The 114,615-nt window shown below is 67.2% G+C and carries 107 protein-coding genes and 1 tRNA gene (1 of these 108 cut by a window edge); 57 read left to right on the forward strand and 51 right to left on the reverse strand.

Features of this window, described 5'->3' with window-relative positions; translation table 11 throughout:
- Positions 1–96: 96 nt before the first annotated feature.
- On the forward strand, positions 97–504 hold the full coding sequence (locus ACWDSI_RS01505) for a hypothetical protein (protein ID WP_449755460.1): 408 nt from the start codon (positions 97–99) through the stop codon (positions 502–504).
- Positions 498–1,613 (forward strand): alpha/beta hydrolase, encoded by a 1,116-nt coding sequence (locus ACWDSI_RS01510; RefSeq protein ID WP_449755461.1) that lies wholly within the window; start codon positions 498–500, stop codon positions 1,611–1,613. The genes ACWDSI_RS01505 and ACWDSI_RS01510 overlap by 7 nt, the downstream gene beginning before the upstream one ends.
- A gap of 40 nt (positions 1,614–1,653) precedes the next feature.
- On the opposite strand, the gene ACWDSI_RS01515 is transcribed toward ACWDSI_RS01510, so the two are convergent.
- Both ACWDSI_RS01515 and ACWDSI_RS01520 read right to left on the reverse strand, forming a co-directional pair.
- Positions 1,654–4,005, reverse strand: coding sequence for a glycoside hydrolase family 65 protein (locus ACWDSI_RS01515; RefSeq protein ID WP_449755462.1), 2,352 nt, complete (start codon positions 4,003–4,005; stop codon positions 1,654–1,656).
- Complete coding sequence (locus tag ACWDSI_RS01520; RefSeq protein WP_449755463.1) at positions 4,002–4,712, reverse strand: HAD family hydrolase; 711 nt, start codon at positions 4,710–4,712, stop codon at positions 4,002–4,004. Before ACWDSI_RS01520 ends, ACWDSI_RS01515 begins: the two co-directional genes overlap by 4 nt.
- A 120-nt stretch (positions 4,713–4,832) precedes the next feature.
- Between ACWDSI_RS01520 and ACWDSI_RS01525 the strand changes: the two genes are divergently transcribed.
- The 4 genes from ACWDSI_RS01525 (at position 4,833) to rsmA (ending at position 8,766) form a co-directional block, all read left to right on the forward strand.
- On the forward strand, positions 4,833–5,705 hold the full coding sequence (locus ACWDSI_RS01525) for a PhzF family phenazine biosynthesis protein (RefSeq protein ID WP_449755464.1): 873 nt from the start codon (positions 4,833–4,835) through the stop codon (positions 5,703–5,705).
- A 9-nt stretch (positions 5,706–5,714) separates the two neighbouring features.
- On the forward strand, positions 5,715–6,623 hold the full coding sequence (locus tag ACWDSI_RS01530) for a TatD family hydrolase (protein WP_449755465.1): 909 nt from the start codon (positions 5,715–5,717) through the stop codon (positions 6,621–6,623).
- Positions 6,624–6,769: 146 nt separating this feature from the next.
- The gene (locus ACWDSI_RS01535) at positions 6,770–7,891 is read left to right on the forward strand and encodes a transglycosylase family protein (RefSeq protein ID WP_449755466.1); all 1,122 of its coding nucleotides are present in this window, start codon (positions 6,770–6,772) and stop codon (positions 7,889–7,891) included.
- Entirely contained in the window at positions 7,855–8,766 is a 912-nt protein-coding gene (rsmA, locus tag ACWDSI_RS01540) for a 16S rRNA (adenine(1518)-N(6)/adenine(1519)-N(6))-dimethyltransferase RsmA (protein ID WP_449755695.1), read from the forward strand. Before ACWDSI_RS01535 ends, rsmA begins: the two co-directional genes overlap by 37 nt.
- A 17-nt stretch (positions 8,767–8,783) precedes the next feature.
- Here the strand turns inward: rsmA and ACWDSI_RS01545 are convergent, their stop codons facing one another.
- Positions 8,784–9,773, reverse strand: a complete 990-nt coding sequence (locus tag ACWDSI_RS01545) for a TIGR03557 family F420-dependent LLM class oxidoreductase (RefSeq protein ID WP_449755467.1) — start codon at positions 9,771–9,773, stop codon at positions 8,784–8,786.
- A 119-nt stretch (positions 9,774–9,892) separates the two neighbouring features.
- Here ACWDSI_RS01545 and ACWDSI_RS01550 point away from each other — a divergent pair, with 119 nt between their 5' ends.
- The 3 genes from ACWDSI_RS01550 to ACWDSI_RS01560 are packed head-to-tail and all read left to right on the forward strand — an operon-like array spanning position 9,893 to position 12,763.
- The gene (locus ACWDSI_RS01550) at positions 9,893–10,579 is read left to right on the forward strand and encodes an HAD family hydrolase (RefSeq protein WP_449755468.1); all 687 of its coding nucleotides are present in this window, start codon (positions 9,893–9,895) and stop codon (positions 10,577–10,579) included.
- A gap of 11 nt (positions 10,580–10,590) precedes the next feature.
- Positions 10,591–11,562, forward strand: coding sequence for a 4-(cytidine 5'-diphospho)-2-C-methyl-D-erythritol kinase (locus ACWDSI_RS01555; RefSeq protein WP_449745526.1), 972 nt, complete (start codon positions 10,591–10,593; stop codon positions 11,560–11,562).
- Positions 11,555–12,763 carry a lipase family protein gene (locus ACWDSI_RS01560; RefSeq protein WP_449755469.1) on the forward strand — a complete coding sequence of 403 codons (1,209 nt, stop codon included), beginning with the start codon at positions 11,555–11,557 and terminating at the stop codon, positions 12,761–12,763. Before ACWDSI_RS01555 ends, ACWDSI_RS01560 begins: the two co-directional genes overlap by 8 nt.
- Before the next feature lie 10 nt (positions 12,764–12,773).
- Here the strand turns inward: ACWDSI_RS01560 and ACWDSI_RS01565 are convergent, their stop codons facing one another.
- Positions 12,774–13,478, reverse strand: a complete 705-nt coding sequence (locus tag ACWDSI_RS01565) for a glycoside hydrolase family 25 protein (protein ID WP_449745916.1) — start codon at positions 13,476–13,478, stop codon at positions 12,774–12,776.
- A gap of 446 nt (positions 13,479–13,924) precedes the next feature.
- On the opposite strand from ACWDSI_RS01565, the gene ACWDSI_RS01570 reads away from it, so the two are divergent.
- Together ACWDSI_RS01570 and ACWDSI_RS01575 are read left to right on the forward strand one after the other, a co-directional pair.
- Positions 13,925–14,725 carry a helix-turn-helix transcriptional regulator gene (locus ACWDSI_RS01570; protein WP_449745524.1) on the forward strand — a complete coding sequence of 267 codons (801 nt, stop codon included), beginning with the start codon at positions 13,925–13,927 and terminating at the stop codon, positions 14,723–14,725.
- Between the two features lie 71 nt (positions 14,726–14,796).
- On the forward strand, positions 14,797–16,620 hold the full coding sequence (locus tag ACWDSI_RS01575; RefSeq protein WP_449745523.1) for an ABC-F family ATP-binding cassette domain-containing protein: 1,824 nt from the start codon (positions 14,797–14,799) through the stop codon (positions 16,618–16,620).
- 397 nt (positions 16,621–17,017) lie between these two features.
- On the opposite strand, the gene ACWDSI_RS01580 is transcribed toward ACWDSI_RS01575, so the two are convergent.
- A complete protein-coding gene (locus tag ACWDSI_RS01580; RefSeq protein WP_449755470.1) occupies positions 17,018–17,767 on the reverse strand; it encodes an alpha/beta fold hydrolase in 750 nt (249 codons plus the stop codon).
- Between the two features lie 127 nt (positions 17,768–17,894).
- Here ACWDSI_RS01580 and ACWDSI_RS01585 point away from each other — a divergent pair, with 127 nt between their 5' ends.
- Complete coding sequence (locus ACWDSI_RS01585; RefSeq protein WP_449745521.1) at positions 17,895–18,893, forward strand: enoyl-CoA hydratase/isomerase family protein; 999 nt, start codon at positions 17,895–17,897, stop codon at positions 18,891–18,893.
- 43 nt (positions 18,894–18,936) lie between these two features.
- Here the strand turns inward: ACWDSI_RS01585 and ACWDSI_RS01590 are convergent, their stop codons facing one another.
- The 5 genes from ACWDSI_RS01590 to ACWDSI_RS01610 all read right to left on the reverse strand — a co-directional run bounded on the left by ACWDSI_RS01590 (position 18,937) and on the right by ACWDSI_RS01610 (position 25,171).
- Positions 18,937–19,746 carry a hypothetical protein gene (locus ACWDSI_RS01590; RefSeq protein WP_449745520.1) on the reverse strand — a complete coding sequence of 270 codons (810 nt, stop codon included), beginning with the start codon at positions 19,744–19,746 and terminating at the stop codon, positions 18,937–18,939.
- 10 nt (positions 19,747–19,756) lie between these two features.
- A complete protein-coding gene (locus ACWDSI_RS01595; RefSeq protein WP_449745519.1) occupies positions 19,757–21,388 on the reverse strand; it encodes a peptide chain release factor 3 in 1,632 nt (543 codons plus the stop codon).
- Between the two features lie 76 nt (positions 21,389–21,464).
- Positions 21,465–21,830 carry a cupin domain-containing protein gene (locus tag ACWDSI_RS01600; RefSeq protein WP_449745518.1) on the reverse strand — a complete coding sequence of 122 codons (366 nt, stop codon included), beginning with the start codon at positions 21,828–21,830 and terminating at the stop codon, positions 21,465–21,467.
- Positions 21,831–21,842: 12 nt separating this feature from the next.
- A complete protein-coding gene (locus ACWDSI_RS01605) occupies positions 21,843–23,066 on the reverse strand; it encodes an acyl-CoA dehydrogenase family protein (protein WP_449745517.1) in 1,224 nt (407 codons plus the stop codon).
- Positions 23,054–25,171 carry an acetate--CoA ligase family protein gene (locus ACWDSI_RS01610; protein ID WP_449745516.1) on the reverse strand — a complete coding sequence of 706 codons (2,118 nt, stop codon included), beginning with the start codon at positions 25,169–25,171 and terminating at the stop codon, positions 23,054–23,056. Before ACWDSI_RS01610 ends, ACWDSI_RS01605 begins: the two co-directional genes overlap by 13 nt.
- Before the next feature lie 191 nt (positions 25,172–25,362).
- Here ACWDSI_RS01610 and ACWDSI_RS01615 point away from each other — a divergent pair, with 191 nt between their 5' ends.
- On the forward strand, positions 25,363–26,004 hold the full coding sequence (locus ACWDSI_RS01615; protein WP_449745515.1) for a TetR/AcrR family transcriptional regulator: 642 nt from the start codon (positions 25,363–25,365) through the stop codon (positions 26,002–26,004).
- On the opposite strand, the gene ACWDSI_RS01620 is transcribed toward ACWDSI_RS01615, so the two are convergent.
- Positions 25,947–27,110 (reverse strand): ABC transporter ATP-binding protein, encoded by a 1,164-nt coding sequence (locus ACWDSI_RS01620; RefSeq protein WP_449745514.1) that lies wholly within the window; start codon positions 27,108–27,110, stop codon positions 25,947–25,949. The two genes, ACWDSI_RS01615 and ACWDSI_RS01620, sit on opposite strands and share 58 nt — an antisense overlap.
- Positions 27,107–28,279, reverse strand: coding sequence for an aspartate aminotransferase family protein (locus tag ACWDSI_RS01625; RefSeq protein ID WP_449745915.1), 1,173 nt, complete (start codon positions 28,277–28,279; stop codon positions 27,107–27,109). The genes ACWDSI_RS01620 and ACWDSI_RS01625 overlap by 4 nt, the downstream gene beginning before the upstream one ends.
- Here ACWDSI_RS01625 and ACWDSI_RS01630 point away from each other — a divergent pair.
- From ACWDSI_RS01630 to ACWDSI_RS01655, 6 genes are all read left to right on the forward strand, one after another.
- Positions 28,166–28,462, forward strand: coding sequence for a hypothetical protein (locus ACWDSI_RS01630; RefSeq protein WP_449745943.1), 297 nt, complete (start codon positions 28,166–28,168; stop codon positions 28,460–28,462). The two genes, ACWDSI_RS01625 and ACWDSI_RS01630, sit on opposite strands and share 114 nt — an antisense overlap.
- 174 nt (positions 28,463–28,636) lie before the next feature.
- On the forward strand, positions 28,637–29,863 hold the full coding sequence (locus tag ACWDSI_RS01635) for an extracellular solute-binding protein (RefSeq protein WP_449745513.1): 1,227 nt from the start codon (positions 28,637–28,639) through the stop codon (positions 29,861–29,863).
- Entirely contained in the window at positions 29,860–30,816 is a 957-nt protein-coding gene (locus ACWDSI_RS01640; RefSeq protein ID WP_449745512.1) for an ABC transporter permease, read from the forward strand. The genes ACWDSI_RS01635 and ACWDSI_RS01640 overlap by 4 nt, the downstream gene beginning before the upstream one ends.
- Positions 30,817–30,829: 13 nt before the next feature.
- A complete protein-coding gene (locus tag ACWDSI_RS01645) occupies positions 30,830–31,699 on the forward strand; it encodes an ABC transporter permease (protein WP_449745511.1) in 870 nt (289 codons plus the stop codon).
- A 47-nt stretch (positions 31,700–31,746) separates the two neighbouring features.
- Positions 31,747–33,021 carry an aromatic ring-hydroxylating oxygenase subunit alpha gene (locus tag ACWDSI_RS01650; protein WP_449745510.1) on the forward strand — a complete coding sequence of 425 codons (1,275 nt, stop codon included), beginning with the start codon at positions 31,747–31,749 and terminating at the stop codon, positions 33,019–33,021.
- A gap of 32 nt (positions 33,022–33,053) precedes the next feature.
- The gene (locus ACWDSI_RS01655; RefSeq protein WP_449745509.1) at positions 33,054–33,677 is read left to right on the forward strand and encodes a TetR/AcrR family transcriptional regulator; all 624 of its coding nucleotides are present in this window, start codon (positions 33,054–33,056) and stop codon (positions 33,675–33,677) included.
- Here the strand turns inward: ACWDSI_RS01655 and ACWDSI_RS01660 are convergent.
- The 4 genes from ACWDSI_RS01660 to ACWDSI_RS01675 form a co-directional block, all read right to left on the reverse strand.
- Complete coding sequence (locus ACWDSI_RS01660; RefSeq protein ID WP_449745508.1) at positions 33,658–34,662, reverse strand: heme-dependent oxidative N-demethylase family protein; 1,005 nt, start codon at positions 34,660–34,662, stop codon at positions 33,658–33,660. The two genes, ACWDSI_RS01655 and ACWDSI_RS01660, sit on opposite strands and share 20 nt — an antisense overlap.
- Entirely contained in the window at positions 34,659–35,003 is a 345-nt protein-coding gene (locus tag ACWDSI_RS01665) for a dimethylamine monooxygenase subunit DmmA family protein (RefSeq protein WP_449745507.1), read from the reverse strand. The genes ACWDSI_RS01660 and ACWDSI_RS01665 overlap by 4 nt, the downstream gene beginning before the upstream one ends.
- Before the next feature lie 215 nt (positions 35,004–35,218).
- Positions 35,219–36,175 carry a PDR/VanB family oxidoreductase gene (locus ACWDSI_RS01670; RefSeq protein ID WP_449745506.1) on the reverse strand — a complete coding sequence of 319 codons (957 nt, stop codon included), beginning with the start codon at positions 36,173–36,175 and terminating at the stop codon, positions 35,219–35,221.
- A 75-nt stretch (positions 36,176–36,250) separates the two neighbouring features.
- Positions 36,251–37,267: a beta-ketoacyl-ACP synthase III gene (locus ACWDSI_RS01675; protein ID WP_449745505.1), complete on the reverse strand. Its 1,017-nt coding sequence runs from the start codon at positions 37,265–37,267 to the stop codon at positions 36,251–36,253.
- A gap of 216 nt (positions 37,268–37,483) precedes the next feature.
- Here ACWDSI_RS01675 and ACWDSI_RS01680 point away from each other — a divergent pair, with 216 nt between their 5' ends.
- Together ACWDSI_RS01680 and ACWDSI_RS01685 are read left to right on the forward strand one after the other, a co-directional pair.
- Positions 37,484–38,497, forward strand: coding sequence for an ATP-binding cassette domain-containing protein (locus ACWDSI_RS01680; protein ID WP_449745914.1), 1,014 nt, complete (start codon positions 37,484–37,486; stop codon positions 38,495–38,497).
- The gene (locus ACWDSI_RS01685) at positions 38,494–39,255 is read left to right on the forward strand and encodes an ABC transporter permease (protein ID WP_449745504.1); all 762 of its coding nucleotides are present in this window, start codon (positions 38,494–38,496) and stop codon (positions 39,253–39,255) included. The genes ACWDSI_RS01680 and ACWDSI_RS01685 overlap by 4 nt, the downstream gene beginning before the upstream one ends.
- A gap of 94 nt (positions 39,256–39,349) precedes the next feature.
- Here ACWDSI_RS01685 and ACWDSI_RS01690 read toward each other — a convergent pair whose 3' ends face one another.
- The 5 genes from ACWDSI_RS01690 to ACWDSI_RS01710 all read right to left on the reverse strand — a co-directional run bounded on the left by ACWDSI_RS01690 (position 39,350) and on the right by ACWDSI_RS01710 (position 44,909).
- Positions 39,350–40,294: a hypothetical protein gene (locus tag ACWDSI_RS01690; RefSeq protein WP_449755471.1), complete on the reverse strand. Its 945-nt coding sequence runs from the start codon at positions 40,292–40,294 to the stop codon at positions 39,350–39,352.
- 167 nt (positions 40,295–40,461) lie between these two features.
- Positions 40,462–41,538 (reverse strand): beta-ketoacyl-ACP synthase 3, encoded by a 1,077-nt coding sequence (locus tag ACWDSI_RS01695; RefSeq protein ID WP_449755472.1) that lies wholly within the window; start codon positions 41,536–41,538, stop codon positions 40,462–40,464.
- 231 nt (positions 41,539–41,769) lie between these two features.
- The gene (locus ACWDSI_RS01700; RefSeq protein WP_449755473.1) at positions 41,770–43,611 is read right to left on the reverse strand and encodes an SLC13 family permease; all 1,842 of its coding nucleotides are present in this window, start codon (positions 43,609–43,611) and stop codon (positions 41,770–41,772) included.
- A 74-nt stretch (positions 43,612–43,685) separates the two neighbouring features.
- Positions 43,686–44,252: an aminoacyl-tRNA hydrolase gene (gene pth / locus ACWDSI_RS01705; protein ID WP_449755474.1), complete on the reverse strand. Its 567-nt coding sequence runs from the start codon at positions 44,250–44,252 to the stop codon at positions 43,686–43,688.
- A gap of 33 nt (positions 44,253–44,285) precedes the next feature.
- Positions 44,286–44,909 (reverse strand): 50S ribosomal protein L25/general stress protein Ctc, encoded by a 624-nt coding sequence (locus tag ACWDSI_RS01710; RefSeq protein ID WP_449745499.1) that lies wholly within the window; start codon positions 44,907–44,909, stop codon positions 44,286–44,288.
- Between the two features lie 238 nt (positions 44,910–45,147).
- Here ACWDSI_RS01710 and ACWDSI_RS01715 point away from each other — a divergent pair, with 238 nt between their 5' ends.
- Complete coding sequence (locus ACWDSI_RS01715; protein ID WP_449755475.1) at positions 45,148–45,585, forward strand: limonene-1,2-epoxide hydrolase family protein; 438 nt, start codon at positions 45,148–45,150, stop codon at positions 45,583–45,585.
- A 57-nt stretch (positions 45,586–45,642) separates the two neighbouring features.
- Here the strand turns inward: ACWDSI_RS01715 and arsC are convergent, their stop codons facing one another.
- Genes arsC through glmU form a run of 4 tightly spaced genes read right to left on the reverse strand, consistent with a single transcriptional unit; the run spans position 45,643 to position 49,729 of the window.
- Positions 45,643–45,984 (reverse strand): arsenate reductase (glutaredoxin), encoded by a 342-nt coding sequence (arsC, locus tag ACWDSI_RS01720; protein ID WP_449755476.1) that lies wholly within the window; start codon positions 45,982–45,984, stop codon positions 45,643–45,645.
- A gap of 10 nt (positions 45,985–45,994) precedes the next feature.
- Positions 45,995–47,203 (reverse strand): MFS transporter, encoded by a 1,209-nt coding sequence (locus tag ACWDSI_RS01725; protein ID WP_449755477.1) that lies wholly within the window; start codon positions 47,201–47,203, stop codon positions 45,995–45,997.
- Between the two features lie 15 nt (positions 47,204–47,218).
- Positions 47,219–48,196 carry a ribose-phosphate diphosphokinase gene (locus ACWDSI_RS01730; protein WP_449745495.1) on the reverse strand — a complete coding sequence of 326 codons (978 nt, stop codon included), beginning with the start codon at positions 48,194–48,196 and terminating at the stop codon, positions 47,219–47,221.
- Positions 48,197–48,250: 54 nt separating this feature from the next.
- Positions 48,251–49,729, reverse strand: coding sequence for a bifunctional UDP-N-acetylglucosamine diphosphorylase/glucosamine-1-phosphate N-acetyltransferase GlmU (gene glmU, locus ACWDSI_RS01735; protein ID WP_449745494.1), 1,479 nt, complete (start codon positions 49,727–49,729; stop codon positions 48,251–48,253).
- Positions 49,730–49,913: 184 nt separating this feature from the next.
- Here glmU and fabG (ACWDSI_RS01740) point away from each other — a divergent pair, with 184 nt between their 5' ends.
- Positions 49,914–50,669, forward strand: coding sequence for a 3-oxoacyl-ACP reductase FabG (gene fabG, locus ACWDSI_RS01740; protein ID WP_449745493.1), 756 nt, complete (start codon positions 49,914–49,916; stop codon positions 50,667–50,669).
- A 158-nt stretch (positions 50,670–50,827) separates the two neighbouring features.
- Positions 50,828–50,899, forward strand: a tRNA-Gln gene (locus ACWDSI_RS01745).
- Positions 50,900–50,955: 56 nt separating this feature from the next.
- Here ACWDSI_RS01745 and ACWDSI_RS01750 read toward each other — a convergent pair.
- Together ACWDSI_RS01750 and ACWDSI_RS01755 are read right to left on the reverse strand one after the other, a co-directional pair.
- On the reverse strand, positions 50,956–51,303 hold the full coding sequence (locus ACWDSI_RS01750; RefSeq protein ID WP_449755478.1) for a UBP-type zinc finger domain-containing protein: 348 nt from the start codon (positions 51,301–51,303) through the stop codon (positions 50,956–50,958).
- Between the two features lie 55 nt (positions 51,304–51,358).
- A complete protein-coding gene (locus tag ACWDSI_RS01755) occupies positions 51,359–51,871 on the reverse strand; it encodes a GNAT family N-acetyltransferase (protein ID WP_449755479.1) in 513 nt (170 codons plus the stop codon).
- A 124-nt stretch (positions 51,872–51,995) separates the two neighbouring features.
- Here ACWDSI_RS01755 and msrB point away from each other — a divergent pair, with 124 nt between their 5' ends.
- Positions 51,996–52,484: a peptide-methionine (R)-S-oxide reductase MsrB gene (gene msrB, locus ACWDSI_RS01760; RefSeq protein ID WP_449748594.1), complete on the forward strand. Its 489-nt coding sequence runs from the start codon at positions 51,996–51,998 to the stop codon at positions 52,482–52,484.
- On the forward strand, positions 52,481–53,038 hold the full coding sequence (msrA, locus tag ACWDSI_RS01765) for a peptide-methionine (S)-S-oxide reductase MsrA (protein ID WP_449748593.1): 558 nt from the start codon (positions 52,481–52,483) through the stop codon (positions 53,036–53,038). The genes msrB and msrA overlap by 4 nt, the downstream gene beginning before the upstream one ends.
- A 141-nt stretch (positions 53,039–53,179) precedes the next feature.
- Here msrA and ACWDSI_RS01770 read toward each other — a convergent pair whose 3' ends face one another.
- Complete coding sequence (locus ACWDSI_RS01770) at positions 53,180–54,697, reverse strand: DHA2 family efflux MFS transporter permease subunit (protein WP_449748592.1); 1,518 nt, start codon at positions 54,695–54,697, stop codon at positions 53,180–53,182.
- A 99-nt stretch (positions 54,698–54,796) separates the two neighbouring features.
- Between ACWDSI_RS01770 and ACWDSI_RS01775 the strand changes: the two genes are divergently transcribed.
- Positions 54,797–55,489 (forward strand): TetR/AcrR family transcriptional regulator, encoded by a 693-nt coding sequence (locus tag ACWDSI_RS01775; protein WP_449755480.1) that lies wholly within the window; start codon positions 54,797–54,799, stop codon positions 55,487–55,489.
- 36 nt (positions 55,490–55,525) lie between these two features.
- Here ACWDSI_RS01775 and ACWDSI_RS01780 read toward each other — a convergent pair whose 3' ends face one another.
- From ACWDSI_RS01780 to ACWDSI_RS01795, 4 genes are read right to left on the reverse strand one after another with little or no spacing between them, the layout of a single operon-like run.
- Positions 55,526–56,521, reverse strand: coding sequence for a glycine betaine ABC transporter substrate-binding protein (locus tag ACWDSI_RS01780; RefSeq protein WP_449755481.1), 996 nt, complete (start codon positions 56,519–56,521; stop codon positions 55,526–55,528).
- Entirely contained in the window at positions 56,518–57,255 is a 738-nt protein-coding gene (locus tag ACWDSI_RS01785; protein ID WP_449748589.1) for an ABC transporter permease, read from the reverse strand. The genes ACWDSI_RS01780 and ACWDSI_RS01785 overlap by 4 nt, the downstream gene beginning before the upstream one ends.
- Positions 57,252–58,535, reverse strand: a complete 1,284-nt coding sequence (locus ACWDSI_RS01790; RefSeq protein ID WP_449748588.1) for an ABC transporter ATP-binding protein — start codon at positions 58,533–58,535, stop codon at positions 57,252–57,254. Before ACWDSI_RS01790 ends, ACWDSI_RS01785 begins: the two co-directional genes overlap by 4 nt.
- Positions 58,532–59,176: an ABC transporter permease gene (locus ACWDSI_RS01795; RefSeq protein WP_449755482.1), complete on the reverse strand. Its 645-nt coding sequence runs from the start codon at positions 59,174–59,176 to the stop codon at positions 58,532–58,534. Before ACWDSI_RS01795 ends, ACWDSI_RS01790 begins: the two co-directional genes overlap by 4 nt.
- A gap of 202 nt (positions 59,177–59,378) precedes the next feature.
- Between ACWDSI_RS01795 and ACWDSI_RS01800 the strand changes: the two genes are divergently transcribed.
- Positions 59,379–60,152, forward strand: a complete 774-nt coding sequence (locus ACWDSI_RS01800; RefSeq protein ID WP_449748586.1) for a TetR family transcriptional regulator — start codon at positions 59,379–59,381, stop codon at positions 60,150–60,152.
- Between the two features lie 6 nt (positions 60,153–60,158).
- Here ACWDSI_RS01800 and ACWDSI_RS01805 read toward each other — a convergent pair whose 3' ends face one another.
- The 3 genes from ACWDSI_RS01805 to ACWDSI_RS01815 form a co-directional block, all read right to left on the reverse strand.
- On the reverse strand, positions 60,159–61,853 hold the full coding sequence (locus ACWDSI_RS01805; RefSeq protein ID WP_449748585.1) for a hypothetical protein: 1,695 nt from the start codon (positions 61,851–61,853) through the stop codon (positions 60,159–60,161).
- 7 nt (positions 61,854–61,860) lie between these two features.
- Positions 61,861–63,171 (reverse strand): aspartate aminotransferase family protein, encoded by a 1,311-nt coding sequence (locus ACWDSI_RS01810; RefSeq protein WP_449748584.1) that lies wholly within the window; start codon positions 63,169–63,171, stop codon positions 61,861–61,863.
- 78 nt (positions 63,172–63,249) lie between these two features.
- Entirely contained in the window at positions 63,250–64,809 is a 1,560-nt protein-coding gene (locus tag ACWDSI_RS01815; RefSeq protein WP_449748583.1) for an APC family permease, read from the reverse strand.
- 265 nt (positions 64,810–65,074) lie between these two features.
- On the opposite strand from ACWDSI_RS01815, the gene ACWDSI_RS01820 reads away from it, so the two are divergent.
- From ACWDSI_RS01820 to ACWDSI_RS01830, 3 genes are read left to right on the forward strand one after another with little or no spacing between them, the layout of a single operon-like run.
- Positions 65,075–66,094, forward strand: a complete 1,020-nt coding sequence (locus tag ACWDSI_RS01820; RefSeq protein WP_449748582.1) for a phosphotransferase enzyme family protein — start codon at positions 65,075–65,077, stop codon at positions 66,092–66,094.
- A 42-nt stretch (positions 66,095–66,136) separates the two neighbouring features.
- On the forward strand, positions 66,137–66,919 hold the full coding sequence (fabG, locus tag ACWDSI_RS01825) for a 3-oxoacyl-ACP reductase FabG (RefSeq protein ID WP_449748581.1): 783 nt from the start codon (positions 66,137–66,139) through the stop codon (positions 66,917–66,919).
- Between the two features lie 28 nt (positions 66,920–66,947).
- On the forward strand, positions 66,948–67,730 hold the full coding sequence (locus ACWDSI_RS01830) for a GntR family transcriptional regulator (RefSeq protein ID WP_449748580.1): 783 nt from the start codon (positions 66,948–66,950) through the stop codon (positions 67,728–67,730).
- A 30-nt stretch (positions 67,731–67,760) separates the two neighbouring features.
- On the opposite strand, the gene ACWDSI_RS01835 is transcribed toward ACWDSI_RS01830, so the two are convergent.
- From ACWDSI_RS01835 to ACWDSI_RS01845, 3 genes are read right to left on the reverse strand one after another with little or no spacing between them, the layout of a single operon-like run.
- Positions 67,761–69,089 carry an aminotransferase class III-fold pyridoxal phosphate-dependent enzyme gene (locus tag ACWDSI_RS01835; RefSeq protein WP_449748579.1) on the reverse strand — a complete coding sequence of 443 codons (1,329 nt, stop codon included), beginning with the start codon at positions 69,087–69,089 and terminating at the stop codon, positions 67,761–67,763.
- Positions 69,090–69,130: 41 nt separating this feature from the next.
- On the reverse strand, positions 69,131–69,922 hold the full coding sequence (locus ACWDSI_RS01840) for a dioxygenase family protein (RefSeq protein WP_449748578.1): 792 nt from the start codon (positions 69,920–69,922) through the stop codon (positions 69,131–69,133).
- A 33-nt stretch (positions 69,923–69,955) separates the two neighbouring features.
- The gene (locus ACWDSI_RS01845) at positions 69,956–70,501 is read right to left on the reverse strand and encodes an N-acetyltransferase family protein (RefSeq protein WP_449748577.1); all 546 of its coding nucleotides are present in this window, start codon (positions 70,499–70,501) and stop codon (positions 69,956–69,958) included.
- Here ACWDSI_RS01845 and mfd point away from each other — a divergent pair.
- From mfd to cysC, 6 genes are all read left to right on the forward strand, one after another.
- Entirely contained in the window at positions 70,500–74,162 is a 3,663-nt protein-coding gene (mfd, locus tag ACWDSI_RS01850; protein ID WP_449748576.1) for a transcription-repair coupling factor, read from the forward strand. The genes ACWDSI_RS01845 and mfd overlap by 2 nt on opposite strands.
- The gene (locus ACWDSI_RS01855) at positions 74,159–75,055 is read left to right on the forward strand and encodes a MazG family protein (protein ID WP_449748575.1); all 897 of its coding nucleotides are present in this window, start codon (positions 74,159–74,161) and stop codon (positions 75,053–75,055) included. Before mfd ends, ACWDSI_RS01855 begins: the two co-directional genes overlap by 4 nt.
- Before the next feature lie 112 nt (positions 75,056–75,167).
- A complete protein-coding gene (locus tag ACWDSI_RS01860) occupies positions 75,168–76,658 on the forward strand; it encodes a sulfatase family protein (protein ID WP_449748574.1) in 1,491 nt (496 codons plus the stop codon).
- A gap of 103 nt (positions 76,659–76,761) precedes the next feature.
- Positions 76,762–77,550 (forward strand): trehalose 2-sulfotransferase, encoded by a 789-nt coding sequence (stf0, locus tag ACWDSI_RS01865; RefSeq protein ID WP_449748573.1) that lies wholly within the window; start codon positions 76,762–76,764, stop codon positions 77,548–77,550.
- Complete coding sequence (gene cysD, locus ACWDSI_RS01870; protein ID WP_449755483.1) at positions 77,547–78,503, forward strand: sulfate adenylyltransferase subunit CysD; 957 nt, start codon at positions 77,547–77,549, stop codon at positions 78,501–78,503. Before stf0 ends, cysD begins: the two co-directional genes overlap by 4 nt.
- A complete protein-coding gene (gene cysC, locus ACWDSI_RS01875) occupies positions 78,503–80,452 on the forward strand; it encodes an adenylyl-sulfate kinase (RefSeq protein ID WP_449755484.1) in 1,950 nt (649 codons plus the stop codon). Before cysD ends, cysC begins: the two co-directional genes overlap by 1 nt.
- Before the next feature lie 28 nt (positions 80,453–80,480).
- Here the strand turns inward: cysC and efeB are convergent, their stop codons facing one another.
- From efeB to efeU, 3 genes are read right to left on the reverse strand one after another with little or no spacing between them, the layout of a single operon-like run.
- Positions 80,481–81,782 carry an iron uptake transporter deferrochelatase/peroxidase subunit gene (gene efeB / locus ACWDSI_RS01880; RefSeq protein ID WP_449755485.1) on the reverse strand — a complete coding sequence of 434 codons (1,302 nt, stop codon included), beginning with the start codon at positions 81,780–81,782 and terminating at the stop codon, positions 80,481–80,483.
- Positions 81,783–81,825: 43 nt separating this feature from the next.
- Positions 81,826–83,019 carry an iron uptake system protein EfeO gene (efeO, locus tag ACWDSI_RS01885; RefSeq protein WP_449748569.1) on the reverse strand — a complete coding sequence of 398 codons (1,194 nt, stop codon included), beginning with the start codon at positions 83,017–83,019 and terminating at the stop codon, positions 81,826–81,828.
- A complete protein-coding gene (efeU, locus tag ACWDSI_RS01890; RefSeq protein ID WP_449755486.1) occupies positions 83,016–84,674 on the reverse strand; it encodes an iron uptake transporter permease EfeU in 1,659 nt (552 codons plus the stop codon). The genes efeO and efeU overlap by 4 nt, the downstream gene beginning before the upstream one ends.
- 111 nt (positions 84,675–84,785) lie before the next feature.
- Between efeU and ACWDSI_RS01895 the strand changes: the two genes are divergently transcribed.
- From ACWDSI_RS01895 to ACWDSI_RS01915, 5 genes are all read left to right on the forward strand, one after another.
- The gene (locus ACWDSI_RS01895; RefSeq protein WP_449755487.1) at positions 84,786–85,529 is read left to right on the forward strand and encodes a lytic transglycosylase domain-containing protein; all 744 of its coding nucleotides are present in this window, start codon (positions 84,786–84,788) and stop codon (positions 85,527–85,529) included.
- Between the two features lie 159 nt (positions 85,530–85,688).
- Positions 85,689–86,972, forward strand: coding sequence for a phosphopyruvate hydratase (eno, locus tag ACWDSI_RS01900; protein WP_449755488.1), 1,284 nt, complete (start codon positions 85,689–85,691; stop codon positions 86,970–86,972).
- A 13-nt stretch (positions 86,973–86,985) separates the two neighbouring features.
- Positions 86,986–87,705, forward strand: a complete 720-nt coding sequence (locus tag ACWDSI_RS01905; RefSeq protein ID WP_449755489.1) for a septum formation initiator family protein — start codon at positions 86,986–86,988, stop codon at positions 87,703–87,705.
- A gap of 71 nt (positions 87,706–87,776) precedes the next feature.
- Positions 87,777–88,337: a DUF501 domain-containing protein gene (locus ACWDSI_RS01910; RefSeq protein WP_449755490.1), complete on the forward strand. Its 561-nt coding sequence runs from the start codon at positions 87,777–87,779 to the stop codon at positions 88,335–88,337.
- Positions 88,334–89,296 (forward strand): Ppx/GppA phosphatase family protein, encoded by a 963-nt coding sequence (locus tag ACWDSI_RS01915; protein WP_449755491.1) that lies wholly within the window; start codon positions 88,334–88,336, stop codon positions 89,294–89,296. Before ACWDSI_RS01910 ends, ACWDSI_RS01915 begins: the two co-directional genes overlap by 4 nt.
- Positions 89,297–89,325: 29 nt before the next feature.
- Here ACWDSI_RS01915 and ACWDSI_RS01920 read toward each other — a convergent pair whose 3' ends face one another.
- The 4 genes from ACWDSI_RS01920 to ACWDSI_RS01935 form a co-directional block, all read right to left on the reverse strand.
- A complete protein-coding gene (locus ACWDSI_RS01920) occupies positions 89,326–89,817 on the reverse strand; it encodes a DUF4395 domain-containing protein (protein ID WP_449748562.1) in 492 nt (163 codons plus the stop codon).
- Between the two features lie 141 nt (positions 89,818–89,958).
- Complete coding sequence (locus tag ACWDSI_RS01925; protein ID WP_449755492.1) at positions 89,959–90,375, reverse strand: hypothetical protein; 417 nt, start codon at positions 90,373–90,375, stop codon at positions 89,959–89,961.
- A 4-nt stretch (positions 90,376–90,379) separates the two neighbouring features.
- Positions 90,380–91,654: a fatty acid desaturase family protein gene (locus tag ACWDSI_RS01930; protein ID WP_449755493.1), complete on the reverse strand. Its 1,275-nt coding sequence runs from the start codon at positions 91,652–91,654 to the stop codon at positions 90,380–90,382.
- A gap of 2 nt (positions 91,655–91,656) precedes the next feature.
- Entirely contained in the window at positions 91,657–92,751 is a 1,095-nt protein-coding gene (locus ACWDSI_RS01935) for a ferredoxin reductase (protein WP_449748559.1), read from the reverse strand.
- A gap of 159 nt (positions 92,752–92,910) precedes the next feature.
- Between ACWDSI_RS01935 and ACWDSI_RS01940 the strand changes: the two genes are divergently transcribed.
- The 9 genes from ACWDSI_RS01940 (at position 92,911) to ACWDSI_RS01980 (ending at position 102,227) form a co-directional block, all read left to right on the forward strand.
- Positions 92,911–93,606: a TetR family transcriptional regulator gene (locus ACWDSI_RS01940; RefSeq protein ID WP_449748558.1), complete on the forward strand. Its 696-nt coding sequence runs from the start codon at positions 92,911–92,913 to the stop codon at positions 93,604–93,606.
- A 250-nt stretch (positions 93,607–93,856) separates the two neighbouring features.
- The gene (gene sfnG / locus ACWDSI_RS01945) at positions 93,857–94,981 is read left to right on the forward strand and encodes a dimethylsulfone monooxygenase SfnG (protein WP_449755494.1); all 1,125 of its coding nucleotides are present in this window, start codon (positions 93,857–93,859) and stop codon (positions 94,979–94,981) included.
- Between the two features lie 8 nt (positions 94,982–94,989).
- Positions 94,990–96,264, forward strand: coding sequence for an SfnB family sulfur acquisition oxidoreductase (locus ACWDSI_RS01950; protein ID WP_449755495.1), 1,275 nt, complete (start codon positions 94,990–94,992; stop codon positions 96,262–96,264).
- Positions 96,265–96,357: 93 nt separating this feature from the next.
- Positions 96,358–97,227 (forward strand): serine/threonine-protein kinase, encoded by an 870-nt coding sequence (locus ACWDSI_RS01955; protein ID WP_449755496.1) that lies wholly within the window; start codon positions 96,358–96,360, stop codon positions 97,225–97,227.
- Between the two features lie 16 nt (positions 97,228–97,243).
- Complete coding sequence (locus ACWDSI_RS01960; RefSeq protein WP_449755497.1) at positions 97,244–98,002, forward strand: hypothetical protein; 759 nt, start codon at positions 97,244–97,246, stop codon at positions 98,000–98,002.
- Between the two features lie 30 nt (positions 98,003–98,032).
- On the forward strand, positions 98,033–98,911 hold the full coding sequence (locus ACWDSI_RS01965; RefSeq protein WP_449755696.1) for a hypothetical protein: 879 nt from the start codon (positions 98,033–98,035) through the stop codon (positions 98,909–98,911).
- Positions 98,912–99,101: 190 nt separating this feature from the next.
- Positions 99,102–99,764 (forward strand): N-acetylmuramoyl-L-alanine amidase, encoded by a 663-nt coding sequence (locus tag ACWDSI_RS01970; protein ID WP_449755498.1) that lies wholly within the window; start codon positions 99,102–99,104, stop codon positions 99,762–99,764.
- 93 nt (positions 99,765–99,857) lie between these two features.
- The gene (locus ACWDSI_RS01975) at positions 99,858–100,772 is read left to right on the forward strand and encodes a hypothetical protein (protein WP_449755499.1); all 915 of its coding nucleotides are present in this window, start codon (positions 99,858–99,860) and stop codon (positions 100,770–100,772) included.
- Between the two features lie 69 nt (positions 100,773–100,841).
- Positions 100,842–102,227, forward strand: a complete 1,386-nt coding sequence (locus tag ACWDSI_RS01980; RefSeq protein ID WP_449755500.1) for a YibE/F family protein — start codon at positions 100,842–100,844, stop codon at positions 102,225–102,227.
- Here the strand turns inward: ACWDSI_RS01980 and ACWDSI_RS01985 are convergent.
- Positions 102,224–103,615: an LLM class flavin-dependent oxidoreductase gene (locus ACWDSI_RS01985; protein ID WP_449755697.1), complete on the reverse strand. Its 1,392-nt coding sequence runs from the start codon at positions 103,613–103,615 to the stop codon at positions 102,224–102,226. The two genes, ACWDSI_RS01980 and ACWDSI_RS01985, sit on opposite strands and share 4 nt — an antisense overlap.
- Before the next feature lie 154 nt (positions 103,616–103,769).
- On the opposite strand from ACWDSI_RS01985, the gene ACWDSI_RS01990 reads away from it, so the two are divergent.
- Positions 103,770–104,270 carry a mycothiol transferase gene (locus ACWDSI_RS01990; RefSeq protein ID WP_449755501.1) on the forward strand — a complete coding sequence of 167 codons (501 nt, stop codon included), beginning with the start codon at positions 103,770–103,772 and terminating at the stop codon, positions 104,268–104,270.
- Between the two features lie 16 nt (positions 104,271–104,286).
- On the opposite strand, the gene ACWDSI_RS01995 is transcribed toward ACWDSI_RS01990, so the two are convergent.
- Positions 104,287–104,706 carry a DUF6764 family protein gene (locus ACWDSI_RS01995; RefSeq protein WP_449748550.1) on the reverse strand — a complete coding sequence of 140 codons (420 nt, stop codon included), beginning with the start codon at positions 104,704–104,706 and terminating at the stop codon, positions 104,287–104,289.
- Between the two features lie 113 nt (positions 104,707–104,819).
- Positions 104,820–106,691, reverse strand: coding sequence for an amino acid transporter (locus ACWDSI_RS02000; protein WP_449755698.1), 1,872 nt, complete (start codon positions 106,689–106,691; stop codon positions 104,820–104,822).
- Between the two features lie 387 nt (positions 106,692–107,078).
- Here ACWDSI_RS02000 and ACWDSI_RS02005 point away from each other — a divergent pair, with 387 nt between their 5' ends.
- From ACWDSI_RS02005 to ACWDSI_RS02015, 3 genes are all read left to right on the forward strand, one after another.
- Positions 107,079–107,759, forward strand: a complete 681-nt coding sequence (locus ACWDSI_RS02005; protein ID WP_449748549.1) for an MspA family porin — start codon at positions 107,079–107,081, stop codon at positions 107,757–107,759.
- A 51-nt stretch (positions 107,760–107,810) separates the two neighbouring features.
- Positions 107,811–108,500, forward strand: a complete 690-nt coding sequence (locus tag ACWDSI_RS02010; RefSeq protein ID WP_449755502.1) for an MspA family porin — start codon at positions 107,811–107,813, stop codon at positions 108,498–108,500.
- An 89-nt stretch (positions 108,501–108,589) separates the two neighbouring features.
- Positions 108,590–109,555, forward strand: a complete 966-nt coding sequence (locus ACWDSI_RS02015; RefSeq protein ID WP_449748547.1) for a cation diffusion facilitator family transporter — start codon at positions 108,590–108,592, stop codon at positions 109,553–109,555.
- 406 nt (positions 109,556–109,961) lie between these two features.
- Here the strand turns inward: ACWDSI_RS02015 and ACWDSI_RS02020 are convergent, their stop codons facing one another.
- Positions 109,962–110,750, reverse strand: a complete 789-nt coding sequence (locus tag ACWDSI_RS02020) for a pirin family protein (protein WP_449755503.1) — start codon at positions 110,748–110,750, stop codon at positions 109,962–109,964.
- Between the two features lie 74 nt (positions 110,751–110,824).
- Here ACWDSI_RS02020 and ACWDSI_RS02025 point away from each other — a divergent pair, with 74 nt between their 5' ends.
- Complete coding sequence (locus tag ACWDSI_RS02025; RefSeq protein ID WP_449755504.1) at positions 110,825–111,691, forward strand: alpha/beta hydrolase; 867 nt, start codon at positions 110,825–110,827, stop codon at positions 111,689–111,691.
- On the opposite strand, the gene ACWDSI_RS02030 is transcribed toward ACWDSI_RS02025, so the two are convergent.
- Together ACWDSI_RS02030 and ACWDSI_RS02035 are read right to left on the reverse strand one after the other, a co-directional pair.
- Positions 111,672–112,901: a class I SAM-dependent methyltransferase gene (locus ACWDSI_RS02030; RefSeq protein ID WP_449755505.1), complete on the reverse strand. Its 1,230-nt coding sequence runs from the start codon at positions 112,899–112,901 to the stop codon at positions 111,672–111,674. The genes ACWDSI_RS02025 and ACWDSI_RS02030 overlap by 20 nt on opposite strands.
- An 81-nt stretch (positions 112,902–112,982) precedes the next feature.
- Positions 112,983–114,407, reverse strand: a complete 1,425-nt coding sequence (locus tag ACWDSI_RS02035; protein WP_449755506.1) for an aldehyde dehydrogenase family protein — start codon at positions 114,405–114,407, stop codon at positions 112,983–112,985.
- A gap of 127 nt (positions 114,408–114,534) precedes the next feature.
- On the opposite strand from ACWDSI_RS02035, the gene ACWDSI_RS02040 reads away from it, so the two are divergent.
- Positions 114,535–114,615 carry the 5' portion of a putative quinol monooxygenase gene (locus ACWDSI_RS02040; RefSeq protein ID WP_449755507.1) on the forward strand. 240 nt of this gene lie beyond the right edge of the window, so only the first 81 of its 321 coding nucleotides appear in the window; its start codon is at positions 114,535–114,537; its stop codon lies beyond the right edge, outside the window.

Raw genomic sequence — 114,615 nt, forward strand, 5'->3', positions numbered from 1 at the left:
GAAACCACCCAGCCCGCTGGTCGAGCGCCCCTCGCTGGTTGAGCTTGTCGAAACCACCCAGCCCGCCGGTTGAGCGCCCCAGCCCGCTGGTTGAGCTTGTCGAAACCACCCAGCCCGCTGGTTGAGCTTGTCGAAACCACCCCACCGGGCACGCTCGACGGGATTTTGGGCACGCTCGACGGGTTTTTGGGCACGCTCGACGGGGATCTGGGCACGCTCGACGGGGATCTGGGCACGCTCGCCGCGGATCTGGGCACGCTCGCCGCGGATCTGGGCACGCTCGCCGCGGATCTGGGCACGCTCGCCGCGGATCTGGGCACGCTCGACGGGGATGTGGGCACGCTCGACGGGGATGTGGGCACGCTCGCCGCGGATCTGGGCACGCTCGACGCGGATCTGGGCACGCTCGCCGCGGATCTGGGCACGCTCGCCGCGGATCTGGGCACGCTCGACACGGCCGCCCGCTTCGCGGACTCTGCGCAGGCTAACCTTGCGCCATGGTGATGGCTGATCGAACCGAGGTGGAGACCGCTTCGGTTCCCGTGGCGGCGCTCACGATGGTGGGGCTGGGCGAAAGTTTGCTCAACGGCCTTGCGCGGGTTCCGTTCGTCAAACCGTGGCAGGGTCCCGGAGGATTGCTCGACAACGTCGGACAATCGGTCACCCGCAATACCGTGCGCGCCTTCATGGGCTATTCCATGGGTCTGCCCATCGAGGAGTTCCGCTCGATGGAGAAGGTGATCGACGACATCTGCAAAACGGTGATGCCGCCGGTCGTCGGCTACTTCGGCAAGGTCGAGTTCACCGAGGACGAGATCAACGGTGTCCCGGGCATCTGGTGCCGGGCCAAGGCGTCTTCGGACAACTTCGTCGACGACACCGACACCAAGGAGCCGATCGGCGCGACCATTCTCTACCTGCACGGTGGCGGCTACATCGGCACCTCGCCGATGATGTATTCGGCATTCGCCGCGGCGCTGGTGCGGATCACCGGATTCGAGATGTTCATCGCCGACTACCGGATGGCGCCGGAGTTCCCGTTTCCGGCAGGCGTGCACGACGCGGCCGACGTCTACGTCGGTCTCCTCGATCGCGGGATCGACCCCGACCACCTGATCGTCGCAGGAGACTCCGGTGGCGGCGGCCTGGCGGCCTCGCTGGTGACTCTGCTGCACCATCGTGAACTGCCCAAACCCGGTGGGCTGGTTCTGTTCTCGCCCGAGATCGACCTGGACCTCGATCATGAGTCGGTGACCGCGAACGCACGCTACGACATCTTGCCCTGGAGCATTCCCGTCACTCCCTACCTGCAGGGCGTGCAACCCAACGACCAGCGTGTGTCACCGATCCACTCCACGCCCGATCCGGAGTGGTTTCCCCGCACTTTCGTGTGCTGGGGCGAGAACGAGATGTTCCGCGACGGCATCCGCGAGTTCATCGAGCACCTCGAATCCAGTGACGTACCGGTGTTCGCGATGGAGGAACGCGGCATGTTCCACGTGTTCCCCATCCTCATGCCGTGGGCAGAGTCCTCCAAGCGGGTGTTCGAGGCGCTCGGTGAACGCGCGTTACGCAACGTGACCGCAGATCCGCAGGCCCGGCAGACCCATTGACGGCAGCGACGGGCCACAACCCGGTCCGTCGTGCCGCGCATCACTCCCGGTGGTACGGCTCGCATCCGACGGGGGCCTTCGGCGCCTCGCGCCGTTCGATCGGCTCGATCGGCATGGTGACCGGTCCCTCGTCGAGGGTGAACTTCTCACCGTGATGGGCCACATCGATCGGCGGCCCCGACAGCAAGCGATACGTCGCGCTCGTCGGATCGACGGCCACCACGATCTTCGACTCGCGGATCACCATGCGGAACGACATGTAGGTCAGGCGCTGCGGCAGTTGCGGCGCGAACGTGATGTGCCCGCCGAAGTCGCGCATACCACCGAATCCTGCGACGCAGTCCATCCACGCACCGGCCAGCGCGGCGATGTGCAGCCCGCTGCTCACGTTGTCGTGGAGGTCGTGCAGGTCGGTGAACACCGACTCCACCAGCAGGTCGTAGGCCAGGTCGAGGTAGCCCACCTCGGCGGCGGTCACCGATTCGCAGCACGCCGACAGCGAGGAGTCGCGGACGGTGAGCGGGTAGTAGTAGTCGAAGTTGCGGAGCTTCTGCTCCGGGGTGAATGCCTGACCGAACATGTACGTCGCGAACACGAGGTCGGCCTGCTTGACCACCTGCTTGCGGTAGAGGTCGTAGTACGGATAGTTCAGCAGCAGCGGATATCGTCCCGCGGAGGCCGCGAAATCCCACGCACCGAGCAACGTGAACGACTCGCACTGCTGATGCACGCCGAGTGCGTCGTCATACGGGATGGTCATGTCGTCGGCGCACGACTCCCAGTGCGCCGCTTCGGCATTGGTGACACCGAACTTCTGCGCGAGGTCGGGGCGACGATGCACCGCGGCCACCGCGTCGCGGAGGTTCTGTTGCGCGGCCAGGTTGGTGAACACGTTGTTGTTGACCACCGCGGTGTATTCGTCGGGCCCGGTGACACCGTCGAGACGGAACTGTCCGTTGACGTCGTGATGTCCGAGCCCGGCGAACAGTCGGGCGGTCTCCACCAGCAACTCGACACCGCACTCGGTCTCGAACTGTTCATCGTGGGTGGCCCGCATGTACCGGGCGGTGGCGTTGGCGATGTCGGCGCTGACGTGCACGCCGGCGGTGCCCGCGGGCCAGTAGCCCGAACACTCGTCACCGTTGATCGAGCGCCACGGGAACATCGCCCCGCGCTGGCCGAGTTCGGCGGCCCGCGATTTCGCCTTGTCCATGGTGGCGTGCCGCCATCGCAGCTCCTCGCCGGCCGCGGCGGGAACCGTGTAGGTGAGCATCGGCAGGATGAAAGTCTCGGTGTCCCAGAAGGTGTGGCCGTCGTAGCCCGGTCCGGTGAGTCCCTTTGCCGGAATGGCGCGGGACTGCCCGCGGGCACCGGCCTGCAGCACGTGGAACAGGGCGAAACGCACCGCCTGCTGCAACTCCGGGTCGCCGTCGAGTTCGATGTCGGCGTCGCGCCAGAAGTCCTCCATGAACGCGACCTGGGTGGCCTTGAGTGACTCCCATCCGGTTTCCATGGCCATCGCCAGCGCCGCGTCGACCTGGGCACGCAACGCGGGTACCGATCGTCGCGCCGACCATCCGTAGCCGATGTACTTCGTCAGCGAGAGTTTGGTTCCCTCGGGCACATTCGCGGCGATGGTGAGTCGGGCGAGGTCGTCGTCGGCGCGGATGAACGCGTCCGCGGTGGCGGGGAAGTCGATGTCGTGATCCATGCCCGCCGCGATGTGCAGACCCGACTGGCGCGTGTGATGGACCAGGATGCCCCAGTAGTTGCGACACGTCGCAAGGTCGGACACCAGCGGCGACTCCAGCGCAGCGGCCAGGCGCGGATCGTTACCCGGCACCGGAATCGGCTCGTTGGCCAGTAGATCCGACTGCAGCACGATCTTCATGTCGTCGCCGATCGGTTCCACCTCGTAATGGATGGCGGCGATGGTGCGTTTGGTGAACGACACGAGGCGTTCGGACTTGATGCGCACGGTGCGACCGGTCGGCGAGGTCCACAATGTGTTGCGACGCAGTGTTCCGGTGCGGAAGTCGAGAACCTGCTCGTGTTCCTCGGTGCGCCCGTACCGCAGGTCCATCGGCTCGTCCTCGACGAGCAGCCGGATGATCTTGCCGTCGGTCACGTTCACCACGGTCTGGCCCGACTCGGGGTAGCCGTAGCCGCTCTCCGCGTACGGCAGGTCGCGCAGTTCGTAGAAGCCGTTCAGGTAGGTTCCGGGATGATCGACCGGCTCACCCTCCTCGAAGCTGCCGCGCAATCCGATGTGCCCGTTGGACAGTGCGAACAGCGTCTCGATGCGTCCGAGCATGTCCATGTCGAAGCCGCGCCACCGCAGCTGCCACGGGTTGACGTCGAATCCGAAACCGTGGTCGTGCACGGGGCTCATGCGGCGAGCAATTCGTCGAGATCGGTCACCACGATGTCGGCCCCGGCCTCTTTCATGGCTGCCGCCTGGTTGCCGCCCACGCGGTCGATGCCCACGACGAACCCGAATTCTCCGGCCGCACCTGCCTGCACCCCGGAGATCGCGTCCTCGAACACCGCCGCGGCCGCCGGTTCGACACCCATCAGTTGTGCGCCCAGCAGGTACGAGTCGGGCGCGGGTTTGCCACGCAGCCCCCGTTCGGCGATGTCGAGCCCGTCGACCCGGATCTCCACGAACTTCGACAGATCCGCCGCATCCAGCACCGCTGCTCCGTTCTTCGACGAGGTCACCACCGCGATCCGCAGACCGGCCTGCTGCGCGGCCTCCAGGTAGCGCACCGAACCCGGATACGGGCTCACATGTCCGGCGTCGAGGCTGGCCAGGAACATCTCGTTCTTTCCCTCGCCGATGGCGGCCGCCGTGGCATCGGACACGTCGTCGATCCCGCGGGCATGCAAGAAGGTGCGTACCCCGTCGTCACGTGGCCTGCCGTCGACGTAGTCGAGGTAGTCCTGCTCGGTGAACGGTTCGAAGTCGTCACCGACGTGTTCGCGGAGGAAATCGTCGAATGCCGCCTTCCAGGCGTCGCGGTGCAGGACGGCGGTACTGGTGAGCACACCGTCGAGGTCGAAGAGGGCCACAGAGATGGCGTCTGGCAAACCCAACACCTACGACACGCTACCCGCCTGCGCTGTGGTCGGCGCGATTTGTGGCGAGGGTGCGTATGCCGCGCACGTCGACGGGTAAACCGGTGGACATCGCGATTGCTCGCCGCCGAAGATGGCCTGATGAACCCCTTTCCCTCAGGTCGCCGATTCGCCCAGGTCGATGTGTTCAGCGCAGAACCGTTGCGCGGTAACCCCGTTGCGGTTGTCCTCGACGCCGACGCGATCACCGATGAGCAGATGGCCGCGTTCGCGAACTGGACGAACCTGTCGGAGACCACCTTTGTGCTTCCGCCCACCGACCCGGCCGCCGACTACCGGCTGCGCATTTTCACCCCCGACGGTGAGCTGCCCTTCGCCGGTCACCCGACGCTGGGTTCGGCGCATGCGTGGCTGCAGGCCGGGGGAGTGCCGCGTGGCGCCGAGATCGTGCAGGAATGTGGTGTGGGTTTGGTGCCGATTCGCCGCGAGAATTCGCGGCTCGCTTTCGCCGCGCCATCCCTGACACGGACGGGTCCGGTCGCCGACGACATCGTCGCCGAGGTGGTCTCCGCGCTCGGCATCGATCGCGGCCACGTGCTGGCCGCCGAATGGGTGGTCAACGGTCCCGACTGGATGGCGCTGCTGCTCGACTCCGCCGAGCGTGTGCTGTCGATCACGCCGGACTGGCGTGCGCTGGGCTCGCATCAGGTGGGCCTGGTGGGGCGATATGGCAGCGGGGATGACGGGGCCGGGCACCCGGACGATCCGGCGATCGCCGTGGAGGTGCGGGCGTTCGCGCCCGGATTCGGGCTCACCGAGGACCCGGTGACCGGCAGCCTCAACGCCGGGCTCGCGGTGTGGCTACGCGGCGCCGGCGTGCTGCCCGACACCTACGTGGCCTCGCAGGGCACCGTGCTCGGACGTGCCGGACGCGTACACGTGGTCGACGACGGCACCCGGATCTGGGTCGGCGGGCACAGCACGACGGTGATCACCGGAGTCGTCGACCTCTAGGCTGACGTGGTGACCGACGCCACCACCGACAGCGCAGCATCGTCACCCGGCGCCGCGACGGAGAGCGCCAAGGCCGCCAAGAGGCGTCGTCGTCGTGAGCCGCCACCCGATCCCGAACCGCTGTACGGGCTGATCGACGCCCACACGCACCTCGCCGCCTGTGGGGGACGTGACGCCGACACCGTGCGCGCCATCGTCGACCATGCCGAAGGTGTGGGTGTCGACGCGGTGGTGACCGTCGCCGACGACATGATCGACGCGCGGTGGGCGGTGGCCGCCGCCGACTGGGACGAGCGCGTGTACGCCGCCGTCGCCCTGCATCCGATGCACGCCGCAGATCTCGACGACGCCGCGCAGGCCGAGCTCGAGCAGATGGCGACACATCCGAGGGTGGTCGCGGTGGGGGAGACCGGCCTCGATTACTATTGGCCCGGCCGTTCCGACGACTGCGCGTCGCCGGCGGTGCAGCACGAGGCGTTTCGCTGGCATATCCGGCTCGCGAAGGCCGTCGGCAAGCCGCTGATGATCCACAATCGCGAGGCCGACCGCGATGTGCTGGACATTCTGGCCGCTGAGGGTGCCCCGCCGACCGTTATCATGCATTGCTTTTCCGGTGACCAAAACGTTGCACGCGAATGCGTCGACCGCGGCTATTTCCTCAGTTTTGCCGGCACCGTGAGCTTCGAGAACGCGACGGAACTCCGCCGCGCCGCCGTCGTGGTGCCCGACGATCAGCTCCTCGTCGAAACCGACGCTCCGTTTCTGACGCCACATCCCTTCCGGGGCAAGCCGAATCAGTCGTACTGTCTGCCCTACACCGCCAGGGCGCTTGCCGGAATCCGGGAGACGGACCCCGCCCGGCTGGCCCGGGTCCTCGGCGACAACGCGCGACGGGCCTACCAGCTGCCTTTGCGATAATCGGACCTTCTCGTTATCGTATTGTGATCCCGCACCAGGGTGGGCGTCACTCGATCGGATGATCGGACTGACCGGAGGTCCCGACAGGGCCTGCCGACGACGTGCCGCCGCGGGGTGCCCGTGTTCCCGACCAGGATGTTTGGACCTTGTCTGTTCTCGCTAAAATCCACAACTCCGAATCGATCCGCGCCCGCATCGCCGTGGGTGCCGTGCTCGCCACCGTCGCCGCAGGCGGGGTCCTTGCGGTGTCGATGCACAAGAACGTGACCCTCGACGTCGACGGCCAGCAGATGCAGGTCTCGACGATGGCACTGTCGGTCGATTCGGTGCTGCGATCGCAGGGCTACACCCCGGTCGAGGGCGACGTCGTCACGCCGGGCCCCGATTCCGGGTTCAGCGACGGTCAGACCATCACGATGAACCGCATGAAGACCGTGACGCTCGACGTCGAAGGCAAGAAACAGGAGATCAAGACGACGGCGGTCCACGTCGACGACCTGCTCGCGCAGCACGGCCTGTCGCACGGCGCGGACGAGACCAACTTCGCCGCCGACGGCGCCATCCCGGTCAGCGGCGCGGTGGTGGATGTGACCCTGCCCAAGCCTGTCGTCATCATCGACGGTGGCGTGCGGTTCAAGAGCGTCGTGGCGGCCGAGGACGTCGCCGACGTGCTCGCCGACACCGGCAAGCCACTCTCGGCCACCGACAAGGTGGTGCCCGCGGCGAACACGCAGGTCACTCCCGGCATGGTCATCAACGTGACCCGTATCCGCACCGAGCAGGACACCGTGGTGGAGAACATCGCTCCGCCGGAGATCAAGCAGGACGACCCGACGCTGGTGCGCGACCGCAAGGTGGTGCTCAAGCCGGGCACTCCCGGCAAGGCCAACGTGACCTACGAGGTCACCATCGTCAACGGCAAGGTGGTCAAGCGCGACAAGGTGTCGTCGCAGCAGCTCACCGCGCCGGTCGCGGCAACCGTGCGCGTCGGCACCAAACCGGGTGCACCGTTCGTTCCCGCCGGGTCGGTGTGGGACTCGCTGGCGCAGTGTGAATCCACCGGCAACTGGGCCATCAACACCGGTAACGGCTTCTACGGCGGAATCCAGTTCGACCAGAACACGTGGGACCGCTGGGGCGGGCAGGAGTACGCCGCACGACCCGACCTGGCCACCCGCGAGGAGCAGATCGACATCGCCAGCAAGACCCTGGCGGCCCAGGGCTGGGGTGCCTGGCCCGCGTGCTCGTCTCGACTGGGCCTGCGCTGACCGACACCGGCTCGCCCGATGACGTGGCGCCGAGGCTTCTCGGGCCGGCGCAGATCCGTCAGCTCGCCGACGAGGTGGGTGTGCGACCCACCAAGACCCTCGGTCAGAACTTCGTCCACGACGCCAACACGGTGCGGCGCATCGTCGCGGCCTCGGGTGTGGGCGCCGACGACGTGGTTCTCGAAGTGGGTCCCGGCCTGGGTTCACTGACCTTGGCGCTGCTCGGCGTCGCCGGTCGGGTGATCGCCGTGGAGATCGATCCCGTGCTGGCGAGCAGGCTTCCGGTCACCGTGGCGCAGTACGCGCCCGGACGGGCGGCGGCGCTCGACGTGATCACCGCCGACGCGATGTCGGTGCGGGCAGAAGACCTGCCCGCGGCGCCCACCGCTCTCGTCGCCAACCTGCCCTACAACGTTGCCGTGCCGGTGTTGCTGCATCTGCTTGCCGAATGTCCGACCATCGCGACCACCCTGGTCATGGTGCAGGCCGAGGTCGCCGATCGCCTCGCCGCCCCGCCGGGCAACCGCGTCTACGGGGTGCCCAGCGTCAAGGCCCGCTACTTCGGCGACGTGCGCCGCGCCGGCGCGGTCGGCCGCAACGTGTTCTGGCCCGAACCCAAGATCGAATCGGGCCTGGTGCGCATCGACCGCCGCGACGCCTATCCCCTCGACGCGGCCACGCGCGAGAAGGTGTTCGCCGTCATCGACGCCGCGTTCGCGCAACGCCGCAAGACGATGCGCGCCGCGCTCGCCGGCTGGGCCGGTTCGCCCGCCGAGGCCGAGCGCAGGCTTCGCGCCGCCGGTATCGACCCGCAGATCCGCGGCGAGAAACTCGACGTCGCCGACTTCGTCCGACTGGCAGGCGTCGACGCGTAATCGCCGGCCGCACGCGGTCAGCCGGCGGCTGCGCGCAGTTTGTCCAGCAGCGGTGCGGCGGCCTGCGCGAGAAACGCCTGCTGGCTCTCGCCGCCGATCTGGACGAGCGCGACGTCGGTGAAACCCGCTTCCCAGTAGGCCCGCACCGCCTCGACGATGGCGTCGAGATCGGGACCGCAGGGGATCGACGCCGCAACGTCGGCGGGTGTCACGTACTGCGTGGCCGCGGCGAAACCCGCGGTGGTGCGCAGGTCGGCGTTGACGTCCCAGCCGCCGCCGAACCACCGGAACTGCTCATGTGCGCGAGCGGTCGCGATGTCGGGATCGGGATCCCAGCAGATCGGGATCTGACCGATTGCCCGTGCCTCGGCACCGATCCTCGGCGCGCCGTCGACGGTGTTCCACGTGTCGATGAGCGCACTGTCAGGTTGGACGGCGATCAAATGATCGGCGAGGGGGGCGAATTGCGCGATGCCGCGTTCGCCCGCCACCGCCACGCCGATGGGGACCTCGACCTCGGGTAGATCCCACAGTCGCGCGGAATCCACCTGGAAATAGTCGCCACGGATGTCGACGAGGGCACCGTCGAACAGCGCTCGGATGATGTCGATCGCCTCGACCAGCATCGACTGCCGGTCGGTCACCGCCGGCCAGCCTTCGCCGATGACGTGTTCGTTCAGGTTCTCCCCGCTGCCCAGCCCGAGGGTGAAACGTCCGTCCGCCAACAGTTGCAGGGTGGCCGCCTTCTGCGCGACCACCGCGGGGTGATAGCGCATGGTGGGGCAGGTGACGTAGGTCATCAGGTCGATGCGGTCGGTGGCCTGGGCGACCGCGCCGAGCACGGCCCACGCATACGGCGCGTGGCCCTGCGCCGAGAGCCACGGCGAATAGTGGTCGCTGGAGACCGCGAAATCGAAGCCGACGTGTTCGGCGGCGACGGCGTCGGCCACCAGTGCCTTCGGGCCGGCCTGCTCGGTCATCAAGGTGTATCCGAAACGTATTGCCATGATCTCGCTCCCGTCGACGTGCGACGACGGCCGGCCGGTGCGGACGTCGGGTGCGCGTCATGATGTGTGCGAAGGTGAAAGGGCCAGATTCTCGACCCGGAGGTGCAGCATTGGACAGCGTGCGACCACGTCGACCCGATGCCGCGGTGGACACCGTCCTCCTCGACATCGACGGTACGCTGATCGATTCGACACATCTGCACGCGCTGGCCTGGCAACGCGCGTTCGCCGCGCGCGACCTGCGGCCCGAATGGTGGCGGATTCACCGCGCGATCGGCATGGGTGGCGATCTGCTGGTGGGCCAGTTGTGCGGTGCTGAGGTGGAGGACTCCCTCGGCGATGCGCTGCGCGCCGACTGGGCCGACCGATACCGCGAGGTGCTGCCGGAGGTGAATCCGTTTCCCCGGGCCGCCGATCTGGTGCGGTCGCTGGCTGCCGCCGGGTACCGGGTGGCCCTGGCGTCCTCGGGCGCCCGGGAATTCACCGACGCCGCGTTGCGATTGCTGGGACTGTCGGCCGACGACTTCGCCGCCGTCACCTCCTCCGACGACGCGGAGAACTCCAAACCGGCCGCCGACCTGCTGTCGGTGGCACTCGAGCGGGCCGGTGGGCAGGCCGCGATCCTGGTGGGTGACACCGTGTGGGATGTGGCGTCGGCCAACCGGTTGCCGTGTCCCTGCGTGGGCGTGCGCACCGGAGGTTTCGCCGCGGCCGAACTTGCCGATGCCGGTGCGGTATTGGTGGTCGACGATGTGGCCGAACTCGTCGAGCGCCGGTGGCGACCGGCTGCCGGGCAACTCGATTAGGCTGGTCCCCTGTGTCTCCCACCTCTTTGTCGGTGATCTCCGACGCCGTGCGGGTGCAGGCCCCGGCCAAGGTCAACCTGCATCTCGGTGTCGGCCCGCTGCGGGACGACGGCTACCACGACCTGGTCACCGTGTTTCAGGCGCTGTCGATCGTCGACGACGTGTCGGTGGCGCCCGCGGCGTCGTTGCGCGTCGAGATGAGCACCGATGGTGGCCGTGGCCCGGGAGCGCGAGACATGGCCGAGGTACCACTCGACGACACGAATCTCGCTGCACGCGCCGCGCGGGCACTCGCCGAGCACGTGGGGCGTCAGGCCAGGGTCAACATCGACATCGTCAAACGCATCCCCGTGGCCGGCGGGATGGCGGGCGGAAGTGCCGACGCCGCCGGCACATTGGTGGCATTGGCCGAACTGTGGCGGCTCGACATCGACCGCGCCGAGATGTCGGAGATCGCGGCCGGACTCGGCAGTGACGTACCGTTCTCGCTGCGTGGTGGTACTGCACTCGGGACTGGCCGCGGCGAGCAGCTCATGCCCGTTCTCGCCCGTGGTGAACTGCACTGGGTGCTCGCCTTCGCCCGTGAGGGACTCTCCACGCCGGCGGTGTACCGGGAGTTGGATCGATTGCGCGACAACAGATCCGACGAATCCAATGAGGCCGGCGGGGTCGCATTTCCGGACGAACTGACGTCTGCGTTGGCGGCCGGGCGAGTCGACGACGTCGCCGCTCATCTGCACAACGACCTGCAGCCCGCGGCGTTGAGCTTGCAGCCCACGCTTCGTCGTACCCTGCGAGCCGGCGCCGATGCCGGTGCCCTCGGCGGAATCGTATCGGGGTCGGGTCCCACGTGCGCATTCCTGTGCGCCGACGCCGAGGCGGCGGTCGCGGTGGCCGCGGAACTGTCGGGTGCGGGGGTGGCGCGTTCGGTGCGCACCGCCACCGGTCCCGTCGCCGGCGCACGGCGGGTCGACGATGAGTGAGCCCCGCCCGGTGCGGGCGGGTGAGCGCGGGTCACGTGAGGGTTCTGGCGGGAGGCGTGGGCTTCGGTGGCGGCGCCGATGCGGATCGGCGATCGTTCTGGCGGTGCTCGCCGTGTCCGGGGCGGTGATCACCCCGACCGCTTTCGCGTCCACACCACCACCGGGAACGGTGCTCTCCCACGACGCGGTGCTCGCCGGGCAACTGCCACCCGGCGCCGCCGCGGGCGAACGTGTGGAATACCTCACCCGCGACCAGTCGGGACGGTTGGCACCGTCGACCGGGATCTTCTGGACGCCGCGAGGCACACCACCGGCCGGTGGTTGGAAGGTGGTGTCGTGGGCGCACGGCACCACAGGGATCGCCGACCGATGCGCACCGAGCCGCACCAAGACCGGCCGCGCCGTCGATTCCGCGGTGATCGCCGCACTCGAGGCCGGATACGCGGTCACCGCCACCGACTACGCGGGCCTCGGGTCACCCGAGGCAACCGAATACCTCGGCGGTAAGGCGGCCGCGCACTCGGTGATCGACATGGTGCGCGCGGCACGCAGCCGCAACAGCGACTTGAGCGTCGACTGGGTGTCGATGGGACATTCGCAGGGTGGGCATGCCGCACTGTTCGCCGGTCGTTACGCCGGGGAGTACGCGCCGGAACTGCATCTGCGCGAAGTGATCGCGCTGGCACCGGCATCGGGCATCGAGTCGGTGTTCGCGGCGTTCGCCCCGCACGTGCCGAGCCTGGGCCGGGCGAACACGGCTTCGGGGCTGTTGCTGTTTCTGCTCGCCGGACTCGATCACGCGCGACCCGATCTGAAAGTGATCGATCACCTCACCACCGACGGCACCCGCTACTTCGACCTCGCGCGCGAGAAGTGTGCGGGCGACGTGTCGGAGGCATTGCGGTCGGTGTCGCCGGGTTCACTGGTCGCACGTGCCTTCACCGACCGGGCGTTCACCGATGCGCTGCGCGATTACACCGCCGTTCCGGCGAGCGGATGGAAGGTACCGATCCGCATCGACCACGGGCTGCTCGACCCGGTGGTGCCCTATCCGCTGTCGCTGGCCCTGGTGCGGCGGTTGCGTGACGGAGGCGCCGACGTCACCCTCACCACGCACCTGCGGGCCGACCACACCGACGTGGTGGGGCAGTCGCTCGGCGCGGACATGGACTCGGTGCGCGCCGCGTTCGCGCGTGACTGATCAGCCGGTGTCAGCTGCCGAAAGCGTTGAGCGCGTTGCCGAATGCGCGTAATGATGCGATCGATCCGTTGTATCGGTTGAGGTCGACCGGGGTGGGTATGCCCGGCAACCGGCCGCTGTCGGTGAACTGCCAGAACGTCCAGGTGGTCCAACCGCCACGCGGCATCTCCGGTGCCGACTTCCCGTTGTAGGAGGCGATCCACAGCGGGTGGTCGGCGAATTCGCGGGTCGCACCCATGGCGGTGTTCCAGAAGTGCGGGTAGGTGTAGAGGATCGTCTTGCGTCCGGTGAGCGGTTCCAGGGTGGCGAAGAACTCGCGGACCCACGCCTGCAGGGCCGCCGGGGCGAGACCGCCCGAACTCTCCAGGTCCAGGGCGGGCGGCAGATCCAGGATGCCGTTCTGGCCCAGCACGATGCCGGCGTAGAACAGCGCCTGCGGTGCGGCGGGCCTGCTGGGATCGGCGAAATGATACGAACCGCGGATGAGGCCGGCGGCCCGCATCACGAGACTGTCGGGCACGAAGAACGGGTTGACGTACCAGGTGGATTCGGTGGCCTTGACGAACGCGAGTTGCTGCCCCGCCGCGCGCACCGCGAACCAGTCGATCGACGCACCGTTGGGATGCTGATGGCTCGACACGTCGGGACCCACCTGGGGCGCGGCATCGGCAGGTCCCGCGGCGAACGCCGCCGCGACGCCGAACGCGCCTGCCAGCGCAGCGGATACGAATGCCTGCCCAACCGCTGATCCGTGGCGCCACACCTCTGACACGGTATCCACGCCGCGGTGATCGTGCAGGAATGTTCACAATTCCGGTCGCGGATCATCTGACGGCGGACAGGCCCGCGCGGCAGATAGGCAGTGATGTTCCGAAACATGATTTAGCATCTGAAACACCGAAATGATTGTCCGCTTTCGGGAGAAGCAGGGGGATCAGGATGGGGAGTCGGCTCAGCGGCCCGAGTGCCGACTATCGCTCCGCGCGAGCACCTCGGAGCTCGACGGCCACCGGCACCACCGCCGCGCCACGGACGCGCTATTCCTCACGACACCAGTACTCGCTGAGCAGGGAGAGTGGTCGCACCCTGGGCGGCCACACGATAGCCGTCCCCGGCGGGCAGTCGACCACGTCGTTCCGTCACACCGGGAATCTGTGGTGCGTGCGGTACACCGGCGAATTCGTGTCGTCGACGCGCACTGCGGGCCAGGTCAAGGATGTGTTCGGAGATTCCGTATACCTGGGCATGCTGATCGAGGGCGAATACACGTGCTCCCACGTGGGTAGAACGGTCACCGTCATGCCCGGCCAGGCCGTAGCGCTTCGCAACGACCACCCGTTCGAGGTGCTCGTCCAATCTCGCTGGATCGATGCGATCACCATTGCCATCCCGATGGACCTCCTGCGCGTTTGGAACGTCGACGTGGCCGAGATCGTCGCCCGGCCATGGGATCTGTCGGGACTCGCGGTGCAGGCACGCGACTTCGTCGCCGAAGTCATCGTCGAGGATTCCGGTGACGCACTACCGGAGATCCTCCGGCTCGATGAGATCTTGGTGCGCATGGCCCTGCTCGTGATCTCCTCACGTGAGAGTTTCGAACTACCTGCGCCCGGGTTGCTGAACATCCGGCGAGCAGTGATCGACGCCATCGAGATAGGCGCTGCGAACCCGGAGCTCTCGTGCACCTCGATCGCGAACGGACTGCACACCAGCGTCCGTACCCTGCACCGCGCGTTCGAGGGAACCGGACTGAGCGTGACGGGTCTCATCATGCAGAAGCGACTCGAACGCGCCGCCATGGAATTGGCCTACGACGACAGAAGGCGCACCATCGCCGCTGTCGCGCACGCCAACGGTTTCCGTGGCGCCGATCAACTCACCCGAAACTTCAAGCGTCAGTACGGGATGACGCCAGTCGAGTTCCGTGACACCTGGGCCGGCGGGACAGACCCCACGCAGTGACGCAGTCGCCGATCGAACCTGCGAGCGGCCATCGGTGTCGGGGTTGCCGGCGACATTGATAGCCTCGACCGGTGCCGCCTGCCACCACCTCCGCGCTGATCAACGCCGACCGTGTGAGCAAGAGCTACGGCATTCGTCCGCTGTTGGATGCGGTGAGTCTGGGCGTTCACGAGGGTCAGCGCATCGGAGTGGTGGGACTCAACGGTGGCGGTAAGACCACGTTGCTCGAGATCCTGGGCGGGATCACCGAACCCGACAGCGGTCGGGTGTCGCGGGCCGGTGGCATCAAGGTGGCGGCCGTCACCCAGCGCGGCGAGTTGCCCGCGGGCGCGACCGTCGCCGACGTGGTGGTCGGCGGTCCGGGTGTGGCCGTGCACGAGTGGGCCGGTGATCCGCGGGTCCGCGGCATCCTCGCGGGCATCGGGATCGACGGGCTGCTCGATGCCCGCGTCGACGAACTCTCCGGCGGTCAGCGACGCCGTGTCGGGTTGGCCGCGGCGCTGGTCACCGACGCCGACGTGTTGATCCTCGACGAGCCCACCAACCACCTGGATGTCGAGGGGGTGCAATGGCTGGCCGAGCATCTGGTGGCCCGCCGCAGCGCACTCGTCGTCGTCACCCACGACCGCTGGTTCCTCGACACGGTGGCGATGCGCACCTGGGAGGTGCACGACGGGCGGGTCGACGAATACGAGGGTGGATACAACGACTGGATCTTCGCCCGGGCCGAACGCGCACGCATGTCCGACGCCGCCGAAGAACGACGCCGCAATCTGGCCCGCAAAGAACTCGCCTGGCTGCGACGCGGTCCGCCGGCACGGACATCCAAGCCCCGCTACCGCGTGGAGGCCGCCGAGAAGCTCATCGCCGATGTCCCGGCGCCGCGCGATTCGGTGAGCCTGTCGGCGTTTGCGCGCCGACGCCTCGGCCGGGTGGTGATCGAGCTCGAGGACGCCCACATCGAGACACCGGCCACCGAGGGGTCCGGTGCGCGTCGGGTATTGCTCGACGACCTGACCTGGCGGCTGGCGCCGGGCGAGCGGGTGGGTTTGGTGGGGGTCAACGGTTCCGGGAAGACCACGTTGCTGCGTGCGCTGGCCGGCGAGGTCGACGTGGCGCCGGGTCGGCGCATCGAAGGTGTCACCGTCGAGATCGGTTGGCTGCGACAAGAACTCGACGATCTGGACCCCGATCAGCGTGTGCTCGACGCGGTGGAGTCGGTGGCAACGCGGATCATGGTGGGCGACAAGGAAATGTCTGCCGCCCAGCTTGCCGAGCGACTCGGATTCTCCCCGGCAAGGCAGCGAGTCCCGGTGGGTGATCTCTCCGGCGGCGAACGCCGGCGACTGCAGTTGACCCGCATCCTGATGGCCGAACCGAACGTTTTGCTGCTCGACGAACCGACCAACGACCTCGACATCGACACTCTCCAGCAACTCGAGGACCTCCTCGACAACTGGGCGGGGACACTGGTGGTGATCAGTCACGACCGTTACCTGATCGAGCGCATCTGCGACAGTACGTGGGCATTGTTCGGCGACCGGAAGCTGACGAATCTGCCGGGTGGAATCGAACAGTATCTGCAGAGGCGCAAGGAGATCGAGGCACGTGATCGTGCCACCGGCAAGTCGGCGGCGAAAACGGCCGACGATGCCGAACCGCCCTCCTCCGGGTTGAGTGCCGCCGAACACCGTGAGGCGCGGAAGAATCTCAATCGCCTCGAACGCCGGATCGGTCAGCTCTCCGACCGCGAGGAGAAACTTCACGCCGAACTCGCCGACGCGGCAACCGATCCCGAGCGGCTGGTCACTCTCGGAACCGAATTACGTTCGGTGACAGAGGAAAAAGACGACGCCGAGGCGGAATGGCTCGAGGTGGCCGAACAGCTCGAATGATCGCGTCGAGCGTGCCCACATCCGCGTTGAGCGAGCCCACATCCGCGTTGAGCGTGCCCACATCCGCGTTGAGCGTGCCCACATCCGCGTTGAGCGAGCCCTCGGGTGGTGGTTTCGACAAGCTCAACCAGCGGGAACGACAAGCTCAACCAGCGGGAACGGTGACCTCAGCCAGCGGGAACGGCGACCTCAACGGGTGGTGGTTTCGACAAGCTCAACCAGCGGGAACGGCGAGCTCAACCAGCGGGAACGGCGACCTCAACGGGTGGTGGTTTCGACAAGCTCAACCAGCGGGAACGACGACCTCAACCAGCGGGAACGGCGAGCTCAACGGGTGGTGGTTTCGACAAGCTCAACCAGCGGACGGAGACAAGCTCAACCAGCGGGAACGGCGAGCTCAACCAGCGAAAACGTCGACGCGGGTGGCGAAGTCGTCGAGAAGACCGGCGGTGAGGGCCGGCTGGATGAGTGGGAACAGGTGCATGGCGCGCGGTACCACCACGAGTCGGCCACGAGGCGTCGCCGACACGAACCGCCGTTCGTTCACCCGGAACTGATCCCAGGCGCCATTGACGAACAGCGCTGGGCCGCGGTAGCGGCTCGCCGCGTCGAGGGCGTCGAAGCGGCTGAGTTCGGCCACCACATCGCGGATGGAGTGCAGGGCGAGCCCGCCCGCTTCCATGTCGTCGGAGACCTCACGGCCCACCGCCACCCTGGTCAGCCATCGGCTGATCTGCGACGCCTGCGCCGGGAGCAGCCCCGTCACCGCTCCGAACACCTGAAACGGTGCCGCCAGCAACGGTGACGGCTGCGCGGTGGCGCACAACACGGCGAGTCCGGCGACACCGGTGGGGTTCGACGCCGCGGTGGCCATCGCGACGTAGCCACCCATCGACATTCCCGCGAGCACCGCTGGACGACCCAACCGAGCAACCGCAGCCTCCACCGCCGACACCGCGCCGTCGAGGGTGAACGTCTCGTCGGCGCGGGTGCCGTGCCCGGGCATGTCGGGACAGACGACGTCGCGGTCCGGAATCGCAGCGGCGATCCGTCGCATCGGGGCGCCGCTGACGCGAAGTCCGTGGACCAGGACGACGGGAGTGGAGGGTCGGGTCGGGGAGCGCAGGTCGAGACCGTCGGTGCTCATCGACTGTCAGTATGCACCCGATGACCGGGAATGCCGCGGCGCCGGTCACCGCGATCGAGTCGACGAATGCGAGCGAGAATCCACCGTCGGACAAAGGACGGCGACGGTCACCCGATACCGTGGGTCCATGTCGTTCATCCGCACCCAGGTGGCCAATGGTGTCGGCGAGATCATCCTCGACCGGCCCAAAGCCCTCAACGCACTCGACCAGACCATGATCGACGACATGTACGCCAAACTTCTCGCGTGGGGCGACGACGACACCATCGACACCGTGCTGGTGACCTCGGCCGGCGAGCGGGCCTTCTGCGCGGGCGGCGACATCCGCGCCATCCGCGACCACGCCCTGGCCGGTGACGCCGACGCCGTCACCCGGTACTTCAGCTCGGAGTATCGGCTCGACCAACTCATCGCCGAGTACCCCAAGCCCTACCTCGCACTGATCGACGGTGCCGCCATGGGTGGGGGACTGGGCATCAGTGTGCACGGCGAGATCCGTGTGGTCACCGAACGCGCACTGATTGCGATGCCCGAGACGGCGATCGGCTTCTTCCCCGACATCGGCTCCAGCTACTTCTTGCCGCGATTGCCCACCGGTGTCGGCATGTGGCTGGGTCTCACCGGTGCCCGAATCCGCGGTGCCGAGGCGGTGACCGTCGGTCTGGCAACACATTTCGTGCCCTCGGCCGACCTGCCCGGGGTGGCGGGCAGGATCCGCGACGGCGCCCCGCTCGTCGACGTTCTCGGCGGCGCCGCCGCTCCCGACACCGATCTGCCGCTGCGCAAGATCGGTGAATACTTCAACGACGACAACGTGATCGGGATCGTCGGTGGTCTGCGCGGAGCGGTCGGCGACGAGTGGGCGCACGAGATGGTGACGCTGCTCGACGGCGCGTCGCCGACCAGCCTCTGGGTTACCGCAGCCATGCTCGCCGCGGGCGCGAGTTCGCCGCTCGACGAATGCTTCGACCGCGAACTGCATGCGGCGGAACGCATCACGGTGACCAACGACTTTGCCGAAGGGGTGCGCGCGGTGTTGGTGGACAAGGATCGCAACCCTGCCTTCGAGCCGGCGACCATCGACGAGGTCGACCCGGCGATGATCGCCTCCATCGTCGGCGCCTGACGGTTGCCGCGCTGACGGTTGCAGCGCTGACAGTTGCTGCGGGTCAGGGCTGCAGATCGAACCATCCGGCCAGATCGACGGCCGACACTGCCGCATCGACCTGCCCCGGACCTGCCGCCGAAGGTGGTGGTGTGGTGGATTCCTCGTCGAACGGGACGTCGTCGTCCGGGTTGAGCGGATCGGTGTCGGCGAGTGTGGCACCGGGACAGTCGAAGTGCCCCGCGGCGCGTTTCGCCGACATCGCGGTGAGGCGCAGGCGGCACGTTCCCGAACTGTGGAACGTGCCATCGGCCGACAGTCCGATGGTGGCGGCGATCGGCCCGGTGAGTGGTCCCACCGTGGGTCGGCTGACACCGATCGGCGGAAGATGTTCTCCGGTCAATTCATTCACCGGGAACTCGACCTGCGCACCGTCGCCGTCGCCGCCCTTGAACACGAACAGCAGCGAGTCGGGCGGGACGTCGGGAACCGGATCCCCCCAGCGCTCGAACCGATGACACGTGGTGGTCGGCCGCGACGTCGACGTGGTGGGCGTGGCGGGCTGCGGCGGCGCCCCCTCGGGCGGCAGCGGTGTGGCAGCCAGTGGCGCAGCGGGCGTACTCGAGATGTAGATCCGGCCGCGGGTGAAGCGAAGGTCGTAACCCGTGCGGTCGATGGCGCCGGTCGGCGGCTTCTGCGCGCAGCGTTGCGCATCGACCAGCGTCGACTCGGCGGGCATCGACGACGATGCGGCAGCCGACTGTGTGCCGGTGCTGGTGGCGTCCCCGGAACATCCGGCGACCAGCGCCACCGCGGTAAGGCAGACGAACGGCAGAAGCCGCACCCCGGTTGGGCGGCCGACGGGCACCATCATCGGCGTGGAATCAATCCGCCGTCGCCACAAGGGGTTCGAGGGTGAGGTCGGCGTGTTCCTTCTCGATGTACTGCAGCCGCCACTTGTCACTGAACAGGGCCAGCAGCGCGCCGTCGGTGCGCGTGAACACCTCCACTCCCCGCTGGCGGTCGAGTTCGGGGGCGCTGTCCGCGTCGGTGCGTCGCGCCAGCGAGTAGCCGAGCGGCTCGATCACGGTGTCGACGTTGAACTCGGTCTTCATCCGTGCGGTCACCACCTCGAACTGCATGGGCCCGACGGCGGCGAGCACCGGCGAGGCGTCGCCGCGAGTGTTGTTGCGCAGCACCTGCACAACGCCTTCGCTGTCGAGCTGATCCATCGCCTTACGGAACTGCTTGTACTTGTCGGCGGTGGTGACGCGCAGCGACGAAAAGTGTTCCGGCGCAAAGGACGGGATGGGTGGGAACTGTACCCGCGGGCCGTCGAACAAGGTGTCGCCCGGCGCCAGGGCCATCGCATTGACCAAGCCCACCACGTCGCCGGGGTAGGCGGTGTCGACGGTGGAGCGGTCGCGGCCGAACACGGTCAGCGCGTACTTGGTGGCGAACGGCTTGCCGGTCTGGGCGTGCGTCACCACCATGCCGCGGTCGAATTCGCCGGACACGATGCGCATGAACGCCAGCCGGTCGCGGTGGCTGGCGTCCATCCCGGCCTGCACCTTGAACACCACGGCGCTGAACGGATCGGTCACCTCACGGACCGTGTCGTCGATGCCGGTGCGCGGACCGGGCGCCGGCGCCAGTTCGACCAGCGCGTCAAGCAGTTCCCGTACACCGAAGTTCAGCATCGCCGAGGCGAAGATCATCGGCGAGGTCTGCCCGGCGAGAAAGAGTTCCTCGTCGTGATCCTGCCCCATCTCCGAGAGCAGTTCGCTCTCTTCGACGGCGGCGATCCACGCGTCGCCCTCCCGCTCGAGCGCGGTGTCGGGGTCGATGATCTCCTCCGGTGCGATGGTGGCGCCGCCCGCGGTGCGCGTGAAGTGGATGTACTGCCCGGTCCGCCGGTCGAGCAGCCCCCGGAAATCCCCGGCGATACCGACCGGCACGTACAGCGGTGTAGGTGTGAGGCCGATGCGTTCGCTGATCTCGTCGATGAGTTCGAGCGGGGTGCGACCGGGCCGGTCCCACTTGTTGATGATGGTGATCACCGGGATACCGCGGTGGCGACACACCTGGAAGAGTTTGAGCGTCTGCGGCTCGAGACCCTTCGCGGCGTCGATCAGCATCACCGCGGCGTCGACCGCGGTGAGCACCCGATAGGTGTCCTCGGAGAAGTCGGCGTGACCGGGGGTATCGACGAGGTTGATCACCGCGGCGGCGTCATCGGAGCCGTCGGGGGAGTAGGTGAACTGCAGCGCAGTGGAACTCACCGAGATGCCGCGCGCCTTCTCCATCTCCATCCAGTCCGACACGGTGGACTTGCGTCCCGCCTTGCCGTGGATGGCACCGGCCTCGCTGATCATGCGTGCGTGCAGCGCCAACGCCTCGGTCATGGTGGACTTACCGGCGTCGGGGTGGGAAATGATCGCGAACGTGCGACGACGTGCGGCCTCGCGTGCCACGACGCCTGCCGCTCTGGCCCCCGTCGGATCGGTAGAACTCACCCGATGAGGTTACCGGCCGCCGTCTGGTGGGGGCAAAAGGGCGTGTAGCGGCACCGATGATTCGTGTGGTTGTTGTTCAGAAGATCGAATACACCTTCAGGATCTCCTCGTGGATGTCCCACGTCCCCGACCAGCCCTTCGGAAAGAACGCACTCGTACCCGCAGCCACCTCGAGCGGTGCGCCACCGTCCTCGGTGACCGTCATCCGGCCGGCCACCACGGTGATGAACTCGTTGGTCTCCAGCAGCCACCGCGAGGGCCCCGGTGCCGAGCGCCACACGCCGACCTCGGTGTCGCCCTCGCCGGTCCACAACGTCTTGCCGTGGGTGGCCATCGCCTCGCCGGTGGCCTCGGCCAGCGGTCCCCAATCCTCGAGTTCCACCGAGGTGGGGTCGGCCACCACGATCGCGGGGATCGACACGGGATTCTCCGAAATGGTCATATTTTGTCTCCCTTATCCTGTCGCGCCCGGCACGTCGCCGGACGTCGAGGTCTGAACGCGCACCGGATCGCCGAGCAGTGCGCCGGGACCGCGGTTGAGCAACTGCCGACCGACGATGACCCGCTGGATCTCGCTGGCGCCCTCCCAGATCCGCTCGACGCGCAGTTCGCGGAACATGCGTTCGGCGACGTTCTCGCGCATGTAGCCGCGTCCACCGAACACCTGCACGGCGCGATCTGCGACGCGGCCGGCCATCTCGGAGCAGTACAGCTTGGCCATCGACGCACGCCCGTGCAGGGTTTTGCGGTCGGCGTCGGCATCGACCGACCGCGCCACCGCGTAGAGCATCGCGCGGGCGGCGAAGAGCTCCGCCGCCGAATCTGCGAGCATCGCGGCCACGAGCTGGCGGTCGCCGAGTCGGGTACCGCCCACGACGCGGGCATCGGCGAACCCGGTCATCTCGTCGACGAGACGCGAAGCCGCGCCCACGCACCGTGCGGCCACCATGATCCGCTCGTACCGAAACCAGTCCTGGGAGAACGTCATCCCTTCACCTTCGGCGCCGATGAGCTGATCGGCGGGGATGCGAACGTCGGTGAAGGAGACGATCGGATGCTCGTCGGCGATGTGATGCGAGTAGGCCGGGGTGCGCACCACCTCGATGCCCGGCGACGGCAGATCCACTACGAACAGAACGTGATCCCCGTCGTGGGGGCCGCCGGTGAGCACAGCCTGAACGAAGCAGTAATCGGCGATGTTGTAGGACGTCACATGCCACTTAACGCCGTTGACGACGTAGTGGTCGCCGTCGCGGTGGGCCGTGGCACGCAGATCGCCGACGTCGGTGCCCGCGAACTCCTCGGTGATGGCATAGCACTCGTGCCGCTCGCCGCGCACCGCCGGAATGAGCCACCGATCACGTTGTGTGGGGGTGGCCACCTCCGCCCACCACTGCGGTGGTGTGTGCATAACCCAGCCGAGCCCGTTGGTAACGCGCCCCACCTGTTCCTGCACGAGTACCTGCGAGAGCATTGAGAGTCCGGGCCCGCCCACCTCCACCGGCATGTTGGTGGCGTACAGCCCCCGGGCGATGGCCTGTTCGTGGTGATCGCCGGTGACGTCGGAAGGCAGGTGTCCACCGGCCATTTCGGCATCGACCTCCCAGCCGATGAGGTAGTCGGCGAACTGGGCGGCCCGGTCGCGCAGAGCGAGTTCGTCGTCGGTCAATCCAAACATGCGGCAGTCCGATCCTGGTGTGATGGGGTGCGTGGCGAGATGAGGACGTCGGCGGCGACGACGCCGGCGGGGCGGGCGATCACCGGGTTGAATTCGATCGCCTCGAAGGTCCCGTCGAGTTCGATGGCGATCTGCGCTACCGCGACGATGAGTTTCCCCAAGGCCTCCCTGTCGACCCCCGGACGACCCCGATGACGGTCGAGTAGGCGTCGGATGGTCAACCGGTTCACCAGATCTCGGGCGCGGTCGGCATCGATCGGGGGTAGCGCGGTGGCCGCATCACCGATCACCTCGATCAGGACCCCGCCGGCGGCGACCACCACCATCGGTCCGAACTGATCGTCGGCGATCACCCCCACCGACAGTTCCACCCCGGGCGCGGCCATCGCGTGCAGGGAGACCAGCGGACCGAGTCGCCGCGCCATGTCGGCGTAGGTGATGGCCAGTTCGTCATGATCGTCGATTCCCACGACGACGCCGCCGACATCGGACTTGTGTGCGATCCCGGGATCGGCAGTCTTGAGTACCAGCGGCCAGCCGATGTCCTCGGCAGCGGCGCGCACCTGCGCAGCGGTGCGCGCTGTCAGTGTGGGCGGTTGCGGGATGCCGTAGTCCTCCACCAGGGCGACGGCCTCGTCGACGCCGATCGGCACTCCGGTGCCGAGCCGGCCACGCCAGCGCGCGGCTCGTGCGGGATTAACGTGCACGTCGGGGAGGATTGCGGCGCAACGGCGTTCAGGTGCATCGAGCAGGTGCCGAAGCGCGAAGAGTCCCGAGCGGGTGCCCTCGAGCACCGGGATGCCCGCCCCGCGCAGGCGGTGGGCCACGTTCGGATCGATCGCCGAGGCGAGATTGGCGAGCACGACTATCGGCTCTTCGGTGGCCGACGCCACATCGACGACGGCGTCGGCGTAGTCGGTGTCGCCGTCGTACTCGGGCACCAAGTCCACCGCCAGCGCGGTGGCGCCGACGGACGGGTCGTCACTCAGGGCGTGCAGGCAATTCCGGAACAGGGCTCGCGTGTTACGGCCGGCGCCCCAGATGTCGAGCGGGTTGGTGGGTTCGAGTCCCTCGTCGAGGTGCTCGGCCAGTACCGACCGGGTCTCAGGGGTCAAATCTGCCAGTGGCGTGCCGATTTGAGTGGCGAGATCGACAGTCATGGTGCGTTCGGCGCCCGAATCGTGTGCGGTGGCCAGTCCCCGACCACCGGCGTGCGCGGTGCGGCGCGGATTGGCCAGCAATTCGATGAGATCGGCACACTCGGCCAGGTCGGAAGCGCGCACCGCGCCCAAGTCTGCGCACAGCGCATCCCACGTGGCGAAATCGCCTGCCACCGCACCCGAGTGGGCCGCCACCATCGCCGATCCCGCCGGCGAGCCACCAGTGGCCAGTATGACCACTTCGATGTCGTGAGACCGTGCCCGGTGCAACGACTCCCGGAGTCGTCGGCCGTCGCGAACGGTCTCCAAAATCAGCGCGAGCACCCGGGTGCCGCCCTCGGTGACGATGTAGTCGACGTAGTCGGCGGTGGTGGTGACCAACTCCTGGCCGGAGGAGACAGCGAGATCGTACGACAATCGCTGACGTGTCCGTAGTACGGTCGAGAACATCGATCCCGAGTGGGTGATCAGCGATACCGGGCCTGCCCTCAGATCCGCTCGCTCGAGGTAGCCCAGGGCTCGCAGGCCGGTACGGACATTCAGAAAGCCCATACATCCGGCGCCGCACAAGGCCATTCCGGCGTCGCGAGCAGTGGTGGCTATCCGGTGGCGCAGTTCGTGACCGTGGGCCGATCCGTAGACCACCGCCGAGCGTGCGCCGATCGACGCCGCGTCGTGCATCTGCTCGGGCAGCGCGGAATCGCCCACGCCGAGCATCACCAGATCGATCTCGGCGTCGAGGTCGGTGAGGCCGGGCACGCACGGACGATCGCCGATCGTTCGGTACCGGGGATTGACGTAGTAGATCTCGCGGTTGCCGCTGGAGCGACCCACCTCGGTGACCATGCGCTCGCCGAACGATCCGGCGCGCGAACTCGCGCCGACCACCGCGATGGTGCGTGCATCGAGCATCGCCGACACCGATGCGGACGAAATCTGTGGCATGAGAGTCCTGATGAGCGGGGTACGGGACGGGTGGACGGGAGTGAGAGCGAATGCATTTGACTGACTGTTCAATCTAGTGGCGTGCTATATTGCCCGCAAGAGATCTGGTGTGACATCCATGTGAATTGACCGAAACCGCTTGGGCGAGTCCGGTTCACGAAGAGGCGATGCGGTGGTGAGAGGAGCGGGCAATGGCTGACGCGGCACCGGCGACCAAGGAGAATGCGGAACGCCGAATCGGTATCCTTTCTGCGGCAGCGGGTTTGATTTGTGAACGCGGTTTTGGTGACACCCGGATCGCCGACGTCGCCAAACGGGCCGAGGTGAGTTCGGCGTTGGTGATCTACTACTTCGGCACGCGCGATCAACTCCTCGTCGAGGCGTTGCGACACTACGAGGAAGAGTTCTACACAGGCGCCTCGGCGATGATGCGCGAGTCTCCCCGGTTCGTCGACCGGCTCGACAAGCTGATCCGCTCCTGCTGCACGCCGCGCGGCAAAGATCCCTCCCCGGGCGACTGGGGACTGTGGCTCGACGTGTGGGCCACGGCCACTCGGCATCCGGAGGTGTCCGATGTGCGTGTAGAACAGGATCGCCGCTGGCGCGAGCTCGTCGAAACAGTTCTGCGCGAAGCTGTTTCCCATGGCGAGATCGAAGTGGCCGACCCGCGCGATCTGGCTGTCAGTCTCTGTGTGCTGCTCGACGGACTGGCGATCCAATGCACGCTGGGCGACAGCGAGGTGACGCCCGACCGCGGTTACGAGATCGCCATGTCCTACGTCGAGAGCGCGTTGGGTGTGGCACTCGTGAGGCCCGACCGCGTAGAGTCCTGAGTCGCCCTCGCGGAGTTGGCCAGTACCCGGGCCGCCGCCGTGGCGAAGGTGCACTGCACCGGCGTGCCGGGTGGGATCAGCGCGCGCGCACCGCGATTGGTGACCTCGACGGAGAGCGGCTCGCCGGTCGCGGTCCGCACGCGAACCTCGGAACTGGACCCCTGATAGATCACGTCGGTGATCACGGCGTCGATGGAGTTGTCGCCGGCGGCAGGTACTGAGGTGGGCTCGGTGATCTGCACCTGTTCCGGCCGGAGCACCAAGCAGGCCGCGCCCCGGACGACGCCCGGAGCGGCCACCGTGCGGATCGTGGCACCGAAGGCGCGGCACACTGCGCGATCACCCGATACCTCGAGTACCTCGACGTCCACGAGGGTCGAACTCCCGATGAAGCCCGCGACGTAACGGGTCCGCGGTGCGGTGTACACCTCTTCGGGTGTGCCGATCTGCTCGATAGATCCACCCGCCATGATCGCAATCCGGTCGCTCATTGTGAGCGCTTCCTGCTGATCGTGCGTGACGTGGATGAACGTGATGCCCACCTCGCGTTGCAGCGTGCGCAACTCGAGTTGCAGGCGGGTTCGCAGCGCGGCGTCGAGGGCGCCCATCGGTTCGTCGAGCAGGAGCACCGAGGGCCGCAACACCAGCGCCCGGGCGAGCGCGACGCGTTGCTGCTGCCCACCCGACAACTGCGCCGGACGATGCGTGGCATGGGCGGACAGACCGACGAGGTCGAGAACGTCGGCCACGCGGCGTCGCGCGTCGTTGCCGCGTACCCGGTGGTACTTGAGCCCGAACGCCACGTTCTCGGCCACCGTCATCAGCGGGAACAATGCGTAGTTCTGGAACACGGTGTTGAGCGGTCGGCGGTGCGGTGCGACATCGGTGATGTCGGCGCCGTCGAGCACGATTCGTCCCGAGTCGGCACGTTCGAAACCGGCGATCACCCGCAGTGTGGTTGTCTTGCCGCATCCCGAAGCGCCGAGCAGAGAGCAGAATTCACCTGCCGCGATGTCGAGATCGACGCCGTCGACCGCTGTGACACCGCCGAAGGACTTACGGATTGCGCGAAGGCTCACCGCTCCTGTTGTCGACGTGCCGGTCATGCGATCACCTCTGCGGCCCGGCTCGCGAGGCGGTCGAAATTCGCGATCAACCGGTCGATGTCGGCGCTGGTGTGTTGCACCGAGATGAGCCACTGCTCGGTCTTTCCCCAGGGTGGCAGGAACACGCCACCGTTGTGCTGAATCAGCCAGTGCAACTGGCCCCATCGGCCGTCGAGGTCGAGGAAACCGCGGTAGTCGGTGACAGGCCGGGGCGAGAACACCACACATCCCTTGGCGCCGACACTCATCACGTGCCAGGGGAGTCGGTGCGCGGCGATACTCGCCGAGATACCCGTGGACGCTTGTGCGGCGAGTGCATCGAGATGGCGGTACGCGGCGTCGTCGAGCACCTCGGTGAGATTTGCCCGGGTGGCGGCCATCGCAAGGGGATTGCCGTTGAACGTACCCACCTGCTCGTAGCGTTCGTCCACGATTGCCGACATGGCCTCGGCGGTACCGCCGATCGCGGCCACCGGGAGTCCGCCGCCGAGCGCCTTGGCCAGGCACACGATGTCCGGGGCCACGCCGTAGCGGCGGGTCACACCGCCGGGCCCCGTGGTGAATCCGGTCTTCACCTCGTCGAAGGTCAGGTATGCGCCGTGTGCGTGCAGCACCTCGCGGACACCGGACAGGTAGCCGTCGGCCGGTGGGATGATCCCCGCATTCATCATGACGGGTTCCACGATCATGCCGGCGATGCGACCGGGGTTCTCGTCGAACACCCGCTGCACTGCCGCGACGTCGTTGAATGGCACGATCACGGTGAGATCGGTGATGGCGCGAGGAATTCCGTTGCCGGCCGGCACACTGACGGGATGATCGGCGGGACCCGCGTCGGCGAGATCGGGCTGCACCGACACCTGGACCGAGTCGTGGTGGCCGTGATAGCACCCCTCGACCTTGATGATGAGATCGCGGCCGGTGAGGGTGCGCATCAGGTGCACCGCGTCCATGGTGGCCTCGGTACCCGAATTTGCGAACCGCCACAGCGGTAGACCCCACCGCCGGCTGAGTTCTGCGGCCACCACGATGGCGTCTTCGGTCGGTTGCGCGAAATGGGTTCCGCGCGCGACCTGACAGGTCACGGCATCGACGATCGCGTGATGGGCGTGACCGGCGATGGCGGCTCCGTAACCTCCGTGGAGATCGACGTACTCGTTCCCGTCGATGTCCCAGATATGGCCTCCTGCACCATGATCAAGCCATACCGGCTGAGGGTCAGCGATCTGCCAACTCGACGTGGCCCCGCCGGCGAGCACGGTTCGCGCGCGTCGGCCGATGTCGGATCCGACCGGTTGGCGGTGGATGAAGATGTCGCTTTCGGCCGCTATCGCCTCGTCGAGTGTCGCTGAAGCTGACGTAGATGTAACCACCGTGAAACCTCCGAACCCAGTGGACTCATTAGATTGACTGAGTGTTCAGTCGAGTGATGTTGACGTGAGCTTAGTTGGCTACCGGCGCCGGTACAACACTCAGCGCAGAGTGAATCGGCATCGGGACATCTCGTGACCGACCGGAGGTAACACATGGCACAGCGACAGCCCTCGCGACGTGACTTCCTGCGTGCCGCAGCGATTCTGGGTATTTCGGTGCCGGCGCTGGGCACCGCACTGACCGCATGCGCGCAGCGTTCCGACTCGACGACGTCCGAACTGCGGATAGCGTCACCGCAGAATCCGGTGACGTGGCCCATCGCCAAGGACAATCAGACGATCGCCGACGGGTTGCCGCCCGAGAAGGGCACGCTGCTCGTCTACAGTTACGCCGACTACATCGCCGGCGATGTGATCAAAACCTTTGAAAGCCAGTACGGCGTGACGGTGGAGGTATCGACCTTCAACGACGCCGACGAGTCGATCGCGAAGATCCGGTCGGGGGCGGTGCCCTTCGACGTGTACATTCCCAGCTACGACCAGTTGGCCAAGCTCGTCACCGCCAATCTGATCCGGCCGCTCAATCACAGTTATCTGAGCAACATCGCCAACGTCTGGGATGTCTTCACCAACCCCTGGTACGACCAGGGCTGGCGGTACACGGTGCCTTACACCGTGTACACCACGGGGATCGCCTGGCGTACCGATCAAGTCGGCGCCGACATCGCCGCCCTGCCCAATCCGTACGATGCGCTGTGGGACCCGTCGTACAAGAACAAGGTGGGCCTGATCGACGACTGGCACACCGCAATGGCGATGGTGTTGCTGCGCAACGGGATCACCAATGTCAATACCGACTCGAAGGCCGATCTGGACAAGATCTCCGTCGGGCTCTCGAACATGAAGTCGGCCACCAATCCCAAGGTCACTGCGTCGATGTACACCGAATTGCCTGCGGGACAGCTCGGTATCACCCAGATGTGGTCCGGCGACGCGGTGAACTCTCAGTACTACCTGCCCAAAGGTCAATCCCCGGACACACTTCGCTATTGGTTTCCGCAGGACGGCAAAGGTCTGGTGGACAACGATCTGATGGTCGTCATGAAATCCGGGAAGAATCCCGTGCTCGCTCATCTGTTCCTGCAACACGTGCTCGACACCGACACGGCGCTGAAGAACTTCAGTGGCATTGGGTACCAGCCTCCGCAGAAGTCACTGAATCAGGCCACGCTGGTGCAGCAGGGCTATCTGCCGCCGTCACTCGCTCAGGCGGCGGTGCGTGAGGAGTGGTTCAACGTCGGCTACCGTTTGCTCGAACTCAGCCCCGTCAACGATGCTGCCTGGCACCAGGTGTGGCAGAACTTCAAGGCGGGCGCATGAGCCTGGCCGTCGATACGCTCCCCACGGCGCCGGAGACGCCGTCGCCACATCGGCGACGACGGGTCCGGTTGCCCGGACTCGGTGTGGCACTGGCACTTCCCGGCACATTGTGGCTGCTGTTCTTCTTCGTCTTCCCGCTGTACGTGGTGCTCGCCGTGGTGTTCGGCCGGGTGGATCCGGTGTTTCGGACCGCAGTACCCGAATGGAATCCGTTCTACTGGAATCCCTCTCAGTTCACGTACGTCCTCACCCACATCGTGGGGCCCGACGGCGTGTTCGGTCCGGCCATCTTGCGTACCGTCATCTATGTGGGACTGGCCAGTGTTCTCTGCCTGGTGATCGCGTTTCCCATCGCCTACTTTGTGTCTCGTCAGTCGGGTCGTTGGCAGGGGTTGCTGCTCGCGCTGCTGATCGCGCCCTTCTGGATCAGTTACATGATGCGGATGCTCTCGTGGGTCAACCTGCTCGCCAACGACGGACTGGTCAATCGCGTTCTGAGCCTCGGCGGCCTGCTGCCTGTGCACGTGGATTGGTTGTCCGGATCGGCGATGGTGGTGATTCTCGGCCTCGTCTACGGGTACGTGCCGTACATGATCGTGCCGCTGGTGGCCGGCCTGGGCCGCCTGCCCGACTCGGCCATCGAGGCCGCACGTGATCTCGGGGCAACCCGCACCGGGGCCTTTGTGCGCGTCACCCTGCCGATGACGCGCCCCATCATCCTCGCCAGTGTGATGCTCACGTCGCTGCCGATGCTCGGCGACTACTTCACCAACGACATGTTGTCGGGATCGCCGAACACATCGATGGTCGGCAATCTCATCAACGAGACGGTGCTGACCCCGGGGCAGACTGGACAGGCCGGTGCGTTCGTCCTGCTCGTCCTGCTCGTGTGCCTGATCCCGATGTTCTATTACGTCCGTTCGGTATCGCGATCCGACGGGTTCCTGGCGTGAGGGAGACAATCGGATGAATGCTCTGTCGAGGTGGTGGTACGACCCGTGGCGCAAGCCCCGCGTACTGGCTGCGGTGACGATCGGTTACCTGATCTGGTCGTTACTCCCCATCGCCATCGCGGTGCTGTTCTCGTTCAACGACGGCCGATCGAGGTCGGTGTGGCAGGGATTCTCCACCCAGTGGTACTTCGGTTCCGATCAATCGGTGTTCGGCAACGACACACTACATTCGGCGTTGATCCAGACGTTGTGGCTCGGCCTGCTCACCACGATCATCACCGTGCCGCTCGGCGTGGCGCTCGGAGCCGGGTTGCATCGCTGGGGAGGTCGGGTTCCCAACGGTGTCAACGGATTGATGCTCATGTCGTTCGTCATTCCGGAAACCCTTCTCGCGGTGGCGATCCTGTTCGTGGTGACCAACCTGGTACTGCCCATCACGCTGGGAACCTCCGCGCAAGTGGTTGGCCTGATCACTTTCCAGTTGTCCTATCCGGCGGTGCTGGTCAGGTCGCGGCTCGCGACGATAGGATCGTCCTACGAAGAAGCGGCGATGGATCTCGGCGCCTCGCCCTGGCAGGCGCAGATCCGGGTCATCCTGCCGATGCTGGTCCCGGCGATCGTGGCCAGTGCGGTTCTCGTATTCGCGGATGTGATCGACGATTTCGTGATCGTCCGCTATCTGTCGGGAAGTGCGGACTCCGAACCGGTGTCCGTGCTGATCTACAACTCCGCACGGTCGTCACCGACGCCGGCGCTCAATGCGCTGGCCACCATGTTGCTCGCCGCGGCCATGTTGGCCATCGCGATCGGTTTCGGCATCTACCGGTGGCTCGGGCGGCGCAGCGGAGCCGACACCGGTCTAAGCGCGTTCGCCGGCGAATGACGACCTCACAACCAGTTCCCACACATACGTCCTGAAGGAGAATGACCATGGCACGACGATCTTCGTGGCGCGGCACCAAGGCGCCACTCCCTGAGGCGGAGGTAGCGCGATCCTATGCCCCGTTCGCCGAGGCGAGGATGCTGCCGCCGGACGCCTACACCGACGACGACGTCCACGAGTGGGAGCAGGCCAACATCTTCTCCGGCTGGGTGTGTGTCGGACGCGCCGATCACCTCGATCGCGTCGGCGCCCAGAAGTCGGTGGACACCGGCGCCGGCGGCGTACTGCTGGTGCGTGGTGAGGATGAACAGATCCGGGCATTCGCGAACTTCTGCCGACACCGGGCGCATCAACTGATCCCCTGTGGCGGCACCGCACAGCGTCGATCCATCGTGTGTCCGTACCACGCTTGGTCGTTCCGGCTCGACGGTTCGTTGCGTAACGCGCCCGGCTTCCGCGACGTCGAGGGCTTCGACAAGAACGAGTTCGGCTTGGTGTCCCTGCCCGTCGTGGATTGGCACGGCTGGCTGTTCGTCGATCCTTCGCGTTCGGCAGGAGAATTCACCGACCATGTAGGGGATCTCGAGTCGATCGTGGCGCCCTACCGTCCCGACGAGCTTCGCACGGTGGCCACCCATTCCTACGAGATCGCCGCCAACTGGAAGGTGATCGTCGAGAACTATCAGGAGTGCTACCACTGTCCGTCGATCCATCCCGAACTGTGCCGGGTATCCCCGCCGGAGAGTGGTGAAAACGTCGATTCCGACGGAGAGTGGATGGGCGGGTGGATGGACCTGGAGTCCGACGCACAGACCATGTCGCTCGACGGGCGCTCCGGTGGAGTGAACATCGAGGGCCTCGATGAACTTCAGTCGCGTACCGTGATGTACGTAGTGTGTTTTCCGAACATCCTCATCAGCCTGCACCCCGATTACATCATGACCCACACGTTGCGGCCGCTGAGCGCATCGTCGACTCATGTCGAGTGTTCGTGGTCGTTCCCCGTTGCGGCTGTTGAGAAGGACGGTTTCGATCCGGCCTATGCGGTGGACTTCTGGGACCTCACCAATCGTCAGGACTGGACGGCATGCGAGTCGGTGCAGCTCGGCATCTCCTCGCAGAGCGCGTTGCCCGGTCCGATGGCGCCCGAGGAGGACGGGGTGCACCAGTTCGTCCGGCGCATCGCCCGAGCCTATGCCGGCCTCGGCCGCGACGACGCCGACCGTCCCTCGGTGGTGACCGCCGACGCTGTCGCTCCCTCTCCTGCCTCTCCCGCTGCGGTTAGCGCTCCGGGGGCAAAGGAGACCACCGACTCGCTCTGATGCCCGGGGGCGTTCGACTAGAGTCGTTGCCCATGGGTGCCCGGAGCAGCGGCCTGAGTGAGGAACGCCGACACGAGATCCTCACTGCGACGGTCGAGACGATCGCCGAACGCGGTGTGGATAACGTGCGGCTCTCCGACATCGCGCGCTCGTGCGGGCTGTCGGTAGGGGCGCTACAACATCACTTTGCCACCCGCGACCAGCTCATCGACGCCGCGTTCTATTCGTACACGCTTGGGGTGGTGCGCGAGATCCAGCAGATCGCAGACGCAGGGGGTGACCCCTGGTCGCGGATCACCCGCGCCATCCGGGCCTACCGAGGTGTCGGCGACTTCCGGCAGCGCAGCCGCCTCTGGGTGGAATTCGCCGCGTCGGCCGCCCGCAATCCCTCGCAGCGCGAGCGCATCACCGCGATTCATGCGGAATGGGCAAAACCGTTGCGCGCAGCCATCATTGACGGAATCAGCAGCGGTGACTTCACCCCGGTGATGCAGGTCGAGGAGATCGTCGACTCGATCCTGGCCACCATGGACGGCTACGACCTCAGCTACGCGGCAGGCATCATCGACCTCGCCGCACCCGGCATCGACGTGGAAGAACGACTCACTTCGATCGTCGGCGCCCAGCTGGGGGTGATCACGCAGACCGTTCGGTGACGGCGGACAATCCCGCCGCCTCGGCGAGCCAAGCCATCGCGGGCTCGCGGTAGTCGGTCATGCCCTTGTACTCGGCCATGTCGTCGGGTAGTTCGGTCACGATCGAGACCATCTGCTCGGCCCACTCGGGCACGGTGGCGATATCGGCGAGGGAGAGCATCGTGGTGCGGATGCTGAACACCAGCGCACCGCTCGACGGCAGCCGGATGAAATGTTCGGTCTCCACGCGCAGCTGTATCCGGCCCCACTCACCGGCGGCCATGAGTGCGGGCATCTCCCAGCCCCAGGTGGGCATCGACTCGAGGCTAGTGTCCAGCCGCGGCGTGCCGGTGGAGGAGAACGTCCAGTTGGTGCGGCGGTAGATGTCGTCCGGGGTCAGCCTGCGCATAAACTGTTCGGCCGCGTTGGTGTGGCCTTCGCCGGTGAATCGCGGTACCGGAGAGTGGATCTGGTGGAAGCTCATGCCCAGGTCGAAGTCGATCGACCAGTTCCCGGCGAAGGTCACCACGCCGGCGTCGAACCAGAGCTGCCCGTCGCGCTCGCTCAGCAGCAGGAGGTCCTCGGGCACTTGGGAGCCCACAAAGCCGAGCGGTCCGTTCGGCACGGTGTCGTCGTCGCCGTAGCGGAAACGGATCTCTTGGCCGAGAAGCGCATTGGACCACACATGGTGATCGCCGTCGGCGCGCAGCGACATCACGTCCGGTCGCGCATCGGCAAGCTCACGGAGGTAGAACATCACCAGATCCCAGCAGCCGGGCCGCATGTGATCCATCATCTGCAGGCGACGCGGATCCTCGGCGAGGATGTGCTCGCGGGCGCGGCAGGCGGCGACGTACTGATCGTCGTCCTCCACCTCGACCACCCAACGGCCCCATGATCCTACCGCGGTGTGCGCGAGTTCTCTTGCGCGCGAGACGTTCACCGAGTAGCGGAAGGTGGTGGACCCGCGATCGAAGGGCCACGGATAGTAGCTGGGGACGGTCATCGCAACTCCTGGGAGTAGGCGTCGGTTCCGAGGTATCCCGCCTTACGTCGGGAGACGTGCGGGTCGATGTACAGGTGGCGGCGGCAACCGGAGCAACGCACGACATCCTCAGGCGTGGCCGTGGCCACGGTGGTGGCCGAGCAGTGCACGCAGTACACAGTGAGCTCGTCGGTCGAGGTGGCGCACATGCTGAACTCGCTCTCGAGAAGTCCTGCGGTATCGAAGATCGCGGCCAACCGGAGTAACTCCGTTTCGGGTCCGATGGCACACACCCGATGTCCTACGAGCATCCGCGACACGTCGGCGATGATCTGATCGAGATCGTCATCGAGCCGAGTCATGGTTCGCACTGTGGCCGGAACACCCAGTGCAGCGGCATATTCGAGAGACAGCCGACTGCCGGTCGCGCCGACTCCGATCACCAGGTACGCCACTGCCGTGGGATCGGGTGGGGCGGGGATGTGCGGCCAGCGCGGCAGCGACAGTGGCGCGGGCGCTGGGGACAGATCTCCCTTGCGCCGGCGGTCGGTCGTCGCGTATTCGCGACCGACGGCCGTCACAGTGCCACCTCCAGGGAGTCGTCGACACCGCGCGACACGCACACGAAGAGCTGACCGTTGCCGGAGCGTTCCGCGTCGTCCTGCAGCATGTCGCGATGTACCGCGGCGCCCGCGACGATCTCGACCCGGCATTGCCCGCACACGCCCTGCCGGCACATGTTGGGCACCGCGATGCCGTTGGCCTGCAGTGCGTCGAGCAGGCTCACGCCCGACGGCACGTCGATCCGAGCGCCGGTGGAGGAAACCCGCACGGTGAAAGGATCACCCGCGTCGAGCTCGCGCCCCGCGAAGTGCTCCATCCGCAGACGGTCTCTCGGCCACCCCAGCGCGTGTGCGACTTCCTCGAGGTCGTCGAGGTAGGAGGCCGGGCCACACGCGTAGGCGTAGGTACCGATCGGCTGATCAGACATCAGATGTTCAGTGCGAGAGGTGATCTCACCTCGACCGCAGGCCAGCACGAGATCGGGGCCCGCTTCGGCGATGAGCTCTTCGAGATGTGGCGCCCGCTCGGGCGAGTAGCCGTAGAGGACAGTGACCTCTCGGTCCCAGCGGCGCGCTGCGCGCAGGTGCGACAGGATCGGGGTGACACCGATGCCCACTGCGATGAGCAGGTGTCGGCGGGCCCGGGCGACGGGCCGGAACGCGGCCACCGGACCCTGGACGTTCATCTCATCGCCGACCCGCACATTGTGATGCAGCCAGTCCGATCCGCCACCATGTCCGCATCGCAGCACCGAGATCCGGTAGGCATCGGGGGCAACCCCGTCTCCGGTGAGCGAGTAGGCGTTCACCTCGGGATTCGCCGCAGCATGATGCTCCACACCGATGTGTGAACCCGGTTCATACCAGGGGGTCTCGCCGCCGTCGAGCGGACGAAACTCGAACTCGCGGACATCGGGCGCAACATCGCGGATGCCGGTCACCGTCATGCGGCGCATCGTGTCGGTCGCCATGAACCAATCCAAGCTGGCGATAATGACGAACGTGTTACGTGCTCGTCAAAGCTCCCGACACCCGATCAACGCGGATCACTCGAACGGTACCGGCGGCATCTTCACGACCTGCGCGGCGTAGCTCAGGCCGGCACCGTAACCGAGGAGCAGCGCGGTGTCGCCCGGTTTGGCCTGCCCGGTGGACAGCAGCTCCTCCATGGCCAGTGGGATCGACGCCGCCGAGGTGTTGCCGGTGTGTTCGATGTCGTTGGCCACCACGGTGCCCTCGCGCAGATGCAGATTCTTCGCCAGCAGTTCGTTGATGCGGGAGTTGGCCTGGTGCGGCACGAACACGTCGAGCTGGTCGGCGCCGATCTTGGCCGCATCGAGGGCGCGTTGGGCCGCCTTGCCCATCTCGAATGCCGCCCACCGGAACACGGCGGTGCCCTCGAGCCGCACGTAGGGGCGTTGCACGCGGTCGCCGTCGAGGAAGGTCACCCAGTCGATGTCCTGGCGGATCGCGTCGTACTGCGAGCCGTCGCTGCCCCAGATCACCGGCCCGAGCTGCTGATCGTCGGTGGGGCCCACCACCACCGCGCCCGCGCCGTCACCGAAGATGAAGCAGTTGGTGCGGTCGGTCATGTCCAGTGTCACCGAGAGCTGCTCGGCGCCGATCACGAGCACATGGGTCGCGCTGCCACCGCGCACCATGTCCGACGCCAGTGCCATGCCGTAGCCGAATCCCGCGCACCCCACCGTCACATCGAAGGCGGGCACCCCGTTCGCGCCGAGGTCGGTGGCCACCTTGGTGGCGCCGGCCGGCGTCATCAACAGGTGCGTGTTGGTGGCCAGGATCACCGCGTCGATATCGGAGCCGGAGAGCAGGGCATTGGCGATCGCGGTGCGGCCGGCGGCGACGGCCATCTGGGTCACGTCCTCGTCGCGGCGGGCGAAACGCCGGGACTTGATGCCCGTGCGGGTGTAGATCCACTCATCGGAGGAGTCGATGTGCTCGCAGATCTCGTCGTTGGTGACCACCCGTTCCGGTCGATATGCGCCGATGCCGAGCATGCCGATGTTGTTGACGCCGGTCTGTTCTGCGAGCTCGGTCATGGTTGTCCTTCCGGTATGCGATCCGACATAGACGGTACTCACCCACCTGCACTACTCGGAAGTAGCGGTGTGTCGTCGGACTCTGACAGCAGAGGACGACGATCAAGGCGCAGCGGTCAACGTACCGCGATCAGAGGACAGTGATTGTCCCCCTGCCGATGAATCATGGATCGCAGCGGAGTCAATACGTGGGTGAGGGAACCGATGACGAACACGATGATCAAGGCCGAGGGTCTGGTCCAGACCTTCATGACCGGCCGTGGAAAGAACAAACGCGAGGTCCGCGCCGTCGACGGCGTCGATCTCGAGATCGCCGAGGGTGAGGTGGTGGGGTTTCTCGGACCCAACGGAGCGGGTAAGACCACGACACTGCGGATGCTGACCACGCTGCTACGACCCACCGCGGGAACCGCCACGGTCAACGGTTACGACGTCATCCGAGAATCCGTGATGGTGCGACGCAGCATCGGATACGTCTCGCAGGCCGGCGGAACGTTCAGCCAGGCGCAGGCCGGCGACGAGGTGGTCGACCACGGGATGCTGTACGGGCTGTCGCGGGCCGACGCCACCCGTCGCGGCAAGGCACTGTTCGACCAACTGCAGCTCGACGGCCTGTGGAACCGGATGCCCAAGAACATGTCGGGCGGGCAGAAACGCCGCCTCGACATCGCGATGGGGCTGGTCCACGACCCCACCCTGGTGTTCCTCGACGAACCCACCACGGGCCTCGACCCGCAGGCGCGCGCCAACCTGTGGGACCACATCCGGAGGCTGCGCACCGACCGTGGCGCCACGGTGTTCCTCACCACCCACTACCTCGACGAAGCCGACGAACTGTCGGACCGCATCATCATCATCGACAACGGCAGGATCGTCGCCGCCGACACCTCCGACAACCTCAAGGAGCACGTGTCCGGTGACCTCGTCGACCTGCAGGTCGACGACCACGCCCAGGTCGGGGTGGCGGCGCAGAAGCTCTCGGCGGTGGCCGAATCCGTCGACTCCGACGGGCGCCACGTCCGCGGTCGCGTCCGACGGGCGGGCCGGGTGATGCCCGGACTGCTCCGCGAACTCGATGCGTCGGGTGTCGCGCTCGAATCGATCGAGGTCATCCGGCCCACGCTCGACGACGTCTTTCTCACCATGACCGGGCGGTCGCTGCGCGACGCCGAGTCGGCGACCGAGCATCCGGCCGTCACCGAACTCGAGAACGAGGGAGTGATCCGATGAGTTTCGCGCGCGAATCGACCATCGTGTTCCGGCGTCAGATCCGGATGAACCTGCGCAACCCGGCGTGGGTGCTCATCGGCATCATGCAGCCGGTGCTCTACCTGCTGTTGTTCGGACCGCTGCTCGAGCCGATCGTCGGCCAGTTTCCCGGCGGCGCCGACAACGCGTACACCTTTCTCGTTCCGGGCCTGCTGGTGCAACTCGGCATGTTCGGTGCGTTCTTCGCCGGGTTCGGGCTGATCGGGGAGTGGCGCGAAGGGGTTGTCGAGGCCGAGCGCGTCACCCCGGCCAGCCGCACCGCACTGCTCATGGGCAGATTGTTGCGCGACGTGCTGCAACTGTTTGTGCAGTCGGTGATCCTGGTGCTGCTCGGCTACGTGATGGGTATGCGTGGGTCGGTGCTCGGGGTGATCGTCGGAATCGCGATCACCCTGCTGGTCGGTGGTGCCTGTGCCGCGGCGTCCAACGCGCTCGCGCTGACCACCAAGAGCGAGGACGTGATGGCCCCGGTCATCAACATGGTGATGATGCCGGTGCTGTTGTTGTCGGGGATTCTGCTGCCGATGACGCTGGGTCCGCAATGGTTGCAGTCGCTGAGCGATTTCATGCCGTTCAAGTGGGTCGTCAACGCGGTGCGCGGATCGTTCGTCGGCGACATCATGACGTCGACGGTGGCGTGGGGTCTGTTCGCCGCGGTGATTCTCGCGGCGCTGGGCACGTGGTGGGGAACGGCGGTGTTCCGCAAGGAGAACGCCTAGGTGGGCCGTTCGCGCGTCACCATTTCCTTCCCGCGCACGGGATCCCGTGCGCGGGAAGGAAATCGCGCAGCGGGATCATTGTCACCGGGGTGTGTCAGGCCGCGAGGAGCCCGAGCGAGCTCAGCCGTGACCGCAGCCTGGGAATCACCACGTCGCGTTCGAGTTCGGTCCACGTCCAGCGCATCACCCGTGGACCGGTGTCCCTGATCTCGTCCTCACGACACTTCTCGCGGACCACCGCGTCGGCGACGGATTCCCCCGGACGTCGGTAGCGGCCGTACTTGACCAAGCCGTCGAACTCTCCGACGAGAGTCCACTCCCAGTCGAAGTCGGTGACATACGCACGCCCGGAGGCCGCACGAATTCGGTGTTGCTGGCGTGGGAGCGGGATTCCGGCCTCGATCATCTGCGCGTAGCTCCACGATTCGCCGACACTGTCGGAGCGCCCGGTCGCCCACCGCAGCGCATCCTTGGCGACCTTCCCACCGCGTCGGCGACCCCGCGCGAGCATCTCCTCGACGAGGGCTCGGTCTGCGCCGAGTCGCAATGCCTGGTCGAACACGGCGAACGCTTGGGCGAAGTCGCCCATGGTCGCCACGTCGACCGCAGTTCGTTCGAGTGTGGTGACCTCGATCCCGTCGACCCGCACCAGTTCGTCATGTCCGATCGTCGCCGCATGAACGTGCCGGAGTCCGCGCACCGAGCCTCCATTCGACGAGCCGGCGATCACATGTACTCGCTCGACGTCGGGTTTGAGCAGGGGTAACCCGTGCATGGCCGCCGCGGACGTGTGACTGAGTGGGAGCGGTCGGCCTGTCGTCGCATTCGACGTCGCGGCGGCGATCGACCTGAGCCGATGCAGCTTCTGGGCGCCCTCGTGACCGTCGAACTCGTCGCGGGTTTCGACGTCGACACCGGGCGCGAGCCGGATGAGCCGACCGTCGGCGACGTCCTTGGCGCGCTGGTTGTCGCTGATACCGCGGCGAAGTGCCGCTTCTCGGCGAATGAGGCCGAAACGGTCGTGTGGATATGCGGTCATGAAGTGTTGGACGGAGCCGCCCGACGAGCGGTTCGATCCGTGTCCACAGCCACTCTCCCGCGTCGCCATTTCCTTCCCGCGCATGGAATTACCGACGCGGGAAGGAAATGGCGCAGCGGGAGGCGACGGGGCAGGCTCCAGACGCGCCGGACGAGCCGCGGGAGGCGCTACGCGTTGTCGAGGTCGTCGAAGCTGGTGATCTCCGGCGCCGGCGGCAGGGTGACCACCGCACCGGCGTAGGAGAGGCCCGCGCCGAAACCGAGGAGCAGCGCAGTCTGGCCGCCCTTGGCCTTGCCGGTGGCCAGCATCTCCTCCATGGCCAGCGGGATCGACGCCGCCGACGTGTTGCCGGTGTTCTCGATGTCGTTGGCCATCGGGATGTCGTCGGGCAGACCGAGGTTCTTGCGCATCAATTCGTTGATGCGGGCGTTGGCCTGGTGCGGGACGAACACCTCGATGTCGTCGACGCGCACCCCGGAGGTCTCGAGCACCGTCGAGAGCGCCTTGGGCAAGGTGATCGCGGCCCAACGGAACACGCGCGGTCCCTGCATGGTGATCACCATGCGGCCCACCGGATCGGTCTCGGGGTCCTTGTGCTGGTATTCCTGGGCGCGGTCCATGTACTCGGGGATGTCGTAGTTCTGCCCGATGGCCTCGGCGTTCTCGCCGTCGCTGCCCCACACGGTGGGCGAGATCCCGTTCTCCTCGCTCGGACCCACCACCACCGCGCCCGCGCCGTCACCGAAGATGAAGGCGGTGTTGCGGTCGGTGGGCTCGAGCACCACCGACAGGGTTTCCACGCCCACCACCAGCACGTACTCGGCCGAACCGGCACGCACCGTGTCGGCGGCAACACCGAGCGCGTATCCGAACCCACCGCAGCCGGCCGCGATGTCGTAGGCGGGGATGCCGTTGAGGCCGATGTCGTAGGCGACGATCGGTCCGCCGTGGGGGATCTTGGTCTTCCAGCTGTTGGTGGCCAGGACCAGTGCGCCGATCTTCTCCTTCGGAATCCCCGAGTTGGCGATGGCGCGTTCGGCGGCGACGGCGGCCAGCGACCGCGCGGTCTCCTCACCACTGATCCAACGGCGATTGCGCACGCCACTGCGGTCGTAGATCCACTGGTCGGAGCTGTCGAGCACCTCGCACACCTCGTCGTTGCTGACGAGGCGTTTCGGCCGGCACGCGCCGATGCCGAGCATCGCGACATTGGGGTGTCCGGCGTTGACTGCGAGGTGTGTCATGGAGCTCCTTTGAGGGTTTTGCGCACTACATTCTAGGTCCCCCAACCCTTCGATGAGTCTAGGCGCGAGCGCAATCGGTCCGGCAAGGGCCGCAAGTCCGTACTCCCGGCCGTCGGGACGACGATCCCGCTGCGCGGTTTCCTTCCCGCGCATGCGATTGCATGCGCGGGAAGGAAACCGTCACGCGCGAACGGCCAGGCGTGCGGTGCCGGTGCGACGATCAACCGGTGCTCAACCGGACAGCGGCCAGAAGACCGGGATCAGGAGCACGGCGATCAGCAGCCAGCAGACCATCAGAACCGCGCCGAGTCTCCAGTAGTCACCGAAACGGTAGCCGCCCGGATTCATCACGATCATGTTCGCCGGCGTGGCGATGGGGGTGAGCAGTGACGCCCCACCGGCCACGCACACCAGCATCAGGATCGGTTGCGCGGCGACACCCACGTCGGCGGCCGCGACCAGTGCGATCGGGATGACGATGAGGACCGTCGCGGCGTTGCTGATGAACTGTCCCAGGGTGGCGGTGAGCACGAACAGGGCGATCAACAGCACATACGGGCTCTGATCCTGCACCAGGTCGACGATCGGCCGGGCGATGAGGTCGGCGCCGCCGCTGGAGGTGATCGCATCCGACATCGGGATGAGCCCCGCGATCAGCACCAGGGTGGGCCACGGGATCGCCCGGTAGGTCTGCTCCACGGTGACCACCTTGAACAGCACCATCGCGCAGGCGGCGAGAAGACCGGCCACCACCGCCGGCACCGCGCCGGTGGACAGCAGCACGATCATGGCGACCAGGATGATCGCGGCGCGCGGAGCGGTGTGACCCAACGGCACGGTCTGCCGGCGAACCTGTTCGGTGGAGGCCACCTTGAGCACCCCCTGGCTGCCCGACAGTGCGTCGACCGCCTGCCAGGTGCCGTGCATGAGCAGGGTGTCGCCCTCCTGCAGATCCACCGCGTGGGCGCCCACGTCACTGTTGCGCCGGTGGATCGAGAGGACGAGCAGTCCGTCGTCGCCGCGCACCATCCCCGGGAACGCTTTGGTCCCGACCCACTGCGAACGCGGCGCGATCACCACCTCGCTGACCCCGCTGTCGCGGTCGATCAACTGTCGGCGCTGCGATTTGCTCTCACGTCGCCCGACGACATCTTCGACGGTCAGGTCGTGTGTGCGCGCGTAGCCCTCCACGGCCGCCGACGTGCCCGACACCACCACGACGTCGCCCTCCTGGAGCTGGTGGCCCGAGTCCACCACCTGGCCGTTGGTTCCCGACTGACTGCCGACGACGGTCACCGCGTCGTCAGGCGTGAGGGCCTTGCGGATCACACGGCCGACGAGGTCGGAGCCCGGTTCGACGTGCAGCCGGAAGATCCTCGTATCGGTGTCGGCGAGTCCCGACAGCTGATAGTGGTCGAGGACGTCGGCGAGGTAGTCGCTGAAATCGGCGGGCAACGACAGCGACTCGCGTTGGGGGACGAGCCGGTCGCCGAGGGCCGCGACGACCGCGAGGGTCACCAGCACCAACGGCACGCCGATCAGCGCGAACCCGAAATAGCCGAAACCCGAACCGGATTCGCGGGCGGCCTCGTCGACGATCACGTTGACCGGGCTTCCGCTCAAGGTCAGCAGCGACCCGGCGCTGGCCGCGTACGCCAACGGCATCAGCACCCTCGACGGCAACAGACCCGCCTGCCGCGCCACCGACACGGCCACCGGGACGAGCGCCGCCGCGGCACCGTTGATCGTGATCAACGCGCTGAGGATCGCCGCGAGCACACAGATCGTGAGCACCACCCGCAACGCGCTGGTACCGGCCATCCGGCCCAGCAGCTTGCCGATCCAGGCGGTGATGCCGGATGCCTCCAGGCCTTCGCTGACCACGAAGAGTGCGGCGATGAAGGCGATGACGTTCTGGCCGAGTCCGGTGGTGATGCCGGCGACGTCGATGAGGCCCAGGAAGTAGAGCGCCAGGGCGGACCCGACGGCCACCAGTCCTACCGGCAGCCGGTTCCACACGAACAGCGCAACGGTCACACCGAGCACCGTGAGGCTCAGCGCGGCGTCCGACACCCGATCAGTCTCGCACCGAGATCACCTCGGCGCAGCGAGACGACGACCTCCATAAGGAGCACAGCCCGTCGCGGTCACCACGTGTGCACCACGTTCTGGGCGGCCTCGAGTCCCGACGAGACGAGCAGGTCCACCGCGTCGGCGCCGCGCCCGATGAGCAGGTCGACCTCGGTTCTCGCCGACGCCGGGAACGGTTTGAGCACGTAGTCGGCGGGGTCCTGCCGTCCCGGGGGGCGGCCGATACCGAGCCGTACCCGCAGGTAGTCGCGGGTGCCGATGGCCTGACTGAGTGAGCGCAGTCCGTTGTGGCCGCCCTCGCCGCCCCCGGACTTGAGCCGTACGAGCCCGAAGTCGATGTCGAGTTCGTCGTGCAGGACGATCATGTCGTCGGGCCCGATGGAGTAGAACTTGGCCAGCGGGCCGATCTGGCGGCCGGTGTCGTTCATGTACGTGCGCGCCCGGGCCACCAGCGCCGAACGGCCGGCGACGGTGATCGGTGCCACCTCGGCGCCGGAGCGCTTGTGTACCTTCCACCGTTCGCCGGCCGCGCTGACGAGATGATCGGCGACCATCGCGCCGATGTTGTGGCGGGTCCGCTCGTATTTCGGTCCGGGATTACCCAGTCCGACGATGAGTTTCACTGACTGTCACCACGGGAAATGTGGAGGTGGTGATTACTCGGACTCCTCAGAGGCCTCCGACGGCACCTCGGCGCCTGCCTCGACGGCCTCCTCCTCGAGGTCGGCGGCACTCGGCGCCTCGTTGACCGCGACGATCAGCACCTCGGGGTCGGTGACGAGTTCGACACCCTCGGGCAGGACGAGGTCGGACGCGTGGATGGAGGTGTTGGCTTCCTTGCCCTCCACGTCGACGACGATCTGCTCGGGGATCGACAGCGCGTCGGCCTCGATCTCGACGGTGTTGGCGTCCTGCATCACCAGGGTGCCCGGGGCGGCGTCGCCCTCGATCACGATGGTGACCTCGACGGTCACCTTCTCGCCGCGCTTGATGACGAGCAGATCGACGTGCTCGATGTAGTTGCGGATCGGGTGCACGTCGACCTGCTTGGTCAGTGCGAGCTGGCTGGTGCCCTCGATGTCGAGGTCGATGACGGAGTTCACGCCGCTGTTGCGCAGGATGGCGGCCAGTTCCCGGGCTGGCAGGTTGAGGTGCTGCGGATCGGTGCCGTGGCCGTAGAGCACGGCGGGCACCTTGCCCTCGCGGCGGGCGCGGCGCGCGGCGCCCTTGCCCTTTTCGGTGCGGGTGGTGACGGCCAGGGTGGCGGTCTCGGTGGCCATGAAGGTCTCCTTCTGGTGCGGCCCGGTGCGACGGGGCCGGATGGTCGGTGTTCGATGTGCGCGACGAGCCGCGCACACATCCACCACCACCTGCGGGGATGAGACACCCGCGAGGAGAAGTGCGATGGCCGCGCCGATCACGGTGATTGCTCACCCTCGCCGAGACAACCCGACCATGATAGCCGATGGTCTGCGGCGAAGTCACATCGCTGCCGGGCCGGCCGGGCATACTGGCGCCATGACCTCGCGCACCCCCGACCGGATCGTCACCGGATTCCTCGACGCCCTCGCCCGCGGCGATTCGGCCGCCGCGATGGTCGATGTCGCCGACGACCTCGTCTACACCAACGTCGGGTTCCCGACCATTCGCGGTAAACGTCGAGTCGCAGGCCTGTTCGGGCGGATGGATTCGTCGCCGATCGGTTTCAACTACCGCATGGTCAACATCGCCGTCGACGACTCGGTGGTGCTCACCGAACGCATTGACGAGATCCGTTGGGGCCGTTTCATTCTGCAGTTCTGGGTGTGCGGACGGTTCGAGGTGGCCGACGCTCGGATCACGGTGTGGCGCGACTACTTCGACTTCTTCGACTGCGCCAAGGCGGCCGTGCGCGCCGTCGTCGGTGTGCTGCTCCCGGTGGTGCAACCGTTGCCGGAGCGCATCACCCTGGCTTGACCCGCATCACAGCCTGACCCGCATCACAGCCTGACCCGCATCACAGCCTGATCGGCATCACAGGATCTCGTCGATTTTCTCGATGGGACGGGCCAGCCGTGTGCCCTTCTCGGTCACCACGAACGGACGCTCGACGAGGATCGGATGCGCCACCATCTCGGCGAGCAACTTGTCCTCGGGCAGTGAGTCGAGGTCGAGTTCCTTGTAGAGCGCCTCACGCTTGCGGGCCGCCTGGCGGATGGTGAGTCCGGCGTCGGCGATGAGCCGTTCGAGTTGCGGGCGGGTGTAGGGGACGTCGAGGTACTTGACCACCGTCGGCTCGATCCCGGCGTCGCGGAGCCGATGCAAGGCGTTGCGGGAGGTGGAGCATCGGGGATTGTGGTAGATCGTCACCTGCATGCCGGGAACACTACCCCGATGCCGGTGGTACCAGAGTCGACTCGTCGGGGGGCTGGGACCGTGCGGGCAGCGTGAGCGCCACGGCCAGTGCGGCCACCGCGCACACGGCCCCGACCACCGCCGGGGCCATCGGTCCTGCGCGTTCGATGGCCACGGCGCCCACGAGCGCGCCGACACCGATCGACAGGTTGAACGTCGTCGAGTACAGGGTTGTCGCCGACTCCCGGAAGGCCGGTGCCACCCGGAACACGGAGGTCTGCAGTCCGATGGGGATCGCGGCATATCCCACCGCCCAGATGACCAGCGCCACCAGCGCCGCGGGGAGCCACTGGAGTGTGGCGAGCGTCAACAGCAGTGCACCGGCGATCAACGCGACCAGCGTGGACAGCGACCGACGCACCGACGGGGTCCGGGCGAGGAAGGCGCCCGCGCCGAAGTTTCCGGCCACCCCGGCCGCGCCCATCACCAGCAGCACCACGCTCACCAGGTGGGGGTCGACGCCGATCACCTCCACGACCAGTGGCGTCACGTAGGTGTAGGCGGCGTAGGCGCCGGTGATGACGAGTGCGGTGACCATCAGGGTGATCCGCAGGTCGCGCATTCGCAGGAGTCCCGGAAGGCCACGCAGGCCGATGGTGCCGGTGTCGGCGGGCACCGGGCGTAGGAACACGGCCAGGGCCGTCAGCGTGACCGCGCTGAGCGCGGCCAGCGCCCAGTACGACGCGCGCCACCCCAGCAACTGTCCCACCAGGGTGCCCACCGGGAGGCCCAGCACCGATGCCAGCGAGACGCCGGAGAACGCGATCGTCGTGGCCCGGACGGCGGATGCCGGCGGCACCAGACGCACCGCGGTGGCGGCGACGATCGCCCACATCAGGCCGAGTGCCACCCCGATCACCATGCGCACCACCACCAGCATCGGATAGCCGACGGTCACTGCGGTGAGGGCGTTGCCGATCACGAATGAGGCCATCACGGCCAGCAGGACCGGCCGCCGGTCGAGCCGTCGTGTCGCCGAGGCGAGGGTGGGCGCGCTGATCGCGGCCACGAACGCGAAGAAGGTGACCGTCAATCCGATCAGGCCCTCGGACACGCCCAGGTCGGTGGCCATGGGCCGCAACAGCCCGATCGGCATGATCTCGGTGGTGGTGAGGGTGAACACACCGAGGCCCAGCGAGATCACCGCCGCCCAGTCGCGCCGGCCGGCGGTGGCCGGCATCGCCTCTCCCGGCGGTTACGCGATGCCGTCGAAAAGGCTTGTCACCGAGCCGTTTTCGAAAACCTCGCGGATGGTCTGGGCGAGCAGCGGGGCGATCGACAGCACGGTGAGCTTGTCGAAACGCTTCTCCTCGGGGATCGGCAGCGTGTCGGTGACGATCACTTCGTCGGCCTCCGAGTTCGCCAGGCGTTCGGCGGCCGGGTCGGAGAACACGGCGTGGGTGGTGGCGATGATGACGTCTCCGGCGCCGGCTTCCTTGAGCTTGCTGACCGCGCCGACGATGGTGCCGCCGGTGTCGATCATGTCGTCGATCACCACACAGGTTTTGCCCACCACCTCGCCGACCACGCGGTGCGCGACGATCTGGTTGGCGACCATCGGGTCGCGGGTCTTGTGGATGAACGCGACCGGTGCGCCACCGAGGGCATCCGACCACTTCTCCGCCACACGCACCCGGCCGGAATCAGGGGAGACAACCACCAGGTTGTCGATGCCGTATTTGCCGCGCACGTACTCCGAGAGCTGCCCCTGGGCGTGCATGTGGTCGACGGGGCCGTCGAAGAATCCCTGGATCTGGTCGGTGTGCAGGTCCACCGAGATGATGCGGTCGGCGCCGGCGGCCTTCATCAGATCGGCGATGAGGCGGGCCGAGATGGGCTCACGGCCGCGGGCCTTCTTGTCCTGGCGTGCATACGGGTAGAAGGGGAGCACCACGCTGATGCGTTTCGCCGAACCGCGCTTGAGGGCGTCGATCATGATGAGCGACTCCATGACCCACTTGTTCAGCGGCTTCGGGCAGCTCTGGATCACGAATGCGTCCGACCCGCGCACCGACTCCTCGTAGCGGACGAAGATCTCGCCGTTGGCGAAGTCGCGGGCGGTCTGCGGCGTCACCTTGACACCGAGCTCGTCGGCGACGGCCTGCGCGAGGTCGGGGTGTGCGCGCCCCGAGAACAGCATCAGGTTCTTCTGGTTGTCGGTCGTCCAGGTCATTGGAACTCTTCTACTCGATCGGGCCGGGGAGGGCGTCGTGAGACGCCGGGCTGGTCAGACGCCGGGCTGCGTGGGTCGGGGCTCGTCGGCGCCGGCAGCAACCGCCGCGCGCGCCGCCGCGGTGTCCGGACGCTTTCGGACCACCCAACCCTCGATATTCCGTTGTGTTCCCGCCGACACCGCGAGGGCGCCGGGCGGGATGTCTTCCCGCACGACCGTACCTGCCCCGGTATACGCGCCGTCACCGACCTGTACCGGAGCGACGAACATGTTGTCCGATCCGGTCCGGCAGTGCGATCCGATCACCGTTTGGTGTTTGTTCACCCCGTCGTAATTCACGAACACGCTCGACGCGCCGATGTTGGATTCCTCGCCGATCACCGCGTCCCCGACGTAGGTCAGGTGCGGCACCTTGCTGTGATCGCCGATCATCGCGTTCTTGGTTTCCACGAAGGTGCCGATCTTGCCGTGCGCGCCCAGGCGGGTGCCCGGGCGTAGGTAGGCGAAGGGGCCGACGGTGGCGTCGGGGCCGATCACTGCGTCGGAGCCGTGGGTGCGGATCACCGTGGCGCCGCGTCGCACCACCACGTCGGTCAGCGTGGTGTCGGGGCCGATCACCGCGTCCGCACCGATGTGGGTGTGCCCGTGCAGCTGGGTACCCGGGTCGATGTGCACGTCCGCCTCGATCTCGACGTCCACGTCGATCCAGGTGCTCGACGGGTCGACGACGGTGACGCCGGCGAGCTGGTGGCGGCGGATGATGCGGCGGTTGAGTTCGGCGCCGAGGTCGGCGAGCTGGACGCGGTCGTTGCAGCCGGCCACCAGCATCGGGTCGTCGACGGTGAAGGCGCGAACGGCGTGGCCCGCGTCGCGGGCGATCTCGACGACGTCGGTCAGATAGAACTCGCCCTGCGCGTTGTCCGTGGAGAGTTTGTCGAGTGCGGTCCGCAGGGCGGCGGCGTCGAAGGCGTAGACACCCGCGTTGACCTCGGTGATCGGACGCTGGGCCGGGGTCGCGTCCTTCTCTTCGACGATCGCCTGCACCGATCCGTCGTTGGTGCGGATGATCCGGCCGTAGCCGGTCGGTTCGTCGGCGATGAAACTGGTCAGGGTGACCGCGGCACCGCCGTCGGCGATGTGCGTGTCGACGAGTCCGCGCAGCACGGTGACGTCGAGTAGTGGCACGTCGGCGGCGGTCACGATCACGGTGCCGTCGAACGTTGCCGGCAGCGCCGCCAATCCGACCCTGGCGGCGTCGCCGGTGCCGCGCGGGGTGTCCTGCCAGGCGACGGTGTAGGGCAGCTCGAGCACCGACGCCACCTCGTCGATCGCGTCGGAGACCCGCTCACCCTCGTGGCTCACCACGGCGACCACCTCCGACGGCCCGAAGCTCGCGGCGCCGTGCAGTACGTGACCGACGAGCGAACGGCCGGCGATGCGGTGCAGCACTTTCGGCGTCTTGGATTTCATTCGGGTGCCCGCCCCGGCGGCAAGCACGATCACCGCGGTGACCTGATCGGACTGTGTGGCCATGTGCTCTCCCGGTATCTGCGGTGGTATCCGGTTCGTCGGGTGGTGATGCCTCGTAACCTGCGCGGCAATGCGCCCGATCCTACGCAGTGGCCGCCGTCACCGGCCGCGCTGCCCTCCGCGATGGGCACCTGATAGAAACCAAGGTGACTGCCACACATCAGGACGCACCAACGAAGGAAGTTCGATGAGCACCCAGAAGACAGCAATCGTCACCGGATCGGGCCGCGGCATCGGCGCGGCCATCGCCAAGCGGCTCGCCGACGACGGACTGGCCGTGGCCGTCCTCGACATCACCGAAGAGGCTGCCGCCGACACCGCGAAGGCAATCCACGAGTCCGGTGGCAAGGCCATCGCGGTGGGGGCCGACGTGTCCGACGAGGCGTCGGTGAACGCCGCGGTCGACAAGGTCGCCGCGGAACTGGGTGCGCCGACTGTGCTCGTGAACAACGCGGGCATCCTGCGCGACAACCTGCTGTTCAAGATGTCGGTGGACGACTGGAACGCGGTGATGGGAGTGCACCTGCGGGGTGCGTTCCTGATGAGCCGCGCCTGCCAGAAGCACATGGTGGACGCCGGGTGGGGGCGCATCGTGAACCTGTCGTCGACGTCGGCGCTGGGCAACCGGGGGCAGGCGAACTACTCGGCGGCCAAGGCCGGCATGCAGGGCTTCACCAAGACCCTGGCCATCGAACTCGGCAGGTTCGGGGTCACCGCCAATGCGATCGCCCCTGGTTTCATCGAGACCGACATGACCGCGGCCACCGCCGCCCGGGTGGGCGTGCCGTTCGAGGACTTCAAGAAGGCCGCCGCGTCGCAGATCCCGGTGAACCGGACCGGCAGGCCCGAGGACATCGCGCACACCGCGTCGTTCTTCATCAGCGAGGGCGCCGGGTTCGTGTCGGGTCAGGTGGTCTACGTGGCCGGCGGTCCGAAGGACTGAGGTCGGCCTGACTGGCCGTAAACGCGGGTCGAGTTGGTAGACGCGGCGGCTCTACCACCCGCGTTTACCGATTCGACCCGCGTTTACCGTCGGACATCGCTGCGGTCGCCACCCCGGTGCGGTCCGGCCGCCCTGTGGCACAATCGTCTCCGCAGTAGTCCCCCATGGTGTAATCGGCAACACTTCTGATTTTGGTTCAGGCATTCCAGGTTCGAGTCCTGGTGGGGGAGCAAGCAAGCAGAAGCCCGCCGGGACGCGCCGACCACGGAATCGGAACCGCGCCCGATCAGTTCAGAAGTTCCTGCCAGTTCGGCGGAATCCGGTCGGCCGGTGCCGGGATCGGCTGGTCGACCGGATGGCTCGTCGGCGGGGCCAGCTCAGGCCCCTCCGCAAACTGATTCGACGTGTAGTCCCAAAACCAGTCCTCGCCCGGCTCGAAGCTCTGGATGTAGGGGTGGCCGGTGTCGGCGGCGTGATGCGAGGCGTGCTGGGCCGGCGAGCTGTCGCAGCAGCCGATGTGGCCGCACGCGGCACAGCGCCGCAGGTGAAACCACCATCCGGAATCGGAGGCAAGGCATTCGACGCAACCTTGACCGGACGGGGCAACGCTGGGATCGAGCGATTCTTCTGCCATGACCCGACGCTACGCGCGAATCGTATCGGCGTGACGGGTCACAGGCCGTCTACGCCTACCCATCACCGAACGCGGGGTGAAAAGCGACCTCCCCGGACGGTGTCGGCTCGCGCAACGTCAACGCCATGAAGTGGTCGTCGGCCGCCGGGTACCGCAGTGTCGACGAACGCTCGAATCCGAAGCGTCGGTAGTAGTCGGTGTCGCCGACCAATACGCAACCGGCAGCACCGATTTCTTCCAATCGGGCCAGACCGGACCGAACGAGCGCACTTCCGATGCCGCGGCCATGGAAGGTCGGAGTCACCGACAACGGCCCGCCGCCGAACCAACCCAGATCGCGGCCGTCGATGGTCACCGGACTGAACGCGATATGGCCGACCAGATCGTCGCCGACGACGGCCACCATCGAGATCGACAGCGCGCCCGCGTTGCGGAGTGCATCGATGATCGCCGGCTCGCTGCCGTCGGAGTACGGGTTGAGCTCGAACGCCGCTCCCGTCACCTCCCGGATCGCCTCGGCGTCCTCGGGCGACTCGTCGCGGATCAGTAGGCCGTCGGGAGTGTGCACGCATCCGACGATGGCGCTATCGGTCCGGCATTTCAAGCGATTTCTCGGTCTGGGACCAAAACCGCACCCGATGCTGTTCTTCCTGATGACACCGCAGCCAGCGGTGGCCCGGAGAGGAGAATTGATGTCCCACGACTATCGCAAGACCCCCGAGGCGTTGAGCAAGCTCAGCGCCGACCAGTACCGCGTGACCCAGCAGGACGGCACCGAGCCGGCCTTCCGCAACGAGTACTGGGACAACCACGAGCCAGGTATCTACGTCGACGTCGTCTCGGGTGAGCCGCTGTTCGCGTCCACCGACAAGTACGACAGCGGCACCGGCTGGCCCAGCTTCACCCGACCGATCACCGGCGACGCGGTCTCGACCCGCACCGACCGCACGTTGTTCATGTCGCGCACCGAGGTGCGCTCCGCATACGCCGACAGCCACCTCGGGCACGTCTTCACCGACGGCCCGCGCGCCGACGGCGGACTGCGCTACTGCATGAATTCGGCGGCACTGCGGTTCATTCCGGCCGGTGAACTCGAGGAGCAGGGCTACGGGCAGTTCCGCAGCCTGTTCGAGAACACCACCGACACCACCACCGACCACAGCGAGGAGAACGCATCATGACCAGCGGAACCCACGACGACGGACACATCACCCGCACACCGGGCACCGAGACCGCAGTGCTTGCGGGCGGATGCTTCTGGGGCGTCGAGGATCTGATCCGTCGACAGCCCGGCGTCATCTCGACCCGAGTCGGCTACACCGGCGGCTCCAACGATCACGCCACCTACCGCAACCACCCCGGTCACGCGGAGGCGGTGGAGATCGTCTTCGACCCCACCGTCACCACCTACCGCGACATCCTGGCGTTCTTCTTCCAGATCCACGATCCGACGACGAAGAACCGTCAGGGCAACGACATCGGCAGCAGCTACCGCTCGACGATCTTCCCGTTGACCGAAGAGCAGGAGCAGGTCGCGCGGGACACGATCGCCGACGTCGACGCCTCGGGCCTGTGGCCGGGGAACGCGGTGACCACCATCGAGCCGGCCGGCCCGTTCTGGGAGGCCGAGCCCGAGCATCAGGATTACCTGCTGCGCTACCCCAGTGGCTACACCTGCCACTTCCCGCGCCCGAACTGGGTGCTGCCGCGCCGCGACGAGGCAGCCACCCGCTGACCGCGAGAGCTCGGCCCGCGCGCTGACCCCCAGAGCTCTGACCGCGCGCGGGTCGACCGCAAACGCCTGACGGCACACAAAAGGCCCGACCGCTGAATCACTCAGCGGCCGGGCCTTTCTCGTGCGAATCGTCGACGGGTGTCAGTGCACCAGCGCGAGGTTCTCCTCACCCTCGGTGGCCGGGAGTTTGCCGCCGCGGACCACCAGCGCGGTGATCACACTGCCGGCGGCGAACACCGCGGCCGCGACCCAGAAGGCCGTCGTGTAGGAATGCACCGCCGCCAATTGCTGCAACATCATCGGATTCGTCGCCTGCGCGGCGTGACTCGTGACGTACGACGTGGCCGCGCTGGCCGCGATCGTGCTGAGCAGCGCGGTACCCACCGAGCCGCCGACCTGCTGCATCGTGTTCACCGTCGCCGACGCGACTCCGGCGTCCTCGTGCGACACGCCCGACACCGCGCCCTGCATGGCCGGGGCCATCGACATGCCGAGTCCCAGACCCATCACCAGCAGCGCCGGCAGGATGTGCGGGGCGTAGGTGCTGGTCTCGGTGAGCTGGGTGAGCAGCACCATGCCGCCCGCGGCGATCAGCAGCCCACCCGACATCAGCCAGCGCGGACCGAAGCGCGGCAACAGCACCCCGGTGGAGGTGGTGGCCGTGACGATCAGCATGGCGATCATCGGCAGGAATGCCAATCCGGTTCGGATCGGGCTGAACTGGAGGTTCTGCTGCAGGTAGTAGGTGAGGAACAAGAAGATGCCGAACATGCCCACACCGACGATGAACACGGCCAGGTACGACCCGCCGCGGGTGCGGTCCAGGATCACGCGCAGCGGCAGCAGCGCGTGTTCGGTCCGCGACTGCCACCAGACGAACACCGCGAGCAGCACCGCACCCACGGCCAGCCAGGTCAGCGTGGCCCAATCGAGCCAGCCGTTGGTCTCCGCGTTTGAGAAGCCGTAGACGATCGAGAACAGTGCCGTCGAGACGGTGACCACGCCCGGGATATCGAGCTTCGGGCTGGTCTCCGACTTGTGCGGCCCGATCAGCAACACCGCGCCGACCAGCGCGATCGCCGCGATCACCAGGTTGACGTAGAGGCACCAGCGCCAGTCGGCCCACTCGGTCAGCATGCCGCCGAGCAGCAGCCCCAGGGCGCCGCCACCGCCGGCGATGGCGCCGAAGATGCCGAATGCCTTACCGCGTTCGGACGGGTCGGTGAAGGTTGTGGTCAGCAGCGAGAGCGCGGCCGGTGCGAGCAGCGCACCGAAGACGCCCTGACCGGCGCGCGCCGCCACCAGCATCTCGAAGTTCACCGCGGCACCACCGATCGCCGACATCACCGCGAAACCCACCAGCCCGATGATGAACGTGGTCCGCCGGCCGAGGAGATCGGAGAGCCGGCCGCCGAGGAGCAGCAGACTGCCGAAGGCCAGCGAGTAGGCGGTGACGATCCACTGGCGGTCGGCGTCGTCGAAGCCGAGGGACGTTTGGGCGTGCGGCAACGCGATGTTCACGATGGTGGCGTCGAGCACCACCATCAGCTGGGCGAGTCCGAGCACAGCCAGCACCCACCACCGCATGCGGTGATGTCGTGACGCCCGGGACTCGTCATCGGCCGACGAAGCGTCGGTGATGTCGTAAGTTGTGGTCATCAGTCCTCCAGGTCGGAATAGTGGAGACAATCCCTCCGTTTACCAAGAGGACAACGGCAGCTATCCGGAGATGATTCCTCCGGTTGAGAGAATGTGACGATGACCACACAAGCTGGGGGCGCGACCGGAACCAGCAGGCGTCTGCGCGCAGACGCCGAACGCAACCGACTGCGGATCATCGCAGCCGCCCGCAGACTGTTCGCCGAACGCGGCCTCGAGGTCTCCCTCGACGACGTCGCCGACGCCGCCGGAGTGGGCGTGGGCACGGTGTACCGGCGTTTCGCCAACCGCGATCAGCTCATCGTCGGCATCTTCGCGCAGCACCTCGAGGATGTACTCGACGAACTCGACGACGAAGCGCTCGACGATCTCGACCCGTGGTCGACGCTGGTGACCTGCGCGACGACGATATGCACGGCGATCGCAGAAGACCGCGGACTCGCCGCGATCATGATCGAGATCGACCACACCGACCCCCAGATCGAGGCGATCAAATCGCGCCTCACCGAACTCATGCGACGTGTCTTCGACCGCGCGCATGCCGCCGAGGTGATCCGGCCCGACATCGCCGACACCGACTTCTTCGCCATCTTCGCGATGATCTCCGCCGTCGCGGACACCACGCAGGCCACCGCACCGGGCACCTGGCGCCGCTACCTGGAGTTGCTGCTCGACTCGATCCGCTCCGGCGGGGAACGGCTCGCGCTCACCATGCCCCCGCTGACCGAGGCGCAGATCCGTGCCATCCAGCAGTACAAACACGGTCGACGCTGCGGTGGCACCGGATCGTGAGGCCACCTACCTCTGCGGCACCTGCTGCCGGTGGACCTACTTCTGGGGGACGATCAGTTTCTCGCTGATCAGCCAGTCGTAGGCCACCTGCGCCGGGTCCTCGCCGTCGATGTCGACGCGGCCGTTGAGTTCCTGCATCACGTTGTCGGTCAGACGGGACGAGATGGTGCCCAGCAACTCGTTGAGCTGCGGATAGCGGTCCATGATCTCTTTGCGCACCACGGCGGTACCGCTGTAGGGCAGGAAGAACTTCTTGTCGTCGGTGAGCACCACGAGATCGAGGTTCTTGATGCGGCCGTCGGTGGTGTACACCATGCCGAAGTTGCACGGCGAACTCTTGGCCGTCGAGGTGTACACCACGCCGGCGTCCATGCGTGTCACGTTGCCCAGCGGCACCCCGCCGGGCTGGCCGAGCGGAATCCCGTACTTCTCCAGCATCGGCTTGAAACCGTCAGGGCGGGAGAAGAACTCGTCGTCGACACAGAACGTGCGGTCGGCGACGGGCAGCTTCGCGACGTCGGAGAGGGTGGTCACGTTGAGCCGCTTCGCGGTGGGCGTGGACGCCGCGAACGCGTAGGTGTCGTTGAAGTTCGCCGGCGGCAACCACACCAGGTTGTTGTCCTGCAGTTCGACGTCGTGGACCTTCTGCCAGAGTTCCTGCGGATCGGAGATCGTCTCGGTCTCGCCGTGATAGTTCACCCACCCGGTGCCGGTGTACTCCCAGAGGATGTCGGCGTCACCGTTGAGTTGCGCCTGCCGCGACGACGCCGAACCCGGTGCACCGGTCAGGTCGGTGACATCGGCGCCGGCGGCCGCCAGGTACGTCGCGGTGATCTTGCCCAGGATCACCCCCTCGGTGAAGCTCTTCGACGTCACCGTCAGCTTGGCGCCGTCGAGCGGCGTCTGGCCGTCGGGCAGCGACGCCGACTTGAAGGTGCCCGACGAACTGACCAGTCCGCAGCCGACCAGGCCGAGCGCCCCGGCCACCAGCAGCGCGACGAACAGCAGCGCTCTGCGGCGTGCCGAGGTCATGACACCCCCCGCGGTGTGGCGACCAACTCGAAGACCCGACCCAGCCAGTCGATGATCATCGCGAGCAGGGCCACCAGGATGGCACCCGAAATCAGTAGCTTCGGCAGGAACAGCGTGACACCGGTGGTGATCAGGGTGCCCAGGCTGGTGGCCCCGATGAACGTGCTCAGTGTCGCCGTGCCCACCAGGATCACCAGCGCGGTGCGCACCCCGTTGAGGATCACCGGCACCGCGAGCGGCAACTCCACCTGGAACAGGGTGCGGGCCGCGGAGTAGCCGATGCCGCGCGAGGCCTCGATGGTGCGCTGATCGACCTGCCGGAGTCCGATGATGGTGTTCTGCAGGATCGGCAGGATGGCATAGACGACGAGACCGACCACCGCCGTGCGGAATCCGGTGCCCAGCCAGAACGTGAACAGCACCAGCAGACCCACCGCGGGCGCGGCCTGACCGATGTTCGCGATGTTCACCGCGATCGGATTCAGCCAGCGCAGCGAGGGACGTGTCAGCGCGATACCCGCCGGGATCGCGATGACGATCACGATCACCGTTGCCGTCAACGTCAGCTTGATGTGATCGAGAATGGTGGTCTGCAACGTGGCCCAGCCCAGCGAGGCCTGCTCGGTCTCGGTGAACGTGGTGGTGGCGTACCAGGTGAAGTAGCCGACACCGATCACGATGAAGACCAACGGTTCGAACCAGACGTCGATCGGCAGCCGCCGAAGCTGTTTCATGATCCGGCTGACTCGTCGGGGTCGTCGGCGGCGACGATCGGCGTCTCGATGGGGCCGGTGCCCTCGTCGTGACTCTCGTAGCCCGTATCGGGTTCGTCGCTGCGGACCTGCGCCAACTGGCCACGGATGATGTCCATCACCGCACCGATGTTCAGCATGCCCACCACCGCGCCGTGGCCGTCGGTCACCAGGGTGGCGCCCTGACTGGCCGCGAGCATGGTGTCGAGTGCGTCGTTGAGTGTCGAGGACTGCGCCACCACGGGCAGCCGGGCATCGAGGAAATCGGAGATCTCCGGCTTGGTGCCCACCTCGTCGAGCGTGGGCCACGCCCGCGGACGACCTTCGTTGTCCACCACCACGATCCAGGTGTGCCCGGCCGCCCGCGCCCGGCCGATCACCTCGCCGGCGGGTTCGCCCACACGGGCGGTGATCACTTCCTGATGGTCCACGTCGCGCACCCTCGACAGCGTCAGTTGCGCCAGCGTGGCACCCGATCCGATGAACTCCTCGACGAACGGTGTCGCCGGGCTGGCCAGGATCTCGTCCGGCGTCGCGTACTGCTCGATGTGTCCGCCCTCGGACAGGATCAGTACCTTGTCGCCGAGCTTGGTGGCCTCCTCGAAATCGTGCGTGACGACGACGATCGTCTTGCCGAGTTCGTGCTGAATGGCAATGAGGCTGTCCTGCAAGCGGACCCGGGTGATCGGGTCGACCGCGCTGAACGGCTCGTCCATCAGCAGTACCGGTGGGTCGGCGGCCAGCGCGCGTGCCACCCCGACCCGCTGCTCCTGTCCACCCGACATGTCCTTGGGCAGCCGGTCGGCGAAGGTGGCCGCGTCCAGGCCCACCAGGTCGAGCAGGTAGTCGGTGCGCTCGGCGATGCGCTTCTTGTCCCAGCCCAGCACCCGGGGGATGGCGCCGATGTTCTTGGCGACCGACCAGTGTGGGAACAGGCCGCCGGACTGGATGACGTACCCGATGGATTGCCGCAGCTTGTCGGGGTTCTCACGGGTCACGTCGCGGTCGTCGATGAAGATACGGCCCTCGGTGGGTTCGATGAGCCGGTTGATCATCTTCAACGTGGTGGTCTTGCCGCAGCCGGAGGGACCCACGAACGCGACGATGTGTCCCGCGTCGATGTCGAGGTCGAGGTGCTCCACCGCCGGCCGTTCCTGCCCGCGGAACCGTTTGACCACCCCGTCGAGTCGGATGGATGCGCCGGTGACCGTGCGGCCACTGCTGGATTCGCCGGAGGCCGGCGTGTTCGCTACGTCGGTCATTGCAGTCCTTTTGAGATCGTGAGGCGGCCGAGGAGGACGAGCAGGCCGTCGAAGACCAGCGCGATGAGAACGATGAGTATCGTTCCGGTGAGCGCCATCTCGAGGGCGTTGGCACCGCCGAGTCGCGAAAGTCCGTTGAAGATCAGCGATCCCAGCCCGGGACCGAGAACGTAGGCGACGATGGCCGCCACGCCCACGATCATCTGGGTGGACACGCGAATCCCGGTGAGGATCACCGGCCACGCGATGGGCAGTTCCACGGTGAGCAGGATGCGCCAGCGGGAAAGGCCTATGCCGCGGGCGGATTCGACGACGCCGGCGGGTACCGACCGCAGGCCGACGATGGCGTTGCCGATCACCGGCATCGCCGCGAAGAAGGCCAGCATGATGAACGACGGCACCACGCCGAGTCCGAACGGCACGATCAGCAACGCGAGCAGGGCCAACGACGGAATCGTCAGTGCCACACGGCTCGAGGTGAGCGTCAGCGCCGACCCCAGCGGCAACCGGTAGACCGCGGCGGCGACGATGATCGCCACGACAGTGCCGACGAGGACGGTCTGGAACGACAGCGATGCGTGCTGATAGGTCAGGAAAGCCAGGTTTTCAGCGTGTTGCTGAATGTAATCCCACAGTTGCACGCAGTCTCCATGGTGTGGCCGCATCCTACGAACGGTGTCGCATCAACGGCAATGTGTGGACGGCTCGGGCCCGATTTGCACACGGACCTCAAACGACCGTACCCCTATCGATGATCGTCCTGCATGATTTGACTCGACGTGAGGCAAATCCTCCCGGGTACGCCGGGTGGCGGATACCGCACTCCTCGATAGTCTGGGAGCCATGCCAGTGAGTCGCCCGACGGACAAGGCGGAGGTCCATCGCGCCCCCCGCGCGCGGATGACCGGCGCCCAGCGCAGATTGCAGCTGATCGAGGTGGCCCGCGGTCTGTTCGCCGAACGTGGCTTCGAGGGCACCTCGATCGAGGAGATCGCCCAGCGTGCGGGGGTCTCCAAACCCATCGTCTACGAGCATTTCGGCGGCAAGGAAGGCCTGTACGCGGTGGTGGTGGACCGCGAGATGGAAACCCTGCTCGAGATGGTCACGTCGTCGCTGACCAAGAATCGCTCGCTCTACCGCATTCAGCAGGTGGCACTTGCCCTGCTCACCTACATGGAGGAGCGCACCGACGGTTTCCGCATTCTGGTTCGCGGTGAGCGCACCAGCTCCGGCGCCGGCGACACCGCCACGTACGGAAGCCTGCTCAACGACGCGATCAGCCAGGTGGAGCACATCCTCGCCGGCGACTTCGAGCGACGCGGATTCGATCCCAAACTGGCACCGCTGTATGCCCAGGCCCTGGTCGGCATGGTGTCGGTCACCGCGCAATGGTGGCTCGACGTCCGGGAACCGCCCAAGGAGGTGGTGGCCGCGCATCTGGTCAATCTGTGCTGGAACGGCCTCACCCGCCTCGATCCCGACCCGGAACTCGTCGGACCCGACTACGTCGAGCCGCGCGATCGCACCACCGCACCTGGCGAACCGACACACGGTCAATCGGCGGACGGCCAATCGGCGGACGACGACGTGGCAGAATCCGCGGACGACGAGAGCTGAACCGGTTCAGCAGCAGTGCGGCGTGTCCGTACCCACCGCGTCGAGGCGGCACAGGCACGACGCGGTGATCGGGACGTCGGCCAGCGCGGCGGCCAGGGCGAGTTCACGCCCGATGATCGCTGCCTCGCCGCTCTTTCCGAGCCTCGTCAGACATTCGTGATACCCGTGCAGCGCCCACACATTGCGTGGATGCTGCACCGCCCGCGCAAGTGTGTCGTCGTAGCCCAGATCGGCGCGGTAGACCGCTTCGGCCTCCTCGACGCGGCCCTGTTCGAGTAGCAGCGCTCCATAGGCGTGCCGTGTCGGCTGCATCCATCCCCACGGTTCGTCGTAGGGGAGGGTGTCGTCGAGCGTGATCGATCTCCGCAAGTGGGCGAACGCATCGTCGATGCTGCCGCGCCGGTATTCGAGTTCGCCGTCGAGCATTGCCGACGCCACGGCGAGGATGTCCACGCAGGTGTTGTTGAACAGGGTGCGCGAGGTCGGAACCCGGCTCACCGCGGCCGCGAACAGCTCCCGCTCGGCCTGTGCCTCATCCACCCGGCCGGTCGCGGCGTAGGCCACCCCGCGACCGTAGTGGATCATCGCCGTTGTGGTGCAATAGAGTTCGCGGTCGTCGGGCAGGCTCATCGCGATCAGCTCAGGCCACATGCCGAACCGGATGTACACGTGCACCCGGATGCTGAGGAAGCTCTCGATCCAGTCGGCCATCGGGGGAACCTCGACGCGCACGAGGTCGTCGGGAATGGTGGCCTCCAGACGCGCGACGGTGGACAACGCCACTTCCGATTGCCCGAGGAACATGGCCCCGTAGATCGCGAAGTGCAGGTTGTGGCAACGGTAGAGCGTGTAGAAATTCATCGGGCCGGCATACGCGAGGAACCTGTCGTCGGCGTCGATGGCGCGCAGGTTCGATGTGATCACCTGCTGGTAGTCGCCGCACAGCACGTCGAGGTGAGTCGGCATGTGCTGCAGGTGACCGGCATCGGGCACCAGCTCACGCAGGCGATTGGCGACGAGCAGCCCGCTCTCGGGTGCCGCGGACATCTCGACGAGGTGGATGTAGAGGTGCAGCAGACCCGGATGGTCGCGCCCGCCGGGACGTTGGAACGCCGCGTCGAGCACCTCCCGGATCTCCACTGCGTGTGACCCGGGCGCCGGCTCGCCGGTGGTCAGATCCCAGAGCGCCCATGGCGTCAGGTTCATCATCGAATCCGCGAACAGAGCCGCCACCTCGAGATCGTCGGGATACTGCCGGTACACGGCGCGCATCGCGTCGGCGAACCCGACGTTCCACACCGAACAGGTGTCGGCATCACCGGCGGGCCCGGTCGGTTCGGCCGCGGGATAGCGGTGGACCAGGGCTCCGATCAGTGCCTGTTCGACCGGGCTCGCCGACGCGGACAGCTCGCGGGCCCGCAACGCCGCCGAATGTGTGCGCTGCACAGCGGTTTCCAGCTCGACGTCGTCGAAGAACTCCCACGGCTTGTTGTAGTTCGGGCCCATCGCGTAGGCGACACCCCAGTAGGCCATCGCGCACTCCGGGTCGGCCTCGATCGCGCGGTCGAAACAGGCGACCGCCTCCTCGTGGTTGAAGCCGTACGCCCACACCAGGCCGCGGTCGAACCACAGTTGTGCCTGCGGCGAGGAAGTCGTCACCGGCCGCGTGTAGGTACCCAGGTCGAAGTACGTCTCGCTCATGTCCCCATCATGACCCGTCGGGTGCCGCAGCCGATAGGGCTGCGTCGAGTTCGGTGCCGAACCAGTCGGCGTCGGACGCCGAGAACACCATCGGTGGGCGGATCTTGAGGACGTTTCCGTCGCGCCCGCACACCGAGATCAGCACCCGGCGTTCGCGCAGTTCGTTGGTCACCCGCTTGGCCAGGGCGCGGTCGGCCACGCCGTCGGTCCGCAGTTCCACACCGATGTACAGCCCGCGGCCGCGCACCTGGGCGACCGCGTCGTGGCGCGCACCGATCTCGTCGATCATCCGGTGCAAACGCTCGCCGGTGGCCTTGGCGTGTGCGATCAGATCCTCGTCCTCGATGACGTCGAGCACGGCACCCGCGGCGGCCATCGCCGCGGGGCTGCCGGCGAAGGTGTTGAAGTAGGGCACGGTGGTGGCGAACGGTTCGAGTACCGCGCGTGCGGCCGCCATCGCCGCCACCGGATAACCGTTGCCCATGGGCTTTCCGAGCGTCACGATGTCCGGGACCACCGACGACCGCGCGAATCCCCACATACCGTCGCCGGTTCGCCCGAAACCGGGTTGCACCTCGTCGGCGATGAACACCCCACCGGCGTCGTGCACGGCGCGCACCGCCGCCCCCAGAATGCCGGGGTCGACAAAGATGCCGTCCGACGAGAACAGGGTGTCGACGATGAGGCAGGAGATGCCGTACCCCGACTCGCGGAGATCGGCGATCGCGGCGCGAACGTTCGCGGCGAAGACATCACTGGCATCCGGCGTCGTCGTGGGGGCGGGTACCGTCCGCACGTGATCGCCGAGGCCCACACCGCTTCCCAGCGAGGGCGAGATCATGCTGACCGCAGCCGAATTGCCGTGATAGGCGTCCTCGGTGACGATCACCCCCCGGTTGCCGGTGAAGGTGTCTGCCACCCGCAGCGCCAGGTCGTTGGCCTCCGAACCGGTACAGGCGTACATGATCTGATCGACGGGAAGCGTCGCGAGCAATCGTGCGGAGTAGTCGACAAGGCCCTCGTGCAGGTAGCGGGTATGCGTGTTGAGTTCGCCGAGTTGGGCGGCCACCCGCTCGGTGACATACGGGTGGGCGTGACCGACGCAGGCCACGTTGTTGTAGGCGTCGAGATAGCGGTTGCCCTCGGCGTCGAACAGGTGGCTGCCCCTGCCCCGCACCAGGTGTACCGGGCGGTCGTAGAACAGCCGATAGGCCGGGCCCAGCATCTGTTGCCTGCCCGCCACGAGGGCGGCAGCCATGGGATCCACCACTCCGGTGCCATCAAAGATATTGGAATCCATGATGTTCGAGAATCCCACGGCTGCCTTCTCCTCGATTATCGGTACTCGCTGATTATCGGTACTCGCTGATTGTCGGTACTCGCCGTGCTGTGGGTACTAGCGTTCGTGCGAGTCCTCGAGAACGATCCGCCCGAGGTGCACATAGCGGCCCGGCGACTTGTACTTGAGGACGAGCGCGACGACGACACCGGCGATACCCACCGTTCCGACGATCCACGGGATCGCCGCGAACACCACGTCGGTGGCCGCCGTGCCGGCGGCGAACTGCGCGTTCTTGGCGAGCAGGTAGATCACGTACAGCATGCCGAGTCCGCCGAGCAGTGGGGCCAGGAAGGTCTTGAACCAGTGCGCGGTTTCCGGATGCCGTTTGAGCACATGGAAATACGCGATCACCGAGAACGCCGCGATCGCCTGCACGATCAGGATCGCCGTGGTGCCCAGCAGCGCCATGAGTCCGTACAGCCCGGTGTAGGGATCGCGGTGGGTCACCGCGAAGAACACCACGATCAGGGTCGCCACCGTGGTCTGGGCGAATCCGGCGATGTAGGGCGATCCGTACTTGGGGTGTGAGGCGCCGAGAGTCTTGGCGGTGCCGGGGATCACGTCCTCGCGCCCGATCGCGTAGATGTAGCGCGCAGCGCAGTTGTGAAAGGCCATGCCGCAGGCGAAGGAGCCGGTCATCAGCAGAATCCGGAACATGTCGACGGCCCAGGTGCCCAGATGCTGCGACACCGGATTGAAGAAGATGTCGCCGGCGGTCGACGAATCCTGGGCCAGCGCAATCGAATTCTGCGGACCCGTACCGACGATGGCCAGCCACGAGATGAACACGTAGAACACGCCGATCCCGACGACGGAGCCGACCACCGCGATCGGGATGATCTTCTTGGGGTTCTTCGACTCCTCCCCGTACATCGCGCTCGATTCGAATCCGACCCACGACCAGAAGGCGAAGAACAGCCCGACGCCCGCGGACCCGGCCACCGCGATCGTGCTCCCATCCATGCCGACCACCGAACCCGACAGGCTGTGAAAACCGTTGATCGGGTTCAGCGATCCCCACGACCACCCCTGCGGGCCGCCGCCGCTGAACAGCACCGACAGCGCCATCAGGGTCAGCATCAGGATCTCGGTGATGAGGAAGACGCCCAACACCTTTGCGGCCAGATTGATGTCGAAGTAGGTGAGTACGGCGTTCACCGCGAGCATGCCGAGTGCCAGGATGATCCACGGGATCTGGACGTTGAAGAACGACTTCAACAGGTCCTCGCCGAAGAAGGAGAAGATCCCGACCAGCGAGGCCTCGAACACCATGTAGGCCAGCGCGGTGAGGAATCCGGCGCCCAGGCCCACCACTCTGCCCATCCCGTGCGAGATGTAACCGTAGAAGGCTCCGGTGGCGGTGATGTGCTTCGACATCGACGCGTAGCCGATGGCGAACAGGGTGAGCACGATGGTGGCCACCATGTAGCCGGCGGGGGCGTAGGCGCCGTTGCCGAAGCCCACCGAGATGGGCACGTTGCCCACCATCGCGGTGATGGGCGCGGCGGTGGCGACGGCCATGAACAGCACGCCGACCAGACCGACCGCGTTGGGTTTGAGTCGTTGCACCCCGGGCGGGGCGGTCGCAGCAGGAGATTTCACCAGGTCACTCATCAGTACCTCACAGGAATGTTTTTGGTCTGGTCCGCACCGCTGGGGACGAGAGAGCACACCGAATGGTCGAGACCGACCGTTGGGTGGAGATCATTGTGAGCTGCGTTGAACATACACGTCAACCAGCACAAAGTGCGCAAACCGCCCATTGACGTTTCGGCGTGGTTACGTGCGGGTCGGCCACGTAAAACCTTCGCTATTTGGTCTGCTCCCGTTGCCAGACGACGGTGTGCACGGGACGCTACGTACAACCAGAGGAGGAGTGATGGACCCCGATCCCTACCGTCGCTTCGCTCGAGCGGCCGCACCCGCGTACGGCTTCGGTGACGCCACGATCACGCTGCTGTCGATCAGCGAGAACGCCACGTTCCTGCTCACCGAGGGCGATCGTCGTCTCGTGCTGCGTATCCACCGCGACGGCTATCATCCGTTGCCCGCGATCCGGTCGGAGCTCGCCTGGATCGACGACCTCAGAAGGGTCGACGCCGTGCGGACGCCGTCCCTGGTCCCGGCCACCACCGGTGAATCGGTGACGTCCGTGACCTCGTGTGGCGCCACCCGATTCGTCTCGGCGTTCGAGTTCATCGACGGTGTGATCGCCGAAGAACGACCCACCGACATCGGCTACGACGACCTCGGCGAGATCACCGCCCGCCTGCACGCGCACGCGTGTGGGTGGGATCGGCCGGAATGGTTCGAACGATTCCGGTGGGATGCCGACACCATGCTCGGACCACAGGCGCGCTGGGGCGATTGGCGATCCGCTCCGAACATGAACCGTTCTCTGCGCGAACGCATCACGCCGGCCGCCGAGCAGGCGGTCGCCGCGCTGCACCGCTACGGGACGGCCCCCGACCGGTTCGGCCTTGTGCACGCCGACCTCAGGCTGGCCAACCTGATGGTCGGGTCCGACACCGTCGACACGATCACCGTGATCGACTTCGACGACTGCGGATGGAGTTGGTTTCTCGCCGACCTCGGCTCGGTGGTGTCGTGGATGGAGGACTCCGCCGAGGTGGACTCCATCATCGCCGCCTGGCTGGACGGCTACCGGCGTGTCCGCGATCTCGGCGAGGAGCACAGGGCCATGATCCCCACTTTCGTGATGGTTCGCCGCCTCATGCTGACCGCGTGGATCGGGACCCACCCCGAGGCCGAGATCGCGCAACAGGTCAGCGGTCACTTCGCCTCGGGCACCGCCGAACTGGCTGATCGGTACCTGCACGATCCGGCGTGGCTCGCCGATGCCTGCGGCATGACGCCCGCCCCGAGCCGCACCACCTGACACCGGGTATGTGACCGCAAACACCGAGGCAAAGGAGTATCGATGTTCACGCTCGACGGCCGTTCGGTCCTCGTCACCGGGGGCAGCAAGGGAATCGGGAAAGGGATCGCCGGGGTGTTCGCCGCGGCAGGTGCGGACGTGGCCATCGCCGCACGTTCGACGGCCCAGCTCGACGCCGTCGTCGACGAACTGTCCGCTGCGGGAACCGGATCGGTGATCGGGGTGAGCGCCGACGTGTCCGACCCGAAATCGTGCCGCACCATGGTGGCGCAGACGGTGGATGCGTTCGGCGGGCTGGATGTGTTGTGCGCCAACGCAGGCATCTTCCCGGAGGCGTCGCTGGACGCGATGACCCCCGATGACCTCGCGGAGATCCTCGACGTGAACGTCAAGGGCACCATCTACTCGGTGCAGGCCGCGATCGAGGCCCTGACGCGATCGTCGTGCGGACGCGTGATCCTGACCTCCTCGATCACCGGCCCGATCACCGGATTCCCCGGCTGGTCGCACTACGGCGCGTCGAAGGCGGCCCAACTGGGTTTCATGCGTTCGGCGGCAATCGAACTGGCGCCCAAGGGAATCACGGTCAACGCGATCATGCCCGGCAACATCCTCACCGAGGGGCTCGCCGAGATGGGCGAGGAGTACATCAACTCGATGACCAGCGCCATCCCGGCCGGGACACTCGGCGATCCCCGCGACATCGGACATCTCGCGGCGTTCCTCGCCTCCGCGGAGGCGTCCTACATCACCGGTCAGGCGATCGCCGTCGACGGCGGACAGACGTTGCCCGAGTCACCGGACGCGGTTCGTCCCGTATCCTGAGCCCCGCGAGGGCCGACGGAGGTGCGCGATGGCGGAGACAGACGGTGGTCCGGTCGCCGAGGACGTTCGGCGACGCATCCTGGCGATGCTGGCCGCCGGACGACTGCGGCCCGGGTCTCGCCTCGGCTCCGAACGCGAGATGGCCGAGACCTTCGCGGTATCTCGTGCCACCCTGCGCAGCGCGCTGCTGCCGCTGAGTCGAGCGGGCATCATCGAACGTCGTGCCGGCCGGGCGGGCGGCACGTTCATCCGCTCGGACGTGGTCGAACGCAATGCGGCCGAACTGCTTCCGCTGCCGCGACGGCTCCAGTCCGGTGGACACACGAGTTCGTCGACGGTGCTGGGGACCGAACGGCGCCCGGCCACCGAGGACGAAGCCGCCGCGTTGGAGGTGTCGGCCGATTCGGAGGTGATCGTGGTGCGGCGACTGCGGTTCGCCGACGCCCACCCGCTGTCGGTGGAACGCGCGTGCTTCGTGGCCGACGACGCACCGGACCTACTCGAACAACCACTCGGCGGGTCGCTCTACGAGTTGCTACGGGTGCGGTACGGATTCGTGGTGGCCTCTGCCGCAGAAACATTCGAGGTGGTGCTGGCCAACCCGCGGGAGGCGGGATGGCTGCACATCCCCGTGCGTAGCCCGCTGGTGTCGGTGACCCGGGTGACCCGCGATCGTGGCGGTGTGCCGTTCGAATACGGCGTCGACGTGTTTCGCGCCGACCGGATTCGCATCGTGGCCACCACGTCGGCCACCGCGGTCGACGAGGAACTCACCGACGACGGCCGGGTGGTCCGGATCGTCCATCCCTGACCGTCGCATGCCCCCGGACCGTCGGCGCGGTCAGACCACGCTCAGTGCGTCGTCGAGGATCGCAAGTGCCTGCTTGGTCTCCGCGGCCGACACCGTGCACGGCGGGGTGAGGTGGAAACGGTTCATGTTCTGGAACAACAGGAGTCCGTTGCGCTGAGCCCGGTCGGCGATCGCCTTCATCGCCGCCGAACTGCCTCCGTAGGGTGCCAGCGGTTCACGGGTCGCACGGTCGGCGACGAGTTCCACCGCCCAGAACACCCCGAGCCCGCGGACGTCTCCGATCACCTCGTGTCGCGCGGCGAGTTCATCCAGGCCCGGCCCGAGCACCTCGGCGCCGATGCGTGCGGCGTTCTCCACGATGGCCTCGTCACGCATGGTCTCGATGGTGGCCACCGCGGCCGCGCAGGCGAGCGGGTGGCCGGAGTAGGTGAGGCCGCCGGGGTAGGGGCGGGTGGCGAACGCGTCGGCGATCGGCTCGGAGATGATGACGCCGCCGAGCGGCACGTATCCGGAGTTCACTCCCTTGGCGAACGTGATGAGATCGGGCACGGCGTCGAAATGGTCGAGCGCCAACCACTTTCCGGTGCGGCCGAATCCCGCCATCACCTCGTCGAGGATCATCACGATGCCGTGCCGGTCGCACAGCCGTCGCACACCGGCCAGATATCCGGGTGGCGGCGGCATGATCCCGGCCGTGCCGGGCACCGACTCGAGGATGATCGCGGCAAACGAGTCGGGTCCCTCGAAGTCGATCAGATCCGACAGGTGCGCGAGCGCGCGAGCGCATTCCTCCTCTTCGGTGGTGGCGTGAAAAGCGCTGCGGTAGAGAAAAGGTCCGAAGAAGTGGACGGAGCCCGCCGAGCCGTAGTCGTTGGGCCAGCGGCGTGGATCCCCGGTCAGGTTGATCGCCTGCTGGGTGCCGCCGTGGTAGCCGCGGAACGCCGACAGCGTCTTGTAGCGTCCGGTGGTCAGCCGCGCCATGCGGATCGCGTGTTCCACCGCGTCGGCGCCACCATTGGTGAAGAACACCTTGGTGAACCCTTCCGGGGCGATGTCGACGATCAGTTCGGCGGCCCGCGCGCGGGCGGCGTTGGCATGGGCGGGCGCCACCGTGCACAGGGTGGACGCCTGCTCGGCGATCGCGGCCACCACCCGCGGATGATTGTGGCCGATGTTGGTGAAGACCAGCTGGGACGAGAAGTCCAGCAACCGGTTTCCGTCGCCGTCGATCACGTGGCAGCCGTCGGCGCCGGTGATCACCAGGGGGTCGATCGTCGCCTGCGCCGACCAGGAGTGGAAGACGTGAGCCCTCTCGGTGGCGTAGATCTGGGCGGCGTCGGGATTGTGCGGTGCGGGCATGCCTCCATCGTCGCAGCAATCGGTCCCGCGTGCGTGGTCGTTCAGGCGAGTATCAGGCTGCGCTTGGCCAGACCCATCCAGAAGCCGTCGATCACCTGATCTCCGGGGCGTTGCGGATCGTCGCCGGCGCCGAGCGCGACGAACAGCGGCGCGAAGTGTCCGATCGTCGGATGCGCGTACGGCATTCCCGGTGCGCGGTGCCGGAAGTCGATGAGCGACTCCACATCTCCCGCGGCGAATCGCTCGTGCGCCCAGGCGTCGAACTCCTTCGACCAGGTGGGCGGGGTGGCCTCGGGCCGGGGGTCGGTGAGATAGGGCAGGCCGTGGGTGGTGAACCCCGATCCGATGATCAGCACACCTTCGTCGCGCAGCGGGGCGAGGCGGCGACCCAGGTCGAGCAGACGTGCCGGATCGAGTGTGGGCAGAGAGATCTGCAGCACCGGGATGTCGGCGTCGGGATACATGACGGTGAGCGGCACGTAGGCGCCGTGATCGAGTCGCCGGTGTGCGTCGTGGGCGATCGGTTCGCCGTCGGGCATCATCGACGCGACCCGCGAGGCGAGGTCGGCGGCGCCGGGCGACCAGTAGGTGGTGCGGTAGAAGCGTTCGGGGAATCCCCAGAAATCGTAGGTCAGCGGTGTGTCCGGATCGGTGGAGCCGATGGTCAGCGGTGCCGCCTCCCAATGCGCGGAGACCACCAGGATCGCCGTCGGACGGTCCAGGCTCGCCGACAGGTCGGTGAGCTGCTGCACCCACCGTGCACTGTCGACCAGCGGGGGAGCGCCGTGGCTGAGGAACAGGGGCGGCATACGGGCGGGATCGGGCTGCGACATGCACCAATGATACCAAATCGGACCACGGTCCGGTTACGGTTCGTCGATGTCGCGCTGCAGGTAGATGGTGTCGATCCACTGGTCATGTTTGAAGCCGATGTGCGGGGTCCGTCCGACAATGGTGAAACCGAACTTCTCATGCAGCGCCACCGAGGCCTCGCCGCCGGTCGCGGCGATCACCGCGACGATGCGTCGCACGGTGGCCGGGTCGACGGCGGCGATGAGTGCGGCCATCAACGCCGACCCGATGCCCCGGCCGCCGGTGCCCGGACGCAGATAGATCGTGTCCTCAACGGTGCGGTCGTAGGCCGACGGGCCGTCGAACGTGCGGAACGGGCCGAGGTAGGCGAAACCGGTCACCGTGGCGTCGGCGGAATCGAGCGCGACGAGAAAGGGGCGGCCCGCCGACACGATCCCGTCGAGTTTGCGCTCCCAGGCCTCGACGCCCGGGGCGACGTAGGCGAAGGTCGCCACGGTGTTGTCCACGTAGTGCCGGTAGATCTCGGCGACGGCCGGGCAGTCCGCGGCGGTGGCCTCACGAACGAGGACGTCGCCCGACGGGGGCGCGGAGGTGGCCATGGCGTCACCCTACGGCCGGGCACCTACAATTGCTCGGGTGTCGACGTCACCTGCCGCTCTCTCCGGGCTCGCCGCGCTGACCTGTACCGATTCCGCATTCACCGCTCTGGCAACCGCTGCCGCTGACGACACCGGCACCACGCGTCGCGACATCACCGCACCCGATGCGGCGCGCCCGTTCGCGGTGACCTGCCTGAGCCAGGCCGTCGACACCCCACTGCTCGTCGTGTCGGCCAACGGCCGCGAAGCCGACGACCTCACCGGCGAACTCCGCGAGCTCATCGGTGGCGATTCGGTCGGGGCCGACTCGGTGGCGCAGTTCCCCTCCTGGGAGACGCTGCCGCACGAACGACTCTCGCCGAGCGCCGAGGTGGTGGGGCAGCGACTGGCGGTGCTGCACCGCCTGGCCGAACCGGGCGACACCCCGCTGCGCGTGGTGGTCACCACCGTCCGCTCGCTGGTGCAGCCGATGGCCCCGGGCCTCGGCCACATCCGGACCATCGCCCTGCGGGAGGGCATCGAGATCGACTTCGACACGCTGCTCGCCGACCTGGTGGAGATGGCCTACGAGCGGGTCGACATGGTGGGCCGCCGAGGCGAGTTCGCGGTCCGCGGCGGCATCCTGGACGTGTTCCCCAACACCGCCGACTACCCCGTGCGAGTGGAGTTCTGGGGTGACGAGATCACCGAGATGCGGGCCTTCTCCGTGGCCGACCAGCGCAGTCAGCCCGAAGTGGACGCCTCGACCGTGCTCATCCACCCCTGCCGCGAACTGATCCTCACCCCCGCGGTGCGGGACCGGGCGAGCGCGCTGGCCGAGGTGCACGCCGGCGAACCCGCGCTGGCCGAGATGCTCACCAAGCTCGCCGAAGGCATTCCCGTCGCCGGGATGGAGGCGCTCATCCCCGCCCTGATCGACGGCGAGATGCAACTGCTCACCGAGGTGGTGCCCGACGGCACCCGCGTGCTGGTGCTCGACCCGGAGAAGGTCCGCACCCGCGCCGCCGACCTCGCCGCGACCGGTGCCGAGTTCCTCGAGGCGTCGTGGAACGCCGCCGCGATGGGCGCATCCGCCCCGGTCGACGCGCGCGGTGGCGCCCCGACCGGCAGCGCCATCGACCTTCAGGCCAGCGCCTACCGGTCACTCGATGATGTGGAGGCGGCCACACTGGCCGCAGGCCGCTCATGGTGGACGATGAGTCCGCTGGAATCGGGGTCGGGCGACGAACTCTCGCTCGACGTGAGCGCCGGACCCACGCCACGCGGCGACGAGGGCGAGATCGCCGCGGTGTTCGCCTCGCTGCGCGCCCACGTGAGCGCGGGCAACCCCGCCGCGATCGTGGTGGCGGGCAAGGGCACCGCGCAACGCGTCGGTGAGCGACTCGCCGACGCCGAGGTGCCGCACCACGTCGTCGAACCCGGAGCGCGGCCCGCGCCGGGTGTGGTCTCCATCCTCGGTGGTGCACTGCGCCACGGAATCGTCTGTCCCGCAGCGGGTCTGGTGGTGGTCACGGAAACCGACCTCACCGGCACCCGGATCGCGGGAGCGCGCGATGGCCGCCGGTTGCCGGCCAAGCGCCGCAACCAGGTGGATCCGCTCGCGCTCACCGCCGGCGACCTGGTGGTGCACGACCAGCACGGCATCGGCAAGTTCGTCGAGATGATCGAACGCACGGTGTCGGGGGCGCGACGCGAATACCTGGTCCTCGAGTACGCGGCGTCCAAACGCGGCCAGCCCGGCGACCGGCTCTACGTGCCCATGGACGCCCTCGATCAGCTCTCCCGCTACGTCGGCGGTGAACAGCCGTCGCTGTCGAAACTGGGCGGGTCGGATTGGCAGAACACCAAACGCAAGGCGCGCAAGGCGGTTCGTGAGATCGCCGGAGAACTCGTGCAGCTCTACGCCGCCCGGCACGCGGCGCCCGGCTACGCCTACAGTCCGGACACCCCGTGGCAGCGGGAGATGGAGGACGCCTTCGACTTCACCGAGACCGTCGACCAGCTCACCGTGATCGGCGAGGTGAAGGACGACATGGAAAAGCCCGTCCCGATGGACCGGGTGATCGTCGGCGACGTGGGGTACGGCAAGACCGAGATCGCGGTGCGCGCCGCCTTCAAAGCCGTCCAGGACGGCAAGCAGGTGGCCGTGCTCGTACCGACAACCATTCTGGCGCAACAGCATCTGCAGACCTTCACCGAGCGGATGGCCGGTTTCCCGGTGCGGATCGCCGGCCTGTCTCGGTTCACCGACGCCAAGGAGTCGCGCAAGATCATCGACGCGATGGCCGCCGGCGAGGTGGACGTGGTGATCGGCACCCACCGCCTGCTGCAGACCGGCATCACCTGGAAGGATCTTGGCCTGGTGATCGTCGACGAGGAACAGCGATTCGGGGTGGAACACAAGGAACACATCAAATCGCTGCGCACCCACGTCGACGTGCTGACCATGTCGGCCACCCCCATCCCACGGACGCTGGAGATGTCGATGGCGGGCATCCGCGAGATGTCCACCATCCTCACCCCACCCGAGGAACGCCACCCGGTGCTGACCTATGTCGGCGCGTACGCACCCAAGCAGGTGGCCGCGGCGATCCGGCGTGAACTGCTGCGCGACGGGCAGGTGTTCTACGTGCACAACCGTGTGTCGACGATCGACAAGACCGCCCGCGACATCGCCGCCATGGTGCCCGAGGCCAAAGTGGTGGTGGCGCACGGACAGATGAATGAGGACCAGCTCGAACGCACCGTGTCGGGGTTCTGGAACCGCGAATACGACGTGCTGGTGTGCACCACCATCATCGAGACCGGACTCGACATCTCCAACGCCAACACCCTCATCGTCGACCGCGCCGAGAACCTCGGCCTGTCCCAACTGCATCAGCTTCGCGGGCGCGTCGGCCGCAGCCGCGAACGCGGCTACGCCTATCTGCTCTACAGCGGCGAGAAGCCGCTCACCGAGACCGCCTACGACCGGCTGGCCACCATCGCCCAGAACAACGAGCTCGGCGCCGGAATGGCGGTGGCGCTCAAGGATCTTGAGCTGCGTGGTGCGGGCAATGTGCTCGGCGCCGAGCAGTCCGGTCACGTGGCAGGGGTGGGATTCGACCTCTATGTGCGGCTGGTGGGCGAGGCGGTGGAGGCCTACCGTGCGGCGGCCGACGGACAGCCGGTGTCGTCCACCGAGCCCGCCGAGGTGCGCATCGACCTGCCCGTCGACGCGCACATCCCCGTCGAATACGTCGACTCCGACCGGCTGCGACTGGAGGCCTACCGCAAACTCGCCTCGGCCACCGACGACGACGCCGTCGACGGTGTGCTGGCCGAGCTGACCGACCGCTACGGCGACCCGCCCGAGGAAACGCGTCGGCTGGCCGCCATCGCGAAGCTGCGGCTGCGTTGCCGGGAACGGGGCGTCACCGAAGTGGGATCGGTGGGCACCGGAGTCAAGATCTCGCCGCTGCACCTGCTCGACAGTGAACAGGTGCGCCTCAAACGCCTCTATTCCGCCGCCGGCTACCGCGCGACGACATCGGTTGTCACACTGCCCATTCCGCGTACCGGCGGGGTGGGTTCGGCACGGTTGCGCGACGACGAACTGATCGACTACCTCACCACCTTCCTCAAGGCACTCAAACCCGACCCGCAGGCGGGCGCGGCATGACGGTGGTGCTGCTCGACGCGCAACGGCCCGAGGTGATCCCACTCGCGGCTCGCGAGGTGCTGTCCGGCGTCGTGCTGGTGACCGAGGACGTGCCCACCTCGGTGCTGTGGGCGCTCGACCACTTCGAGGCGGCGACGCCCGAGTCGGATCCGTCGCGCACACTGGTGGGCACCGACCCCGAACATCCGTTGGTGCGGGCGCGGATTACGGACGGCGACACCGTGTTCGCGGTGCCCCGCGTCGCCGGCGAGGATCTCCTCGATGCGGTGGCGTTGATGAACACCCTGCGGCGCAACGGTCCGTGGGAATCAACCCAGACCCATGCGTCGCTGCGCCGGTATCTGCTCGAGGAGGTCTACGAACTGCTCGACGCGATCGACGCCGACGATCCGGTGAATCTGCGCGAAGAACTCGGCGATCTGTTGCTGCAGGTGCTCTTTCACGCGAGTATCGGTGCCGACGACCCGCGCGCGCCCTTCGACATCGACGCCGTGGCACGCAGTTTCACCGAGAAGGTGCGCCGGCGTACGCCCGGCGTGCTGTCCGGAGCCCACAGCGACCTCGAGACCCAGATCCGGGAATGGGAGGACCGCAAGGCCGCCGAGAAGCAGCGCGGCTCGGTGCTCGACGGCATCGCGACCACCGCACCGGCACTCGCCCTGACGCAGAAGGTTCTCGAACGCCTGACCGCGGCAGGCTACCCGGTGGAGACCATCGACCCGGCCGTGATCACCGTGACCGTGACGCCGGGCGACGACAGCGTGGAGGTGGCCGCCCGTGAACGCACGCTGCGCCTGATGGCGCACGTGCGGTCGGCCGAACAGCGCGCGAAGGACGGGGGCGTCGTGCTCGACTCGCCCGATGCGTGGAGCGCGGTCCTCGACGAGGGCTGAGGTCCCACCGACCCGGCTGCAACCGTCTGCGTGTCCGTGAGGCTCCGGGGTGTCGGTGACGCCCCGGGGCACCCTCCGCGACGTGGGTAAACGGCGGGTGCATCATGGAAAGATGGCTTTCGACGACGCGCCCGCCCGCTCCGGCGATTCCGTCCCCGCCCCCGAGAACGTGATCCTGGTGCACTGGCACGACCTGGGGCGTCACCTCGCGTGTTACGGCGCCGACGGCGTGGAGAGCCCGCACATGGACGCCCTGGCCGCCGCCGGTATCCGGTTCACCGACGCCCACTCCACCGCGCCACTGTGCTCGCCGGCGCGTGGATCGCTGTTCACCGGGCAGTATCCGCACCGCAACGGACTCGTCGGCCTCGCCCACCACGGATTCGAATACCGCGACGGCGTCCGCACCCTGCCGTCGGTGCTCGCCGACGCGGGCTACCGGACCGTGCTGTTCGGCATGCAGCACGAGAGTGCCGACCCGGAGACCCTCGGTTTCGACACCGTCGACGTCTCCGATTCGCGCTGCGACTACGTGGTCGCCGAGTCGCAGCGGTGGCTGCGCCGATATGCCGATCGCGGCGAGACCCGGCCGTTCTTCCTCACCGCCGGATTCTTCGAGACGCACCGGCCCTACCCGGCCGACGAGTACACCCCCGCGGACACGCGCAGCATCGACGTTCCGGAGTTCCTCCCCGACACCAGCGACGTCCGTGACGACCTCGCCGGCCTCCACGGCAGCATCACCAAGGCCGACGCGGCGGTCGGTCGCCTGCTCGACACCGTGGCGTCGCTGGGACTCGAGCGCACCACCTGGATCGTCTTCGTCACCGACCACGGACTCGCGTTCCCGCGCGCCAAATCGACGTTGTACGCCGAGGGCACCGGTGTTGCGCTGATCGTGCGGCCCCCGACCGCCCGCGAGATCGCGCCCCGCGTCTACGACGACCTGTTCTCCGGCGTGGATCTCGCACCGACGGTTCTCGACCTGTTGGGGGTACCCGCACCGGCCGGCATCGACGGCATCTCACATGCGGTCGAACTCACCCGCGACGCCCAGAACCCGGCGCGTGCGGAGGTCTTCACCGAGAAGACCTATCACGATGCCTACGACCCCATCCGGGCCGTTCGCACCAAGAGGCACAGCTACATCGAGAACTATGCGCACCGGCCCGCCCTGCTGTTGCCGCTCGACATCGCCGACAGTTCGTCGGCACGCTCGATCGACCCCGAGGAGATGCGCATCCCGCGCGCCGCGGTGGAACTGTACGACCTTCGTCACGATCCGACAGAGCAGAACAATCTGGCCGACGATCCCGCCTACGCCGCGGTGCGCGCCGAACTCGCGAAACGCCTCGCGCAGTGGCGTGCGGTCACCGGGGACTCGCTGCCCGACGAAGCGGCGGGGACCGCGGTGGCCGAAGAGTTCATGCACCGCTTCCACCAGCGCGCCGAAGGCATCGAGCCTGATGAGGAGGCGCTGCCGTCGCGGCGCCCGCTCGGCGTCTCGCGCGAGCTGTCCGGCGAACTGCAGGGCGGCGACATCGACGACGAGGCACGCGAATCGGCCCGTGAGATCGAGGCCCGCACCCGCGCGCGACTCTGAGCCCCCACGCGAATCACATCGGTGCGCCGTTGTAAAGGTTTACCCCGTCGTTGCGTCTAAAATACCAGGTTGCGCGCCGTTTTCGGCTCGTTAGACTGACCCGGTGCCGCCAGTCGACAATTACCTCGTGTGCGCAAGTCAGCGCAGCGGAAGCACGCTGCTCGTGGAGTCCCTCGCGGCCACCGGAGTAGCGGGAACACCGGAGGAGTTCTTCCAGTACTTCACGTCGTCGTCGCTGTCGCCGCAGCCCAGGGAATGGTTCGCCGGCGTCGACGACCCGGAGATTCTCGACCTGCTCGACGACATCGACCCCGGCCGGCCGGACGATCGCGACTTTCGCCGGTGGCGCTCGGACGTCCTGGCAGCCGGACGCGGCGCCAACGGGGTGTGGGGCGGCAAGCTGATGTGGAATCAGACGCCGCTGCTCATCGCCCGCACGCGGGTGGGGTCCGGTTCGCTGCGTACCGCGATCCGCGAGATCCTCGGCGACGATCCGTTGTTCGTGCATGTCTATCGTGAAGATGTTGTGGGACAAGCGGTCTCGATGTGGCGCGCGGTGCAGACCCGGATCTGGCGCGACGGCGGCGGGCACGGCACGCACGACCGCGCCGTGTACAACGCCCGCGGGATCGCGCATCTCGCCACGATTCTCCTCGACGAGGAGCGCCACTGGCGAGCCTGGTTCGAGGCCGAGGACATCAGCCCGATCGACGTCGAATTCGGACAGCTGGTCAAGGATCCGACAGGTACCACCGCCCGCGTGTTGAGCGCGCTGGGACAAGATCCCGCGCTCGCCCCCACGCCACCCACCAAACCCCAGTCGAATTCGCGGTCCAAGCAATGGGCGCAGCGATACCGTGAGGACGCCACCCGGAACGGATATCCGCAATGACCACAGAACTCACCGCCCCCGACCGGGCGAACACCGCCGATCGCGTCACCGCCCTGCGTGCGCTGGAGGCGGAGTCGGTCCACATCATTCGTGAGGTGGCCGCCGAACTCGAACGGCCCGTCCTGCTGTTCTCCGGCGGCAAGGACTCCATCGTGCTGCTCCGACTCGCGGAAAAGGCGTTTCGGCCCTCGCCGTTGCCATTCCCGGTGATGCACGTGGACACCGGCCACAACTTCGACGAGGTGATCGAGTTCCGTGACCGCCGTGTTGCGCCGACCGACGACAATCCCGACGGCATCAAACTCATCGTCGCGTCGGTGCCCGACGCGATCGCCGCGGGACGCATCGCCGAATCCACCGATCCGTCGGGGTCACGCAATCGCCTGCAGACCCGCGTGCTTCTCGATGCGTTGGAGGCGGGCGGATTCGACGCCGCTTTCGGTGGGGCACGCCGCGACGAGGATCGTGCGCGCGCCAAGGAACGCGTGTTCAGTTTCCGCGACGAGTTCGGGCAGTGGGACCCGCGGGCCCAGCGGCCCGAGCCCTGGTCGCTGTACAACGGTCGTATCCGCCGGGGCGAGTCGGTGCGGGTGTTCCCGCTGTCGAACTGGACCGAGGTCGACATCTGGCGTTACATCGAACTGGAGAACCTCGAACTGCCGTCGATCTACTATGCGGCGCAACGTGAGGTGTTCGACCGCGACGGCATCCTGCTGACGGTGTCGCCGTATTCGCAACCGGATTCGGCCGACGACGTGCACACCGAATGGGTCCGTTATCGCACCGTCGGGGATCTCACCATCACCGGCGCGGTGCGCTCGCGGGCCACCACCATCCCCGAGATCATCGACGAGATCAGCGCGGCCACCGTCTCCGAACGTGGCGAGACCCGCGCCGACGACCGAACGTCGTCGGCGGCGATGGAGGACCGGAAACGAGAGGGCTACTTCTGATGACCGCGACCGCCACATCCGACACCTCCGGCACCGATGTCGCGGGTGCCCGAGCACAGCGGCAGATCCTGCGGATGGCCACCGCGGGCAGTGTGGACGACGGCAAGTCGACCCTGATCGGGCGCATCCTGCACGACACGGGTTCGCTGCCCACCGATCATCTCGCCGGGGTGACCTCCGAGGAGGGCGACGTCGATCTGGCCGCGCTCTCCGACGGGCTGCGGGCCGAACGCGAACAGGGCATCACCATCGACGTGGCCTATCGGTTCTTCTCCAGCGACACACGCAACTACGTGCTGGCCGACACCCCCGGTCACGAGCGGTACACGCGCAACACGTTCACCGGGGCGTCCAATGCGCACGTGGCGGTGCTGCTGGTGGACGCCCGCAAGGGACTGCTGCGGCAGACCCGGCGGCATGCGCGGATCGCCACCCTGGTCGGCGTGCCGCACATCGTCGCCGCGGTGAACAAGATCGACCTGGTGGACTTCTCCGCCGAACGGTTCGCCGAACTTCAGGCCGACCTCGCCGAGCTCGCGGTCAACGTCGGCGCCGACGAGATCACCGCGATCCCGGTGGCCGCCAAACTCGGCGACAACGTGGTCCATCGCTCGGCCAACACGCCGTGGTACACCGGCCCGACACTGCTGGAGTATCTCGAGGGCATCGAACTGCACGCACCGAATCCGGTCACTCGCGAACTGCGCCTGCCGGTGCAGTGGGTGTCGCGGCCTGGTCCGGATGGCAAACGTAACTACACCGGCAGGGTTGCGGCGGGCACGCTGCGGGTCGGCGACCCGGTGGTGGTGTTGCCGTCGGGGTCGCGGAGTACGGTCACCGCGCTCGACACCCTCGACCCCGACCGGGATGTCGCGGTGGCGCCGCTGTCGGTGTCGGTGCAGCTCGCCGACGACATCGACGTGGGCCGCGGCGACGTGTTCGTCAGTGGCGCCGACGACGCGCACCTGCCCGTCCTCGCGCGAGAACTGTCGGCGACGGTGTGCTGGATGTCGGAGACGCCACTGCATGCCGGCGACCGGGTGGCCCTCAAACAGGGCGCCTCGACCGTCCGGGCGACGGTGCAATCACTCGAACGCCGCCTCGATCCGGAATCGCTGCTCGAGCAGGTGGGTCCATCGGAGTTGGGACTCAACGACATCGGCACCGTCACGCTGCGCACCTCCTCGGTGGTGGTGGCCGACCCATATGTGTCCAATCGCAGCACCGGCGCATTCATCCTGATCGACGAGGCGTCCAACGACACCGTCGGCGCGGGCACCATTCTCGAACCGCGAGAGGTGATTCCGGGCAAGGCGACTCGCAACGACATCAAGTGGCATCCGAGTGCGCTCAGCCGCCACGAGCGGTGGACCAAGACCGGTCAGCGCGGTGCCACCGTGTGGCTCACCGGGTTGCCCGCGTCGGGCAAGTCCACGGTCGCCGTGGCACTGGAGCGCGAACTGGTGAACCGCGCCCGGGTGGCGTACCTGCTCGACGGGGACAACATCCGTCACGGCATCTCCGACGACCTGGGGTTCTCGCCGGGCGATCGGGCCGAGAACATCCGTCGGGTGGGGCATCTGGCACGTCTGTTCGCCGACGCCGGGGTGATCGCGATCGCCTCGATGGTCTCGCCGTTACGGTCCGACCGCGACATCGCGCGTGAACTCCATCAGGCCGCCGACCTCGAGTTCATCGAGGTGCACGTGTCCACACCGGTCACCGAGTGTGAACGCCGCGATCCCAAAGGCCTCTACGAACGCGCCCGCCGCGGCGAACTCAAGGGACTCACCGGGATCGACGCGCCATACGAGAAGCCCGACGCCCCGGATCTGCGTTTCGACACCACCGGCGCCGACATCGAGGAACTCGCCGGCAGGATCGTCGCCGAACTCGTCGCCCGCGGCATCCTCGACCAACCCGATTCGGGTACTCACCACGCCGAGTAGGCTGAATCCTCGCCGGCCACGGGTCTGCTCAGTCCTGGTATCCGAACATCTTCTTGCCGTACCAGTCACCGATCTTCGACAACCCCGGCGGGACGGCGAACAAGGAACTGGAGATGGGGGAGATGTACTCGTTCAGCCCGTCCTGCGCGAGGTTGTTCTGGATGCGCACAAACTGCTCGTGGGCGTTCTTCTGGTACGCCATGAAGAACAGCCCTGCCGCGAGAGTGCCTGTGCGGGTGTCGATTCCATCGGTGTAGTTGTAACCGCGGCGCAGCAGTTGCGCCCCGCCGTTGTTGTCGGGATGTGCCAGCCGCACGTGGGAGAAGCGATCCACCGCGAACTTGCCGTCGCCCAGTTTCTTGTGGAAGTCGATGGTGGAGAACTCGCCGCCGCCCGACAGGGGGGCGCCGGAGTCCTTGGCGCGTCCGAAGATCAGTTCCTGATCGGTGATGTCGTCGGAATCCCACGCCTCGATGTGCATGCGGATCTTGCGGGTGACGAGGTAGCTGCCGCCCTTCATCCACGGCTGGTCGGTTTCGTCGCCGACCCACACCCACTGCTGCGCGACGGGGGGATCCTCGGCCTTGATGTTCGCGGTGCCGTCCTTGAATCCCATCAGGTTTCGCGGGGTCACCTGGGTGGTCGAGGTGGCCGAGGCGCGTCCGAATCCCTCTTGTAGCCACCGCATAGTGACGGCGCTGCGGCCGATCCGCGCGAGGTTGCGCACCGCGTGAAAGGCGACCTGCGGATCCTCCGAGCAGGCCTGCACGCAGATGTCCCCACCGCTGATCGCCGGGTCGATGGTGGTGTCGACCGCCAACTGTCCCAACGGTTTCAGGGCGGCGGGCATCTTGCCCGCCAGGCCGAGACGCTCGTCGAAGAACGTCGGCCCGAACCCGACCGTCACGGTGAGTCGATGCGGACCGAGGTCGAACGCCTCACCGGTGTCGGCCGGCGGTGATCCGGGCCGGGACTCGACCGGTCCGACGGGTTTGCCCTGTGTCAGCAGGCTGGCCGCGGCGGCCCAGCGGGCCAGCATCACCTCCACCGCCTCGACGGTCACCCCGTCCTTGAGATCGAAGGTCGCGAACACCAGCGAATTCTGTTGCCGGGTGATGATTCCCGCCTGGTGTTCACCGTAGAACGGCACCGCCTCGTCGCCGCCGTCGGAATTGTCGGCCGTGACTGCCGCGGTGATCCCGGCGCCGGCGGCACCACCGACCGCCAGCCCCGCGCCCGCGATCCCCGCCCCGGTGAGGAATCTTCTGCGGTTGACTCCCCGCTTGGGCGGCTGGTCGGGTGCGGTGTCCGGCGTGTCGGTGGTGCTCATCGGGCTGGGTGACTCTCTCGATCTCGTTGTTGCCGTGCGCGGATCAGCTTGCCGCGGCGATCTTTCCGCCGGCCTGGGCCAGCGGGTCCTTGACGGCGATGATGGCTGCGGCCATCTCGCGGCGCTGCTGCTCGGACACCTGGTCGAACGGCTTGAATCCGCCGGGCGCGTTGGGGTCCCGGAACGAATCGACCAGCGAGTTCACCTTGTCGAAGGCCTGCTGGATCGTCGTGGCCAGTTGCGGATCGATCTGGGTGAGGGCGGGCTTGACGATCTCGAACGCCTGCTGGCTGCCCTCGATGTTGGCCTGCATGTCGACGAAGTCGATGTGCGAGTACGCCTCTTCCTCGCCGGTGAGTTTGGAGGTGGACACCTCGTCGAGCAGATCGCCGGCACCGTTGATGATGTCGGCGGGTTTCACCTCGAAGCTCGGTTCGTTGACCAGTCTCTTGAGGTCGGAGACGTTGCGCTGCAGCGTTTCTGCCACCGGCACCATGCCGTCGAGGTTGTTGTCGACCCACAGTTGCTTCTCGATGACGTGGAAGCCCTCCCAGGTGTCGCCGGGGCCCAGCGCGTCGGGTCGGGCATCGATCGCGACGTCGAGGTTGACCGCGTTGTTGTTCGAGCAGTCCGCGGCACCGTTGGCGCAGAACGCGCCGGCGATCGGTTCGATCCGTTCGTAGTAGGGGCGGGCCCGCACGTACGCCTCCTTGGCGGCGGCGACATCGCCCGCCTTGACCGCGGTGACGAGCTGATTCGTCGCGTCGTTGAGGCTGTTGACCTGGGTGATGACGTACTGCTTGTACTCGTTGGCGGCCGCCTTGAGTTGGTCGGCGACGGTGCCCGACGCCTGCGCCGCCTTGCCGGTGACGGTGAAGGTGGTCTTCTCGTTGGTCGCGCCCGGGCAGTACAGCTGATAGGTGCCGCCATCGAGTTTGTGCGAGAACGAGGTGGCGGCCATGCCCGGCGCGATGTTCTCGCGTTCGGCGAGGATCTTACCGTCCTGGAGGAGTTCCACCTCGCTGACGGCGGCGGCGTTGGTGTTGCTGATCTCGAAGGTGATGGGTCCGGCGGCCACCTTGTCGGGGGTGACCTTGCACCCGTCGTTGGTCATCTCGACCTTGACGGTTTTCGCTTCACTGGAGGATGACGAATCGTCTGAGCCATTCGAACAACCGGCGAGTCCGGCGATGGTCAGCGTGGCGACGCCGGCCGCGACGAGTGGTCCAGCCCTCATTGGGTTCTCTCCTTTGTGCGAGCGGCGTCATCCGACGTCGCTGATGGTGAAACTCTGGGTGGCGGGGTGCGCCGCCGGCCGACGCCGAGCGCGAGTGCTGCGATCACACCCAGCACCACGGCGGCGACGAGCAACGCCACCGGTGCGACGACGCCGCGCGTGTGATGAGCCGTGCGCTGGTCGGAGGCCCGCCCGATGGCGGCGACGGTGTCGGCGTCGGCGGCCTGCTCGGCGTCGAACTGGGCCACCTTGCCCAGTACCACCGCCGAGCCGCGCTCGGGTGTCACCGTCGCGGTCACCACGTAGTGCACGCGCGCGGCCACGGGGGCACCGAAGGTGCGCTCGGCGTCCACACCGACTGTTGCGGTGACCGAGTAGATGACCGGCGCCGAGGACCCGAAGGTCTGCGGATTGAGGCCGACCGGCATCCTGCCGTCGTTGGCCGCGACGATCTGGGCGGGGGAGACGCGCACGGGTGCGTCGGGCACGAGGGCGGCGATATCGATGTCGGGGCTGACGAGTTGCTCGTAACCGGTGGTGCTCAGTCCGCCGACGCTGTCGGTGCCGGTGCTCTGCAGCGCGGGCAACCCGGTGCGCACCGTACCGCTGGTCAGCGTGCCCTGCGCCGTGTCACCCGCGGCGGACTCCAGCGTGACCGCCACCGGCGACGGAGAGGTGAGGGTTCGGCCGGCGAGCAGGCCCGAGGTGGTGGCGGTGCCGACCGGAACAGCGGTCACCGTGTTCGACGGTGCCTGCGCCTGGCCGGGGGCGGTGGCGAAAACGATGACGGCGCTCAGCGCGAGAACGGCCGAGGTGGCGGCCGCGCCGAGACCCACCGCACGCCGCGGGAACGGCTTGCCCGCGGGCCACAGGACCACCGCGCCGACCACGATCAGGTAGATCGCCCAGCCGAGCACCTCGATGAGCACCGGCTTGGGCTGGATGCCCAGCACTCCGGTGAGCAGCGAGGACTGGATGGAGCCGGGTTGCACCAGCCAGGTGAGGTCGACCACCTGCTGTTGTCCGAAGTTGACCCACCCGGCCTCGTGCGCGGTGCGGAACGCGGTCATCACCAGGCCGGCGGCCACCAGCGCCAGCAGCAGTCCGGTGACCTTGAAGAAGCGGGCCAGGTTGAGGTGCACTCCACCGCGATAGATCCCGTAACCGAGCGCCACCGCGATACCGATACCGATGATCGCGCCGGCGGCCGACGGGATCGCGTTGTGGCTGGCGTTGAACGCCGCCACCAGGAACACCGAGGTCTCCAGACCCTCACGGAGCACCGCGAGGAACGCCATCATCACGAAGGCGATGGCCGAACCCTCGTTCATGGCGTCCGACGCGGCGGCCTCCAGATCGCCTTTGAGGTCGCGGGCATGCTGACGCATCCAGACGATCATGTAGGTGACCATCGCGACGGCGATCACGCCGATGACGGTTTCGAGCGCCTCCTGCTGGCGTTGCGGAAGATCGCGCGAGAGCAGTTCGAGTCCGATCGCCACCGCGACACAGATCGTGACCGCCACCACCACGCCGACCCACATCCACCGCAGCGCATCGGCGCGACCCTGCCGTTTGAGGAAGGCAGCGATGATCCCGACGATCAGTGCGGCCTCGAGCCCCTCCCGCAGGCCGATGATGAGGGTGGCGAACATTCGACTCCGGTCTATGGGTTGCGCAGCCTCGCCTAATTTCGGCGGAAAACGAATTAAGGCTACGCTGCCCTATCCCAAACCACCAAGGGACCAATGGCACCATGGTGGGCGATGACTCACGCTCGACGGGCTCTGGCCTCACTCTTCGCTCTCACCTGCATCGCAGTGAGCAGCTCGGCATGCCTGAATCTGCCCACCCTCAAGCGCCCCGACATTCCCGATGGCATCCCGCCCGGCGCCGGCGCGCCCACGCCCTACGTCGACATCAATGCGCCCGGGCGCACCGCCGACCTCTTCGACGCCTGGGCACGCCCCATCGCGGAGTCGACGGGCATTCCGTTCATCGCGATGGAGGCCTACGGCAATGCCGCCGAGATCCAGCGGCAACAGCATCCCGAATGCGGGATCGCCTGGACCACGCTCGCCGGGATAGCGGCGGTGGAGAGCAAACACGGCACCCACCGGGGCACCACGATCGCACCCAACGGCGACACGTCGCCGCCGATCCGCGGCGTGCCCCTCGACGGCACCCGCGGCAACCTGGAGATCCCCGACACCGACCACGGTGCCCTCGACGGGGATGCCATCCACGACCGTGCGATGGGTCCGTTCCAGTTCATCCCGGAGACCTGGCGGCGGTACGGCGTGGATGCGAACGGCGACGGCCGTGCCGACCCGGACAACATCGACGACGCCGCGTTGTCGGCGGCACGGTATCTGTGTGTCTCGTCCGGTGGCGACATGACCACCCCGCGCGGATGGGAGAAGGCGGTGCGCGTCTACAACAACTCGATGGCCTACGTGATCGACGTCCGCGATCACGCCAACGCGTATTCGATCAACGTCCGCTATTGACCTCCCCGACGCACCCCGTTCACCCGCGATGGCCGTTGGGCGGCGATGTGCCGGAATGGGGGACGCACTTGGCGGGTGTGCGTCGCCCGCACCGACTAGGCTTTCTTCCGTACCCGGCGGCGAGGTGCCGCCGACACGTCGACCGATAGGGGCGAAACCGTGGCAATCATCGAACAGGTTGGGGCACGCGAGATTCTCGACTCGCGTGGTAATCCGACCGTCGAGGTCGAGGTCGTGCTGGATGACGGCACGTTCACGCGGGCAGCCGTGCCGTCCGGCGCGTCGACCGGCGAACACGAGGCCGTGGAGTTGCGCGACGGCGGCGAACGCTACGGCGGCAAAGGCGTCACCAAGGCTGTCGAGGGTGTGCTCAGCGAGCTCGCGCCTGCGGTGATCGGTATCGAGGCCGAGGAGCAGCGCCTCGTCGATCAGGCCCTCATCGACTGCGACGGCACGCCGGACAAGAGCCGGATCGGCGCCAACGCCATCCTCGGTGTGTCCCTCGCGGTGGCCAAGGGCGCCGCCGAATCGGCCGGTCTGCCGCTGTTCCGCTACATCGGCGGACCCAACGCGCACATCCTTCCGGTGCCCTGCCTGAACATCATCAACGGTGGTGAGCACGCCGACAACGGCATCGATTTCCAGGAGTTCATGATCTCGCCGATCGGCGCACCCACCTTCAAGGAGGCCCTGCGCTGCGGCGCCGAGGTGTATCACGCGCTGAAGTCGGTGCTCGCCAAGCAGGGCATGAACACCGCGCTCGGTGACGAGGGCGGCTTCGCGCCGGACCTGCCCAACACCGATGCGGCCATCGCGGCGGTCGGCGAGGCCGTGGCCAAGGCGGGCTACGACTTCGGCAAGGACGTGGTGATCGCGCTCGACGCCGCGGCCACCGAGTTCTACAGCGACGGCGTGTACACGCTGGAGGGCAAGAAGCTCAGCAGCGACGAGATGATCCCGTTCTACGAGAAGCTGATCGCCGACTTCCCGATCGTCTCGATCGAGGACGGCCTCGCCGAGGACGACTGGGACGGATGGGCCAAGCTCACCGAGGCCATCGGCGACAAGGTGCAACTCGTCGGCGACGACCTGTTCGTGACCAACCCCGAACGCCTCGAAGAGGGCATCTCCAAGGGCATCGCGAACGCTCTGCTGGTGAAGGTGAACCAGATCGGCACGCTCACCGAGACCCTCGACGCGGTGGCCCTGGCGCACAACAACAGCTACAAGACGATGATGAGCCACCGGTCGGGTGAGACCGAGGACACCACCATCGCCGACCTCGCGGTGGCATGTGCCTGCGGTCAGATCAAGACCGGCGCACCGGCCCGCAGCGAGCGGGTGGCCAAGTACAACCAGCTGCTGCGGATCGAAGAGGGCCTCGGCGACGCGGCACGCTATGCGGGAGACCTCGCCTTCCCGCGATTCTCGTTTGGTTCGTGATTAGCTAGAGCCCATGGCACAGGGCTCTCGTCGTTCTCGCGCGGGCGATGGTCGGCGGCGGAGCTCGGCGCGCGATCCACGCTCGTCCGAGCAGGCGCGGCGGGTCCCGCGACGCGAGCGTGCCGGGCAATCTCGCTCACCGGTCTCGGTTGTGGAGACCGGTGAGCAGGAGATCTACGACGTCGACCCCGACACCGATCCCGCAGCCGATCTCGACTCCGATTCCGGGTCTCTTGCCGATCCCGACGCCGACGACGCCGAGGGGTCGGGCACCGGCCGTTCGGCATCGGCATCGCGGCGCACCTTGCGCGAGCGACGCACACGCACCGGCCGGCGCCGGCCGGTGGCGACCAGGGTCCGTGCGATCGACACCAGGCGTGCCGTGGTCCTCGCGTTGGTGCTCAGCGTGGTGGCACTGACGCTCGCGATGCCGCTGCGCACGTATTTCGCCCAGCACGCCGAGTTCACCCAGATCGCCGCATCGAATCAGCAGCTGCGTCAGCAGGTCGCCGATTACCAGCAGAAGGTCAACGAACAGAACGATCCCGCCTACATCGAGGCGAAGGCCCGCGAACGGCTGCAGTTCGTCAAGCCGGGTGAGACGCCGCTGGTGATGCTCTACCCGGGCGACGAGGAGCGCAAGGAGGCCGCCAAGCGCGCCGCCGAACACGCGAGCAATCCGTGGTACGGCAATCTCTGGGAAACGCTGTCGACGCCGGTGGGTACCAAGTAATCCGGTGGGCACCACGTAAGACCGGCGAACGTGCGACCGCAGCCGCTCGCACCACCTGGTACCAAGGGAGCGTGAGCATCTCCGAACCGAGCGACGACGCCCTCCCCGACAGCAGCGGTGCCGGCATCTCCGATGCGGATCTGGCGACCGTCACCGCGCAGCTCGGCCGCACACCGCGCGGGGTCGTCGAAGTGAGTTACCGCACCCCCGACGGTGTTCCCGCCGTGGTCAAGACCATGCCCCGACTGCCCGACGGCACTCCATTTCCCACTCTCTACTATCTGACCGATCCGCGGCTCACCGCCGAGGCCTCCCGGCTGGAATCTGCCGGCGTGATGAAGGAGATGACCGCCCGGCTCGGTGTCGACGAGCACCTGGCCGACGGTTACCGGCGGGCCCACGAGTCCTACCTGGCCGAGCGGAACGCGCTCGGATCGCTGGGCACCGACTTCACCGGAGGCGGTATGCCCGACCGGGTCAAATGCCTGCATGTGCTCATCGCCCACTCGCTGGCCAAGGGGCCGGGGGTCAACCCGCTCGGCGACGAGGCGGTGGCGCTGGCCGCCGAGGGCCCGCTGCGCGGCACCGCGATCCCGGCCGACTGGCCGCATCTCGGTGGGGACGACCGATGACGACGGTGGCCGCCGTGGACTGCGGCACCAACTCCATCCGCCTGCTCGTCGCCTCGGCCGAACCACCCGGAACCCTCGTCGACCTGCACCGCGAGATGCGGATCGTGCGGCTTGGCCAGGGCGTCGACGCCACCGGGCGCTTCGCCGACGAGGCGATCGACCGCACCCGGATCGCGCTCGCCGACTACGTCGAGGTGATGCGCTCGCTGCAGGTGGAGCGGGTGCGGATGGTGGCCACCTCGGCCACCCGTGACGCCACCAATCGTGACGCCTTCTTCGCGATGGCCGCCGAGTTGCTCGGCTGTGCGGTGCCCGGCGGGTCGGCCGAGGTGATCAGCGGTGACGAGGAGGCCAGGCTCTCGTTCCGGGGAGCCGTCGGCGAACTCGAACCGTCGGCCGGGCCGTTCGTCGTGACCGACCTCGGCGGCGGCTCCACCGAGGTGGTGCTCGGCGGATCAGGCGAGGGCGCGGCCGACCGTGTGACCGCTGCGCTTTCGGCCGACGTGGGATGCGTGCGAACCACCGAGCGCTGCCTGCACTCCGATCCGCCCACCAGCGACGAGATCGCCGCCGCGCAGGCATTCATCCGCGAGCGGTTGGCCGGCGCGTTCAGCGCTGTCCCGGTGGAACAGGCCCGCACCTGGGTGGGCGTGGCGGGCACGATGACCACGCTCGCTGCCGTCGCCGCGGGCATGGACGAGTACGACTCCGACGCGATTCACCTGTCCCGCATCGGCTTCGACGATCTCGACGACGTGTGCCGACGGCTGGTGGCGATGCCACGCGCACAGCGCGCCGCACTCGGGCCGATGCATCCGGGTCGCGTCGACGTGATCGGTGGCGGCGCGCTCATCGCCACCGAACTCGCGCGGGTGCTGTCCGACCGCGCGGGCATCACCGAACTCGTGGTGAGCGAGCACGACATTCTCGACGGCATCGCGCTGGGCCTGCTGGACTGACCCGCAATCCCCCGACACAGGGGAGGGTGTCAGGCCGGCTGCCGCAGCGAGATGTTGTTGCAGGCCTCGCACACGTCCTCGGGGATCACGTTGTGTCGCTGCAGGAAACCGAAGATGACGCAGCCCAGGCAGAAACCGAACACCGATTCCAGGGTTGCGGCCACGATGAGCACCCCGACCACGATCTGGGCGGCCAGGCCGAATCCCAGCAGACTCAGCACCAGCGCGGTGGTGGAGACCACCAGGCCGATGGTCTGGGCGAAGCGCTTCGGCGGGCCGGGCACCAGCTTGCTCTTGCGCACGATCTTCGGGGCGATGACCCGCACCGAGAGCTGACCGAACGGAGAGAACCGGGGGCCGGCCATCACCCGGAGCCCGAAGCCGACGGCGAGAAGCGCGTACAACGCCCAGTGGTTGACGATGATCGTCACGACCGCCAGCGCCACCACAAGACCGGCGGTGGAGCGTGCCGCGTACTCATTGACGGGGTTGGGAAACGTGAACAGCGACGGCGTCGCCACGTCTGCCTCCTGTAGATACCTGCTGGGGGATCGAGCCACCACGGTGGCTCACAACAGCACGAAACTACGCGGCGTGCTCCGTTCGGCCAAACGTTGTGCCCACGCTGAGCGAAACCCGGCGCTCGGGAATGCGGTGGGGGGTCAGTAGTCGTCGGGATCGGGGACGTCCGGGGATTCCATCATTCCGGCGAGGGTGGCGGATTCGGCCTCGTCGCCGCTGAGGATCTCCGCGGGCGGCGCGTCGTCGAGGTCGTCGGGAACCACTGGTGCCTCGAAGGCGCCCTCGAGGTTGAGTACCTCGGGGGCCGGTTCCTCCACCAGGATCTCCGCGTCGGTCTCCTCGAGTTCGGCGTCGATCACCGACAGTTGCGCCTCGTCGGCTTTGGCCTTGCGTGCGGCATCGCGCATCTCGAAACCATCGGTGATCGCGTCGCCGATCTCGCGTGCGATGTCGGCCACCGCGGTGGTGATGATCGTGGTGATCCGACCGACATGAGTCGCGGTGGACTCGACGAGTTCCTGCACGAGGTCCTTGTTGCGTTCCATGCGGTCGACCATGGCTTCAGCCTACTCCGGCAGGTTTGCGCCGTTCGATGTTGACGACAAGATCATTGTCGTCGGTGGTCATGGAGTTCGGCAGCGAGAGCTTCGCGATCTTCGTCCAGGTGGACAGCAGTTGTGCGTGCAGCGGACCGGTGTTGTACGGCAACCCGTAGCGTTCGCAGATCTCGCGCACCTCGGCCGCCATCTGCGGGTAGCGGCTCGCCGGGATGTCGGGGAACAGGTGGTGTTCGATCTGATGCGACAGGTTGCCGCTCATGATGTGGAACAGGGGACTGCCGGTGATGTTGGCCGAACCGAGCATCTGCCGCAGGTACCACTGTCCGCGCGTCTCGTCCTGGCAGTCCTCGGCCGCGAAAGTCTGTGCACCGGTGGGGAAGTGGCCGCAGAAGATGATCGAGTACGTCCACACGTTACGCACCAGGTTGGCGGTCACGTTGCCCAGCAGCGTCGGCAGGAAGAAGGGTCCCGACAACGCAGGAAACACCACGTAGTCCTTGAGCACCTGGCGGCTGGCCTTGCGCCACATCCCCTTCACCAGGCCCTTGACGTCGGTCCACTTGCGCTTGCCGGCGATGATGTTCTCGGTCTCGAGGTCATGCAGCATCACGCCCCACTCGAACAACAGCATCAGTCCGGTGGCGTACACGAGATTGCCCAGGTAGTAGGGATTCCACTGCTGGTCGCGGGCCATGCGCAGAATGCCGTAACCGATGTCGCGGTCCTCGCCGATGATGTTGGTGAAGGTGTGGTGCATGTAGTTGTGGCTGTGTCGCCACTGGTCGGCCGGACACACGGTGTCCCACTCGAATTCGCGGGAGTTGTAGGTGTCCTCGCGCATCCAGTCGTACTGGCCGTGCATCACGTTGTGGCCGATCTCCATGTTGTCGAGGATCTTCGACACGCCCAGGGCGCCGACACCGGCGAGCCACGCGGGCGGGAACCATCCGACGAACAACAGTGCGCGGCCGGCCACCTCGAAGCCGCGCTGTGCGCGGATGATCGAGTAGAGGTATTCGCGATCCTTGGCGCCCAGGTCGGCGGCCACCCGCGCCCGGAGTTCATCGAGTTCGCGGCCGAGCGCCTCGACCTGTTCGTAGCTCAGATTGACGACGTTGTGCGGCGGTGCGGCGCGCAGCGCAGGTGGGGCCACAGCGGTCTCGGCTCGGGAGGTGTCGGGACGGGGGGCGTCGTCGCGGGGAGCGTCGGGGAGAAGTTCGGAACCGGTCGGTTCGGAAACGGTCAGTTCGGAAACAGGCAGTTCGGAAACAGTCATGGCTATACCTCGATTTCCACGTCGCCGACAGGGGCGTTGATACAGAGCTGGATCTGCGTGTCGGCTTCGGTGTCGGTGTCGCCGGTCAGCACGTTGCGGGTGCAGCCGGATTTCTTGATGGCGGTGCAGGAGAAGCAGATCCCCATCCGGCAGCCGGACGCGGGACGCAGCCCCGCGGCCTCGGCCTGTTCGAGGATGGTCCGGCCGTCGTTGGCCGTGGAACTGCCCGATCGGGTGAAGGTCAGGGCGCCCGACACCGGCTCGTTCGGATCGACGGCTGCCGGGGCGGCCGGGCGGAACGATTCGGTGTGCAGGCGTGCACCGGGATGTTCGGCGGTGACGTGATCGGTCACCGCGTCCATCAGGTCGCGGGGTCCGCAGACGAAGATGTCGGCGGAGTCGATCCCGGCGATGTCGTCGAGATGACCGGGCGTGAAGTGGCCGTGCGTGGCATCGGCATCGTCTCCGGCATCGCGGGTGTAATGCAGGCGCAGGTCGATGTTGTCGTGCACCCGTGCCAGTGCGGCCAGTTCGGTGCGGTAGGCGACGTCGTCCTCGCCGCGGGCGTAGTGCACCACCGTGATCGGATTCGTGTGCAATTCCGATACAAGTGTGCGCAGCATCGACATGATCGGGGTGATGCCGCTGCCGCCGCTGACGAGTACGGTCGAGGACCGCAGATCCGACGGCAACACGAAGTCGCCCGCGGGCGCCGACAACCCGTACACGTCACCCACCCGGGCGTGGTCGCGCAGGTGGCGGGAGACGAATCCGTCGTCGTGTGCGGTGATGGTCAGTTCCACGTCGCCCGACGGCCCGGCGGCGTTGGCCGGGGAGAAGCAGCGGACGTGTTTCACTCCGTCGATGACGACCTTGAGCTGGATGTACTGTCCCGCGAGATGGCCGTGCCACTGACGGGTGGGCCGAAGGGTCAGACGGACGGTGCGGTAGGTGGGGTGGTCGATCGAGACCACGCGGGCGCGCAGCTCGCGCCACGTCAACATCGGATCGAGAAGTTCGAGATAACGGTCGACGGGATGGGGTGACAACCCAGATTCCACTATCGAACCGACGAGATCGGGAAGGCGGATCGCCATGGGCTGGCTCCGTTCGGGGTCACTTTCGGTGTACGTATGTACACCAAGAAGTGTGCCACACGTTCCGGTCACCCCGTCAAGTACCGGTTTCGTGACGGCGCTCACAATCCGGGCAGGGTGCACCCCTGCCCGACGGCTGCCTGGCCGTAGAATCGACGGGTGACCCGAGCCCGTCGACCCAGTTCGTCGCATGTCGCGCGTCCGGGCAGGGTCCACCTCGACGGGGAAAGCCGGGCCGACCGCAAGAACCGGACCCGCCAGGCGCTGCTGGACACCACGCTCGATCTGGTTTCCGACCGCAGTTTCGCCAGCATCAGCCTGCGGGAGGTGGCCCGCGGCGCCGGGATCGTGCCCACCGCCTTCTATCGGCATTTCGCGTCGATGGAAGACCTCGGCGTCACATTGGTCGAGGACTCCATGCGCGTGCTGCGGCGCACCCTGCGCGAGGGACGCCGGGATCTGGCGGCCCGCCAAGCGCTCCCGACCGCGCAGAGTTCGCTGGCGATCCTGCTGCGGCACGTGCACGAGAACGAACCGGCATTTCGGTTTCTGGTTCGCGAGCAGCACGGTGGCGTGGCCGAGATCCGGCGTGCCATCGATACGGAGTTGCGACTGTTCTCCAAGGAACTCGCCATCGACCTCTCCCGGCTGCCCGACCTGGCCGCCTGGAGTGCGGACGACCTCGAACTCGCGGCCGAACTGATCGTGACGATCATGCTCACCGCGGTCGCGGATCTGCTCGACGGCGAACATCGCGGTCGCGGTGCCGAATCGGAGATCGTGGGACGCACCGAACGCCAACTGGTGATGGTCTTTCTCGGCATGGAGCGCTGGCGCTCGTCCATCGACGACTGAAGTGGGCCGGCGGACGTCGAGCGTGCCCACACCCGCCCGTCGAGCGTGCCCACACCCGCCCGTCGAGCGTGCCCACATCCGCGTCGAGCGTGCCCACATCCGGGTTGAGCGTGCCCACATCCGCGGCGGTTGAATTCAGCGCGATTCCAACGGTGTCTGCGATGCGCGGGTCGGGTGAGACTGGCGGACGCCGCTGCGCGGGTGTCAACCCGGGTCCGGCCATCACGCACGTCCGATCGTCAGGAGTTCCGTGTCCACCGAGAAAATCGCCGACCAGATCGACTTCGCCTACTGGGTACCCAACGTCTCCGGTGGCCTCGTCACGAGCACGATCGAGCAGCGCACGAGCTGGGATTACGACTACAACGTGAAGCTGGCCCGCACGGCGGAGAGCAACGGGTTCTCCTATGCGCTCTCGCAGGTTCGCTACGAAGCCAGCTATGGTGCCGAATACCAGCACGAGTCAACGAGTTTCAGCTTGGCTCTGCTGCTGGCCACCGAACGGCTCAAGGTGATCGCCGCCGTTCATCCCGGGCTCTGGCATCCCGCGGTGCTGGCCAAACTCGGTGCCACCGCCGACCATCTGTCCAACGGTCGCTTCGCGATCAACGTCGTGAGCGGCTGGTTCAAGGACGAATTCACCCACCTCGGTGAACCCTGGCTCGAACATGACGAACGCTACCGTCGCAGCGCCGAATTCCTCGAGGTGATCCGCAAGATCTGGACCGAGGACGACGTGGATTTCCGTGGCGACTTCTATCGCATCCACGATTTCACCCTCAAGCCCAAGCCCCTGAACACCCCGGCACGCCCCAATCCCGAACTCTTCCAAGGAGGTAACTCCACCGCGGCGCGCTCCAACGGCGGCCGGTATGCCGACTGGTACTTCTCCAACGGCAAGGATTTCGACGGGGTCACCGAACAACTCGACGATCTGCGCGCGGTGGCGCGGGCGCACGACCGTGAGGTGCGCTTCGGCCTCAACGGCTTCTTCATCGTCCGCGACACCGAGGCCGAGGCCCGCGACACCCTCCGGGAGATCGTCGAGAAGGCCAATCGTCCTGCGGTGGAGGGTTTTCGGGACGCCGTGCAGCAGGCGGGCAACGCGACCGGCGACAAGCGTGGCATGTGGGCCGACTCCAGCTTCGAGGATCTGGTGCAGTACAACGACGGTTTCCGCACCCAACTCATCGGAACACCCGAGCAGGTGGCCGAGCGCATCGTCGCCTACAAGCGTCTCGGGGTGGACCTCATCCTCGGTGGCTTCCTGCACTTCCAGGAGGAGATCGAGTACTTCGGCAGTCGCGTGCTCCCGCTCGTGCGTGAGATCGAGGCCGCCGAGATCGCAGCAGCGGATCGGCCGGTCCGGGTATAACTGTGACCGTGACACGTGAGGACACGGAGAAACTCGACGCGCCGCTCGTTCCGGTCCTCTCCGTTCAGCACGCCGTCGCCGCGGCGCGTGAGCTCGCGGGCCGGTTCGCCGAGGACGCCGCCGAGCGCGACCGTGATCGCCTGCTGCCCTACCCTCAGCTCGATGCGTTGTCGGCGAGCGGATTGCTCGCGATCTCGGTGCCCAGGCATCACGGCGGCGCCGACCTACCGCCGAGCGCGGTGGCCGAGGTGACCCGCCTTCTGGCGACGGCCGATCCGAACATCGCGCAGATCCCGCACAGCCACTTCGTCTACCTCAATCTGCTGCGGCTGGCCGCGTCCGATGATCTCGCCGCCCGCATGTTCGCGGGGGTGATGCGAGGCGGCCGGATTGCCAATGCGCAGTCCGAGCGTGGCGGAGCGACCGTTCGTGACATCGCCACCACGCTCACCCCTGCCGGTGGGCGGTTCGTGCTCGACGGCGAGAAGTTCTACGCGACCGGATCGCTGTTCGCGCACACCCTGGCCGTGCTGGCCCGTCTCGACGCCCCCGCGTCCGGGTTGGTGTCGGGCGAGTACGTGGCGTTCGTGCCGGCCGACGGCGACGGGATCCGCATCATCGACGACTGGAATGGCCTCGGCCAGCGGACCACCGGATCGGGAACCGTGCGGTTCACCCAGGTAGTTGTCGAGGCCACCGACCTGGTGTCCCGCGCGCCCGCGGTGGCGCGACCCACCGGCTACGGCGCCTACGCGCAGCTTCTGCACGTGGCGATCGACGCCGGGATCGCTCGCGGCGCGTTGGAGGCGGCGGCGGAGTTCGTGCGGACCCGGTCGCGCCCGTGGTTCGAGGCCGGTGTCGCTCGCGCCGATCAGGACCCGTTGACCGTGCAGCGTTTCGGCGAACTAGGGGTGCAGGTGGCGACGGCCGAGGCCACCTTGGAAGCCGCGGGGCGAGCCGTCGACCGTGCCGTCGCGGCGGTGGACGGCGACGCCGGGAACGGGACGCCGGACGACACCACCGGCGGGGCGGCCGATGCGGTGGCCGAGGCGTCGATCGCGGTGGCCGTGGCCAAGGCGGTGGCCGACACGGCGGCCACGTCGGTGAGTGCCGCGTTGTTCGAGGTCTCCGGTACCCGCAGCGCCGGCGCCGATCTGGTGCTCGACAGGTTCTGGCGCAATGCCCGCACCCATACGCTGCACGACCCGGTCCGCTGGAAGTACCAGCACATCGGCCGATGGGTGTTGCGCGGCGAGAAGCCACCGGTGCACGGGGTCATCTGATCGAACGAACTCCGGTGGCGCAAATCCCTGGGGCAGCCGGTCATATCCCCTCGGGGTGGCCGCGGCGTCGGAGGGCGCCGATATGCTCGGTCCATGTCGGGTAGCCGGGTGAACAGCCAGTTCGGTCCCTACCGTCTCGACGAGTTGTTGGGACGCGGGGGGATGGGCGAGGTGTACCGCGCGTACGACACCGTCAAGGATCGCGAGGTGGCGCTCAAGCTGCTCAATCCCGGCCTGGCCGACGACGCGGTCTACCAGGAGCGTTTCCGCCGGGAGTCGCATGCGGCCGCGCGTCTCGGCGAGCCACATGTGATCCCGATCCACGACTGGGGCGAGATCGACGGGGTGCTCTACATCGACATGCGGCTCGTGTCCGGAGTGGATCTGCGGGCGGTGTTGCGTGCCGAGGATGAGCTCTCGCCCGAACGCGCGGTGGGGATCATCGAGCAGGTCGCGTCGGCGCTCGACGCCGCGCACGCCGACGGCCTCGTTCACCGCGACATCAAACCGGAGAACATTCTGGTGGCGCGGAACGACTTCGCCTATCTCGTCGACTTCGGCATCGCCCACGACGCGGAAGACACCCACCTCACCCAGGCCGGTACCGCCATCGGGTCCATCGCGTACATGGCGCCCGAATTGTTCGACGCGGTGCCGGTGAGTGCGGCCAGCGACATCTATGCGCTCACCTGTGTCCTCTACGAATGCCTCACCGGCAGTGTGCCGCATCCGTCGGACACCGTGAGTTCGGCCATCAAGGCCGCGGTGATGGCACCCGCCCCGCGTCCCAGCACGGTGAACTCCGACGTCCCGGCGTCTTTGGATGCGGTGATCCGACGCGGACTCGATGCCGACCCGTCGCGGCGATACCGCACCGCCAGCGAGTTGGCCGCGGCCGCGCGGCGTGCGCTCGCTCGCCCCGGGTGCGGCCGGCGAGGAAGAAGTGTTCGCCGAAAACGGTGACGACACGACCCACGTCGTGACCGCGCCGCCGACGGTGATCGGCGCCCTGCCCGACGACGAGGCGGCCCGCGCCACGCAGATTCGCCCCACCCCGGTACCGCCCACCCCGATACCCCCCAGCCCGATGCCCCCCGGCCCGATGACTCCGGGAACGCTGAATTACTCGGGGCCCCAGAATTACTCGGGGCCCCAGAACTATTCGGGACCCCAGAACTATTCGGGACCCCAGAACTATTCGGGACCCCAGAACTATTCACAACCGCAGAACTATGCACAACAGCCGTTCGATCAACCGCGTCCGGGGCCCGTCGTCTACCCTCCCGCGTACCAGTCGGGGTATGCGCCGCGCCGCGACCGATCGCTGACCGTGCCGCTGATCGGGGTGATCGCTGTCGCACTGGTGGGGCTGGTGATCCTGGGGGCGTACTGGCTGCTGTCGGGCAGCGGCTCGGATGGCAAGTCCGCGGCGCCTTCCTCGCCGCGGGTGGTGACGCAGTACGTGCAGCCCGAACCGTCCAGCGCCCGGCCCGCCCCCACACCCCCGCCGGGAGCCAGTCCGTGCGACGCGACCGTCGCCACCGGAACCGCGGTCACGAGTTGCCCGTTCGCGCAGGCGGTGCGCGACGAGTACCTGCGCACCGGCACCAAGGGCGAGGCGCGCACGATCAACGCCTTCAGTCCGGTGACCGGTCTGAGTTACTCCATGTCGTGCGCTCCCGAGGGTGGCATCGTCACCTGCCGCGGCGGCGACAACGCCGTCGTGTACATCTACTGAAACGGGGTCGACGACGTGTCGAGGCGCGTGATGTTCGCTGCGGGTGTCGCAGCGATGCTGCTGATGACCGCGGGTTGCGCCACCGGTGGTTCGGATTCGGCGGCGGTGTCACCGGTGACGGTCACCGTGACCGGGACTTCTCCGAGCCCCGCCTCGCCGTCCTCGCCGGTGTCGGCGCCCCCGTCCGGAGCGGGTGCCGCCCTCGCGCCGGGATTCGCGGCTGTTGCCGCCGGCACCGGTCTGACCGTTGGGATCGCCATCGCTCCTGTCGGACGGAATGCGGCCGCACCGATCGTGCTCGGCGACCGCACCCCGCGGGTGGCATGGTCGACGATCAAGGTGCCCCTGGCCGTCGCAGCCGAGCGCGCGAACGGGCCGTCGGCCGCGGAGACCAACGCAATCGTCAACTCCGACAACGCCTCCGCGGAGCAGCTGTGGTCCTCACTCGGGTCCGACGCCGAGGCGGCGCAGCGGGTCACCGCTGTGCTGCGCGAGGGCGGCGACACCCGCACCCGGGTCCCGGCCGAGCATCTGCGTGCCGGGTTCACGATCTTCGGGCAGACGGTGTGGACGCTGCCCGCCGCCGCGACCTTCACCGCGCACCTTCCGTGCATGCCGACCACCGCGCACGTGATCTCGCTGATGGGCGAGGTGGCGGGCAACCAGCAGTGGGGGGTCGAGGCGATGCGACTGCCGCGGTCGACGGCCGTGAAGGGCGGCTGGGGTCCCGGTGTGGACGGCGGTTACCTTGTGCGCCAGATCGGTCTGATCACCTACCGGGACGGTGCGAAGACGGCGGTGGCGATGAGCGCGGTCGGCGGGTCGATGTCGGCGGGAATCGCGGCACTCGACGCCGTCGGCACCTGGCTCGACAAGAACCTCGCAACGCTGCCCCGCGGCTCCTGCTGACATGACGCGCGTCGGGCGGCCGGGACGCACGTGGCGCGCGCCCTCTCTTGTCCAGGCGGCCTGTCTCTTTCTCACCGGTTGTCTTGTGCCGGCCGGGTGCGCGGCCACGTCCGAACCAACCAGTTCCACCCCGTCGTCGCGGGCGGCCCCGAGCGCCTCGTCCGCGATCCCCGAGTGCGCCAGGATCACCGTGGCGCTCGACCCCGGACACAATCCCGTCGTCGTCGACGGTTTCGACCCGGTCACCGGGGCGTCGATGCGCGACTATCCCAACGGTGCCGAGGACGGGGACGTCTTCGCCGTCGCGATGCGGGTACGGCGTGAACTGGAGGGCAGCCGATATCGGGTGGTGCTGCTGAAGACATCGGTCGGCGAGAGTGTCACCTATCGGGAGCGGGTCGACCGTGCCGCGGCCGCAGGCGCGCGCCTGGGGATCAGCATTCACACCAGCCCGGGAGTCAACGCGGTGTTCGAACAGCGTGTGGACCTGTACCGCGCGGGACCCGACGCCACCGGTGCCACGCAGCGGGTGACGTTCACCAACGCCGCCACCGCCGCGGCGAGCCACCGATACGCCACCGCCATCGCCAGTTCCCGCAGCGTGTCACAGCGGGTGCCCGTGGTGGTCACCGACAACGACTTCGGCGGGCGCGCACCCCTGTGGTCTGGCAACATCCCGGTGATCGCGCTCATCTCCGACGCCGTGCCGTGGGTCTACAACGAGGCGGGAACCGCCACCGCCGGCGGTTCGACCGCGTTGCCGCCTGCTTTTCTGACGGCCTACGCCGACGGGATCGTCGACGGGGTGCGCTCGGCGCTGCCCGTCGACGCGCACGGATGCGCGACGCGTTGATCGCGAATGGTGACCTATCCGTGACGGATCAGCACTCGCCGGTGACCACCGCACCGGCATAGTCTTGTGACTCATGTTGCTGAAGGGGTTCATGTGATTACGAAGCGGTTCACCCCGACGGTCGTCGCCGCGCTGGTCTGTGCGGTGATCGTCGGTGCCCTTGCCGGTGTCGCGGGCACGGCGCAGGCCGCGCCGCCGCCGTTTCGCCTGCCTCCGCTTCCCGAGCCGCTGGCCACCTGGCTTCGGCCGCCCGTCCCGCCCGCGCAGAAACTGGCCACCAGCTACGCCGCATTCGAGAAGTCGCTGCGCAAGACCAATCCCGGTCAGGTCGGCGTCGCCCTGGTTCCCGTCGGCACGGATAGCCCCCTCCTCTTCGGGACGCTGCGCACCGGCCGCGCGTGGTCGACCCTCAAGGTGCCCGTCGCGCTGGCCGCCGAGCGTCGTAATGGCCCGTCGATAGCCACCCAGGAGAACAAGGCGATCACCTTCTCCGACAATGACGCCGCCAGTGCCCTGTGGGGGTCGCTCGGCGGTGGTCGGTCGTCGGTCGATGCGGTGACGAAGGTACTGCGGGAGGGGCATGACGTGCGCACCCACGTGCGCTCCGAACTCGACACCCCACCAACTTTCCCCGGCGACACCCAGTGGGCGCTGGCCGACCAGGCGGTCTTCGGCGCGCACCTGCCCTGCATGCCGAAGAGCGACAACATCATTCGGCTGATGAGCGCCGTCGCACCCAATCAGCAGTGGGGGATTGCGCGCATCGCCCGGCATCGGGAGGCCGTCACCGCGGTCAAGGGAGGTTGGGGTCCGGCCACCGATGCGTCGCCGGCATATCTGGTGCGGCAGCTGGGGATCATCTCGACGTCGGGCGGGCAGGTGGCGGTGTCGATGGCCGCCCGGCCACGCAGCGGCAGGTTCGAGGACGGAACCGCGATGCTCACCAAGGTGGGGGATTGGCTGGGCCGGAACTTCTCGTCGATCCCGGCCGGTCGGTGTCTGCCCTGAGATGTGTGTGCTCTGAGAGGTGTGTGCGCTGACATGTGCGCGCGGTGACATGCCGCCTATGGTGACCGGGTGAGTAACGACAACCGGCCGTCCCGCGGTCACGTCGGCCATTCGCACTCCGTGTCGCACCTGCCGGTCGACCTCTCCCCGGTGGCGAAGCGCTTCGTGATCGTCACCCTCGCGCTGGCGGGTCTGGCCGTGGTGATCGGCATGGTGGTGCTGTGGCCGGCGGGCGGCAGCCACCCCATCCCGAACCAGTTCCGCGCCGCCGACGGCGGACCTCTCCAGACCCAGAAAGGGCAGGTCACCGACCAGACCCGGGGACAATGCCTCAACCCGCTCGGCGGCACGGTCCAGGAATCACCCGACTTCGGGGTGTCACCGCAGGCCAACGGCCCGTGCATCGAGAGCGTGGTACGGATCGACTCGGGCAGCGACTCGGGCAAGTACACGCTGCTGGAGGTGCCCACCAATCGTGCGCAGTCGGGTACCGGGCCGGACTCGGTGGCGCCCGACCCGTCGACCCTGGACCGGCCGCAGGCGGGCCAGCCCGACCTGCGCACCGGTGACCGGATCCGGATGGGCACCGTACCCGGCCCCGACGGCGCGCCTCGCTACACCTTCTTCGACTTCCAGCGTGTGGTCCCGACGATCATCTGGGGTCTGCTGTTTGTCGGCGCGGTGGTGCTGGTGGCGGCGTGGCGAGGCCTGCGTTCGATCATCGGTCTCGTGTTCGCCTTCGCCGTCCTCGGTGTGTTCACGCTGCCCGCGATTCTCGACGGCGAGTCACCGGTGGCGGTGGCGGTGGTGTCCTCGGCCCTGATCTTGTTCGTCGTCCTCTACCTCGCACACGGGGTGAGCCTGCGTACCAGCAGCGCGTTGCTGGGGACGCTGAGTTCGCTGGTGCTCGCCGGGGTGTTGAGCTGGCTGGCCATCATGACCATGCACCTCACCGGGCTCTCCGGTGACCAGACCACCAATCTGCAGGTCTACTCCGGCAGCATCTCGATCAGCGGACTGTTGTTGGCCGGCTTCATCATCGGCACGCTCGGCGTGCTCAACGACGTCACCATCACGCAGGCGTCGGCCGCGTTCGAACTGGCTGCGGCGGGCGAACCGACACGATTGGCGACGTTTCGTGCCGCGATGCGGGTGGGTCGTGACCATATCGCCAGCACGGTCTACACGCTGGTGTTCGCCTATGCGGGTAGTGCGTTACCACTTTTGTTGTTGTTCTCGGTGGCGCAACAGCCTTTTGGTTCGTTGCTCACCACCGACGCGGTGGCGGTGGAACTCGCCCGGTCGTTCGTCGGCGGTATCGCCATCGCCCTGTCGGTGCCGCTGACCACCCTCATCGCCGCAGCTCTGGCGCGTCCGGCAGGCGAGAACGCATCGCCACACCCCGATCCTCCCGCCGCGCCCACAGGCAGGCACGCGCTCCCGGAGAACTCCTAGGCGCGATCGGCCACGAGTACGTCCCGAATCGAATCGTCGATGGTGGAGCCGGGTCCGCCCACCCGGAACGACGCGCCGCGGTGGTTGTCCGGCAGCAGGTCGCCGCGACCGAACAGCTTGTGCCGCAACGTTCCCGGCACGTAGTCGCGCTCATAGGCGCCGCGTCGTTCCAGTGCGGGCACCACGTGGGTGATGACGTCGGCAAAGCTGCCCGGCGTTACCGCGTAGGCCAGGTTGAAACCGTCGACGTCGGTGTCGGCCACCCAGCTCTGCAGGGCCTCGGCCACCTCGTCGCCGGAGCCGATCAGGACCGGACCCATACCGCCGATCCCGCCCCAGGCGGCGATGTCGCGCACCCGCCATTCCGCGCCGGTGTCGCGGGCTTGCGCGAACGCGGCCACCGCGGACTGGATCGCGTTGCTGTGCACGTTGCCGATCGGTTCGTCGAGGTCGTAGGAAGCGAGGTCGATGCCCATCCAGCCGGACATGAACACCAGCGATCCCTCGTCACTCGCGAACGCCTGGTATTCCTGCGCCTTCGCGTGCGCGGCCTCGGACGTGGAATCGGTGATGATGGTGAGCAGGGTGTAGATGCGCGCATCGTAGGGGCCGCGGCCGGCGGCGACGAGTTCGTCGCGGATCTTGGCGACGATGTCACGCAGGATCGCCTTGGTGGGTGCGCCGACGAAGATGGCTTCGGCGTTCTCGGCCGCGAAGCGGCGTCCGCGTGCGGACGCTCCCGCCTGATAGATCACCGGTGACCCCTGCGGCGACGGCTCGGCGAGGTGGATGCCGGGCACCGTGAAATGTGTGCCGCGATGCCCGATGTGGTGGACCTTCTCGGGGTCGGCGAAGACCCCGGCGGTCCGGTCGCGACGCACCGCGTCGCGCTCCCAGGAACCCTCCCACAGCTTGAAGAGCACCGTCAGGTACTCGTCGGCGTGGTCATAGCGACTGTCGTGTTCGAGTTGGTCGTCGGAACCGAGGTTGCGTGCGGCCGACGGCAGGTAGCCGGTGACCACGTTCCAGCCGATGCGGCCCTTGGTCAGGTGATCGAGCGTCGAGAGCCTGCGGGCGAACGGATAGGGGTGCTCGAAGCCCGTCCCGGTGGTGATGCCGAAGCCCAGATGCTCGGTGGCGTGCGCCATCGCCGACACCAGCAGCAACGGATCATTCACCGGGATCTGAGCCCCCTGACGGATGGCGGCCTCGTCGGTTCCGGCGTACACGTCGTAGGTGCCGAGGACATCGGCGATGAACAGGCCGTCGAAGCCCCCGGTCTCCAGCAGGGTGGCCAACTGCACCCAGTAATCGAGGGTGTTGTAATCCCACGACCGGTCCTCGGGATGGCGCCACAGCCCGGGGGACTGGTGCGCAACGCAATTCATGTCAAAGGCGTTGAAACGGATCTGGCGCGCGGGCGGCGCGGGGGCTGGAACATGAGGCGCGGGGTCGAGTGCGGACACCACGACATGGTGCGAGCGACCCGCGGCGTTGGCCAGGTTTCTGCGCGCGGCGCGTCAAAGGCGTACCAATGAGCCTATGAGAGCCTCAGACATCCTCATCGACGGATTCGGACGTATCGGCGACGGCGTGCACGGTGTGCTGGACGGGATCAGTGAGGAGCGGCTGGGCGCGCACGTGAGTCCGGACGCCAACTCGATCGCCTGGCTGATCTGGCATCTGACGCGTGTCCAGGACGCGCAGATCGCCGATGTCGCCGGCACCGACGAGGTCTGGGTTCGCGACGGATGGTTCGACAGTTTTGCCCTGCCGTTCGCCCCGTCGGCCTCGGGATACGGGCAATCACCCGACGAGGCGCGCCGCGTGGTGGCCGAACCCGAGCAACTTCTCGGGTATCACGACGCCACCCACGCGGCGACCCTGGAGTATCTCGGCACGCTCGGTGACGATGATCTCGATCGGATCATCGACGAGAGGTGGGACCCGCCGGTGACCCTCGGGGTGCGGCTGGTGAGCATTCTCGACGATGATGCCAAGCACCTCGGTCAGGCCGAATACATTCGCGGACTTGACCTTTGAGGGGTGCAGGAACCACTCACGGGTGATAGCAGCCCTTGAGGGTCTGGAAGTCGCCGGCGAACGACTGGCCGCCGGCGCAGGTGGGACCGTTCTTGCCGTCGATGGTGACGGTGGCCCCCGGGCCGGCGATGCCGATGGACAGGCCGGGCTTGATGCCGGTTGCGTTCACGGTTGCGTTGGGGCCCAGGGCAATTGCGGCAGGACCGGAATAGTTGTCGGCGGCTGATGTGGCCTTGCCGCCGTTGTCGGAGATCGCGAGACTGAGGCCGGTGGGGCCGGAAGTTGCTGAGCAGTCGGCCTTTACGGCGCTCTGGCCGGGTAGGGCGGGACAAAGCGACGGTGCCGCGGAGGCGTCGGCCGCACCCGCGAACGCGATCGCTCCTGCGCCGGCACCGGCGATGACGAAACCGACTGTGAGACGGGCTACATTCCGCATGAAAGCTCCTCGTGTGTCTGTGATGGACGGACACCTGCGATTCGGAGTGACTGCCGAACCGGATGGGAATCAGCCGGAATTGAGGTGAGCGGCCTGCTCAGCCGTCTGTGGGCTCAGCCCACGTGGACGACAGGTCTGCGGTCGATCTCCGGCTCGGCGCGGCGCACCACCTCACGCGTGACGGCGGCCACCTCGCCCTCGCCGATGAACAGGAAGCGGAGCAGGTTCACGAGCGGATTCGCCTCGCTCCATTCGAAATACACGTTGGGCACGGTGTCGGTCCAATCCCGGATCGCCAGCAGGGTGGCCGCGATCGTGTTGGGCACGGCAGCCGAATCGACCCACAGGATCCGATATCCGCCTTCGCGATAGCGACCGCGAATCACCAGATCGGTTCGGAATTCGGAGGAATCGGTGACGTTCACCTCGAGGAAGACGATTTCGTCGGCGTCAGGGATGTGACTCTCCGCACGCTGCTGCAGCTCCTTGTCGTGATACTCGTGCAGCGAGCGCACATCGGGGTCATGCGTCACGATCTGGATCTCACCGGACCCGGCCGCCTCGTCGATGATGCGTTGCGCCGTCTCGTCGAAGGTGATCGATCCGCTGCGCAACTCGAAGGAGCGATTGATCCGCGACGCGAACGACACGATCAGTATCGCCGCGATGAAGAAGGCGGCAACCTGCACGCCCTCGGGACGTTCGATGATGTTGGCGACGGTGGTGTAGACGAAGATCGCGGAGATGGTGGCGAAGCCGATCGTCGAGACTGTGCGCCGACGTTTACGCACCGACAGTGTCACCGCGATCGACGCCGATGTCATCAACACCAACACGCCGGTCGCGTACGCACCGCCCTGCTTGTCGACGCTCGCATCGAAGTAGAAGGTGACGGCGAACGCAATGAGTGCGAAGACGAGCACCAGAGGCCGGGTTGCGCGAGCCCAGTCGGGCGCCATCCCGTATCGCGGCAGGTACCGCGGCACCAGATTGAGCAGGCCGGCCATCGCCGACGCGCCCGCGAACCACAGGATCAAAATCGTGCTGATGTCGTAGACGGTGCCGAATCCGCTGCCGAGGTACTCGTGCGCCAGATACGCCAGCGCCCGGCCGTTGGCGCTCCCGCCCGGCTGGAACTCGGGTTCGGGGATGAGAATCGTGCACACCAGACTGCTGGTGATCAGGAAGATGCTCATCGTCACCGCGGAGGTGGTCAGCAGTCGCTTGGCGCCGCGGATGCGTGCCCGCGGGACGCCCGGCGGGTCGTCGGGTGAGTCGTCGATCTGCGGCATCACCGCCACGCCGGTCTCGAACCCGGACAGGCCCAGCGCCAGCTTCGGAAAGACCAGCAGTGCCACCGCGATCATCATCCACGGACTACCGTGCTCGGCGACCATCGCCTGGCGCCAGTCGACCACCAGGTGTGGCGCGGTGGCGACGTGCACCAGCGCGTCGACGATCACCACCGCATTGAGCGAGAGGTACACGAACACCAGGCCCACGGCGATCGTGATCGCCTCGGTGAACCCGCGTAGGAACACCGCGGCCAGCAACGCCAGCAGGATGAGCGTGATCGTCACCGGATAGTTCGAGAAGCCGTGGGGGATCAGCGGATTCTCGACGAAGTGGGCCGTCGCGTCGGCGGCCGAGAGCGTCATCGTGATGAGGAAGTCGGTGGCGGCGAACCCGAGTAGGACCAGGACGAAGATCTTGCCGCCCCACTTGGGCAACAGACGCTCGAGCATGGCGATGGAACCCTCGCCGTTGGGCGACTTGCCGGCGACGTAGCGGTACACCGGAAGCGCACCGAAGAGCGTGAGGGCGATGAGGACGATCGTGGCCAAGGGTGCGATCGCGCCGGCCGCGAGCGCGGCGATACCGGGCTGGTATCCGAGGGTTGAGAAGTAGTCGACGCCGGTCAGGCACATCACTTTCCACCAGGAGTGGGTGTGTGTCTCCTCGCTGGGCACGCGGTGCGGCCCCATCATGCCCGCGGGCTCCGGGGTGATATCGGCCAGGAACCACTGCCGCAGGCCGTGTGACGTGACGTCGGAACTCACCCGGATGACACTAGTCCGCGGTGCCGGTGATCCGCGCGCGATGCCCGCGATGGACCGCTGGTGACGAGCGGGTGACCCCACTGTGCCGGATTTGTCCGGGATCGCTGTCGTAAATTTCGGATGAATCTGACAAACGTTCCAGGGCAACGGATTTCAAGGTAACGATTTGGTCTAGACGACATCTCGGCGACGTCGCCGAGTCACCTTCCGTTGGCCGTCATCTCAGTACAGTTCGCGCGGAGTTGCCGCAGTGGCGACCACCGGCGTCGCGCTCGGCCCGGCGTCGAGCTTGCGAACATCTGAGGGGAACACATGAGGACCAAACAGTCACGGCTTCGGCGCGGCGCCATCGGCGCGCTGGCCGTCGGTGCCGCTGCGAGTGCCGTGGGCGTGGCCGCGGCACCTGCACACGCGGACGCATTTGTGCGTCTGCCCAACGGCGCCGCCACCGGTGCCGGGCTCACGCTCACCCGGACGGGCGAATCGGCACAGATCTCGCCGTCCCTGGCCGCCAACGGACTCGGCCGCACGGCGTGGGTGAGCGCGAACATCACGCTCAACGCGCCCGGGCTGAAGGCGTCACCGGCCGGTCCGAACAACGGCCCGCTCGGTGAGTCGGGCGCACCCGGCACCGGCGGCACCTCGACCGACGGTGCGGCCGCGACCCTCTCGGTGGGATACATCGTGGGTTGCCAGGTGAATGTCAACAACTTCAGCGTCGGCCTGACCGGAGGCTTCGACGCGACCAAGCCGGGATTCACCGGAACGGGCTCGTTGTCCATTCCGATCACGCCGGGACAGGTGGCGTTCGCGCAGATCGACTACAAGGACATCGAGAAACCCGGCAAGTACTTCTTCGACTACAGCCGGGTGCAGTTGCAGTTGCAGAACTGCGCCGGATACGCGCAGGCGCGTTCGTACGTGACGGTCGAGACCACCGGCAGCGACCACCAGAAGGTCAACCTGTACGGCCAGCCCTTCTCCATCGGCTGAGTCTCCACACCCGCATTCCACTACTCGGCCACACGACCACTCGAGGAAAAGATGAACATCAGCTTGAAACGACTCGCCACCATCGGCGGGCCGGCGGCCTTCGCCACCGTTGCCGCCCTGATGGCACCCGCTATCGCACACGCCGACGTCCATGTGGCACTCCCGTCCCAGACGGGTCGGCAGACCATGGGCGACGGCACCGTGGTGACCCTGACCCGCAGCGGGGAGACCGCCAACATCAACCCGTCGCTGGGCGGAACGCCGTTGCACCGCAACGCGTGGGTGTCGGCACAGTACGCGGTCAACACCAGCAAGGACGCCAAGAAGATCAAGATCCAGGCCGGATACATCGTCGGCTGTCAGGTGAACATCGGCGGTGTCACCGGCGCCGGTTCGGGAGGCGGCCTGCAGAAGACGACCTCGGCGACCGATCTGCAACCGACCGGCAACCCGCTGCCGATCGTCAGCGGCGGCGGAACCTTCACCATCGGTCCCGGCCAGGCGGTCAACTACTACATCAACGACGTCGAGAGCGCCGACGACTACGGTAACCAGAAGCACAGCAACAAGGTGACCTTCAAGGGCACCAACCACGCCAAGCTGGGTTACACCAACGAGACGATGATGGTGAACGGTTGCGCGGGTTATGCGCAGGCGCGCTCGTTCGCCAACGTTTACGTCGTCACCAGCAACGCCGAGCAGGTACTCTCCTTCTACGGCCAACCCTTCAGCCTCGGATAACTCCCTCTCGCCCGAGACTGAATCCACATCGCGCGGCGCGCCTTCGGCTGGGTGCGCCGCGCGATGCTGTGCCGTGAGACGATCGGCTGATGGCTGACGATCAGGTGAGCGCTCCGATCAACGATCAGGAGTCGATGCTCACCGTCGTCATCGCCTTCACGATGAACGTTCTCGTGGCGATCGCCAAGACGGTGGCGGCCGGGATCACCGGATCGGCGTCGATGGTTGCGGAATCGGCGCATTCGTGGGCCGATGCGGGCAACGAGGTGTTCCTCCTCGTCGCCGAACGCCGCGGTGGACGCGGACGCGATCGGGATCATCCGTTCGGCCACGGCCGGGAAACCTACATCTGGTCGATGTTCGCGGCGTTCGGGTTGTTCGCCGTCGGCGCGGCGGTCTCGGTGATGCACGGCATCACCTCGCTGCGCAACCCCGAACCCGACGCCGACTACCTCGTCGGCTACATCGTGCTCGCGATCTCCGCGCTACTCGAGGGCGTGTCCTTTCTGCAATCGGTGCGTCAGGCCAACGCGGGTGGACATCGGCTGTCGATGCATCCGCTGCGGTTCGTCAGCCGCACCTCCAACACCACGCTGCGGGCGGTGTTCGCCGAGGACGCCGCCGCGCTCATCGGTCTGGCCATCGCCGCCACCGGCATGGCGCTGCACGAGATCACGGGGTCGGCGGCCTACGACGCGGTCGGCTCCATTTTGGTGGGCCTGCTCCTCGGTGTGATCGCGATATTCCTGATCAAACGCAACAGCGAGTTCCTGCTGGGGCAGCCCGCCATGCCGGGTACGCGGAACATGTTGTTGCACCGGCTGCTGGAGTTGCCGGACATCGATCGGGTCACCTATCTGCACGTCGAGTACGTCGGCCCGATGGAGTATTACCTGGTGGCGGCAGTCGACATCACCGGTGACCTCGCCGAACACGCGGTGGCCGCGCGGCTGCGGGGCATCGAGGCCCGCATCGAGCAGCATGATGCGATCGTCGAGTGCGTGCTCACCCTGTCCACCGCCGACGAACCGTCGCTGGTGCCCGAACCGCTGTAGATCGTTCGGCCCCACTCAACTGCGGGGTCGAGCGTGCCCACTTCCGGGTTGAGCGTGTCCACTTTCGGGTTGAGCGTGCCCACTTCCGGGTTGAGCGTGCCCGCTTCGGGGTTGAGCGTGCCCGCTTCGGGGTTGAGCGTGTCCACTTCCGGGTTGAGCATGTCCACTTCCGGGTTGAGCGTGCCCAGATCCGGGTTGAGCGTGTCCGGTGGGGTGGTTTCGACAAGCTCAACCAGCGGACTGAGGGCTCGACCGGCGGGTGGGGTGCTCGAACAGCGGGTGGGGTGGTTTCGACAAGCTCAACCAGCGAGGTGGGCGCTCGACCGACGGGTGGGGTGGTTTCGACAAGCTCAACCAGCGGGTGGGCGCTCGACCGGCGGGTGGCCGGGGTGGGCACGCTCGACGGTCAGCTGGGGGCGTCGTCGAAGCCGGTGTGCATCTCCCAGAACAGGATCTCCGCGGACCGTCCGGTGACCGCGAGCATCTCCGGACCGTCCGTGGTGCGCAACGCATCACCCTCGTGCAGGGTGATCGGCCGGGTGGGATTGTCAACCGGCGTCACTGTCAGATCGCCCTTCACCACGTACAGGTGGCCGTAGCGTGCCGACGGAATGGTCACCGGACGCATCGGGCGCAGCCGTGCGGCGTGCAGGGCCACGTAACCGTTGGCGATGTCGAGTGCGGCCGCGTCGGCGTCCCGTTGCAGCCCCGACACCACCGTGATCAGGTCGCCGTCGGCGAGGGCGTCGGTGACGTCGGTCTCGGCGTAGCCGGGTGCCACGCCCGCGTATTCGGGCGCGATCCACATCTGCACCACGCGCAGTCGCTGGTTGGCCACTCGGGTGGACGCGTTGCGTTCGGAATGGGTGATCCCGGTTCCGGCCGACATCCGCTGCACCACGCCGGGCACCAGCACGCCGGAGTTGCCGGCCGAATCCTTGTGGTGCAGTGCGCCTTCCACCACCCAGGTGACGATCTCGGCGTCCTGGTGGCGGTGGGTGTCGAAACCGCTGCCGGCATCCACGAGATCGTCGTTGTGCACCAGCAGGAGGCCGTGCGCGTTGCGGGCGAGATCGAAATTGCCGGTCGCCGGAAACGACTGCCGCGACTCGATCGACTCGTCGTTCCAGTGGTGCCGCTCTTTGGCACGGATGACGGTCGATGATCCCGCGGCGCGGACGTTGGTGGTGCTCATGTACACGGCCAACGGGCGCCGGGAGTGCACTATTCCGCGCCTGCGCTGCCCACCCGGTGGGCATAATGACTGATATGGCAGACACCGACAACGATGACGGCATGATCTCCGAGGAACGCAGCTTTCGGGGGGCGCTGGGGGAGACAGTGGTCTACGACCTGCTGCGTCCCGCACAGCCCCGTGCGGTGGTGGTGATCGCGCACGGTCTCGGTGAGCACGGCGCGCGGTATGAGGAGCTGGCCCGGCAACTGGTGGCCGCCGGTTACATCGTCGCCGTCCCCGACCACGTCGGGCACGGAAGGTCGGGAGGAAAGCGCTTGCGTATCAAGCATTTCCGTGACTTCACCGACGACCTGCACACCGTGATCACGCAGGCGAGCGTCGACTCGCTGCCGACATTCCTGCTCGGACACAGCATGGGCGGCGAGATCGCACTCGACTACGCACTCGACCATCAGGACATGCTCGACGGACTGATCCTGTCCGGGGCGGCGGTGATGCCCGGCGACGACATGCCCGCACCGGTGATCGCCGTCTCACAAGTGCTGGGCAAGGTGGCCCCGTGGCTGCCGACCATCGCCCTGGATTCGGGTGCCATCTCCCGTGACCCCGACGTGGTGGCCCGCTACGAATCCGATCCGCTGGTCACCCGCTCACGCATCCCGGCGCGGCTGGGTGCGGAGATGCTCTCCACGATGAAGAGCTTCCCCGACCGGCTCGGCGCGCTGCAGATTCCGGTGCTCGTGATGCACGGCTCCGACGACCGGCTCACCAACCCGGCGGGTAGTGAGATGGTGGAACGCCTCGCCGGCTCGGCCGACAAGACCCTCATCATCTACGACGACCTCTATCACGAGATCTTCAACGAACCCGAGCGCGACCTGGTGATCGGTGCGGTGCTGACGTGGCTGTCCGAACACGTCACGGCCGCGTCGCAGTGATCTGCTCGACACCCAACCGACCGTCACGGAACGCCATCCGGCCACCCACGAGGTAGAGCCGCCATACCCGCGCCACCTCGTCGCCGACGAGGTCCACCGCGCGGGCCCAGTTCTTCTCGAACGTGTCGTACCAGACGTCCACCGTGCGGACGTAGTGTTCGGCCATCTCCTGCACGTCGGTCACCTCGAGACCGGCGTCGCGCAGGTAGGCCACCGTCGCCTCGACCGGGCGCATGTACATGTCCGGCGCGATGAACGACTCGATGAACGGACCCCCGCCGGGATGCTTACCCGCGGGCCGGGACATCTGCTGGATGCACACGCGGCCCCCGGGTTTCACCATGTCGTGCAACACGCGGGCATACACGCCGTAATTGCGTTCTCCCACATGCTCTCCCATTTCGATCGAGGCGACCGCGTCGAACGGGGGATCGGGGATCTCGCGATAATCCTGCACCCGGATCTCGACGCGGTCGCCGAGTCCGCGCTCGGCGATCCGCGCGTCGATGAAGGCCTTCTGCTCCTGCGAGATCGTCACCCCGACCACGCGCGCGTCGTACTGCTGCGCGGCGAACAGCGACAGCGACCCCCACCCGCAACCGATGTCGAGAAAGCGCTGACCCGGCGCCGCATCGAGCCCCACCTTGCGGCACACCAGGTCGAGCTTGTCGGCCTGCGCGTCGGCGAGCCCGTACTCGGGGTCGTCGGAGGTCCACAAGGCGCTCGAGTAGGCCATGTGCTCGTCGAGGATCAGCGCGTAGAAGTCGTTCGACAGGTCGTAGTGGTGGCTGATGGCGGCACGGTCGCGCGCCCGCGAATGCAGTCGCCCGCGCACCTGGGCCTGTGCGGCCGGTGCGGGCAGTGGCGCGCCCACCAGACGGTACCGGATGGCCAGACGGGCGATGTCCCAGAACACCCGGGGAGTGATACGAGGGCCGGTCAGGCGTCGGTCGTGGGCCACCTGCCACACGTGGGTGAGAGCGTCGTCGAGGTCGTCGGTCACGTCGAGCTCGCCGGTCACATACGCCTGTGCGGCACCGAGTTCCCCCGGATGCCACAGCAGCCGACGCAGCGCGTCGCGGCTGTAGAGCACCACATGCGGTGCGTCGTGCGGACCCGCAGTGCTGCCGTCCCAGGCAGTCAGGTGGACGGGTATCTCACCGCCGGTCTGGCGGGCGATCACATCGGCGAGTTCGGTGGCGACGGTCATCGGCGATCTCCTCGGTGCGTGGGCGTCACCAATGTCTTCGCTCGCCGCGTCCCTCCGGATGGGTCGGTCCGGCGGCCGGAATCATGCGTTGAATCCCAGCAGCGACTTGACCTCGAGGAACTCGTCGAACGCGTAATCGCTCCATTCGCGGCCGTTGCCGCTCTGCTTGTAGCCGCCGAACGGCGCCGACGGGTCGAGCGGGGCACCGTTGAGGGAAATGGAACCGGCGCGGATGCGGGCACCCACCCGTTGGACCTCGTCGGCGTCGGTACCCGACACGTAGCCCGCGAGTCCGTAGTCGGTGTCGTTGGCGATCGCGACGGCGTCGTCGATGTCGTCGTATCCGATGATGACCAGCACCGGACCGAACACCTCCGTGCGGGCGATCTCCATGTCGTTGGTGACGCCGGTGAACACGGTGGGCCGCACGTAGAAGCCGGTGGGCAGGTCGTCGGGCCGGCCGGGCCCGCCGAACACCGGGGTGGCGCCGTCGTCGATGGCTCGCTGGATGAGCCCCTGGATCTTCTCGAACTGTTGCTCGGACACCACCGGACCGAGCCGCACCGAACCCGTCGGATCGCCGACGGTGAGCTTGGCCTGCACCGAACCGGCGGCCTCGGCCGCCTCGTGCAGACGTGCGGACGGGACGAGCATGCGGGTGGGGGCGTTGCACGACTGGCCCGAGTTCACCATCACCGACATCACCCCGGCGGCGACATTCGACGCCAGGTCGTCGTCGTCGAGGATGATGTTGGGGCTCTTGCCGCCGAGTTCCTGGGCCACCCGCTTCACCGTGGGCGCTGCGGCCCGCGCCACCTCGATACCGGCGCGGGTGCTGCCGGTGAACGAGATCAGGTCGATGCCCGGATGCGCCGCCAATGCCGCGCCCACCCCGGGCCCGTCGCCGTTGACGAGGTTGAACACGCCGGCGGGCACTCCGGCCGCGTCCATGATCTCGGCGATGATCGCCGCGCTGAACGGGGCGATCTCCGACGGCTTGAGCACCATCGTGCAGCCGGTGGCCAAGGCGGGCGCGACCTTGCACATCACCTGATTGAGCGGCCAGTTCCACGGGGTGATGAAGCCGCACACGCCAATCGGTTCCTTCACGATCCGCGAGGTGCCGCGGTCCTCGGCGAAGCGGTATGCGGGCAGCGCGGCGGCCGCGGCCATCAGATGGCCGAGCCCGATCGGCACCTGCGCCCGTGTGGACAGCACCGTCGGGGCACCCATCTCCTCGGTCACCGCGGCCGCGAGGTCGTCGGCGCGTGCGCGGTACTCGGCGACCAACGCCTCGAGGACGGCCACACGTTCGTCGACGCCGGTCTGCCCCCAGGTGCCGAAGGCGCGGCGTGCCGCGTCGACGGCGGCATCGACGTCGGCGGCGGTACCGAGCGCCACATGTCCGGCGGCCTTCTCGGTGGCGGGATTGATGACGTCGACGACGTTCAGGTCCGATGGCTCCACCCACCGGCCGTCGATGTAGAAACGAGTGACCTCACGCATGGCGACCTCCTGGTTGTGAACCGCGTTACCCCTCGACGCTAGTCGGGGTCGGCCCGTGTGTGCATCGGTCTCAATTCGAGACGGGGCCGTGGTTCCGATGTCGCTGTGCGCCACCTACGGTGGATTCATGATCCACATCGTGGCGTTATGGCAGATCAAACCCGAATACGCCGACACCTGGCCCCAACTCGTCGCCGATTTCACCGAG

Source organism: Gordonia sp. NPDC003429 (assembly GCF_053588575.1).

Bases quoted from the DNA above. Each gene is read 5' to 3' on its own strand.
- ACWDSI_RS01510 (WP_449755461.1), top strand. From the start codon at position 498: ATGGTGATGGCTGATCGAACCGAGGTGGAGACCGCTTCGGTTCCCGTG.
- ACWDSI_RS01515 (WP_449755462.1), bottom strand. From the start codon at position 4,005: ATGAGCCCCGTGCACGACCACGGTTTCGGATTCGACGTCAACCCGTGG.
- ACWDSI_RS01525 (WP_449755464.1), top strand. From the start codon at position 4,833: ATGAACCCCTTTCCCTCAGGTCGCCGATTCGCCCAGGTCGATGTGTTC.
- ACWDSI_RS01545 (WP_449755467.1), bottom strand. From the start codon at position 9,773: ATGGCAATACGTTTCGGATACACCTTGATGACCGAGCAGGCCGGCCCG.
- ACWDSI_RS01560 (WP_449755469.1), top strand. From the start codon at position 11,555: ATGAGTGAGCCCCGCCCGGTGCGGGCGGGTGAGCGCGGGTCACGTGAG.
- ACWDSI_RS01580 (WP_449755470.1), bottom strand. From the start codon at position 17,767: ATGAGCACCGACGGTCTCGACCTGCGCTCCCCGACCCGACCCTCCACT.
- ACWDSI_RS01585 (WP_449745521.1), top strand. From the start codon at position 17,895: ATGTCGTTCATCCGCACCCAGGTGGCCAATGGTGTCGGCGAGATCATC.
- ACWDSI_RS01590 (WP_449745520.1), bottom strand. From the start codon at position 19,746: ATGATGGTGCCCGTCGGCCGCCCAACCGGGGTGCGGCTTCTGCCGTTC.
- ACWDSI_RS01600 (WP_449745518.1), bottom strand. From the start codon at position 21,830: ATGACCATTTCGGAGAATCCCGTGTCGATCCCCGCGATCGTGGTGGCC.
- ACWDSI_RS01605 (WP_449745517.1), bottom strand. From the start codon at position 23,066: ATGTTTGGATTGACCGACGACGAACTCGCTCTGCGCGACCGGGCCGCC.
- ACWDSI_RS01610 (WP_449745516.1), bottom strand. From the start codon at position 25,171: ATGCCACAGATTTCGTCCGCATCGGTGTCGGCGATGCTCGATGCACGC.
- ACWDSI_RS01615 (WP_449745515.1), top strand. From the start codon at position 25,363: ATGGCTGACGCGGCACCGGCGACCAAGGAGAATGCGGAACGCCGAATC.
- ACWDSI_RS01620 (WP_449745514.1), bottom strand. From the start codon at position 27,110: ATGACCGGCACGTCGACAACAGGAGCGGTGAGCCTTCGCGCAATCCGT.
- ACWDSI_RS01630 (WP_449745943.1), top strand. From the start codon at position 28,166: ATGGGTTCCGCGCGCGACCTGACAGGTCACGGCATCGACGATCGCGTG.
- ACWDSI_RS01635 (WP_449745513.1), top strand. From the start codon at position 28,637: ATGGCACAGCGACAGCCCTCGCGACGTGACTTCCTGCGTGCCGCAGCG.
- ACWDSI_RS01640 (WP_449745512.1), top strand. From the start codon at position 29,860: ATGAGCCTGGCCGTCGATACGCTCCCCACGGCGCCGGAGACGCCGTCG.
- ACWDSI_RS01645 (WP_449745511.1), top strand. From the start codon at position 30,830: ATGAATGCTCTGTCGAGGTGGTGGTACGACCCGTGGCGCAAGCCCCGC.
- ACWDSI_RS01650 (WP_449745510.1), top strand. From the start codon at position 31,747: ATGGCACGACGATCTTCGTGGCGCGGCACCAAGGCGCCACTCCCTGAG.
- ACWDSI_RS01655 (WP_449745509.1), top strand. From the start codon at position 33,054: ATGGGTGCCCGGAGCAGCGGCCTGAGTGAGGAACGCCGACACGAGATC.
- ACWDSI_RS01660 (WP_449745508.1), bottom strand. From the start codon at position 34,662: ATGACCGTCCCCAGCTACTATCCGTGGCCCTTCGATCGCGGGTCCACC.
- ACWDSI_RS01665 (WP_449745507.1), bottom strand. From the start codon at position 35,003: ATGACTCGGCTCGATGACGATCTCGATCAGATCATCGCCGACGTGTCG.
- ACWDSI_RS01670 (WP_449745506.1), bottom strand. From the start codon at position 36,175: ATGGCGACCGACACGATGCGCCGCATGACGGTGACCGGCATCCGCGAT.
- ACWDSI_RS01675 (WP_449745505.1), bottom strand. From the start codon at position 37,267: ATGACCGAGCTCGCAGAACAGACCGGCGTCAACAACATCGGCATGCTC.
- ACWDSI_RS01680 (WP_449745914.1), top strand. From the start codon at position 37,484: ATGATCAAGGCCGAGGGTCTGGTCCAGACCTTCATGACCGGCCGTGGA.
- ACWDSI_RS01685 (WP_449745504.1), top strand. From the start codon at position 38,494: ATGAGTTTCGCGCGCGAATCGACCATCGTGTTCCGGCGTCAGATCCGG.
- ACWDSI_RS01690 (WP_449755471.1), bottom strand. From the start codon at position 40,294: ATGACCGCATATCCACACGACCGTTTCGGCCTCATTCGCCGAGAAGCG.
- ACWDSI_RS01695 (WP_449755472.1), bottom strand. From the start codon at position 41,538: ATGACACACCTCGCAGTCAACGCCGGACACCCCAATGTCGCGATGCTC.
- ACWDSI_RS01710 (WP_449745499.1), bottom strand. From the start codon at position 44,909: ATGGCCACCGAGACCGCCACCCTGGCCGTCACCACCCGCACCGAAAAG.
- ACWDSI_RS01715 (WP_449755475.1), top strand. From the start codon at position 45,148: ATGACCTCGCGCACCCCCGACCGGATCGTCACCGGATTCCTCGACGCC.
- arsC (WP_449755476.1), bottom strand. From the start codon at position 45,984: ATGCAGGTGACGATCTACCACAATCCCCGATGCTCCACCTCCCGCAAC.
- ACWDSI_RS01725 (WP_449755477.1), bottom strand. From the start codon at position 47,203: ATGCCGGCCACCGCCGGCCGGCGCGACTGGGCGGCGGTGATCTCGCTG.
- ACWDSI_RS01730 (WP_449745495.1), bottom strand. From the start codon at position 48,196: ATGACCTGGACGACCGACAACCAGAAGAACCTGATGCTGTTCTCGGGG.
- glmU (WP_449745494.1), bottom strand. From the start codon at position 49,729: ATGGCCACACAGTCCGATCAGGTCACCGCGGTGATCGTGCTTGCCGCC.
- fabG (WP_449745493.1), top strand. From the start codon at position 49,914: ATGAGCACCCAGAAGACAGCAATCGTCACCGGATCGGGCCGCGGCATC.
- ACWDSI_RS01750 (WP_449755478.1), bottom strand. From the start codon at position 51,303: ATGGCAGAAGAATCGCTCGATCCCAGCGTTGCCCCGTCCGGTCAAGGT.
- msrB (WP_449748594.1), top strand. From the start codon at position 51,996: ATGTCCCACGACTATCGCAAGACCCCCGAGGCGTTGAGCAAGCTCAGC.
- msrA (WP_449748593.1), top strand. From the start codon at position 52,481: ATGACCAGCGGAACCCACGACGACGGACACATCACCCGCACACCGGGC.
- ACWDSI_RS01770 (WP_449748592.1), bottom strand. From the start codon at position 54,697: ATGACCACAACTTACGACATCACCGACGCTTCGTCGGCCGATGACGAG.
- ACWDSI_RS01775 (WP_449755480.1), top strand. From the start codon at position 54,797: ATGACCACACAAGCTGGGGGCGCGACCGGAACCAGCAGGCGTCTGCGC.
- ACWDSI_RS01780 (WP_449755481.1), bottom strand. From the start codon at position 56,521: ATGACCTCGGCACGCCGCAGAGCGCTGCTGTTCGTCGCGCTGCTGGTG.
- ACWDSI_RS01785 (WP_449748589.1), bottom strand. From the start codon at position 57,255: ATGAAACAGCTTCGGCGGCTGCCGATCGACGTCTGGTTCGAACCGTTG.
- ACWDSI_RS01790 (WP_449748588.1), bottom strand. From the start codon at position 58,535: ATGACCGACGTAGCGAACACGCCGGCCTCCGGCGAATCCAGCAGTGGC.
- ACWDSI_RS01800 (WP_449748586.1), top strand. From the start codon at position 59,379: ATGCCAGTGAGTCGCCCGACGGACAAGGCGGAGGTCCATCGCGCCCCC.
- ACWDSI_RS01805 (WP_449748585.1), bottom strand. From the start codon at position 61,853: ATGAGCGAGACGTACTTCGACCTGGGTACCTACACGCGGCCGGTGACG.
- ACWDSI_RS01815 (WP_449748583.1), bottom strand. From the start codon at position 64,809: ATGAGTGACCTGGTGAAATCTCCTGCTGCGACCGCCCCGCCCGGGGTG.
- ACWDSI_RS01820 (WP_449748582.1), top strand. From the start codon at position 65,075: ATGGACCCCGATCCCTACCGTCGCTTCGCTCGAGCGGCCGCACCCGCG.
- fabG (WP_449748581.1), top strand. From the start codon at position 66,137: ATGTTCACGCTCGACGGCCGTTCGGTCCTCGTCACCGGGGGCAGCAAG.
- ACWDSI_RS01830 (WP_449748580.1), top strand. From the start codon at position 66,948: ATGGCGGAGACAGACGGTGGTCCGGTCGCCGAGGACGTTCGGCGACGC.
- ACWDSI_RS01835 (WP_449748579.1), bottom strand. From the start codon at position 69,089: ATGCCCGCACCGCACAATCCCGACGCCGCCCAGATCTACGCCACCGAG.
- ACWDSI_RS01840 (WP_449748578.1), bottom strand. From the start codon at position 69,922: ATGTCGCAGCCCGATCCCGCCCGTATGCCGCCCCTGTTCCTCAGCCAC.
- mfd (WP_449748576.1), top strand. From the start codon at position 70,500: ATGGCGTCACCCTACGGCCGGGCACCTACAATTGCTCGGGTGTCGACG.
- ACWDSI_RS01845 (WP_449748577.1), bottom strand. From the start codon at position 70,501: ATGGCCACCTCCGCGCCCCCGTCGGGCGACGTCCTCGTTCGTGAGGCC.
- ACWDSI_RS01855 (WP_449748575.1), top strand. From the start codon at position 74,159: ATGACGGTGGTGCTGCTCGACGCGCAACGGCCCGAGGTGATCCCACTC.
- ACWDSI_RS01860 (WP_449748574.1), top strand. From the start codon at position 75,168: ATGGCTTTCGACGACGCGCCCGCCCGCTCCGGCGATTCCGTCCCCGCC.
- cysD (WP_449755483.1), top strand. From the start codon at position 77,547: ATGACCACAGAACTCACCGCCCCCGACCGGGCGAACACCGCCGATCGC.
- cysC (WP_449755484.1), top strand. From the start codon at position 78,503: ATGACCGCGACCGCCACATCCGACACCTCCGGCACCGATGTCGCGGGT.
- efeB (WP_449755485.1), bottom strand. From the start codon at position 81,782: ATGAGCACCACCGACACGCCGGACACCGCACCCGACCAGCCGCCCAAG.
- efeO (WP_449748569.1), bottom strand. From the start codon at position 83,019: ATGAGGGCTGGACCACTCGTCGCGGCCGGCGTCGCCACGCTGACCATC.
- efeU (WP_449755486.1), bottom strand. From the start codon at position 84,674: ATGTTCGCCACCCTCATCATCGGCCTGCGGGAGGGGCTCGAGGCCGCA.
- ACWDSI_RS01895 (WP_449755487.1), top strand. From the start codon at position 84,786: ATGACTCACGCTCGACGGGCTCTGGCCTCACTCTTCGCTCTCACCTGC.
- ACWDSI_RS01905 (WP_449755489.1), top strand. From the start codon at position 86,986: ATGGCACAGGGCTCTCGTCGTTCTCGCGCGGGCGATGGTCGGCGGCGG.
- ACWDSI_RS01915 (WP_449755491.1), top strand. From the start codon at position 88,334: ATGACGACGGTGGCCGCCGTGGACTGCGGCACCAACTCCATCCGCCTG.
- ACWDSI_RS01925 (WP_449755492.1), bottom strand. From the start codon at position 90,375: ATGGTCGACCGCATGGAACGCAACAAGGACCTCGTGCAGGAACTCGTC.
- ACWDSI_RS01930 (WP_449755493.1), bottom strand. From the start codon at position 91,654: ATGACTGTTTCCGAACTGCCTGTTTCCGAACTGACCGTTTCCGAACCG.
- ACWDSI_RS01935 (WP_449748559.1), bottom strand. From the start codon at position 92,751: ATGGCGATCCGCCTTCCCGATCTCGTCGGTTCGATAGTGGAATCTGGG.
- ACWDSI_RS01955 (WP_449755496.1), top strand. From the start codon at position 96,358: ATGTCGGGTAGCCGGGTGAACAGCCAGTTCGGTCCCTACCGTCTCGAC.
- ACWDSI_RS01965 (WP_449755696.1), top strand. From the start codon at position 98,033: ATGTTCGCTGCGGGTGTCGCAGCGATGCTGCTGATGACCGCGGGTTGC.
- ACWDSI_RS01985 (WP_449755697.1), bottom strand. From the start codon at position 103,615: ATGAATTGCGTTGCGCACCAGTCCCCCGGGCTGTGGCGCCATCCCGAG.
- ACWDSI_RS01990 (WP_449755501.1), top strand. From the start codon at position 103,770: ATGAGAGCCTCAGACATCCTCATCGACGGATTCGGACGTATCGGCGAC.
- ACWDSI_RS01995 (WP_449748550.1), bottom strand. From the start codon at position 104,706: ATGCGGAATGTAGCCCGTCTCACAGTCGGTTTCGTCATCGCCGGTGCC.
- ACWDSI_RS02000 (WP_449755698.1), bottom strand. From the start codon at position 106,691: ATGGGGCCGCACCGCGTGCCCAGCGAGGAGACACACACCCACTCCTGG.
- ACWDSI_RS02005 (WP_449748549.1), top strand. From the start codon at position 107,079: ATGAGGACCAAACAGTCACGGCTTCGGCGCGGCGCCATCGGCGCGCTG.
- ACWDSI_RS02010 (WP_449755502.1), top strand. From the start codon at position 107,811: ATGAACATCAGCTTGAAACGACTCGCCACCATCGGCGGGCCGGCGGCC.
- ACWDSI_RS02015 (WP_449748547.1), top strand. From the start codon at position 108,590: ATGGCTGACGATCAGGTGAGCGCTCCGATCAACGATCAGGAGTCGATG.
- ACWDSI_RS02020 (WP_449755503.1), bottom strand. From the start codon at position 110,750: ATGAGCACCACCAACGTCCGCGCCGCGGGATCATCGACCGTCATCCGT.
- ACWDSI_RS02025 (WP_449755504.1), top strand. From the start codon at position 110,825: ATGGCAGACACCGACAACGATGACGGCATGATCTCCGAGGAACGCAGC.
- ACWDSI_RS02030 (WP_449755505.1), bottom strand. From the start codon at position 112,901: ATGACCGTCGCCACCGAACTCGCCGATGTGATCGCCCGCCAGACCGGC.
- ACWDSI_RS02035 (WP_449755506.1), bottom strand. From the start codon at position 114,407: ATGCGTGAGGTCACTCGTTTCTACATCGACGGCCGGTGGGTGGAGCCA.